Here is a 115343-nt window from a genome sequence, read left to right on the forward strand (position 1 = left end):
TCCACGCTCACCGTCCAGTCCAGCTCACCGGCGGCATCCGCGCGGGCCTGCAGCGCGGTGAGGATCCGGTCCCAGGTGCCATCGAGGCTGAACCGGTGGTGTCGTTTCCACACCGTCTGCCACGGCCCGAACTCCACCGGCAGGTCCCGCCACGCGCAGCCGGTCCGGTAGCGGAACACGATGCCCTCGAGCACCTGCCGGTGATCTCGAAACGGCCGCCCGCGCATCCCGGCCGAGCTGGGCAGCAACGGCTCCAGCCGAGCCCAATCCTCGTCAGACAGCACCGCCGAGCGAGCCATCTCCAAACGATCCACCCGCATCAGGCGGCCGTTTGGGAGACACGCCCTAGGCGCCCGCTCCGGCTCCGTGGGGGGCACCGGGCGTCGGCCCATTTGTGCATACGCCGCCAGCAGGTCCAGCCCGACCCGTAGCCCAACTCGGTCGAGGAGCTTGGCTCAGCCGATGTCGGTGGAGAGCACAAAGGCGATGTCCTCAAGCCGGTCCCGGTCGGAGACCCGGGACCGGCCGGTGCGGCCGCACATCGCCCGCTTTCGCGGTGGGATCAGCGCCTCGAGCAGCGCGCACAGCCCGCTAATGATCAGCCGCGTAGGCAGGGAAGGCGCCGACGACGGCATGCCCGGCAGCCTGCGTCGACCGGCCATTGACGGACAGAGCCCGAGTACCTACTTCCGCATCGTCTTCTTGGAGCGGGCATGGGTGTGCGTCGCCATTCAACCGCGAACATTGAGTCGAAGAAAACTGACAGTGGCCTACATTTTAAACGTGAGCCGCCCAGCCTGTTGAGGTCGCCCGTTGACCAACTGACGCTACGTCCCGACGGTCAATGAATATCAGGCCGAATCAGTTTAGTCCGCAGGACGGACTCGTTGAGGTTGAGCTGCCGGTCGAGTTCAGCGACGGCAGCCGGCTCCGCCTGGATATCAACGATGGCATAGATGCCCTCGACATGCTTCTTGATTTCGTAGGCCATCCTCCGCCGGCCCCAAATCTCGGTCTTAACGGTGCCACCGCTGTTGGTGACGACGGTCAAGAACCGATCGAGGGAGGGAGCGATGGCGCGCTCCTCCAAATCCGGATCGAGAATAACCATCAGTTCGTAATGACGTAGCCCCTGACGGGAGCTCGTGCCTCCGGTGGTAGCCCTCGCAAGCAGATGGGTAGTCGGATTTGCCCGCCAGGCGGAGCCGTGCTAGGAGTCGGACCCTCCTTGGTCGGAACTGAGGGCGGCGGCTCCTTCTTGGGCCGCCGCCAGGGGAGGCGGGCCGCCGGCTCGTCCTCCACCATGACTCCTCTAGATCGCGAGGCCACCCACCGTACGCGGGCCGCATGAAGCCTACCCTGCGAGCCAGGTGAGAGTTGCCCAGAGGAGAAGTTGAAGACTACCGAGCAGGATGGATGCAAAATAGAGGATGCGTACCGACTTCAATCGTCGCTGATTGGCGCTCTGCCAGTTCTCGAAGTGGATCGAAAGCTCGCGGAACATTTCCGCCTTGTTGGGGATGGGCACTTGGCGTTCAATGAAATTGACCAACAGGAGTTTAGGCTCGACCCGCTTGTACAGTGGCGTCTGCCACGGGTTGAGAAGGGCTGCGATGCAGACCAGCCCTAGCAGCGCGAGACTGGAACCAGCGGTTGCAATTACATAGAAAGTTCCATCCCTTTGCGTTATGTCCTTAACGGCGGTACCGAGCAGGAATGCCGTAGCTGACCCGACGAACGCGAGGTACTGAACCGCCCTCGTCCGGGCGTTGTTGACCTCCGCTGACTGATCGTCAAGCGTGCGAGTGGCTTCCTTGTACGTGATCTCGTACAAGTCCTCGTGTTTGGCAATATCAGCGGGGGTGGGTTCAACCCACGTCGCTTCAGCGTCGTTGGCCAGCGCCCTCACCTCCAGCTCTCCCTCTCCAGAACCGCCCATGTCCTCTCCGACTAGACTGCCCGTAGGATGTCGTGCTCGTCTAGAGCCAGACATGTTACGCTTCTCGACTCGGCTGACGGTGTGTGAGCCAGGCGTTGCGAGATGTTCCCTCTTTCGCCTGACGCCCTGGGGGCGACGGGTGTAGGTCGCGGCAGGGCCACCCGTAGTGGTAAACCCCGCCGCGAATCCTCATCCGCGAGATCCTGCACTTCCGGCGTGCCCGACTACAGGCAAATGGGACACCGACACGAGCTAGGTGTTCGTAGCACCAGGCATGAAGTTGTCGCCCTTTGATGCCCTACTTGGCAGCCCGACCTACCGCGATGAATCTCACGCACCGCCCGAGAATCGTCTCGTCGTGGCATAGCCGGCGGCAGCACGAGCGCGGCTAGGTGGGTCAAGCGTCCTTCAAACCACGGCAAGGGTTGCGGGAACTTCGGCCGCCATGACCCGGTGCGAGCCTCCGCCCTCAACCGCAGCGTTGCGGACGCAGGAGCACCGACCCGCCGATGACCACGAGCGCAATGTGGATTGCGAGGAATACCGCCCGCCCACCGAGCAAAGTGGGGCATGACCAGTCCACTCCGGTGGATCACAAGCACCCTCCCGGGCGGGGCGGTACCCGCATCCATGTCTGACGCCGCCTTGAGCCACGATCGTGGAGTTGGCGGCTGCACATCACCTACGCACATCTCGCTGACTACCGTCCGCGAGCGGTACGCAGCCCAACCATGGGGGCTTAATGGCCGCTGCTTATCGCCAGTGGCGCACCTACCGGTCAAGCAATGACTGAAACATAGCCACTAGTTTGCGGTGCATCCGAGCTTATGTGCGGGTCATGAGCACCGCACGCCAGCAGAAGGCGACTCGTGGCAGTACCGTGACGTGCGCGGCGCAGGAATCGAAAGTCAACAGCGCTGCAGCAGATTTGACAATCACCACAGCTTCGGTGCCGAGAATCAGCTGCGGCGGCGGGAGACACCTTCGGCGACATGCCCTGCACCCTGCGCCGACGCAGCGCAGCCCGACAGGAACCGAGGACCTACTTCCGCAACGTCTTCAAAGAGACCCGCGGCAGCGGGCTGGCGGTGACGTCCCTGAGCAGCCCACTCAGAGACATGGGACGCCTTGCGGTTAGCTCGGCAGCTCGCAAGCTGTCCGTCCCCTGGCCGGCCGCAGCACTGGCCATTGCTCAACCGCCATCCCCGCGTCCCCCAACGCGGTGAGGAAGGCAGCTCCACCAATGATCTGGTCATCCTCGTCCCCGAAGACAAAAGACGAGCACCCCGAAGACCACCATCACGAGGGCCGACCCCACGCGGCATCAGAAGACACCGCGTGGTGTATTGAGCGTCCGCGACCAACGCATGTAGGAAGCTTGCTTGGCACCGGGGGCTATCGCGATCGAGGTCGATCAGTCGGCCGACGGTGCTGCCACCCCTCTCCCTGAAGCGCCTTCAGGGACACGGGCAGGCAGCCGTTGAGCGGCCCTGCGTTGCCCAGCCCGCTGACCGTGCTCACTGCCGCAGTCCGCAGCCAGTCCGCAGCAGAAGGGCCGTACGGAACAGATCAGCACACTCCTATGGCAACGCTAAACCTGGAGGTCAGAGCCCCACTGGAGACTTCAGGCGCTGGTCAGGGCGGAGCCCGAGATCATGTCGGGGCTGACGCCCCGTACCCGCCAATGCGATGTGAGCCTGTCGCGGATCAGCGCATCCACAGATCCAGTCCCTGTCCACAGATGCTCTGCGGGCCCTTGCTGCCTGCTTGTCCCTCGGTTATGCGGAGGAGGTGCTGCCTTACGCCGCCTGCGGAGGACTGTCATGAGCAACCTCGCTCGCCGACCTGATGGGCGTTGGAGGGCCCGGTACCGGGACGCCGGTGGGCGCGAGCACGCGCGGCACTTCGACCGCAGGGTCGATGCGCAGGCATGGCTCGACGGCGTGACCGCGGCGGTGCAGACCGGCACATATGTAGACCCGGCCCGAGCGAGGATCACCATCGGCGACCTGGCTCCGGTGTGGCTCGCGGGCAAGATCAACCTAAAGCCCACCACCCGGGCCCGCTACGACGACGTCCTGCGCAGCCACCTGCTGCCCCGCTGGACTGGCGTCCCGTTGGTCCGCGTGGCGCACAGCGACGTGCAGGCCTGGCTTGCAGAACTCAGCGATCGCGGCCTCTCCGGGGCGTCTGTCCGGAAGGCCCACGGCGTGCTGTCCGGGATCCTCGGCCTGGCGGTGCGGGACCGCCGCCTGGTCCTCAACCCCGCGCTCGGGGTGGCTCTGCCTCCGCTCGAGCAGGGACGTCGGCGCTACCTCACCGCTGCACAGGTGGAGGCGCTCGCTGGAGCGGCCGGCCCCGGACGGCTGGTCGTGCTGGTCCTCGGCTACTGCGGACTCCGCTGGTCCGAGCTCGCCGCACTCCGGGTCCGGCACTTCGACCTGCTCCGTCGCCGCGTGCTCATCGAGGAAGCAGTCACCGAGGTCGACGGACGGGCACCTGGTCTGGGGGACACCCAAGAGCCACAGCCGCCGCACCGTGCCTCTGCCGCGCTTTCTCGTCGACGAGCTGGCCCGGACCGTCGTCACCCGGCCCGCGGACGAGCTGGCGTTCCCGTCCCCACAGGGCGCGGTGCTCCGCAACCGCAACGCCCGGGCCGCCTGGTTCGACGAGGCGGCCCGCGCCATCGGCGTCCCGGGCCGGACGCCCCACGAGCTGCGGCACACCGCGGCGTCCCTGGCCGTCAGCGCCGGCGCCAACGTCAAGGCCGTGCAGCGGATGCTCGGGCACGCGTCGGCGGCTATGACGCTCGACCGCTACGCCGACCTCTTTGACGACGACCTCGACGACGTCGCCGACCGGTTGGACGCCCTTCGCGACCGCTCCTGCGGACCGCGTGCGGACTCCCTGCGGACTGGAGCCTCTCCGGAGGCTCCAGTCGGCCCGCTGCGCGAGGAGAAAGCGCAGGTCAGGGCGGGTGTAGAGGTGGTGGAGACGAGGGGAATCGAACCCCTAACCCCCGCCTTGCAAAGGCGGTGCTCTGCCAATTGAGCTACGTCCCCGGGGGCTCCTCGCGGAGCCGGGTCAGCGGCTGGTGGGGCGGCTGACGGCCTGCGGGCCGTTGGTGGCCTCGTGCCAGAGGTCGGCCTCGGCCTTGCCCGCCCCGGCCGACCGGCGACGGACGGCGGCGACGGCGCCGGCCGCGACGGCGGCCAGGGCCAGTTTCTTGAGCACGCGGTACCTCCTGGGGACGACCACGGACGGAGCCGCACTGCCACGGTGCCGGAGGCACCGGTTCACGGGTGGGCCTGGGAGGACTTGAACCTCCGGCCTCATCCTTATCAGGGATGCGCTCTAACCGCCTGAGCTACAGGCCCGTGGACCTCGACCAGCATACGTTGCCGGGCGAGGACGCTCTGCGAGGGGGTCCGCCCGCTAGTCGCGCTCGGCGAGGGTGACCTCCAGGCCACCGACGAGGTCGGCGCAGAGGTTGTAGACGAACGCCGCCACGGTGGCGAGGGCGGTCAACAGCACGATGTTGATGGCGCCGATGACGGCCGCGCCGCCGAAGACGATGCCCGGCGTGATGACGTCACCGCCGCCCTCCCCACCGGAGGAGGTGCCGAGCTGGCCGAACAGGTCGTTGAGGGTGTCGAAGACGCCGAGGCCGGACAGGACGCCGTAGAGCAGCCCGACGGCGACCATCCAGACGAAGAACAGCGCGATCGACAGGACCAGCGAGATCTTCAGCGCCGACCACGTGTCGATGTGCCGCAGCTGCAGCCGGGCCCGCCGGGGACCGCGGTTGCCGCGGCCCTTGGCCGCGCGGGCGGCAGGCTGGGCCACGGCCGGCTGACCGGCCTGCTGCTGACCGGCCTGCTGCTGACCGGCCTGCTGCGGGGCGCCCTGCGGCGGGGCCTGGACCGGGGCGCTCTGGACCGGGGCGGCCTGCTGGGGAGCCCGGGCGGCCGCAGCGGCGGCGACCGCGGGCGGGACCACCTGGCCGGCACCCGTCGGCGGCGGCATCGTCGCGTCGGCGGGGCGCTGGACCTGCTGGGTCACCTGCTGCGTCCCCTGTGGCGGGGCCTGCTGGGCGGGGACCGCGCCGGTGACCGGCTTGGTCAGCGCCGGACCGGCCCCGCTCGGGGTCGCCCCCGCGGGAGAGGCTCCGGAGGGCACGGGGGTCTGACCGGTGGCGGGCGCCGAGCCCGTCGCCGGGACCCCGCCCGCTCCGGCCGCGCCTTCCGGGCGGGCTCCGGTGCGCACCGCCTGCGGCCGGTCGCTCATGCCGTTCTCCCGTTCGCCTGCGGCCCTCGCCGCGCTCTCGCGCCCGGGTCCTCCGGCGTGGTGCCGGGGGCGCCCGGGCGCCGGTCGTGTCCGTCAGCGGGAGCCGGAGGCGCGGCGTGACCGCCGGTCACGCCGCGCCTGCTCCCGGTCTCACCCTAGGCGGCGGGCTCGTCGTTGTCCGTCGTCCGCGCGATCGCCACGATCGTCACGTCCTCCGGCAAGTTCATGAGCTTGACACCCATGGTCGCGCGGTCCTTGTTGTGCCGCACCCCGTTGACCGGCGTGCGGATGACGCCGCCACCCGAGGTGATCGCGTACAACTCGTCGCCGAGCCGCACCGCCAGCGCCCCGACCAGCGCACCCTTGCGCGCCTTGGGGTCGGCGGTGAGCACGCCCTTGCCGCCGCGGCCCTGGTTCGGGTAGTTCTCGATGCCGGTGCGCTTGGCGAACCCGCGCTCGGTCGCGACCAGGACGTCGACGCCCTCCTCGACGACCATCATCGACAGCAGCCGGTCGCCGGGGGCCAGCGAGATGCCGCGCACGCCCTCGGTCGCCCGGCCCATCGGCCGCAGCGTCGCGTCGTCGGCCTTGAACCGGATCGACATCGCCGCGCGGGTGACCAGCAGCAGGTCGTGCTCGGGGTCGATGAGCGCGGCGCCGACCAGCTCGTCGTTCTCGCGCAGGTTGATGGCGATGACGCCGCCGCTGCGCGGGGAGTCGAAGTCGCTCAGCCGCGTCTTCTTGACCTGCCCGTTCGCCGTCGCCAGGACCAGGTACGGCGCGACGCCGTAGTCCTTGATCTGCATGACCTGGGCGATCTTCTCGTCGGGCTGGAACGCCAGGATGTTGGCCACGTGCGCGCCGCGGGCGGTCCGGTTGGCCTCCGGCAGCTCGTAGGCCTTGGCCCGGTAGACGCGGCCCTTGTTCGTGAAGAACAGGATCCAGTCGTGGGTGGAGCCCACGAAGAAGTGGTCGACGAGGTCGTCCTGCTTGAGCTGGGCCCCCATCACGCCCTTGCCGCCGCGGCGCTGCGAGCGGTAGAGGTCGCTCTTCGTCCGCTTCGCGTAGCCGGTGCGGGTGATGGTGACGACGACCTCCTCCTCCGCGATGAGGTCCTCCATCGACACGTCACCGTCGTTGGCGACGAACTGCGTGCGCCGGTCGTCGCCGTACTTGTCGACGATCTCGGCCAGCTCGTCGCGGACGATCTGCCGCTGCCGCTCGGGCGAGGCGAGGATGGCCTGCAGGTCGGCGATGCGGGCCTCGATCTCGGAGAGCTCGTCGAGGATCCGCTGCCGCTCGAGGGCGGCCAGCCGGCGCAGCTGCAGGTCGAGGATCGAGACCGCCTGGATCTCGTCGACGTCGAGGAGCTCCATGAGGCCGGTGCGGGCGGCCTCGGCCGACTCGCTGCTGCGGATGAGCGCGATGACGGCGTCGAGCTGGTCGAGGGCCTTGGCGTAGCCGCGCAGGATGTGCGCGCGCTCCTCGGCCTTGCGCAGCCGGTAGCGCGTCCGCCGCTGGATGACCTCGATCTGGTGGTTGACCCAGTGCCGGACGAGCTCGTCGAGGCGCAGCGTCCGCGGGACGCCGTCGACGATGGAGAGCATGTTGCAGCCGAAGGACGTCTGCAGCTGGGTGTGCTTGTAGAGGTTGTTCAGCACGACCTTGGCCACGGCGTCGCGGCGCAGGGTGATCACGAGCCGGCGGCCGACGCGGTCGCTGGACTCGTCGGCGATCTCGCTGATGCCCTGCAGCCGGCCCTCCTTGACCCCGTCGGCGATCGCCTCGGCGAGGTTGTCCGGGTTGACCTGGTAGGGCAGCTCGGTGACGACGAGCTGGACGCGGCCGCGGGCGTCCTCCTCGACGGTGACCACCGCGCGCATGCGCACCGAGCCGCGGCCGGTGCGGTAGGCGTCCTCGATGCCGTCCCGGCCGACGATGAGGCCGTGGGTCGGGAAGTCGGGACCCTTGATCCGCTCCATGCACGCGGTGAGGGCCTCCTCGGCCTCCGCCTCGGGGTGGTCGAGCATCCAGAAGACGGCCTCGGCCACCTCGCGCAGGTTGTGCGGCGGCATGTTGGTGGCCATGCCGACGGCGATGCCGGCCGACCCGTTGACCAGCAGGTTGGGGATCCGCGAGGGCAGGACGACGGGCTCCTCGGTGCGGCCGTCGTAGTTGCCCTGGAAGTCGACGGTCTCCTCGTCGATGCCGGCCAGCATCTCCATGGCCAGCGGCGTGAGGCGGCACTCGGTGTAGCGCATGGCCGCCGCGGGGTCGTTGCCCGGGGAGCCGAAGTTGCCCTGGCCGTCGATGAGCGGGTAGCGCATCGACCACGGCTGGGCCAGCCGCACGAGGGCGTCGTAGATCGCCGAGTCGCCGTGCGGGTGGTAGTTGCCCATGACCTCGGCGACCGGGCGGGCGCACTTGACGTAGCCGCGGTCAGGGCGGAAGCCCTGGTCGTACATGGCGAAGAGGACGCGCCGGTGCACCGGCTTGAGGCCGTCACGGACCTCGGGCAGCGCGCGCCCGACGATCACGCTCATGGCGTAGTCGATGTAGCTGCGCTGCATCTCCTGCTGGAGGTCGACCGCTTCGACGCGGTCGCGGGGGGGTGTCTCGGTCACGGTTCAGTTCTCTCCGGTGGATCGCACAGAGGTGGGACGTGGCCCCCTCGCAGAGGCCTTCCGCCTGCGCGGAACGAGGCGTGGGCGGCGAGGGGGTCCTTCGACTCACACGTCGAGGAAGCGGACGTCCTTGGCGTTGCGGGTGATGAAGCTGCGGCGGGCCTCGACGTCCTCGCCCATCAGCACGCTGAAGATCTCGTCGGCGGCGGCGGCGTCCTCGAGGGTGACCTGCCGCAGGATGCGGGTCTCGGGGTTCATCGTGGTCTCCCACAGCTCGCTGGCGTTCATCTCGCCGAGCCCCTTGAACCGCTGGATCATCTCGTCCTTGATCTTGCGGCCGGCCTCCACGCCGGCCCGGACGACGGCGTCCCGCTCCCGGTCGCTGTAGGCGTACTCGTCACCGATCTTGCCGCCCCACTTGATCTTGTACAGCGGGGGCTTGGCGAGGTAGACGTACTGCCCCTCGACCAGCGGCCGCATGAAGCGGAAGAGCAGCGTCAGCAGCAGCGTGCTGATGTGCTGGCCGTCGACGTCGGCGTCGGCCATGAGCACGATCTTGTGGTAGCGGAGCTTGGTGATGTCGAACTCGTCGTGGATGCCGGTGCCGAACGCCGTGATCATCGACTGGACCTCGGTGTTCTTGAGCACCCGGTCGATGCGCGCCTTCTCGACGTTGATGATCTTGCCTCGGATGGGCAGGATCGCCTGGTACATCGAGTCGCGGCCGGACTTCGCCGAGCCGCCGGCCGAGTCGCCCTCGACGATGTAGACCTCGGAGTTGCGCGGGTCGGTCGAGCGGCAATCGGCCAGCTTGCCGGGCAGGCCGCTCACCGAGAGCAGGCTCTTGCGGGCCAGCTTGCGCGCGTCCTGCGCGGCGCGGCGGGCCCGGGCGGCCGACGACGCCTTGGTGATGATCGTCTTGGCCTCGGCCGGGTTGGCCTCGAACCAGTGCGAGATCTGCTCGTTGCAGATCCGCTGCACGAAGCCCTTCACCTCGGTGTTGCCGAGCTTGGTCTTCGTCTGGCCCTCGAACTGCGGGTCGCCGATCTTCACCGAGACGATCGCGGCCAGGCCCTCGCGGATGTCCTCACCGGTGAGCTTGTCCTCCGGCTTGTCCTTGAGGATCTTCTTCTCGACGGCGTAGCGGTTGACGATCGAGGTCAGCGCGGTGCGGAAGCCCTCCTCGTGGGTGCCGCCCTCGTGCGTGTTGATCGTGTTGGCGAAGGAGTAGACCGACTCCGAGTAGGCCTCCGACCACTGCATCGCGACCTCGACGCTCATGCGCATGTCGTTCTTGCCGAGGCCCTCGGCGCCGAACCCGACGATCGAGCGGTGGATCGGGTTCTTCTTCGCGTTGATGTGGCGGACGTAGTCCTCGAGGCCGCCGTCGTAGCGGTAGGTGATCTCGGTGGGCTCGACGGCGGCGTCCTCGTGGCCGGGGGCGGTGGCCACCTCGGCCATCGAGGCCTCGTCGGACAGGCCCGTCTCGGCCTTGCCGTGACCGGGCCGCTCGTCGCGCAGGACGATGGTCAGGCCCTTGTTGAGGAAGGCCATCTCCTGCAGGCGCCGGCTGATCGTGTCGAACGAGTAGGTCGTCGTCTCGAAGATGTCGCCGTCGGCCCAGAAGGTGATCTGGGTACCGCGCTTGGTGGTGGGGCCGACCTCCTGCAGCGGGCCGGGCTTGGCCAGCGAGTAGGACTGGGTCCACTCCCGGCCGTCGCGCCAGATCCGCACGTCGAGCGCGCTGGACAGCGCGTTGACGACGGTGACGCCGACGCCGTGCAGACCACCGGAGACCGCGTAGCTCTTGCCGTCGAACTTGCCGCCGGCGTGCAGGACGGTCATGACGACCTCGACCGTGGGGCGCTTCTCGCGCGGGTGCAGGTCGACCGGGATGCCTCGGCCGTTGTCCTCGACGCGCACCCCGCCGTCGGCCAGCAGGGTGACGCGGACGGTGTCGCAGTAGCCGGCCAGCGCCTCGTCGACGGAGTTGTCGACGACCTCCCACACCATGTGGTGCAGGCCGCGCTCACCGGTGGAGCCGATGTACATACCGGGCCGCTTGCGGACCGCCTCGAGCCCCTCGAGGACGGTGATGGAGCTGCCGGAGTAGCTGTTCTCAGTCTGGGTCCGAGCGACCACGTGGGGCCCTTCTGTCGAGCAGCCGGCACGCGGGTCCTCCCACGGGGGAGGGGGTCCGAGGGCGCACAGCGCCACTGAGCCGGATTGCTGGGGATTCCTGGCTCCCATGTTACCGGGTGCACCGACAGGAACGACGCCACGCACGCCCTGACGTCGCGTCTGCGCCACTCGCGGCACCGACTGCACCACCGGTGCTGGCCCGGGGGTCGACACGCCCGCCCAGGGACGCTGGGCGGCCGGAACCGATCCGGCCGTCGGGCACGGGCAGCGGGACGCTCGCAGACTCGTCGACATGGAGTCCGCCGACCGCCCGCTCACCTGCCTGGTCACCGGGGCCACCGGCTACGTCGGCGGCCGCCTCGTCCCCGAGCTGCTCGCCGCCGGGTACCGCGTCCGCGTGCTCACCCGCTCGCCCCGCAAGCTGCGCGACGTCCCCTGGGCCGGCCGCGTCGAGATCGCCGAGGGCGACGCGTCCGACGACGACGACGTGCGCCGCGCCTGCGAGGGAGTCGACGTCGCCTACTACCTCGTCCACTCCCTCGGCATCGGCGAGGAGTTCGAGACCCGCGACCGCGAGACCGCGGAGGTCATGGCCCGTGCGGTGCGGGCCGCCGGCGTCGGGCGGCTGGTCTACCTCGGCGGCCTCGAACCGGACGACGAGGAGCTCTCGCCGCACCTGCGCTCGCGCGCCGAGGTCGCGCGCATCCTGCTCGGCTCCGGTGTGCCCACCGTGGTGCTGAGGGCCGCGGTCATCCTGGGCTCGGGCTCGGTGTCGTTCGAGATGCTGCGCTACCTCACCGAGCGGCTGCCGGTCATGGTGACGCCGCGGTGGGTGCACAGCCGCATCCAGCCGATCGCCATCCGCGACGTGCTGCGCTACCTGGTCGGCGTCGCGACGCTGCCGGCCGACGTGCACCGCCGCTTCGACATCGGCGGGCCCGACGTCATGGACTACGCCACGATGATGCAGCGCTACGCCGAGGTCACCGGCCTGCCGCGGCGGCGGATCCTCCCGGTCCCGATCTTCTCGCCGTCGCTGTCGAGCCACTGGGTCGGCGTCATCACGCCGGTCCCGGCGAACATCGCGCGGCCGCTGGTGGAGTCCCTGCGCAACACCGTCGTCTGCTCCGAGCACGACATCGCGCGGTACGTGCCCGACCCGCCCCAGGGGCTGCTCGGCTTCGACGAGGCGGTGCGGCTGGCCGTGCAGAAGGTCCGCACCAACGCCGTCGACACCCGGTGGACCGGTGCGTCGGTGCCCGGGGCGCCGTCGGACCCGATGCCCTCCGACCCCGACTGGGCCGGCGGCAGCCTCCACCTCGACGAGCGGACCCGGGAGACCGACGCCTCGCCCGAGGCGCTGTGGCGGGTCGTCGAGGGCATCGGCGGGGAGACCGGCTGGTACAGCTTCCCGCTGGCCTGGGAGGTGCGCGGCTGGCTCGACCGGGCGGTGGGGGGCGTCGGCCTCCGCCGCGGCCGGCGCGACCCCCGTGACCTCTACGTCGGGGACGCGCTGGACTGGTGGCGGGTCGAGGAGCTCGACGAGGGCCGCCTGCTGCGGCTGCGCGCCGAGATGCGGCTACCCGGCCTCGCCTGGCTGGAGTTCCACGTGGAACGAGCCGACTCCGGGCGCACCCGGCTGCGGCAGAAGGCGACCTTCCACCCGCTCGGGCTGCTCGGCCAGCTCTACTGGTGGAGCGTCTCGCCGTTCCACGGGATCGTCTTCGGCAGCATGGTCCGCAACATCACCAAGACGGCCGAGGCGGACAGCGGGCAGGAGACGACGGCGCCGAGCCGGGCCGCGTGACGCCCAGCGCTCCGTCGGCCCGCCGGCCTCCACCGCGGCCACGCGCCGTACCCCGGCCGATCGGGTGGGCGGCGTCCTCCCGCACCGCAGGGCGTCCTCCCGCACGGTGGGACGTGAGGGAGGACGCCCGACGATCAGGTCACCTGATCCCGGCGGGTCAGACGAGGAGCTGGGCGGAGGCGAGCTCGCGGTAGAGCGGGCTGGTCTCCAGCAGCTCGGCGTGCGTGCCGCGGGCGACGACGCGGCCGGCGTCGAGGACGACGATCTGGTCGCTGTCGAGCACCGTCGACAGCCGGTGGGCGACGACGAGCAGCGCCCGGTCGGCGGCCGCGGCGGCCAGCGTCTCGCGCAGCAGGTTCTCGTTGCGGGCGTCGAGGCTGGCCGTCGGCTCGTCGAGCAGCAGCAGCGCCGGGCGGGCCAGCAGCGACCGCGCGATCGCCAGCCGCTGCCGCTCGCCCCCCGACAGCAGCACGCCCTCGTCGCCCACCGGCACGTCCAGCCCGCGCGGCGAGCGCTGCACCACCCCGGTCAGGCCGACGTCGGCCAGCACCGCCCACAGCTCGTCGTCGGTGGTGTGCGGGGCGGCGAGCAGCAGGTTCTCCCGCACGGTGCCGGCCAGCACCGGCGCCTCCTGCTCCACGTAGCCCAGGTTCGCGCGCAGGGCCGCCCGCGGCAGCTCCCGGACGTCGGTGCCGGCCCACCGGATCGCCCCGCCCGTGAGCGGGTAGAAGCCCTCGACCAGCGCCAGGACGGTCGACTTGCCGGCACCGGAGGGCCCCACCAGCGCCACCCGGCTGCCGGCCGGCACCGTCAGGGACACCCGGTCGAGGACGCGGGTGCCGTCGGGATAGGCGAAGGAGACGTCGTCGAGCTCGAGCAGCGGGGTGCCCGGCGGCGGCACGCGGGGCGCCGCCGGCGCGCCGGTCCCGGCTCCGGGGACCTCGGGGACGTCGTCGCGCTCGGGCTCGAGGACGAGGACCTCCTGGATGCGGGCCAGCGCGCCCAGACCGGTCTGCAGCTGCGTCCACGCCCCGACCGCCTGGCCCAGCGGCATGACCAGCAGGAACAGGTAGAGGATGAAGGCGACGAGGTCGGCGACGGCGATCGAGCCGGTCGCCACGCGGTAGCCGCCCAGCCCCAGAACGGCGAGGAACGCGCCCTGGACGGCGATCGACCCGGCCGGCGCCACGATCGCCTCCACCCGGGCCACCGAGACCCCGGCGCGGTAGGCGCGCTCCGCGCTGGCGCCGACGGTGCCGACCTCGCGGCCGGTCGCGCCGCTGGCCCGGATCGTGCGCACCGCCGACAGCGCCCGCTCGACGGCCGCCGTCATCGCGCCGACCTCCTCCTGCGCCTGGCGCGACAGCTTCCGGATCCGCCGGCTGCTCAGCACCACCACGGTCAGCCCGACCGCGACGGCGCCGACGGTGACCAGCAGCAGCCAGACGTCGACGAGCGCCATGGCGACCAGGGCGCCGACGCCGACCACCGCCGACCCGACCACCTCGACCACCCCGGAGGTCACCGTGGCGCGCAGCAGCGTGGTGTCGGCACCGACGCGGGACATGAGGTCGCCGGTGCGGCGCCGGTCGTACTCGGCCACCGGGAGCCGCAGCAGCCGGTCGGCGACCGTCCGGCGGGTGGTGAGGACGACGCCCTCCCCGGTGCGCTGCAGCAGGTAGGACTGGTACGCGTCGAGCAGCGCCCCGGCCACCAGGACGAGCAGCAGCGCCACGACGGCGGGCAGCAGCGGCTCACCGGCGCCGACGGCCGAGATGACCCGGCCGGTGAGCGCGGGCTGGGCGAGGGCGGCGGCCGCGCCGACCAGCGAGAGCCCCGCGGCCAGGAGCAGCGGCCGCCGGTGCGGGCGGACGAGGGGCAGCAGGTCGCGCAGGGAGGCGTTGGGCTGGGCGACGGCCGCCGGCTGCTCGGGAGCGGTGACGGGCTCGGCGGTGGCGGTGGCGGTGACGGTGGCGGGGTCGGCGGTCACGGGGTCAGGCGGCGGCAGCGAGCGCGGCGACCATCGCGCCCAGCAGCCGGGCGTGGTGCTCGATGAGCTCGGGGCGGTGGCCGTCGGGGCGGACGGCGGCGAGGTGGCCGGCCGCGGACCAGAACTCGTCGCCGTCGTCGGAGGCCATCAGCAGGCCGCGCACCGTCTCGTCGGCGACCAGCCCCCGCACGCCCGGACCGTCCTCCGCGGCCAGCAGCACCCACCGGGCGTCGAAGGCGGCGTCACCGCTGGGCACGTGCAGCAGGCCGCCGGTGCGGTGCCGCCAGAAGCGGACGGGGGACAGCCGCAGCCCCGGCAGCGGGAGCAGCACCGGCGCCGCGGTGACGGCGTACTCGGGCACGGAGTACCGCTTGTCGACGAAGGTGACGTCGAAGGCGACCAGCTCGACGGTCCCCGCCCGCCCGCGCATCACGCCGGCCGGTCGGTGGTCGCGGGTGGCGCGGACCGGTGCGGTGGCCACCAGCTCGGCGAGGACGGCGTCCTGCGGGGTGGTGCCGTCGGAGATCGTCCAGCCGTGCTGCAGCGCCCAGCCCTGCGCGCCCACGGTGTCGCCCTGGTAGCGGAACACCTGCTCGACGACGGACGGCGTCCGCGGCCGGGCTCCCCAGGTGACCGTCTGCGGCATCGCGGCGGGCGCGCGCTCGTCCGACCGCTCGCCGTCGCCGAGGTGGTCCGGCTCCTGCGGGCCGGCGTCGCCGGGGCGGGGGTCGTGGCCGGGGCGGGGGTCGTCGCGGGGGTCGTCGCCGGGCCGGTCGTCGTCTCGGGGGCTGCTCATCGGGGCACCGTCCTCATCCGTACGTGTCGCGGGGCCCCCGCCCGCGGACCGACCGCGGGCCCTTCTTCCAGCTGGGGGCCGTCGGTCCGACAACGCGCAACCGGGTCACCACGTCCCCGCCGACGTTCGCCCTCAGCTTGGCGAGGATGGTCGGCGCGAGCAGCCGCAGCTGGGTGGCCCAGGCGGTCGACTCGGCGACGACGAGCAGCTCGCCCTCGGTCAGGGTCTCCGGGCGGCAGTGCGCGGCGATGTCGGGCCCGACCAGCGCCGACCAGCGGCCGAAGACGGCGCCCACGCGGGTGTTCTCCGTCCAGTCCTGCGTGGTGACCAGCGAGTCGACCAGCCGGGCCAGCGGCTGCGGGTCGTCCTCGCCGGGGCCCGGCCCCGTCCACCTGCGTCGCGGGCCGGCCACCCGGCGGCGGGTGGGCGCGGGCCGCGCCGCCGACGCCGCCCGGGCGGCCTCGAGGGCGGCGCGGGCGATGTCGCTGGGCCGCGGAGGCCGGTCGTCGCTCACGGGGTCCCCTCCTCGTCGGCCACCAGTGTCGCCGTCCCCGCGCCGACCTCCACCCGCGCGCCGCGCAGCTCCCCGGGCACGTCGTCGAGGACGGCGGCGGTGATGAGCGTCTGCTCGGCGGAGCGGGCGACCTCGGCCAGCGCGGCCCGGCGGCCGGCGTCGAGGGTGGCGAAGACGTCGTCGAGCACCAGCACCGGCTCCTCGCCGTCGGCCCGCAGCAGCGCGAAGCAGCCCAGCTTGAGCGCCAGGGCCAGCGACCACGACTCGCCGTGGCTGGCGAAGCCCTTGGCCGGGGCCGGCCCCAGGTGCAGCACGAGGTCGTCGCGGTGCGGGCCGACCAGCGTCATCCCGCGCTCGACCTCCTCGCGGCGGCGCTCGGCCACCCGCTCGCGCAGCGCCGCGGACAGCTCGGCCGCCCGCGGCGGCGGGGTGCCGGGCTGCAGCGGGACGCCGTCCCCGGCCAGCGGCACGGTGCTGGTGTAGCCGAGGCCCGCGGCGACGGCGCCGGCCCCGGCGACGGCGGCGTAGGACCGCGCGACGTGCGGCGCCAGGTCGGCCACCAGCGCCAGCCGCGCGGCCAGCAGCTGCCCGCCGAGCTCGACGAGGTGGGTGTCCCAGACGTCGAGGGTGGCCAGCGCGTCGCCGCGGGCCAGCCGCGCGGTCTTGAGCAGCGCGTTGCGCTGCTTGAGGACGCGGTCGTAGTCGCTGCGCACCCCGGCCAGCCGGGGCGTACGGCTGACCAGCAGGTCGTCGAGGAACCGGCGGCGCTCGGCGGGGTCCCCGCGCACCAGGGCGAGGTCCTCCGGGGCGAAGAGCACGCTCTTGACCAGGCCGAGCAGCTCGCGCGGCCGCGGCAGCGCCGAGCGGTTGACCCGGACCCGGTTGGCCCGGCCCGGGTTGATCTCCACCTCCACGAGCAGCTCGCGCTCCTCGCGGCGCAGCGCCGCCCGGACCACCGCCTGCCCGGCGCCGTGCCGGACCAGCGGCGCGTCGCCGGACACGCGGTGGCTGCCCATCGTGGCGAGGTAGCCGACCGCCTCGACGAGGTTGGTCTTGCCCTCGCCGTTGCGGCCGACGAACACCGTCGGGCCCGGCCGCAGCGCCAGGTCGACCTTCGCCCAGCTGCGGAAGTCCACCAGCTGCAGGTGCCGGACGTACACCTCAGCCGCGCGTCACGCGGGCTTCTCCAGCTCCGTGGAGCCGCCGGCCTCGATGGCGTGCACCGCGTGCCCGCCGAACTGGTTGCGCAGCGCGGCGACCGCCTTCATCGTCGGCGAGTCCTCCTGGCGCGAGGAGAAGCGGGCGAACAGCGACGCGGCGATCGTCGGCATGGGGACGGCGTTGTCGATGGCCTCCATCACCGTCCACCGGCCCTCGCCGGAGTCCTCGGCGTAGCCCCTGATCCGGTCCAGGCGCGGGTCCTCCTGCAGCGCCTTCACCAGCAGGTCCAGCAGCCACGAGCGGATGACGGTGCCCTGGGTCCAGGAGGCGATGACGCCGGGGACGTCCTCGACGAGGTCGACGGCGGCCAGCAGCTCGTAGCCCTCGCCGTAGGCCTGCATGAGCGCGTACTCGATGCCGTTGTGGACCATCTTCGCGTAGTGACCGGCGCCGACGGGGCCGGCGTGCACGAACCCGATGCCGGGCATCGGCTCGCCCCGCTCGTCGTGCGGGGAGGGCGGCTTGAGGTCGTCGAACACCGGCCGCACCTTCTCGACGTCCTCCGCCGAGCCGCCCACCATCAGCGCGTAGCCGTTCTCCAGGCCCCACACGCCGCCGGAGACCCCGCAGTCGAGGTACCCGATGCCGCGCTCGGCCAGCAGGTCGGCGTTGACCTGGTCGTCGGTGTACTTGGAGTTCCCGCCGTCGATGACGACGTCGCCCTCGCCGAGGAGGTCGCGCAGCTCACGGATGGTGGCGCGGGTGGGCTCACCCGCGGGGACCATCACCCAGACGACGCGCGGGGCCGCCAGGGCCCCGACCAGCGCCTCCAGGCTGTCGACGTCGCGCTTCTCCGGGTGGTGGTCGAAGCCGACCACCTCGTGACCGGCGCGGCGCAGCCGCGTGGCCATGTTGCCGCCCATCTTGCCCAGCCCGATCAGCCCTAGCTGCACGACAGAAGTCCCCTCTTCGCGGTCCCGGATCAGTGCTCATCGTGCCCGTCGGGCGGTTCTCCTGCAGGTCCCCGCCGTGCGCGGGCGGACGGCGGGGGCAGGAGGGTCCTCCGGCTAGCCGGGCAGGCGCACCGGCATGATCAGGTACCGGTAGCTGCCCGGCCGCTCGGCCGGGCGGGCGGCGTCGTCGTCGGTGGCCGGCTCCTCCACGCCGGAGAGCACCGCGGGCTTGAGCGGGCTGGTGAAGTCCATCCGCGCGCGGCCGGTGTGCACCGCGGCCAGCCCGTCGAGCAGGAACGTCGGGTTGAAGCCGATCGTCAGCGGGTCGCCGTCGAACTCGACGTCGCAGCGCTCCTCGGCCTGCCCCTCGTCGTCGCTGCCGCCGGCGCGCAGGGTGACCTGACCGGGCGTGAACTCGCAGCGCAGCGGCGTGCCCCGCTCGGCGACCAGCGCCACGCGCTTGGCGGCGTCGGTGAACTGCACGACCGGCAGCGTCGCGTTGGCCGCCGACTCGCTCGGCATGATCGCCCGGTACTTGACGAACTCGGCGTCGAGTAGCCGGGTGGTGGTCTGCCGGTCCTTGCCCGACAGGCCGAGGATGCCCTCGCCGGAGCCGCCCGAGGACAGCGAGACGGTGATCTCCGGGCCACTGGTCAGCGTGCGGGCGGCGTCGGCGAGCGTGCGCGCCGGAACGAGCACCGCGGCGGAGATCCCGGGGGTCTCCGGGCGCCAGGCGAACTCCCGCACGGCGAGGCGGTAGCGGTCGGTGGCCGCCAGGGTCACCCGGTCGTCCTCGATCTCCAGGCGCACGCCGGTGAGCATGGGCAGGGTGTCGTCGCGCCCGGCGGCGACGGCGACCTGGCCGACCGCCTCGGCGAAGACGTCGCTGTCGACGACGCCGGCCGACGACGGCATCGAGGGCAGGGACGGGTAGTCCTCCACCGGCAGCGTCGGCAGGCTGAACCGGGCATTGCCGCACGTGATGGACAGGCGGGGGCCCTCGGCGCGGATGTCGACCGGGTGCGGCGGGAGGGCTCGGGTGATCTCGGCCAGCAGCCGGCCGGGGACCAGGACCCGCCCGCTCTCGGCGGCCTGCACGTCGACCTCGGCGCGCGCGGACACCTCGTAGTCGAAGCCCGACACCGACAGCTGCGCGCCGTCGACCTCCAACAGGATGCCGGCCAGCACCGGCACGGACGGGCGTGGCGGCAGGCTGCGCGCCGTCCACGCGACGGCATCGGCGAGCACCTCGCGTGTCACCCGGAACTCCATGACCGACCCACCCCAGCTCTGCACGGCCCACTGCCGTCGTCTGCGCACCACCGGTCCCCGGCGTCCGTGCCGTCCGGGAGTGGTGCTCTGCCTGTTGCGGGGCTCATCGTGCCCGCCGGGGCCGACATCGGGGAACCCGGGACCCGATCAGGTGTGCTCACCCGTCCCGCGAGTCCGTTCCCGTCCCCTCTCCCTGGCTGTTGTCCTTCCTGCGCGAGGCCCCCCGGGCCGCAGCGTCCCCACCCCTACTGGGGTTCAAGGAATCCTCGATCTCTATCCCTCATCTTCGTCATCACCGGTGTGGAAGCTGGGGATCGAGGCCCTTCGTGCAGGTCAGCGCCGAAGTCGACATGTTGGCCCGGTGTGGGCAACCGGTGTCCTGCTGTTGTCGACACGTGGACATCTCGACGGCCGTGCACAGCGACCCCCAGCCGTCCACGTCCTGTCCCCCGTCCTCCCCCGGGATGTCCCCAGTGCGTGCCCAGCCGGGGCGCGACGCGGCGGCGGCCGGCGGTCCCGGGCCCCCGGGAGGTGGGGACGACGGCGCCGCGACGGCCGATCGGCGCAGGTCAGCGCGGCGACCGGGGCTGGATGCACACGCTGGGGAGTGCCCTGGGGACGGCACCCGGTGTCACGGCGTCGCGCCGTCCACCGGCCCCGGCGCGATCACGATCTCCCCAGGGTGTGCACATCCCTGGGGACAACTCCTCGACGAGTCGACAGCTCGGGGGCCGCCGACCGCCCGGGAAACCGCGGGAGCACGGGCGATGACCGTCCTCACCGGTCGCCCCCGGACTGTGGACAGCCGCTCGGTGAGGACGGCGCCGGGCTACTGCCGGGCGCGGCTCTTGATGCGGGCGGTGAGCTCGGTGACCTGCGTGTACGTCGCCCGGCGCTCGCTCATCAGGTTGGTGATCTTCTTGACGGCGTGCATGACCGTGGTGTGGTCCTTGCCGCCGAAGGAGGCGCCGATCCGCGGCAGGGACAGCTCGGTGAGCTCCCGGCACAGGTACATGGCGATCTGGCGGGCGTTGACCAGCGTGCGGCTGCGGTTGGAGCCCTGCAGCTCCTCCATCGTCACGGAGAAGTACTCCGCGGTCGCCGCCATGATGATCGCCGCGGTGATCTGCGGGCCCTGCTCGTCGCTGATCAGGTCCTTGAGGACGAGCTCGGCCAGCGGCAGGTCGACCTGCTGCTTGTTCAGCGACGCGAACGCCGTCACCCGGATCAGCGCGCCCTCGAGCTCGCGGATGTTGGTCTGCACCTTGCTGGCGATGAACTCCAGCACCGGGTCGGGCACCTGCAGCCGCTCCCCGTAGGCCTTCTTCCGCAGGATCGCGATGCGGGTCTCGAGGTCGGGGGCCTGGACGTCGGTGATCAGCCCCCACTCGAACCGGGTCCGCAGCCGGTCCTCCAGCGTCGTCAGCTTCTTCGGCGCCCGGTCGGAGGTGATGACGATCTGCTTGCTGGCGTTGTGGAGGGTGTTGAACGTGTGGAAGAACTCCTCCTGCGTCCGCTCGGCGCGCTCCAGGAACTGGATGTCGTCGATGAGCAGGAAGTCGATGTCGCGGTAGCGCCGGCGGAAGTCCTCGGCCCGCCCGGAGTGCACCAGGTTGATGAACTCGTTGGTGAACTCCTCGGTGCTGACGTAGCGCACCCGCACGTTGGGGAACATCCGCGCCGCGTAGTGCCCGATCGCGTGCAGCAGGTGGGTCTTCCCGAGGCCGGAGTCGCCGTAGACGAACAGCGGGTTGTAGGCCCGCGCCGGGGCCTCGGCGACGGCGACCGCCGCGGCGTGCGCGAACCGGTTGCTGTTGCCGATGACGAAACTGTCGAAGACGTACTTGGGGTTGAGCCCCGGGTCCTGGCCGGCGGGCGGACGGCGGTCGCCGAACAGCGGCACCGCTCCCCCGCCGCCGCGGGCCGCGCCGCCCCCGCGCCGACCGGCGGGCTGGCCGCCGGGGCCGTCCGGGTCGTCGCCGTCCTCGTCGGCGCCGTCGCCGAGGTCGAAGGGCAGCACCTCCGCGCCCTCACCCGGGCGGACGCCGCGGCGCCGGCTCGCGCTGCGCGGGCGGACCGCCGGGCTCCAGTCGGTGCCGCCCCACTCGCCCGCACCGTCACCGGCGGGGTCACCAGTGCCGGGCCGGGCGTCGAACGGCACCTCGGCCGGTGGGCGGACGTCACCGCGCGCCGGCTCGTAGCGGTTGCCGTAGCGGTCCCCCGCGTAACCGTCGTCGCCGTAGCGACCGTCCTCCCGGTGGCCCCGGGCGGCGTCGGACCCGTCGAAGGGCGAGCGCTCCAGCGGGCGGGCGTCGCTGCGCACCCCGAAGGCGCTGCGGCCGTCGTCGGCCCGCTCGCGGTCCTCGTCGCTGGGCTCGACGGCGACCGGCGTCCACGGCCGGCGGGTGGGCGCCTCGGCCTCCGCGGGGGCGACGTCGGCCGGGCTGTCCTCCAGCTGGATCGCGACCCCGATGTCGCGGCCGAGCTGCTCCGACAGCGCCTCGGCCAGCACCCGGCGCATGCGGGACTCCAGCACGGTCTGGGTGAACTCGTTGGGGGCCGCGAGCACCGCGGTACCGCCCACCAGGCCCACCGGCCGGGTGAGGTTGAGCATCGCGTTCTGCTGCCGGGTCAGGCTGGTCGCCAGCCGTTCACGGACCGAGTCCCAGACCTCCGCCAGGTCCACCGTGGCATCGGCCATGGCCGTGTCCTCCCCAAGCTCTTCTGTCCCCGTGTGAGCGACCCCCGGGTGTCCCGGGCCCCGGTGCCGCGGCTGTCCGCTTGTGGACATCCGGACACACGGGTTCCACACGAGTGTCCACAGGCTGTGCACGACCGGCGACACGGCACCATGTCGACCTGTGGATGTCAGACGGTGGTGGCGTCGTCGCCGGTCGGGAGGGAGGTCGGGAGACGGCTCGGAGCGGACGGCGGTCGGTCGACCGGGTGGTCGGCTCCCGGACCGGACCTGGTCGTCCGGTACGGAGCGGGGCGACGCTAACAGCCCCGTCCACAGCCCGGCAACGACGTCGCGGTGCCCGGGAGCCGTCCGGTGCGCGTGTCGTTCGGCGTGTCGTCTGCTCCCGGTCGGCGTGCCGACACCCCGTGTCCTCCTGGACGGTGCAGCCTGACGGGTCACTCCCGGCCCGCGGCCGTGCCGGAGGACCGGGTACACGCTGCTCGCGGGCACCCGCCGTCCCCTGGTTATGATGGGCGGAGTCCGTGCACTCCCGCCGTGGGGCGGCGTGCGCGGAGACCCGCCTCAGGGGCCCGGGGAGCGGCTCGCGCCGATCCGCCCGTGCCCCGCACGCGTGCCTGCCCACCGGTGGGTCCGCACCGTCGACGTCCCGCCAGGAGTACCCCGTGAGCAAGCGCACCTTCCAGCCGAACAACCGCCGCCGGTCCAAGACCCACGGCTTCCGGCTGCGGATGCGCACCCGCGCGGGCCGCGCGATCCTCGCCGGCCGCCGGCGCAAGGGTCGCGAGAAGCTCTCCGCCTGAGGTGCTGCCCGCGCAGGCACGCCTGCGCCGGCGTCCGGAGTTCACCGCGGTCGTCCGGTCGGGCCGGCGTGCCGGTCGGCCGACCATGGTGCTCCACTACCTCCCCGTCCGACCCCCGGCCGCCACGGCCGGGGGTCTCGGTGTGTCCGGGAGCGGTGCGGCCGGCCCCCGGGCCGGCTTCGTCGTCGGGAAGGCGGTCGGCAACTCCGTGGTCCGTCACCGCGTGACCCGCCGGCTGCGTGCCGCCGTCCGCGAGGAGCTCGACCGGCTGCCGGACACCGCCGACCTCGTCGTGCGGGCCCGGCCCGAGGCCGGCACCGCGCCCTCGGCGGTGCTGCGCCGCGACCTCGCCGCCGGCCTGGACCGCCTGCTCGCCGAGCGGACGCGGTCCTCGTGAGCCTCCCCTCCCCCGGGCAGCCCGGCCGCCGCGGGCCGCTCGCCCGGGCCCTGCTGGCCGCGATCGGCTTCTACTCCCGGGCCATCAGCCCGGCCCTGCCGCCGCGGTGCCGCTTCGCGCCCACCTGCAGTGCCTACGCCGCCGAGACCGTCGCCGTGCACGGCGCCGCCCGCGGGTCGTGGCTGGCGCTGCGGCGGCTGCTGAAGTGCGCACCGTGGCACCCCGGTGGCTACGACCCCGTCCCGCCGCGTCGCGGGACGACGACCCCCGGAACCGGCGGCGACGCCCGCACGTCGATGACAGCGGCACCTCTCCCGGGAGCCGCCGCCGACGGACCGCGTCGTCCCGCCCCCGAGACCCCGCCGGCTGACCGCCGGCCCCCGCAGCAGGAGGCTGGCGTTGCTTGACTGGCTGTACACCGGGATCGCCTTCGTCATGAAGACGTGGCACACGGTGTTCTCGACGTTCCTCGACCCCGCCGGTGGCATCACCTGGGCGCTGTCGATCGCGTTCCTCGTCGTCACCGTGCGGCTCATCCTCTTCCCGCTGTTCGTCAAGCAGGTGAAGAGCCAGCGGGCGATGCAGGAGATCCAGCCGGAGATCCAGAAGCTGCGCAAGCAGTATGGCGCCGACCGGCAGGGCTTCAGCCAGGCGATGATGGCGCTGCAGAAGGAGCGCGGGGTCAACCCGCTGGCCGGCTGCCTGCCCATCCTCCCGCAGATCCCGGTCTTCCTCGCGCTGTTCCACGTCCTGCGCCGCCTGCGGCCGGACGCCCCGGGCCTCTACAGCTGGGACGACGAGCTCACCGACCAGGCGGCCCGGGCCGAGCTGTTCGGGGCGCCGATCTCCTCGGCGTTCAACATGACCGGTGCCAAGGAGCAGGCGATCCTCGCGATCACCGGCGGCTACGGCCCGATCCGGACGGTCGCCCTGATCCTCATGGTCGTCATGTGCGCGACGACCTTCTTCACGCAGAAGCAGATCATGGCGCGCTCCGGCCCGGTCGAGGGCCAGGCCGCGATGGTGCAGAAGGTCCTGCTCTACGGCATGCCGATCAGCCTCTTCATCACCGGCTTCTTCTTCCCGATCGGCGTGCTCCTGTACTGGCTGGTCAACAACACCTGGACGCTGGGCCAGCAGTTCTTCATCCTGCGCAAGATGCCCCCGCCCGGCTCCCCCGCCGCCAAGGCCCGGGCCGCCGCCGACAAGCCGGCCGTCGACCCGAAGACGCTGGCCCCCAAGCCGGGTGCCAAGCCCGTCCGCCCCAAGGGCGGCCGTCCCGCGACCCCCGGTGTGACGCTGACCAAGGGCGGCGGCACCGAGGTCCCGAAGGGCGGCGCCACCGAGGTCCCGAAGGGCGGCGCCACCGAGGTCCCGAAGGGCGGCGCCACCGAGGTCCCGAAGGGCGGCGCCACCGCCAGCGGGGTGAACGGCACCGGGGTGAACGGCACGGCGGCGCCCGCTGACGGCGTCGCCGACCCCGGGACGCCCGGCGACGGCGTCGACGGCGGCACGGGCGGCGGCGCCACGGCCGCCGGTGGCCCCGCGCCGCGGGGCTCCGGCAGCCGGGGCGCACGCCCGGCCAACCGCGCACCGCACGGCCGCCCCGCCGGTACCGGCGGGAAGCGCAAGCGGCGCTGACCTCCCCGCGTCCGCCGGGACCCGCTCCCCGGACGCCCGCCGCCCGCGCCGCCGCGACACCACGCGGCGCGGGCCGCCCCCCGACCCCCGGGTCCACCCGGCTGCCCGCACCGACTGGAGGTTCCTCCGTGAGCGTTCCCCACCAGCCCGCCACCGACACCGCCGCGACCGCCGAGGTCACCACCGGCGCCGTCCTCAGCCCCGCCACCGACACGGGAGGGCCCACCGACCTGCCCGAGACCGACGAGACCGGCGACGACGCGTCGCTCGAGCCCGCCGACGAGGTCGCACCGGCCGGGTCGCGGGGCACCGGCACCGAGCTGCTCGTCCGCGAGGGCGACGTCGCCGGTGACTACCTCGAGCGCCTGCTCGACATCCTCGACGTCGACGGCGACATCGACCTCGACGTGGAGGGCGACCGGGCGTCGGTCGCCATCGTCGGCGGCGAGCTCGACGACCTGGTCGGCTCCGACGGCTCGGTGCTCGAGGCCCTGCAGGAGCTGACCCGGCTCGCGGTGGCGCAGTCCACCGGCGTGCGCAGCCGGCTCATGCTCGACATCGGCGGCTACCGCGCCCGCCGTCGCGCCGACCTGACCTCGCTGGCCGCCGAGGCCGCGCGGCGCGTGGCCGCCAGCCGGCAGCCCGAGCGCCTGGCCCCGATGAACCCCTTCGAGCGCAAGGTCGTCCACGACGTCGTCGCCGGCGTCGCGGGGGTCCGCAGCGAGTCGGAGGGCGAGGAGCCCGGCCGCCGCGTCGTGGTCCTGCCGGAGCGGTGAGCCGGCCGCCCGCACCGGAGGGCACCGGACCGGACGAGAGCCCAGGGGCGGACGGAGGCGCGGGGCCGGACGGGAGCACCCCACCGGCCCCACCCGCCCCACCGGCCGCACGGACGGTGTTCGGCGCGGCCCTGCCCGCCGCCGAGCGGTACGTCGCCCGGCTGGCCTCCGACGGCGTCACCCGCGGCCTCATCGGCCCGCGGGAGGTGCCGCGGCTGTGGGAGCGGCACGTCCTCAACAGTGCGGCGGTGGCCGAGGCGGTCCCGCCCGACGCGCGGGTGGTCGACGTCGGCAGCGGCGCCGGCCTGCCCGGGATCCCGTTGGCGCTGGCCCGTCCCGACCTGCGGCTGACGCTGGTCGAGCCGATGGCCCGCCGGGTGGAGTTCCTGGAGGAGGTCGTCACTGAGCTCGGCGTGGACTGGCGGGTCGTGCGCGGCCGGGCCGAGGAGCGGTCCGTGGTCACCGCGGTCGGCCCGGTCGACGTCGTGACGGCGCGCGCGGTGGCGGCCCTCCCCCGCCTCGTCGGGTGGTGCCGCGGCCTGCTGCGCCCCGGGGCCCGGCTGGTCGCCCTCGTCGGCGCCCGGGCCGTGGAGGAGCTGCCGGGGATGCTCCCCCAGCTCGCGGCGGCCGGGATGCGTGACGTACACGCCCGGGCTGTCGGCGCGGAGCTGGGGGAGGCTGCCACTACCGTGGTGGTGATGACGCGCGGCCCGCGGTGAGCCGCCGGAGCCCGCGCACGGCGTTCCACGTGGAACGCGCACAGCTACCCGCCCCGTTCCACGTGAAACGGGGCGGCAGGGAGGACCTGCGATGAGCGACCCGGGCCAGCGGCTGCGCAGCAGCCTCACGGCCGACGCGGCGGCCGGCTCCGGCGCGGACTTCGACAGCCCCATCGCCATGGAGGCCTTGAGGGCCACGCGGGTGCTGCACGCCGCCGACCAGGAACCCTTCCCCGCACCGGGGCGGATCCGGGTCATCACGGTCGCCAACCAGAAGGGCGGCGTCGGCAAGACCACCTCGACGGTCAACCTCGGCGTGGCGCTGGCGCTCTACGGCCTGCGCGCCCTGGTCATCGACCTCGACCCGCAGGGCAACACCAGCACGGCCCTCGGCGTGGACCACACCGTCGGGACGCCGTCGATCTACGACGCCCTCGTCGGGGACAGCTCGCTGGCCGACGTCGTCCACCCGACGACGGCGAGCCCGTTGCTGCGCTGCGTGCCGGCGACCATCGACCTGGCCGGCGCGGAGATCGAGCTGGTCTCCGTCGTCGCCCGCGAGTACCGGCTGCGCCGCGCGATCGAGGGCTACGTCCACTCCCTGCCCGAGGAGCAGCGGCCGCACTACGTCCTCATCGACTGTCCGCCGTCGCTGGGTCTGCTCACGCTCAACGCGCTGGTGGCCGGTGACGAGGTGCTCATCCCCATCCAGTGCGAGTACTACGCGCTCGAGGGCCTGGGACAGCTGCTCAACAACATCGAGCTGGTGCGGGCACACCTCAACCCGGGGATCGCCGTCCGCACCATCCTGCTGACGATGTACGACGCGCGCACCAAGCTCGCCGACCAGGTCGCCGAGGAGGTCCGCAGCCACTTCGGCGACCTGGTGCTGAAGACCGTCATCCCGCGCAACGTGCGGGTGTCCGAGGCGCCGGGGTACGGGCAGTCGGTGCTCACCTACGACCCGGGGTCGCGCGGCTCGACCAGCTACGTCGAGGCCGCGCGCGAGCTCGCCGAGCGCGGCGTGCACCTGGTGCCCGAGTCCGACCCGCGGCCGATGGGCCCGCCGCCTCCGCCGCCGCCGGCGACCGCGCCCATGCCGGCGATCCGGCCGTCCTCCGGGCCGCCGTCGGGGCCGCTGCCGCGGGCCTTCCCCGAGTCCGACGCCGGCGTCCTGCCCGTTCCCACCTCCGTCGACGAGGAGACCCGATGAGCAAGCGTGGCGGCCTGGGCCGGGGCCTGGCGGCGCTCATCCCCACCAGCGCTCCCCCGGTCGAGCAGCCGACCCTCCCCGACGCCGACGGCGGCGCCCCCGCGACCGAGACGCACGGGGCGGCCGAGACGCACGGGACGACCGGGCACGGCCCGACGGCGCCCGCACCGGTCACGCTGCTCCCCCCGGCCGCCCAGGCGGCCGCCAGCGTCGCCGCCCAGGCGGTGTCGTCGGCCGGCGTGGCGGCCATCGGCGTTCCGGGCGCCCAGCTGCGCGAGGTGTCCGTCGACGACGTCGTCCCCAACCCGCGCCAGCCGCGGCAGGTGTTCGACGACGAGGCGCTCGAGGAGCTCACCCACTCGGTGCGCGAGTTCGGCCTGCTGCAGCCGATCGTCGTCCGCGAGCGCACGCTCGACGACGGCCGGACCGGCTATGAGCTCATTATGGGCGAGCGGCGGCTGCGGGCCGCCCGGGCCGCGGAGCTCGACACCGTGCCGGCCATCGTCCGCGACACCGAGGACGACGCCCTCCTGCGCGACGCGCTGCTGGAGAACATCCACCGCGTCCAGCTCAACCCGCTCGAGGAGGCCGCGGCCTACCAGCAGCTGCTGGAGGAGTTCGGCGCCACCCACGAGGAGCTGGCCCAGCGCATCGGCCGCAGCCGGTCGCAGGTCACCAACACGATCCGGCTGCTCAAGCTGCCGGTGAAGGTGCAGACGCGGGTCGCCGCCGGGGTCATCTCCGCCGGCCACGCGCGGGCGCTGCTCGGCCTCGACGAGGCCGAGGCGCAGGAGGCGCTGGCCACCCGCATCGTGGCCGAGGGCATGTCGGTGCGGGCCACGGAGGAGGCGGTCGCCCTCGCCGCGGCCGAGCAGCCGGCCTCCCGCCGCCGGGCCCGCCGGATCAGCGCGCCCGGTGTCGAGGACCTCGCCGGCCGGCTGTCCGACGTCTTCGAGACGAAGGTGCGCATCCAGATCGGGCGGGCCAAGGGCCGCATCGTCGTCGAGTTCGGGTCGGTCGACGACCTGCAGCGCATCATCGGCCAGATGGCGCCGGACGTCACCGGGCGGCCCCAGGAGGCCTGACCGGTCTCGCAACCTCCAGCGCGCCGGTTTCCGTCACGGACGAAACCGGGGCGCTGTGGGCATAGGAAGCGATACTCACGTCCTGCGGGCCAGGACGTGGGTATCGCCTCCTATGCCGGATGAGTGCGGGCCCGCCGGGTGAGCAGCCGGGCCAGGACGTCGCCGAGGTCGTAGCCGGCCGCCTCGACGGCCATCGGGAACATCGACGTCTCGGTCAGGCCCGGGGAGACGTTCACCTCGAGGAAGTGCACCTCGCCGTCGGGCGTGACGATGGCGTCGGTGCGGGAGAGGTCGGCCAGGCCCAGCGACTCGTGCACCCGCACGGCGAGGTCGGCGGCGCGGGCGGCGACGTCGTCGGCGAGCCGGGCCGGCGCGTGGTACTCGGTGAGCCCGGGGGTGTAGCGGGCGGTGTAGTCGAAGACGCCGGACTCCGGCTCGATCTCCACCGCCGGCAGTGCCTCCGGCCCCTCCCCCAGGTCGACCACCGACACCGCCACCTCGACGCCGTCGACGAACCGCTCGACCAGCACCGTGTCGCCGTAGGCGAAGCAGCTGACCATCGCGGCGGGCAGGTCCTCGACCCGGGAGACCTTCTGCGCGCCCAGGGCGGAGCCGCCGGAGGCGGGCTTGACCATCAGCGGCAGCCCGAGCCGGGCGACGATGAGGTCGAGCACCGCGCCGGCCCCCAGCTCCCGGAAGGTGCTGTGCGGCAGCGCCACCCAGTCCGGCGTCCGCAGTCCCGCGGTGCGCGCCACGGACTTGGCGGCCGGCTTGTCCCACGCCAGGCGGCAGGCGGCGGCCGGGGAGCCGACGTAGGGGACGCCGGCGAGGTCGAGGACCGCGCGCAGCGCGCCGTCCTCGCCCGTGGCGCCGTGGAGCGCGACGAAGACGGCGTCGGCCGGGGCGGCGGCGAGGCCGGGCAGCAGTTCGGCGTCGGCGTCGCGCAGCTCGGCGTCCACCCCCACCCGGGCCAGCTCCTCGACGACCTGGGTGCCCGAGGACAGGCTGACCTCGCGCTCGAAGGTCAGGCCACCGGCCAGGACGACGGCGCGCAGGGGGGCCTCCTCGGCGGGACGGTCGGCCACGGGGGGTGCGGCAGGCTCGCTCACGGCGGTCAGTCCTCGATCCGGTCGCTGTTGGCGGGGCCGACGATGGTCTCCGCGGGCGGCGCCGTGCGGCCGACCGCGCGGAAGGTGCCGGTGTCGACGGCGTCGAAGGTCGAGTGCAGGTCCAGCTCGGCCTCGATGACCCGGGCCAGCCGGCGCACGCCCTCGCGGATCGCGTCGGGTTCCGGGTAGCAGTAGGACAACCGCAGGTACTCCGAGCCCGAGCCGTCGGCGTAGAAGCCGATGCCGGGGACGTAGGCGACGTGCGCGTTCACCGCGCGCGGCTGCATGAGCTTGCTGTCGAGGCCGTCCGGGAGCTTGAGCCACACGTAGAAGCCGCCGTCGGGGCGGGTCCAGGTGGTGCCGCGCGGCATGAGGGCCGTCAGGGACTCCAGGGTGGCGTCCCGGCGCTCGCGGTAGAGCTCGGTGAACAGCTTGATCTGCTCGCGCCACGGCTGGGTGTCGAGGTACCGGGCGACGGCGTACTGGGTCAGCGACGGCGGGCAGAGCACCTGCGCCTCGGTGGCGAGCACCAGCTTCTCGCGGACGGCGAGCGGCGCCAGCACCCAGCCCACCCGCAGGCCCGGGGAGAAGGTCTTGGAGAACGAGCCCAGGTAGATGACCCGCTGGGCGTCGCGGGCCCGCAGCGCGCGCATCGGCTCGCGGTCGAAGCCGAGCAGGCCGTAGGGGTTGTCCTCGATCACCAGCAGGTCGTAGCGGTCGGCGATGTCGACGATCGCCTGGCGGCGCGGCTCGGACAGCGTCACGCCGCCGGGGTTGTGGAAGTTCGGCACCGTGTAGAGGAACTTGACCCGGTCGCCGGCGGCGCGGCACTCGATCAGCGCCTGCTCCAGCGCCTCGGGGATCAGCCCGTCGTCGTCCATGGGGACGTGCCGCACACGGGCCTCGGCGGCCTGGAAGACGCCGAGCGCGCCGACGTAGGACGGGCCCTCGGCGAGGATGACGTCGCCGGGGTCGACGAACACCCGGGTGACCAGGTCCAGGCCCTGCTGCGAGCCGACGGTCACCACGACCTCGCTGGGCGAGGCGTCGGTGATGCCCTCGAGTGCCATGACGTCGCAGATCCGCTCGCGCAGCCGTGGGTCGCCCTGGCCGGAGCCGTACTGCAGCGTCTTGGCGCCCATCCCGCTGACCAGCTCGCCGATCATCGAGCCGACGGCGTCCAGCGGCAGCGCGGTGACCGCGGGCATGCCTCCGGCCAGCGACACGACCTCGGGCCGGCTGACCACGGAGAACAGGGCGCGGATCTCCGACGTCTTCATGCCGTGGGTGCGTGCGGCGTACCGGTCGGCGAGGGGGTCCAGCCGCGGGTGGCGGGGCACCGCGGGGCCGTGCTGGCGTCCGTGCGGCAGCGGGACGGGGTGCGGCTGGCCGTGCGACGGCGGGGGAGGGGCCACGGACCGAGTGTAGGGACGCCCGGGAGCGGGTTCCTCCGACACGGCGGGTGTGACGGACCAGTTCCCCTGGTGTCACTCCAGCACCGCGGGGGGCGGTCAGCCGAGGGCGCCCCGCTGCGGCAGGACGAAGGTGCCGGTGGGCGGGTCGGCCTCGGCGGGCAGGAACAGGCGCTGGACGGCGGCCAGGACGGCGGAGGCGATCGTGCCGCGGAGCCTGGCGTCGAGCAGCAGCTGCCGGTCGACCGGGTGGGACAGGTAGCCGCAGTCGAGCCGGACGGCCGGCATCCGGGTCCAGCGCAGCAGGTCCCAGGTCTTGGGGTGCCCGCCGAGGTCGAGCATGCCGGTGCGGGCGACGACCTCACGCCGGGCCAGGTCGGCGAACCGCTCACCCACCGTCGACGACGTCCCCGAGCCCGTGCCGAAGTAGTAGCTGGCCACCCCGCGGGCGTGCTCGGAGCCGTGCGCGTCCATGTGCAGGGAGATGAACAGGTCCGCGCGGGCGTCGTTGGCGAAGCGGGTCCGCTCCTCCGGCGTCGGGTCCTGGTGCCGGCCGCGGGTGAGGTAGACCGTCGCGCCGGCGGCGCCGAGGCGGCCCTCGATCCGGCTGGCCAGGTCGAGCACCAGGTCGGCCTCGGTGGTCTCGCCGGCGGTGAACCCGGGGTCGCCGCCGCCGTGGCCGGGGTCGACGACGATCCGCCGGCCGATCAGGTGCGGGCCGCTGTCGACGAAGCTCGCGCTCTGCCGCAGCAGCTGCGGCCGGCCGCCGGTGACCTTGCGGCCGAGCTGGCGCAGCGCCCGCAGGGTGGAGGGCCCGCAGGTGCCGTCGGAGGTCAGCCCGTAGTCGCGCTGGAAGGCCCGCAGCCCCGCCTCGGTCTCGCGGCCGAAGATGCCGTCGGCCCGGCCGGCGTCGTAGCCGAGCTCGAGGAGGCGCTCCTGCAGGCCGGTGACGTCGTCACCGCGCATGGGCCGCTCGGGGTCGTGGTGCAGCAGGCGGTCGCCCAGCGACCAGCGCGCCTCCGACAGCGCCTGGTAGGTCTCCTCGCCGACCCGGCCGTCGACCGACAGGCCCCGCACCTGCTGGAAGTGGCGGACGGCCAGCTCGGTGGCCCGGTCGTACTCCCCGGGGCCCTCCTCGCCGGGCGCCAGCAGGCCCAGGCTGCGCAGCGCGGCCTGCACGTCGGCCACCGCCGGTCCGCGGCTGCCCGGACCCAGCGGCTCCATGCTGCTCTCGCTACCCATCGTGCTGCCGATTCTCCCGTGCGCGACGCCATCCGGGCCACCGGGGTCTCGCCCGCGGCCCCGGGAACGGCGAGGGCCCGCCCGTCCGGGTGGACTGGCGGGCCCTCGGCAGCGTGTGCGGTCTACCGGGTCACAGGTAGTCGGCGAGGTCGGAGAGGATGGCGCCCTTCGGCTTGGCGCCGATGATGCTCTTGACCGGCTTGCCACCCTGGAAGACGGTCATCGTCGGGATCGACATGACCTGGTAGTCCCGGGCGATCTGCGGGTTCTCGTCGATGTTGAGCTTGGCGATGGTGAGCTTCTCGCCGTGCTCCTTCGCGATCTCCTCTAGCACCGGGGCGACCATCTTGCACGGTCCGCACCACTCCGCCCAGAAGTCGACGAGGACGGGCTTGTCACTGCCCAGCACCTCGTTGGCGAAGGTCGCGTCGGTCACCGTCACGGTGTTGCCTGCCATGGTCGTTCTCCCTCTGGTCGGTCGAGGCCGGTCAGGCCTCTGGGGTCAGTAACCCGCGGAGGGGGTGCGGTATGCCCCCCGGGACGGGCCGGGACGGCCTGCCGCTGGGTCCTCCCTCAGCGCTCGCCGAACGTCTCGGCCAGCCAGCGCTCGGCGTCGATCGCCGCGGCGGCGCCGGTGCCGGCGGAGGTGATGGCCTGCCGGTAGACGTGGTCGACGACGTCACCGCAGGCGAAGACGCCGTCGATGTTGGTGCGCGTGGTGGGGTGCTCGACCTGGATGTAGCCCTCGTCGTCGAGCTTGAGCTGGCCCACGAAGAGCTCGCTGCGCGGGTCGTGACCGATGGCCACGAACACGCCGGACACCGGCAGCTCCTCGGTCGCGCCGCTGGCGACGTCGGTGAGCCGGACGCCGGAGACGGTCTGCTCGCCCAGGACGTCGGTGATCTGCTTGCCGAGCTGCCAGCGGATCTTCTCGTTGTCCTGCGCGCGCTTCTGCATGATCTTCGAGGCGCGCAGCTCCTCGCGGCGGTGCACGACCGTGACGCTCTTGGCGAAGCGGGTGAGGAAGGTGGCCTCCTCCATCGCCGAGTCGCCACCGCCGACGACGACGATGTCCTGGTCGCGGAAGAAGAAGCCGTCACACGTGGCACAGGCGGAGACGCCGCGGCCGAGCAGGCGCTGCTCGTTGTCCAGGCCCAGGTACCGGTACTTCGAGCCGGTGGCCACGATGACCGCGTGGGCGAGGTGCACCTCGTCGCCGACCTTGACCACCTTCGGCGTGGCGGTGAGGTCGACCTCGCTGACGTCGCGCGCGACCAGCTCGGCGCCGAAGCGCTCGGCCTGGGTGCGCATGTCGTCCATGAGCTGGGGGCCCTGGATGCCCTCGGCGAAGCCGGGGAAGTTCTCGACCTCGGTGGTGGTCATCAGCGCGCCACCGAACTGGGAGCCCTCGAACACCAGCGGGTGGAGGTTGGCCCGTGCGGCGTAGATGGCCGCGGTGTACCCGGCCGGGCCGGACCCGATGATGATCAGGTCGCGCACGCCGTCGTGCTCGGCGGGCGGGATCACCGGCGAGGTGATCTCGGTCGTCGTGGCGGGGCCAGGGGTCGGCTGGGGATCGGTCACGTGCGGCACAACGCCGGATCGTAGGGCCGGATTCCCCGCCGGCCCCCGTCCGAGGGGGGTGTCGGTCAGGTCGCGGGGGTGACCGCGACCTCGGCGACGGCGCCGGCGAAGCCGTCCTCGGCCGGCACGAGGGAGGTCACCCACACCAGCACGTACTGCGCCGTCACCGGCTCCTCGAGGGCCAGGTCGGCGGTGCCGTCGACGGTGCCGGACGCGGCCACGGGGAAGGACTCCAGGTCGCCGTCGGCGGAGTCGCCGGTGCGGACCTCGACGGTGATGCCCGGGGTGGTCGTCGTGACCGTCACCGCGCCGACCGCCTGCGCCGAGCCGAGGTCCAGGAGCACCCCCACGCCGGGCTTGAGGTTGCCGAAGTCGGGCGTGCCGCGGTAGGTCAGCGTGCTCCACGCGGTGGCCGGGTCGCCGTCGAAGACGAGAGGCACCTCGTCGCCGTTCTCCGACTCGCCGTCGCCGAAGGGGTCGAACACCGTCCCCGAGGTGACGGCGAGGGGTGCCGCGGAGTCTCCGGAGGGCTCCGCGTCGTCCTCGGCCGGGGCGCTGCTGGAGGGTGCCGACGGCGCCGAGCCGGGCACCTCGTCGACGTTGCCCGCCACGGAGAGCACGTTGTTGCCGACCCACCAGGCCAGCAGCACGACGACGACGAGCGCGGCCAGGGGCAGTGCGACGACCAGCAGCCGGCGGGAGGGTGAGGACCGCCGGCGCCGGTCGTCCTCGAGGTCGTCCTCGAGGTCGTCGTCGGTGTCGGTGTCGTCGCCCAGTGCCCCGGCGAAGACCGGGTCGTCGTCGGCAGCGGGGTCCCAGCGGTCCTCGTCGGCGGCCTCGGGGGGCGCGGTCCGGCCCGACGGCACGGGCGGCAGGACGGCCGGGGAGAGGCGCTGCGGGCGGTCGGCGGGGGCGGCGTCGGCGGGGGCCGCGTCAGCTGGGGACACCACGGCGGGTGCTGCGTCGGCGGGTGCCGCAGCGGTGACCGGCCCGGCGGTGACCGGCCCCGCGGCGTCGCGGTTCTCGGCGTCGCGGTTCTGGGCGTCGCGGTTCTGGGCGTCGCGGTGCTCGCGGAGCCGGCGCAGCCAGCCGCTGTCGGTCTCGTCGCGGTCGCGGACCGGCACGGAGGCGTGCCCGCCCCTGCGCGGCCGCTCGGCGAGCAGGGCGGCCATGGCCGCGGCACTGGCCAGCCGGCCGGTCGGCTCGGGGGAGCGGGCGCGCCGGACCAGGGCGGCCAGGTCGGGCTCGTGGATGACCCCGCCGGCCCGCCCGCCGGTCAGGCACGCCTCGAGCAGCGCGCCGAGCGCGTCGATGTCGTCCTGGACGCTGCCGGTCGCGGCGGGGACGGCGCGCAGCCCGACCAGGCCGTTGGGGCGCAGGACGACGGTCTCCGGGCTCAGCCCGCCGACGGCGAGGCCGACCCGGTGCGCCTCGGCGACGCCCTCGGCGAGCCGGCGCAGCACGGTGCGCGCCTGCCGCTCGTCCATCGGCCCGTCCTCGAGCCGCTCGGCGAGGGTCTGGCCCTCGATCCACTCGTTGACGACGTAGGCGGCGCCGCCCTCACCGCCGGTGCCCTCGGAGGCGTCGTAGACCATCGCCAGCGCGGGCGTGGCCAGGCCGCCGGCGGTCAGCGCCCGGGCGATCCAGGTGCGCGCGGGCGGCCCGCCGGGGACGTGCACGCGGATCGCGACGTCGCGGTTGAGGATGCGGTCCTTGGCCCGCCAGCAGTGGATGACGCCGGTGTCGGTGTGCTCCTCGGGACCGATCTCGTCGAGGGGCCGGTAGCGGTCGGGGAGCCCGGTGATCGTGGACGTCACGGACGCTGCCGACCCCCTGTGTCTCTCCGGCCGGTGGCGCGCTGCCCCGGACCGGTGCCGCGGAGCGCCGGCCGGAGGGCGCTCACCCGCGGCCCAGCCGCGCGCGGACGGCGGCGAGGGGTTCCCGGAGCTCCGGGACACGGGCGAGCACGAACCCGGTCAGGGCCGTGACACCGACGACCACGGTACCGATCACGAGGGTGCCGAGCGAGCCCCCCGGTGACGTCCCGAGAGCGTCGTCGGTCACCCCGACCACGAAGTGCCCCACCAGGCCGGCCAGCGCGGCCGCCAGGACCATCCGCAGCACCGGGCCGAGCGTCTCGCGGGTGCGCAGGCCGCCGAGCGTGCGCTGCAGCGCCACGTGCCCGAGCACCCAGCCGGCGAGGTAGGTGACGCTGGTGACCAGCATCAGCCCGGCGACGACGTGCTCGGGCCCCACGACGACGGGGACCAGCAGCAGCAGCGGCACCCGGACGGCGACCATCCCCAGCTGGATCAGGGTGGGCGTGCGGGCGTCCTTCATGGCGTAGAAGACGCGCAGCTGCAGCAGGGTGACGGCCATCGGCAGCAGCCCGAAGGCACCGAGCGCGAGGGCGGTGCCGATGGCGCGGGCGTCGTCGAGGCCGGTCTGGCCGCGGGCGAAGGCGACCGTGGCCAGCGCCGGGCCGACGACGGTGAGCGCGGCCGCGACCGGCAGCAGCCCCAGCGCCGAGAGCCGGGTGCCGAGGGCGAGGTCGGAGACGACGCCGGGCACGTCGTGGCGGGCGGCGGCGCGGCTCATCCGCGGCACGAGGGCGGTGAGCAGGGCGACGCCGATGATCCCGTAGGGCATCTGGAACAGCAGGCTGGCGATGGCCAGGGCGCTGGACCCCAGCCCGCCCTCGCGGGTGGCGGCGTTGGCGATCCGGGTGGCCACGATGACGCCGACCTGGCTGACGGCGACGTAGCCGATGACCCACACGCCCAGGCCGCCCACCTCGCGCAGGCCGATCGCGCGCAGGTTCCACCGCGGCCGCAGGGGCACGCCGGCGCGGCGCAGCAGCGGCAGGAGCACCAGCGCCTGCACCGCGATGCCGAGCAGCGTGCCGCCGCCGAGCAGCCACACCTGCTGCGCGGTGATGGTCCCCGGCTCGAGGTCGCCGGGCCCGCTCGCCATCACGAACAGCACGCCGGTGGCGATGACGACGACGTTGTTGAGCACCGGCGCCCACGCGGGTGGGCCGAAGACGCCTCGGGAGTTGAGGATCGCCTGGGCCAGCGCCCCGATGCCGTAGAAGACGATCTCCACCAGCAGGATCCGCGCCAGCCAGTTCGCCAGCCGGACCTGCTCCGGGTCCCCCTGGATGCCGTAGAGCGCGGTGAGCAGCGGGGCGACGGCCACCGCGACCGCGGTGACCACCACCAGCCCGGCGATCGCCACGGTGGACAGCCGCTGCGCGTAGGCCACGCCGCCGTCGCGGTCGCGCTCCTGGGCATGCACGAGCAGCGGCACGATCACCGAGGTCAGGACTCCGCCGAGCAGCAGCTCGTAGACGATGTTGGGCAGCGTGTTGGCGGTGTTGTAGGCGTCGTTGACCAGGCCCACGCCCAGCGCCGCGGCCAGCACCACCGTGCGCAGCAGGCCGGTGATCCGGCTGACCAGCGTCGCCACGGCCATCGTGCCCGCCGCGCGCAGGATGCCGCGGCTGGCGCCGGGGGCGCCCTCGCGCTCGCGGGCCTGCTCCTCGGTCTCGCCCTCCGGCGCCTGCGGCACCGGGGGCAGCACCAGGATCGGGATGACCTGGGTCTCGTCGGCCGGCAGGAACCGGTGGCGCACCGGCGGCGGGACGGGCGGCAGCGGCCGGGGTGAGCGCCGCACCGCCGCGGGCGGGGGCACCGGCGGGGGCACCGGCGGGGACGCGGCGGGCGGCACCGGCGGCGGTCCGGCGGCGCGGTCGGCCGCCGCCTCCGGGCGGGGTCGCGCCGGCGGCGGCACCGGGGGCACGGGGCGACGGGCCGGCCGGGACGGCAGCCGGGAGTCCGGCGGCGGTGCGACCGGGTAGGGCGGCGGGGGCAGCGGGCGCTCGCGGGCGCGGTCCCGTCCGCCGGGCGACGGCGGGACCGGCGGCAGCGGCCGCTGGGCGGGCGCGTCCTCGTCGCTGCGCGGGCCGCCGGTCACACCGGGCTCCGGCTGGGCGGGAACGCGGGACCGGCGGCCGGCGTGACGTCCTCCTCGGCACGGCCTCGGCGTCGCAGGAAGAGCACCCCGCGGCGGAGGAACAGCAGGCCGAGCAGGACGGCGGCGCCGATGGTGATCGACAGCGAGATGGTCCCGTAGGCGGTGCTGCGCACCTGGATGGCGACGTCGTCGCCGAGCGGCCCGCCGTTCGGGGTGGTGAGGCCCGCGGTGACGGCGAACCGTCCCGACTGGCGGAGCTCGGTGGGGACCTCCAGCGTCGTGCGCTGCCCCGGGGCGAGCTCCTGGGGCCCGAGGTCGCCGATGGTCAGGCCGACGTTGTCACGGGTGCGGACGTCGAGCAGGACCCGGACGGCGAAGGGCAGGTCGTTCTGCACGGTGAGCACCAGCGGGGAGTCGTCGGAGGCGAGGCTGTAGGTGCCGTCGGCCGGCGCCAGCAGGGTGACGCGCTGGCGCAGCCCGGCGAGGGTGGCCCGCAGGTCGGTCGCCACCTGGACGAAGGCGGCCGGCTCGTCGCGCCAGGCCACCGAGGCGGCGCGGGAGACGGCGGCGTCGTAGGGGGCCAGCACGGTGGCGGGGTCGGCGGTGACGGCGCCGGCGAGGTCGTCGCGCACGCCGGCGGCCCCGGCGATGTCGGCCAGGCCGGCGGGGTCGAGCGGGGCGGCGTCGGCGGGCTGCACCAGGGTGCCGGCGTCGATGGCCGGGCCGGCCGCGAGGTCGGCGAGCGAGGCCGCGCGCAGGCCCGGCACCGCGGTCTGCCCGATCATCGCCGCGACGGTGCCGGGGTCGGGGTCGACGTCCCGCGGCGGGGCGACGAGCACCGACTGGCCCGCCGGGTCGGTCGCCGGCTGCTGGGACAGCAGGACGAGCTCGGCGAGGTAGCGCTGCTCGGCCACCCGTGGGCCGCCGGAGGCGCTCGCCGCGGAGCCGACGAGGCCGGACAGCCCGCTGTCGGCGACGAGCGCGTCGACCGGCCCGTCCTGGCCGGGCACGGTGGTGCGGGCGGCCGCGCCGCCGCCGGCGACGCCGAGCGCCCGCTCGCCGGCGGTGAGCGCACTGGAGGCGACGACGACGCGGTCGACGCCGCCGGCGCGCAGCGTGCCGAGGGTGTCGGGCCGCACGGAGCCACCGGCGGCCCAGGCGAGGTCGGTGCGCGGGGCGACGCCGAGCGCGTCCCGCAGCAGCGCCGCACCCGCCGGCCCGGGGGACTCCGCCCCGGCCGCGCCAGGAGCGGAGCCGGTGCCCTCCCCCGTGTCGTCGGTGCTCTCGTCGGTGGTCCCGGCCGCGCCCGGCAGGCTCCGCAGGACCGCGGCGGGCAGCCCGGCGGCCTGCAGGGCGTCGGCGTCGACGTCGCCGTAGGGCAGGGCCACGACCGGGTGGTCGGCGGCCACGGCGCGCAGCCGCGTCAGCCACGCCGCGGCGGCCTCGGTGCCGGCGCCGGCGCCGTCCGCGCCCGCGACGGCGTAGGGGCCGTCGGCCATGAGCGAGAGCTCCTCGACCAGCGCCGGGTCGACCGCGACGGTGACCGGTGCGGCCGGGGCCTCGATGGGCGCGCCCGGCGCCACGACCGTGGGCACCTGCTCGAGGACGGCCAGCGCGCGGTCGAGCCGGCCGCCGTCGGACACCAGGTCGGCGAGGCCGTCGTCGACGAACTCGCCGGAGGCGTCGCGGTGGGTGCGCTCGGCCAGGGGCCACAGCCAGGCCACCGAGGTCGCAGCGGCGGGCGCGGCGGTCTGCTGGACCACCGACGTGCTCACCTCGGCGACCCGCCGCGCCGTGCCGTCGGCCCCGGTGCCGTTGACGATGAGCAGGACGGGGTAGACGCCGTCGCGGTCCAGCCGCAGGTCGGCCGTGGTGACGGAGTAGGTGAAGTCCACCCGCGCGCCCGGCCCGAGCGGACCGGGCAGCGGCACGAAGGGCATGGTCGCCGCCGACATCGGGTCGGGGTCGGCGTCGTTGCCGATGAGCTCCGCGCGGGTGGTGAGGACCTCGCCGCGCTGTAGGCGGACGCCGAGGTCGGTCAGGGTCTCCGCGCCGGTGTTGGTCAGCGTGCCGCTCAGCGTCACCGTGCCGCCCGGGGCGACGGTGCGGGGGTCGAGTCGGGTGAGCTCCACGACCACCGGGCGCTCCGGGTCGGGGGCCGGGGTGGGTGCGGGTGCGGGTGCCGGTGCGGACGGTGCGGCGGCGGCCGGCGGCGCGGTCCCGGCGAGCGCCGGCCCGGCCAGCAGCGGGAGGGTCAGCAGCGCCGTCGTCAGGACTCGGCGGGCACAGGCGCCGGGCCGCGTCCCGCCGGCCCCGGCTCCGGGGGTGCTGTGCCTGGGACGGAGCGGGCGCGCGGGGTCACGCACTGTCGGCGAGCAGCGCCGGCGCGCGCTCGACCAGCGCCCGCTCGTCGGCGTAGGCCAGCCGGGCGCTCAGCTCGTCGAGGGGGACCCAGGCGACCTCGGTCACCTCGACGTCGGCGTCGGAGAGGGCGCCGCCGATGGCGCGCAGCAGGAAGTGGTGCACCGTCTTGTGGATGCGGCGCCCCTCGGCGACGAACCAGAAGTCGATGATGCCGAGCGGGGCGAGGACCTCGCCGATGATGCCGGTCTCCTCGGCCACCTCCCGGACGGCGGTGTCCTCCGGGGTCTCGCCCTCCTCGATGTGCCCCTTGGGCAGGGACCACAGCAGCCGGCCGCGGCGGTCGGTGCGGCCGATCAGCGCGGCGCGGGGTCCGGTGACGCCGTCGTCGGCGACCACCAGACCCCCGGCGGAGGTCTCGTCGACCCGGCGGAGACGGCGGCCGGGGCGCCCGCGTGCACCGGTCCCTCCCATGCGAGGAGGGTAGCGCGAGACGTCGCACTACCCTGGCTCGTCGTGTCCGGTGTGCCCCCGGCGGTCCAGCGGACCGTGCGCGACCTCGTCGACGTCTCCCCCGTGCTCGTCGAGCTCGGGCGGCGGTTCGCCGACGCCGGGTTCCAGGCACACCTGGTGGGCGGATCGGTGCGCGACGCGCTGCTCGCGGCGGGGTCCGGGGACCCCGCCCCGGCCGCCGGCGACCTCGACGTCACCACCGACGCCCGGCCCGAGCAGGTGCTCGCGCTGCTGCGCGGCTGGGCGGGTTCCACGTGGAACCAGGGCATCGCCTTCGGCACGGTCGGCGTCGAGATCCGGGGCACGCGGGTGGAGATCACCACCTTCCGGGCCGACCGCTACGACCGGGAGTCGCGCAACCCGGAGGTGGCCTGGGGGACGTCGCTCGTGGACGACCTGGCCCGCCGCGACTTCACCGTCAACGCGATGGCCGTGTCGCTGGGTCCCGACCGCACCGTCACCGACCCCTTCGGCGGCCTCGGTGACCTGCTGGCCCGGCGGCTGCGCACCCCCGGCGCGGCGACGGACTCCTTCGCCGACGACCCGCTGCGGATGCTGCGCGCCGTCCGCTTCGTCGCCCAGCTCGGCCTCACGCCCGCCGACGAGGTGGTCGCGGCCCTCACCGCCATGTCCGGCGAGCTGGCGCGGATCACGCCCGAGCGGGTGCAGGCCGAGCTGTCGAAGACGCTGCTGCAGGACGCCCCGCGGCAGGCGCTCGAGCTGTTCGTCTCCACCGGCCTCGCCGACGTCGTCCTGCCCGAGCTGCCCGCGCTGCGGATGGAGATCGACGAGCACCACCAGCACAAGGACGTCTACAGCCACTCGCTGACCGTGCTCGACCAGGCGATCGCGCTGGAGGAGGCCGACCCGGACGCCCCGTCGCCGGACCTGGTGCTGCGGCTGGCCGCCCTGCTGCACGACATCGGCAAGCCCGCGACCCGGCGGCACGAGCCGCGGGGCCGCGTCTCCTTCCACCACCACGAGGTGGTCGGCGCCAAGCTCGTGCGCAAGCGGCTGACGGCGCTGCGCTACCCGAAGGACGTCGTCGAGGCGGTCGCCCGGCTCACCTTCCTGCACCTGCGCTTCCACGGCTACGGCCGCGGCGAGTGGACCGACTCGGCGGTGCGCCGCTACGTCACCGACGCCGGCGACCTGCTGCCGCGGCTGCACAAGCTGGTGCGCTCGGACTGCACCACCCGCAACCGGCGGCGCGCGGCGGCGCTGTCGGCGACCTACGACTCGCTGGAGCAGCGGATCGCGGAGCTGTCGAGAGCCGAGGACCTGGCGCGCATCCGCCCCGACCTCGACGGCAACGCGATCATGGAGATCCTGGGCATCGGCCCGGGCCGCGAGGTCGGCGAGGCCTGGCGTTTCCTCAAGGACCTCCGCCTCGAGCGCGGCCCGCTCGACCCCGACGAGGCCGAGGCGCAGCTGCGCGCCTGGTGGGCCGCCCGCTCCTGACTCCCCCGGTCGGGTGGCACTCCCCGCCCGGACCCTGCTGCACCGCGCCGTCCGCCGGTAGGACGGACCCCCGGACGACGACGGGGAGACCGGGTGCACGGCGAGGAGCGGGACGACGGCGGGACGCAGCCGTCCCGGACCGCGCCGCGCCCGCCGTGGCCCTCGGAGGCGCCCTCGGTGCCGGTGTCGGGGTGGACCCCGCTGCGGGTGGCGATCGTCGCGCTGCTGGTGGCCGCGCTGGTGCTCTGGTCGAGCGCGCTGGCCCAGGGCGCCCGGTGGCCCTGGGAGGGCCGCTACGACTTCACGCTGCCCTCCGGGGCGGTGGCGCTGGAGGCGGACGAACGCCCGTCCCCCGGGGTCGGGGCCGCCGCGCAGCCCCTGGGCGCTCCCCCGCCGGCATCCGCCGCGGACGGCAGCTGGTCGTTCCTGCGCCTGCAGCGCGACGGCGTCACGCCGGTCGCCTACGACCCCTGTCGTCCCGTGCACTACGTCGTCCGCCCGGACGACGCCCCGCCGGGCTTCGAGTCGCTCGTCGAGGAGGCCGTGGCGGAGGTCGCCGCGGCCACCGGGCTGCGGTTCGTCTACGACGGGCGCACCGACGAGCGGGTCACCCGTGACCGCGCCGCCTCCCAGCCGGCCCGCTACGGCGACCGGTGGGCGCCGGTGCTGCTCTCCTTCGAGCGCCCCGCCGACAACCCCGACGTGGGTCGCGGCATCGCCGGCCGGGGCGGCAGCGACGCCGTCTCCGCCGGGGGCCCGTGGGTGTACGTGACCGGCTCCGTCGTCGTCGACGCCGACTGGGCCGCCGAGGCGGCGGGGAGCCCGTGGGGGCGGGCCGCGGTGCGTGCCGTGCTGGTCCACGAGCTCGGTCACGTCCTGGGCCTGGACCACGTGGACGACCCGGACGAGCTCATGCACGTGACCAACGACGGCCAGGTCGACCTCGGGCCCGGTGACCTCGCCGGCCTGGCGGAGCTCGGTCGCGGCGCCTGCGAGCCCGGGCTCTAGGCTGCGTGCACCCGGGTGGCGCGGGCGTAGCCGGCGGCGGTGAGGCCGTACAGCGCGGCGACGACGACCAGCCCCGGCACCGAGCGTCCCGACGCGGGCAGCAGCAGCGCAGCGGTCACCAGGGCGGCGACGTAGGCGACGTTGACGGTGGTGTCGTAGACGGAGAACACCCGACCGCGGAAGTCGTCGTCGACCGAGCGCTGCAGGGTGGCGTCGACGCAGATCTTCACGGCCTGCGCGACGAACCCCAGCACCAGGCCGGCGGCCACCAGCCCGGCGGGGGCGAACGTCAGCCCCAGGGCCGGCTGCAGGACCGCACCGCCGGCGAGCAGGAGCACCACCCACCGGCGGGTGCCCAGCCGGCGCACCGCCGGGGGCGTGACCGCGGCCGCCAGCAGGGTGCCGACCGAGCCGGCCGCCAGCACCTGGCCCAGGCCGGCCAGTCCGCCGGCGAGGACCGGCCCGGTGCTCCCGGCCAGCGGGCCGCGGTAGAGCAGCAGGGTCATGAGCGTGAGCAGGCCGTAGCAGACCCGGTGGGCGCCGATGGCGGCCAGCGCGGCGACGGCGGCCGGGCGCTCCCCCAGGTGCCGGGCGCCGGCGACCATCCCGCGCAGCACGGCGCGCGCGGTCGTCCCGCCCGGGCCGTCCCCGGCGTCGGGTCCGAGGTACGGGCGCGCGAAGCCCGCCGCGACGGCGGCCGACGCCAGGTAGGGCAGCGCCGCCGCGAGCGCCACCGCGGCGTAGGCGGCGTCCCCCGCCGTCCCGAGCTGCAGCAGACCCAGGGCGGCCAGCCCGCCGGCGACCGTGGCCACCGCCCCCGACGTGGTCGACAGGGCGTTGGCCGGCACCAGCGCGGCGGGGTCGGTGGTGTGCGGCAGGGCGGCCGACAGCGCCGACAGCAGGAAGCGGGTGACGGCGAAGACGGCGAGCCCGGCCGCGTAGAACAGCGGGCCGTCGTCCCCGGCGAGCACCAGGGCCGCGACGACGGCGACCTGCCCGGCCCGCAGCACGTTCGCCCGCACGAGCACCTGCCGCCGGCTCCACCGGTCCAGCCACACCCCGGCGAAGGGGCCGACGACGGAGTACGGCAGCAGCAGGACGGCGAAGGCGGCGGCGACGTCGACGGGGTCGGCGGCGCGCTGGGGGTTGAACAGCACCGTCCCGGCCAGCGCTGCCTGCAGCACGCCGTCGCCGGACTGGGCGAGCAGCCGGGCGGCGAGCAAGCGGCGGAAGTCCCCGCGGGAGAGCAGGTGCCGCACGCTGGTGCCGGCCGCCCGCACCAGCCCACGATACGGGGCGGCCTCGTCCGCCCCTGGCCGCCGGACTGTTGCACACTGGTCGTGATGTCCTCGGTGCCCTCGTCACCCGATCCCGAGTCCGCCCGGCCCGCCCCGGCGGTCCCGGGGCGACGCCGCGCGGCGGTCCCCACCCTGTCGACCGGCACGCTCGACGACGTCGGCCCCGGGTCCCTGCTGGTCGCGATGCCGGCGCTGAGCGACCCCAACTTCGCCGGCGCCGTCGTCTACGTGCTCGACCACAACGACAGCGGCACCCTCGGCGTCGTCCTGGGCCGGCCCAGCCAGGTCGAGATCCGCGACGTGCTGCCCGGCTGGTGCGACCTCGCCGTCGAGCCGGCGGTGTTCCACGTCGGCGGCCCGTGCGAGACCGACACCGCGCTGTGCCTGGCCGCCTGCCCGGGCGAGGGTCAGGAGCCGGCGGGGCTGCGCCGGGTGGCCGGCGACGTGTACCTCGTCGACCTCGACGCCGACCCCGACGCCCTCGACCACGGCGTCTCGGGCCTGCGGGTGTTCGCCGGCTACGCCGGCTGGTCCCCCGGCCAGCTCGCCGGCGAGATCGCCGAGGGCGCGTGGGCGTGCGTCCCCGGCAGCCCCGCGGACGTCCTCAGCGACCTGTCGGGCCCGCAGCTGTGGCGCGCGGTCCTGGCCCGCCAGACCGGCCGCCTGGCCGTGCTGTCGACGGCCCCGGCCGACCCCTCGGCCAACTGACCTCACCCGGTCGGGCAGTACCGGTCGCCGGACACGCCGTACCGGCTGCGCGCGCCGTCGGGATCTGGTAGGAACGTCCTCGGAGGGGGCGGTCTGGGGAAGAGGCCGCCCCCTCCACCCATGTCCGGCCCTAGACGCCCAGCGCGGTGGCGATCTCCGGGTGCGCGGTGGCGTCGAGGCTCTGGTCCTCCGCCGGCAGCGCGATCGTGCGGGGCCCGTGGTCGGCGAGGGTCACCGTCACCGTCCCCACCGCCGACTCCTCCTGGCCGGGCAGCGCGGCCTCGAAGCGCAGCAGCAGGTCGCTGGCGTCGTCCACGGCCACCGACCAGCCCGTCTCGGAGCCGTAGACCGAGGCCAGCCGGCTGTCGATGGAGCGCTGGCCCTCCCACGTCGCCCCGCCGTCGAGGAAGGCGGCGGCGTCGTCGGGCTCGTCGGCGCCGAGGTTGAGCACCATCTGCACGACGACGTCGGTCAGCGGCACCGCGTCGGGTCCGGCCGCCAGGGGGCGGCGCACGAACGGGACGTCGGGCAGGCCCGCGGCGGTCAGCGCCTCGGGCAGGCCGGGCACGTCGCCCACCCAGATCTCCTCGCGGGTGAAGAACAGGGTGCGGACGTCGTCGGGCCGGCCGTCGCCGTAGGAGGTCACCGACCGGGCGCGGCCCGCGGCGCCGGCGAGGTCGACCTCGCCGGTGAGGGTCAGCAGGCCGTCCTCGCCGAACGGGGCGGTGACGACGACGTCGGCGCCGCCCTCCTCCGCGTCGCGGGCGAGCAGCCCGGCCAGCACCTGCGCCTCCTCGGTGGTCACCGGGTCACCGGGCTGCCGCTCGGCGTCCTCCGAGCAGCCGGTCAGCCCGACCCCGAGCGCGACCAGCGCGGTCGCGAGCAGGCGGCGCGGCATGCCGGTCAGCGTAGGCAGCCCGGCGCCGTCCCCGGTGTCCCGACAGGCCCGTACACGCGACGGGGCCCGCCCTCCGTGCGGAGGGCGGGCCCCAGGTGAGCTGCTGGGGTCTACCTGCAGGGTCCCGCGCCGAGCGTCAGCGAGGCGTGGGGGGCAGGTAGGTCCTTCATCGCTCGACGTCGCCGCGGATGAAGGCCTCCACGGCGTCGCGGGCCTCGCTGTCGCTGTACTGCACCGGCGGCGACTTCATGAAGTACGACGACGCCGAGAGGATGGGGCCGCCGATCCCGCGGTCCTTGGCGATCTTCGCGGCGCGGACGGCGTCGATGATGATGCCGGCCGAGTTCGGGGAGTCCCAGACCTCGAGCTTGTACTCGAGGTTCAGCGGGACGTCGCCGAAGGCGCGGCCCTCGAGCCGGACGTAGGCCCACTTGCGGTCCGTCAGCCACGGCACGTGGTCCGACGGGCCGATGTGCACGTTGTCGGTGCCCATGTCGCGGTCGACCTGGCTGGTCACGGCCTGGGTCTTGGAGATCTTCTTCGACTCCAGGCGCTCGCGCTCGAGCATGTTCTTGAAGTCCATGTTGCCGCCGACGTTGAGCTGCATCGTGCGGTCGAGCTGCACGCCGCGGTCCTCGAACAGCTTGGCCAGCACCCGGTGGGTGATGGTGGCGCCGACCTGGCTCTTGATGTCGTCGCCGACGATCGGGACACCGGCGGCGGTGAACCTGTCCGCCCACTCCTTGGTGCCCGCGATGAACACCGGCAGCGCGTTGACGAACGCGACGCCTGCGTCGAGGGCGGCCTGGGCGTAGAACTCGGCGGCCTCCTGCGAGCCCACCGGCAGGTAGCAGACGAGGACGTCGGCGCCGGACTCGCGCAGGGCGGCCACGACGTCGACCGGCTGGTCGTCGGACTCCTCGATGGTCATCCGGTAGTACTTGCCCAGGCCGTCGAGGGTGGTGCCGCGCTGCACGGTCACGCCCAGCGGCGGGACGTCGCAGATCTTGATCGTGTTGTTCTCGCTGGCGACGATGGCCTCGGAGAGGTCGCGGCCGACCTTCTTGGCGTCGACGTCGAACGCGGCCACGAACTCGATGTCGGAGACGTGGTAGTCGCCGAAGCGGACGTGCATGAGGCCCGGGACCGAGGCGGTCTCGTCGGCGTCCCGGTAGTAGTGCACGCCCTGCACCAGCGAGGCGGCGCAGTTCCCGACGCCGACGATGGCGACCTTGACAGCTCCCATTGCTTTCCCTTCTCCCTGGACCCGGTGGTCCGTGTCGCGGGACCTCTCCGGTCCTGGCGGCGGCTGCGGTGGCTGAGCAGCCGGTGGTGCCTGCGGTCGTGCGGTGGTCAGTCCCCGCCGGGCCCGCGCTCGGGGTCGGGTCCGGACTCCGGGGAGCGCCGCTCGCTGTCGATCAGCTCCGACAGCCAGCGCACCTCCCGGTCGACCGAGTCCAGTCCGTGGCGCTGCAGCTCCAGCGTGTAGCGGTCGAGCCGTTCCCGGGTCCGCGCCAGTGAGGACCGCAGGCCGTCCCGCTGCCGTTCGACCGTGCGGCGGCGCCCCTCGAGGATGCGCAGCCGCACGTCGGCGGCGGTGTGCCGGAAGAAGGCCAGGTGGACGCCGAACAGCCTGCCGTCGTCGTACGCCTCGGGGCCGGCCTGGCTGACCAGCTCGGCGAAGCGCTCCTTGCCCTCCGCGGTGATCGTGTAGACCACCTTCCCGCGCCGGCCGGTGAGCGGCGGTGCGTCCGCCGGCAGCGGTGCCCGCCGGTCGGGCTCGTCGGTGGAGACGAGCCCGGCAGCGTGCAGCCGCTTCAACGCGGGGTACAGCGACCCGTAGGAGATGCTGCGCAGCCCACCGAGCACCTCCGCGAGCTGTTTGCGCAGCTCGTAGCCGTGCATCGGGGCCTGCTGCAGCAGTCCGAGGATGGCGAACTCGAGCATCTCGCCCCCCAGCGGTCCTGCCGGTCGATGTATCGAGACGATACATCGGGAGGTGGACGGCAGGACAACCGGTCGGCGTCACCCGATCGGGCGCGGGCAGGTCCCCGGCGGTGGCCGGACGCGCTGCCGGAGTGGTCGCGGGGAGTCCCGGGGGATGGCGGACCTGCGTACATTGGCGCAGTGCCCGGACGTCGCTCCGTCGTCGACTACTCGCTGCACCGGCGAGCCGTCCTCGCGGACGTCCGGGCCGGGCGCACCGGGCTCTTCGAGGTCTGTGACGCCAGCCCGTACCTCACCCGTGCGGCGAGGTACCACGGCCGGCCCACCGACGAGTCGTGTCCGGTGTGCCGCCGCGAACGCCTGACGATGGTGAACTACGTGTACGGCGAGTCGCTCGGCCACGTGGCCGGGCAGGCCAAGACCGACGCGGAGCTCGCCCGGATGGACGCGGCGCAGGAGGAGTTCTCCGTCTACACCGTCGAGGTGTGCCGAGGGTGCGGGTGGAACCACCTCGACTCCTCCTACGTCCTGGGGGTCGAGCCCGAGCCGGGCCGGCAGCCGCGCCGACGCGGTCGCACCGTCACGGACCAGCGCCACTACTGATCCGCTGGTCCGGACCGGCACCGCCGGCCCGGACTAGAACCGCGGGTCGGCCGGTTGCACATCGGCGGACCCGTCCGTCACACCCGTCCCGGGGTGCGGCGCGCCCCGCGCGTCCTCCCCGGCGCACACACCCGAGAACGCCACGCTGGGCCGGAATCCGTCCTGCCCACCGACTACCCGAGGAGGGGCTCCCTGGTGCCTCCCCACGACGAGACCTCCCCGGTCGGGCCCGCCGGTGTCCCGCCGCGGCGGCCGCCGGCCCGCACGCCCGCATCCGGTGGCGGTGCCCGCCGGACTGCCGGCGGCGCCGACCGCGCCCGCACGACGGCGGCCCGCAGCGGCGGCTCCCGCCCCGGCGGGTCCCGCCCGGCCGGCAGCCGCCCGGCAGGCGCCACGAGCGGCAAGGGCGGGAAGAAGCGCACCGCCAAACAGCGCCGCCGTCGCTGGCTGAAGGTGCTGCTGGGCACCGCCGCGGCGGTGCTCGTGCTGCTCGGCGTCTTCATCGGCGTCGTCTACGCCACGACCGAGGTGCCCGACCCCAACTCGGTGCAGAACGCGCAGACGACGGTCGTCTACTACGCCGACGGCACCACCGAGATGGCCCGCCTCGGCGACGCCAACCGCACCAACGTCGGCCTGGACCAGGTGTCCGAGGGCGCCCGCAACGCGATCCTCGCCGCGGAGAACCGGAGCTTCTACACCGACCCGGGCATCTCCTTCACCGGCATCGTCCGCGCCGCCTGGAACAACTTCACCGGCGGCTCGACGCAGGGTGGCTCGACGATCACCCAGCAGTACGTCAAGAACGCGTTCCTCACCCAGGAGCAGACGTTCAGCCGCAAGTTCCAGGAGCTCTTCCTCGCGGTCAAGCTCGACAACGAGGTCTCGAAGGACGAGATCCTCGAGAACTACCTCAACACCATCTACTTCGGCCGCGGCGCCTACGGCATCGAGGCCGCGGCGAACACCTTCTTCGGGGTGCCGGCCGCGCAGCTGACCCCGCAGCAGGGCGCGGTGCTCGCCGTGCAGATCCGCAGCCCCAGCTCCTACGACCCCGAGTCCAACCCCGAGGGTGCCCAGGACCGCTGGGGCCTGGTCCTCGACGGGATGGTCGAGGAGGGCTGGATGACCCAGGCCGAGCGCGACGCCTCGGTCTACCCGCCGGTCGCCCCCCGGCCGGAGTCCTCGGCGCTGAGCATCCCCACCGGCCCCGAGGGCCTGGTCGTCTCCCAGGCGCTGGCCGAGCTCGAGGCGCGCGGCTACTCCGACGAGCAGATCCGGACGAGCGGCCTGCGGATCACCACCACCGTGGACAAGGCCGCCCAGGACGCCGCCGTCACCGCGGTCAACGAGGTCATGGACGGCGAGCCCGAGGGGCTGCGGGAGGCGCTGGTCGCCGTCGACCCGAAGACCGGCGCGGTCCGCGCCTACTACGGCGGTCCCGTCGGCTCCGGCGACGGCGCCATCGACTACGCCCAGGCCCGCCGGCAGCCCGGCTCGTCGGTGAAGCCGTACGTGCTGGCCACCGCCCTGGACGAGGGCATCAGCGTCAACTCCCGCCGCGACGGCAGCTCCCCGCAGGAGTTCCCCGACCGCCCGGGCCTGCCGGTGCGCAACTCCGGCAACGCCCAGTGCGGCGCCTGCACCCTGGTCGAGGCGATGACCCGGTCGCTGAACACGACCTACTACGGCCTGGCCTACGAGGTCGGCCCGGACAACGTGCGCGACACGATCCTGCGCGCGACCGGGCTCCCCGAGACCTGGCCGGCCGTCACCGGGGGGCTGCTCGACGACGCGCGGACGCTGAGCGACCCGGAGACCGGTGCTACCGGCGGCTCGATCGGCATCGGCCAGTACGAGATGCGCCCGATCGACCAGGCCGTCGGCTTCGCCACGCTCGCCAACGGCGGTGTGCGGCACGCGGCGCACTTCGTCAGCCGGGTCACCGACTCCGAGGGTGCGGTGCTGCTGGAGAGCGGCGCCGACGCCGGCGAGCAGGTCATCCGGCCCGAGGTCGCCGCCGACACCACGTTCGCCCTCAAGGGCGTCGCGCAGTACTCGCGCCGGGCGCTCGACGGCGGCCGGGAGGTGGCGAGCAAGACCGGTACCCAGGGCCTGAACGCCTCGGAGAACTCCGACGCCTGGATGGTCGGGTACACGCCGTCGTTGTCGGCGGCCGTGTGGGTCGGCAACGACAACCCCAACGTCCCGATCGAGAACTCGCAGGGTCAGATCGTCTACGGCGCCGGTCTGCCGGGGGCCGTCTGGCAGCAGTTCATGGACACCGCGCTGGCCGGCACGCCGGAGGAGGACCTGCCCGACCGGGCGGTCATCCGCGGTGACACGGGCGAGGGCGTCCCCGAGCCGGAGCCGGAGCCGGCCCCGCGCACGGAGTCCGCGCCGACCTCGTCGGCCCCGGCGCCTCGGCCGCAGCCCGAGCCCGAGCCCGAGCCCGAGCCCGAGCCGGAGCCCGAGCCGGTCGAGGAGGAGACGACGGAGGAGGAGCCGGTCGAGGAGACGACGGAGGAGCCGGTCGAGGAGCCCACGGAGGAGCCGGCGGAGGAGCCGACCCAGGAGGGCGTCCCGGCGCCGCCCGCGGAGCCCGGCACCGGCTTCGGCGGCTGGGCGCCCGAGACCCAGGCACAGCCGGCCGCCTGATCCCCCCGGGCACACTGACCCGGTGAGCTCCTCCCCCACGGGCCCGTCCGCCCCGGCACCCCTGCCGGCGGACGGGCCCGCGGCGTCCCCGGCCGCGGACGGCCGCCCGGACCGCGTGGTGCCGACCTGGTCGGACCCGGTGGCGGTCCAGGCGAGCGAGGCCGTCGGCGGCCCGTGGGGCCGGCACGCGGTCACCGGTCGGGCGCTGTTCTGGACGCCGCTGCGCGTCTGCCTGCTCTACGCCACCGTCGTGCTGGCGGGGGCCTGGCTCAAGCAGTCCCCGTGCACGGACGGCAACTGGGCGGGCTCGGTGCAGTACACGCACCTGTGCTACTCCGACGCCGTCCCGCTCTTCGGCGTCCACGACCTCGGCTCCGGCGCCGTCCCCTACCTGGACGCCGCCGTGGAGTACCCGGTGCTCACCGGGGCGTTCATGGCGCTGGCGGCGGTGCTCGGCCGCGGTTACGAGAACCTGGCGACGGCGGCCGGCCTGCTCCCCCAGGTGCCGCCCGTGCAGGCCTACTACGTGGCCACCTGCCTGCTGCTGAGCCTGTGCGCGCTGGTCACCGTCCGCGCGGTCCTCGGCGCCGCGGGCCCCCGCCCCTGGGACGCGGCGATGATCGGCCTCTCGCCGCTGCTGCTGGTGCACGCCTTCACCAACTGGGACCTGTTCGCCGTCGCCCTGGCCGTCTGCGGGCTGTGGGCCTGGGCGCGCGAGCGGCCGGTGCTGGCCGGCGTCCTGCTGGGCCTGGGCACAGCCGCCAAGCTCTTCCCGGCGCTGCTGCTCGGGGCGCTGTTCCTGCTGTGCCTGCGGGCCGGGCGGCTGCGGGTGTGGCTGCGCGCGGCGGTCGCCGCGGGGGTGGCCTGGCTGGTCGTCGACGTCCCGGTCGCGCTGCTGGCGCCGGAGAACTGGTCGCTGTTCTTCCTGCTCAACAGCAGCCGGCCGGCCGATCCGGACACGATCTGGAACATGGTCATCACCGCCGCCGGCGGCGACCTGTTCGACGGGCCGCTCGCCGACGGCGAGACACCGGTGGTGCTCAACGCGGTCGTCGCCGTCTGCGTGCTCCTGGTGGTGGCCGCGGTCGGCTGGCTGACGCTGGCGGCGCCGGTGCGCCCGCGGGTGGCCCAGGTGGCGTTCCTGCTCGTGGCCGGCTTCCTGCTGGTCACCAAGGTGTGGAGCCCGCAGTTCTCGCTGTGGCTGCTGCCGCTGGCGGTGCTGGCCCGGCCGCGCTGGCGCTCGCTGCTGCTGTGGCAGGCCGCCGAGGCCGTGCTGTGGGTGGTGCGGATGCTCTGGTACCTCGGCACCGCCGAGCGCGGTGTCGGGATCGAGTGGTTCTTCCTCGCCGTCACCGTTCGCGACGTCGCCGTCGTCGTGCTGATGGCCCTGGTGGTGCGGGACGTGTGGCGTCCCGACGAGGACGTGGTGCGCACCTCGTGGCCGGGGGTCGACGACCCCGCCGGTGGCCCCCTCGACGGCGCCGCGGACGCGGTGGTGCTGCGTCGTCGCCGCATGATCAGGTCACCTGATCGTGCGGCGTCCTAGCTCGCCGTCGGGGGTGGGCCAGGACGCCGTGGGGTGAGCCAGGACGCCGTGGGGTGAGCCAGGACGCCGTGGGGTGAGCCAGGACGCCGTGGGGTGAGCCAGGACGCCGTGGGGTGAGGGAGACGGTCAGCCCAGGGCCGACCGGACCAGCGCGACCTCCTCGGCGTGCGAGGTAGCGTCACCCGGGGTCTCCAGGACGACGGGGCAGTCGGCGGCGCGGGCGACCTCCACCAGCAGCTCCAGCGGGATCTCCCCCGACGCCAGCGGTGCGTGCCGGTCGCGGCCGGAGCCCTGCGGGTCGCGGCTGTTGTTGAGGTGCACCAGGTCGACGCGGCCGGTGATCGCCCGGACGTCGTCGACGGCGGTGGCGAGGTCCCAGCCGGCGGCCCACGCGTGGCAGGTGTCGAGGACGAACCCGGCCCCGAACTCGCCGACGGCGTCCCACAGCCGGGCGACCGCGCCGAGCTCGCGGGCCATGGCGTTGTCGCCGCCGGCGGTGTTCTCGATGAGCAGCGGCAGCGGGAAGCCGCCGTCCTCGGCCTGCCGGACGAAGGTCTTGCGCCAGTTGTCGAACCCGGCGGCCGGGTCGTCCTTGGCCAGGACGTGCCCGCCGTGCACGACCATCCCGCGGGCGCCGATCGCTGCCGAGGCCCGGGCGTGCACCGCCAGGTTCTTGCGGCTGGGGATGCGGATGCGGTTGTTGGTCGAGGCCACGTTGAGCACGTAGGGCGCGTGCACGAAGACAGCGACGTCGGAGGCCAGCAGGTCCCCGGCGTCGGGACGGGGCGGCGGCGCCTTCCAGCCCTGCGGGTCACCGAGGAAGACCTGCACGCCGTCGGCGTCCATCTCCGCCGCCCGGGCCAGCGGGCCGCCGTCGTCGAGCTCGTTGTCCTCGGTCAGGCCGGGGCCGACGTGTACGCCGACGGGGTGCGTGCTCACACCGGCGACGGTAGTCAGGGACGGCGGGGGGACCCACCCCGCGGCGCTGGTAGCCTGGACCCCGCGCGTCCGTCCGCCGTCCGGCGGGAACGGGCGCGCGACGCGTGTACGACCCTCCTGCTGCAGACGTCCTGCAGCCGCCACAGACCAGAGGAGGTGGGGTTCTCCGTGCGTCACTACGAACTGATGGTCATCCTCGACCCCGACCTGGAGGAGCGCACGATCGCTCCCTCCCTCGACCGGTTCTTGACCGTCGTCACCAACTCCGGTGGCACCGTCAAGACCGACATCTGGGGCCGGCGTCGCCTGGCCTACGAGATCAAGAAGCACGTCGAGGGCATCTACGCCGTCGTCGACATCCAGGCCGAGCCCGCGGCGGTCGCCGAGCTCGACCGGCAGCTCAACCTCAACGAGTCGGTCCTGCGCACCAAGCTGATGCGGCCCGAGGTCCACTGAGCATGGCTGGCGAGACCGTCATCACCGTCATCGGCAACCTGACCTCCGACCCGGAGCTGCGCTTCACGCCGTCGGGTGCCGCGGTGGCCAACTTCACCGTCGCCTCGACGCCGCGCACCTTCGACCGGCAGTCGCAGGAGTGGAAGGACGGCGAGGCGCTGTTCCTCCGCTGCAACGTCTGGCGGCAGGCGGCCGAGAACGTGGCCGAGTCCCTCACCCGCGGCTCGCGGGTCATCGTCTCGGGGCGCCTCAAGCAGCGCTCGTTCGAGACGAAGGAGGGCGAGAAGCGCACCGTCATCGAGCTCGAGGTCGACGAGATCGGCCCCTCGCTGCGCTACGCCACCGCGAAGGTCACCCGTGCCTCCCGCGGTGAGGGTGGCGGCGGTGGCGGCTTCGGCGGTGGTGGTGGCGGCTTCGGCGGCGGCGGCGGCGGTGGTGGCGGCGCGAGCGACCCGTGGTCGACGCCCGCCGGCCCGTCCGACGAGCCTCCCTTCTGAGCAAGGACCCCTCTGCCCCCACACCTCGCTGACGCTCGGCGTGGGGCCCTGCAGAGGGGCCAGTTCCATCCCGTCACTTCCTGGAGAACCCAGTGCCCAAGCCCCCCGTGCGCAAGCCCAAGAAGAAGGTCTGCCAGTTCTGCAAGGACAAGGCGACCTACGTCGACTACAAGGACACGACCCTGCTGCGGAAGTTCATCTCCGACCGCGGCAAGATCCGTGCCCGCCGCGTGAGCGGCAACTGCAGCCAGCACCAGCGGGACGTCGCCACGGCCGTCAAGAACAGCCGTGAGATGGCCCTGCTGCCCTACACCTCGACGGCGCGCTGACCATGAGCACCCAGAAGCTGATCCTGACGCAGGAGGTCACCGGTCTCGGGTCCTCCGGTGACACGGTGGAGGTCAAGGGCGGGTACGCCCGCAACTACCTCCTGCCCCGCGGCCTGGCCATCGTCGCCACCCGCGGTGCCGAGAAGCAGGTGACGTCGCTGCGCCGGGCGCGTGCCACCCGCGAGGTGCGCTCGCTCGAGGAGGCCCAGGCCCTGGCCGGGCGCCTCTCCGGGCTGGACGTGCGGGTGCCCGCCCGCGCCGGCGACGGTGGCCGTCTCTTCGGCCGCGTCACCACCGCCGACGTCGCCGCGGCCGTCACGGCCGCCGGTGGCCCGGAGCTCGACCGCCGCCGCATCGAGCTGCCCAGCAGCATCAAGACCACGGGCCAGCACACCGTCACCGTGCGGGTGCACCCCGAGGTCACCGCCCAGCTGCCGATCGAGGTCGTCGCCGGCTGAGGCAGGTCTCCACAGCGGAGCCCAGGAGGGGCGCCGGACCACGGTCCGGCGCCCCTCCTGCCGTTCCGGACGGGGGTCAGCCCCCCGGCGCGGCGCCCCGCCGGCCGGCTGCCCGCAGCACCAGCAGCCCGCCCACCGCGGGCACCAGCCCCCGCAGCCGCACGCCGCGCGGCAGCGGCAGCTGCCGGGCCAGGACCGCGGTGACCAGGTAGGCGGTGCCGTGCAGCGGCCCGACAGCCGACGCCAGCGGCGCCCAGTGCACGGTGGCCAGGTCGACCAGCAGCACCGCGAGGGTGGCCGGCTCGACCGTCGTGGCGAGGGCCAGCCAGCGGGTCGGGGACTCAGACACCGGTCGTCGAGCCCGGCCGCACGACCATCAGCACCACGACGACCACCCAGACCAGGTTGAAGGTCCCCGAGGCCGTCGCCAGCCGCCGCACCCGCGCCCCGACGTCGGTGCGCGTGCCCCCCGGCGGGAGTCCGCCCTCGGCGGCGCCGAGCACCTGCTGCTGGCCCGGCAGGACCGCGCCGACCAGCACGCCGGCGGCCAGCAGGGTGAGGGCCATCGCGGCCAGGACCCACGTATCGGTGAGCACCCCCAGCGAGCTCGCCGTCGCGATGCCGAACACCGGGACGGCCAGCGACAGGACGGCGTACACCCGGGTCACGCGGTGCAGCAGGCGCAACGCGGGGACCGCGGCGGCGTCGCCGGCCAGCGCCTGCCGGCCGTAGCGGGGGAACAGGCTCACCGCGACGGTGACCGCGCCGACGAAGACGACGGCCACGACGACGTGGACGCTGAGCAGCACGGCAGCCATGTACCCACGGTATCAGCCAGGCTGAAACAACGGGGACTGCGACGATCGACCGGTGACGGGACCACGGGGGACGGCGGGCCGGCCGCCGGGCGGCACCGCGATGGCGCTGGTGGTGGCCGGCCGCGCGATGGAGGACCTGGTCGCCGGGCGGCTCGCGCCTCTGGGGCTGTCGCTGCGACTCTTCGGCGCGCTCGGGCACCTGGCCCGGGACGAGGGCCTCTCCTACACCGAGCTCGCGCGCCGGGCGCGGGTGACGACGCAGAGCATGCACGCGACCGTCGGCCGGCTCGTCGACCTCGGCGCGGTCGAGCCCGCCGGACCGGGCCGTGGCCGGCGGGCCGGGCTCCGCGTCACCGAGCGGGGGCGGCGGCTCCTGGCAGACGGCCACGACGCGGTGGACGCACTCGACGCGGAGCTGACCGCCGCCCTCGACCGCAGCGGCGGCGCGCTGGACCTGCCGGCCCTGCTGGCCGTCCTCGGGCTGGCCGGGCGGCTCCCGGGCGGCTGACCCGGCCGCGCCCGGCCGCCGGCGTCCAGGGGCGCCTCAGGGCGGCGTCGTGCCCATCTCCTGGCGGCCGACGACGGACAGCAGCTCCAGCTGGCCGGCGGCGTGGCTGCCGGGCGGCGCGGTGAAGAACAGCAGCCGCTGCCGGCCGTCGTCGCTGACCAGGCGCTGGCAGTCGAGCTCCACGACGCCGAGGGACGGGTGCACGATCCGCTTGCGGACGGTGCGCCGGACGGCCACGTCGCCGCTGTCCCACAGGGCGCGGAACTCGGCGCTGGCCGTCCGGAGCCGGGTCACCAGGTCGTCGGCCTCGGCGTCGTGACCCCGCCGGGCGACGGCGGCGCGCAGGTCGGCGGTGAGCTCGCGGGAGTGGCGCGCGTGGTCCTCCGCAGGGTGGACGTCGCGGGCCGCGGGGTCGGTGAACCAGCGGTGGACGAAGCTGGCCGCCGGCCAGGTCCGTGGTCCCCCGTCGCCGAGCAGCGCCTCGGCCATGTCGTTCTGCGCCAGGGTCACCTCGAGGTCGGTGACGACCCGCGCCGGCGTCGTCCCCAGGCGGTCGAGGAGGGCGAGCATCGCCGGCTGCACGTGCGTCGTCCCGCCGGCCGACGGCGGCGCGTGGCCGGCCAGGAGGAAGAGGTGGTCGCGCTCGTCGGCGCCCAGCCGCAGGGCGCGTGCGAGTGCGGCGAGGACCTGCGGCGAGGGGTGGCGGGCCTTCCCCTGCTCGAGCTCGGTGTAGTACTCGACCGACGCCCCGGCAAGGCGGGCCACCTCGTCGCGCCGCAGGCCGGGGACGCGGCGCCGCGAGCCGGCCGGCAACCCGACGTCGGCCGGGCGGACCCGCGCGCGCCGGGAGGCCAGGAAGCTGCCGAGTTCCGCGGGGTCCACCGGTCCAGTCTCCCGGTCCGCCCGGCGGCCGGGCCAGGGGGACGGTCGGACATCCCGGGGAGAAGCGTCACGGGCGGTGACCGGCCGACGGCTGTGACCGCTGTTCCGGGCGGGACGACACGACACGCCCGGGCGCCCGCCGCGCCCGTCTTTCTCGTGTCCACAGCCGGTGGGCGGCCCGCGCGCAGGTGACACCCGCAGGACCGCGGGATGTCCGGCCGGTGTCCCGCTCGTCTCCACATGTCGACTCGGGCTGTCCACCGACTTGTCCACAAGTTGTGCAGAACCGGGTGCACACCGGTGTTGGACGCGCGGCCGACGGCTTCCTACCGTCCTCCTCGGTACCAGGGGCCGGCGGGAACTGTCGGTGGTCCCCGGTAGCAAGTCCCTCGAACGCACGTTCGAGGACGGACGTCGCGCGTCCCTGGTGCTTCCCCCACCCGGGCCCTGGCCGATCCGGCCAGGGCTCGTCCGCGCGCGCCCGCGAGCAGAGGGAGGTATCCAGGTGGCGGTGGCCGACGACTTCAGCCGGCCGCGGGCGACGGCGCCGGAGTACGACCGGCAGCCGCCGCAGGACGTCGCGGCCGAGCAGTCGGTGCTCGGCGGCATGCTCATGAGCAAGGACGCGATCGCCGACGTCGTCGAGGTGCTGGCCGGGCCGGACTTCTACCGCCCGGCGCACCAGGTCATCTTCGACTGCATCCTCGACCTGTACGGGCGGGGCGAGCCGGCCGACGCGATCACCGTCGCCGCCGAGCTCAACCGCACCGACCAGCTGTCGAAGATGGGCGGCGCGGTCTACCTCCACACCCTCATCGCCTCGACCCCGACGGCGGCCAACGCCGGCTACTACGCCGCGATCGTGGCCGAGCAGGCGGTGCTGCGGCGGCTGGTGGAGGCCGGCACCCGCGTGGTCCAGCTGGGCTACGGCGCGGCCGGCGGGCGCGGCGACGTGGACGACATCGTCGACCGCGCCCAGCAGGAGATCTACGACGTCACCGAGAAGCGCATGAGCGAGGACTACGCGCGCCTCGAGGACGTCCTGCAGCCGACGATGGACGAGCTCGACGCCATCGCCTCCCGCGGCGGCACCGCCCGCGGCGTCCCCACCGGCATCCGCGACCTCGACGAGTTGACGAATGGTCTGCAGGCCGGGCAGATGGTCGTCATCGCCGCCCGTCCCGGTGTGGGCAAGGCGCTGGCCCTCGACACCCCGATCGCCACGCCCACGGGCTGGACGACGATGGGCGAGGTCGCCGTCGGCGACCGGGTGCTCGGCGCCGACGGCCGCCCGACGACGGTCGTGGCCGCCACCGGCGTCCTGACCGACCGGCCCTGCTACGAGGTGCACTTCTCCGACGGCTCGGTCGTCGTCGCCGACGCCCTGCACCAGTGGGTGACCACCGACCGCGCGGCACGGCGGCTCGGCGAGCGCGGGGAGGCCCGGGTCCGCACCACCGAGGAGCTGGCCCGCACGCTGCGCTGTGCCACCGCCGATCGACGCCTCAACCACGCCGTGGTGAACGCCGAGCCGCTCGACCTGCCCGCTGCCGACCTGCCCCTGCCGCCGTACGCGCTGGGCGTCTGGCTGGGTGACGGCACGTCGGCGGCTGCGCAGTACACGAGTGCGGACCCGGAGATCGCCGCCTACATCGAGAGCGAGGGCCTGGTCGTCGTCCGCACGGGTGTCGACCGGCGCTACTCGCTGCGCCTGCCCGCCCGTCCCGCCCCGGCGGAGCGACCGTGCCCGATGTGCGGCGAGCCGTTCGTCCCCCGGACGTCGCAGGTGCAGACGTGCGGGAAGACCTGTGGCGGTGCCCTGCGCGCCCGTGGCGGCGTCGGACGGCAGGCCGCCTGCCCCGACTGCGGTGGCCCGTCGAGCGGCCTGGCGCAGTGCCAGGACTGCCGCGACGAGCACGGCACCGTGAAGGGCCTCCTGCGCACCCTGGGCGTGCTCGGCGACAAGCACATCCCGGCCGCCTACCTGCGGGCGTCGGTGGCCCAGCGGCGGGCGCTGCTCGCCGGCCTGCTCGACACCGACGGCACGGTCACCGGAGGGGGCGCCGTCCAGTTCGCCGTCACCAACCGCCGGCTCGCCGAGGACGTCCGAGAGCTCATCGCGAGCCTGGGGCACCGCGTGCGGATGAGCACCGAGCGCGTGCGGGGCCGGTCCGAGGCGTCGTCGACCTGCTACACGCTGACGTTCAGCACCGACGACGAGGTCTTCCGGCTGGAGCGGAAGAAGCTGCTGCACAAGGAGCGCGGCGCCCGCACGTTCACCGCCCGTGGCGTCCGTTTCGTCACCGACGTCCGGCCGGTCGCCAGCGTGCCCGTGCGGTGCATCCAGGTCGACGCGGTGGACTCGCTGTTCCTCGCCGGCCGCGGCTTCATCCCGACGCACAACTCCACGCTGGGTCTGGACATCGCGCGGTCGGCGACGGTGAAGCACGGTCTGCCCGCCGTCATCTTCTCGCTCGAGATGAGCAAGCACGAGATCACCATGCGTCTGCTGTCGGCCGAGGCGAAGGTTCCGCTGCACCACATGCGCGCCGGCACGCTGTCCGACGAGGACTGGTCGAAGCTGGCCCGCCGGATGGGCGAGGTGGCCGACGCGCCGCTCTACATCGACGACTCGCCGAACATGACGATGATGGAGATCCGGGCCAAGGCGCGGCGGCTCAAGCAGCGCAACGACCTCAAGCTGGTGGTCATCGACTACCTCCAGCTCATGACGTCGGGCAAGCGCGTCGAGAGCCGTCAGCAGGAGGTCTCGGAGTTCTCCCGCGCGCTCAAACTGCTGGCCAAGGAGCTCGAGGTCCCGGTCATCGCGATGTCGCAGCTCAACCGTGGGTCCGAGCAGCGCCAGGACAAGAAGCCGATGCTCTCCGACCTCCGTGAGTCCGGCTGCCTGCCCGCCTCGACTCGCGTCCTGCGGGCCGACACCGGCGCTGAGACCACCATGGGCGAGCTGTTCACCAGCGGTGCGACCGACGTCCCCGTCTGGGCACTGGACGACAACCTGCGGTACGTGCGCCGGCACCTCACCCACGTCTTCTCGACCGGCCGCAAGGACGTCTTCCGCCTCACCACGTCGTCGGGCAAGACGGTGCGGGCCACGGCGAACCACCCGTTCCTGACCTACGACGGCTTCCGGCCGCTCGGCGAGCTCGCGTCCGGGAGCCGCATCGCCGTTCCACGGCACGTGCCCGCGCCCGACCGCATGACCGTCTGGGAGGACGAGCGGGTCGTCCTGCTCGCCCACCTCATCGGCGACGGCAGCTTCGTGCGGCGTCAGCCGCTGCGCTACGCCTCGATCGACGAGGAGAACCTCCGGGCGGTCACGGCGGCGGCGCTGCACTTCGGGGTCGTGGCCGTGCGCGACGAGTACGCCGCGGCCCGCTGCACCACGCTGCGGCTCCGATCCCCCTTCCCGCTGACCCACGGCCGGCGCAACCCGATCGCGGCGTGGCTCGACGAGCTCGGCCTCTTCGGCCTGCGGAGCCACGAGAAGTACGTCCCCGAGCCGGTGTTCTCGCTCCCGAAGAAGCAGATCGCCACGTTCCTCCGTCACCTGTGGGTCACCGACGGTTCGGTCACGGTGAACAAGGACGGCCGTGGCGGACGCGTGTACTACGCCTCGACCAGCCGCCGGCTCGTCGACGACGTCTCCCGCTTGCTCCTGCGCTTCGGCATCTCCTGCCGCGTCCGCCGCGTGCAGAAGGCCGGCTACCGGGACGGCTGGACGCTCGACATCAGCGGCTGCGACGACCAGCGGCGCTTCCTGGGCGAGATCGGTGTCCACGGAGCCCGCGGTGAGGCCGCCGAGCGCCTGCTGGGGATCGTCCGGGAGCTGTCCGGCAACCCGAACGTGGACACCGTTCCGGTGCAGGTCTGGGAGCGCGTGCGGGCGGTCCTGGAGGAGAAGGGCATGAGCCACCGGGCCTTCGCCGCCGCCATGGACTCCGCGTTCTGCGGCAGCACCATGTGGAAGCACGCTCCCAGTCGCGAGCGGTTGGGACGGGTCGCGGCGGTCCTCGACGACGCGGACCTGGAGATCCAGGCGGTCAACGACCTGTTCTGGGACGAGGTCGTGTCGATCGAGCCGGACGGAGCCGAGGAGGTCTACGACGCCACGGTGCTCGGTGGCCACAACTTCGTGGCCGAGGGGATCGTCGTCCACAACAGCATCGAGCAGGACGCCGACATGGTGATGATGATCCACCGCGAGGACATGTACGAGAAGGAGTCCCCGCGGGCCGGCGAGGCCGACATCATGCTGGTCAAGCACCGCAACGGCCCGACCGCGAACGTGACCGTGGCCTTTCAGGGCCACTACAGCCGCTTCGTGGACATGGCCACCTGAGCCATCCGACCCACCGAGCCGAGGGGGCCCGGGACCCGTTGCGGTCCCGGGCCCCCTCGTGCGTCCGTGCCCCGGTGCTGCCGTGTTCCACGTGGATCACCGCGCTCCTGCAACACTTCGCGCGTTTGTGATCGGGACCACCGTCGCGTAGGAAGAGGCGTCCTCCCACCCCACCTGGAGATGCCTGTGCAGCAACGACGCTGGCACCGGGCGACCTCGTCGCTCCTCGGTGCACTGGCCCTCACGGCCACCGTGGGGGTGACCGCCACCCCGGCGGCCGCCACCCCGCACAAGGCCGAGCCCCTCTCGGTCTTCCCGTCCGACACCCTCACCGTGCGCGACCCCGCCCAGATCACCGGGCGGCGGGTGAACCTGCCGCTCGAGGGCTGCGGTCAGCCGATCGCCTGCGGCCTGGTCGCGGAGCTCAACGAGCTCGACGGCTTCGACCTCGACCCGCGCATCGCCGTCCGCTTCAGCGGACCGGTGGACCCGGCGCAGGTCGCCGCGCGGATCACCGTGCAGGAGGCCCACGGTGGGTGGCGCACCGGCGTCGACCGCGTGGTGTGGGACCCGGCGACCAACACGCTCTACGCCCACCCGGCCGAGCAGCTGGCGCCGTCGACGACGTACAAGCTCCGCGTGCAGGGCGGTCCGGCGAACAAGGCGATCCACGACACCTTCACCACGCTGAGCGCCACCGACGGCCTGCTCGACATCCGCGAGCAGATCGACACCGGGACGGCGTTCGACGCCACCGGGATCACCCCCGGCCTGCGCGTCGAGGGCGTCTTCCCGGTGGCCGGCACCACCCTCGCCTACCGCGGGGACGACCGCGACGCTCCGACGCCGCCGGCGACCGACCCCACCCCCGTGCCGACGCAGCAGCTGCTGCCGGACAGCACGCTGGTCTTCGGCTCCTACGAGGCGCCGTCGTGGCTGCAGCCCGACGTCACCATCGCCCAGACCCCGACCCGCGACGACGGACCGGCCCCGGTCGGCCCGGAGCGGCTGGGCTTCGTCGCCGTCCTGCCGCCCGGTCCGGCGCCGGAGGGCGGCTGGCCGACGGCGGTCTACGGGCACGGCTTCACCGGCTCGACGGCCAACGTCTTCCTCGCCGCGACGGCCAACGCCCGCGCCGGGATCGCCACCATCGGCACCAACGTGGTCGGGCACGGCTTCGGGCCCGGGAGCGTCTACGAGGTGACCCGGAACGGGGTGACCACCGAGGTCCCCGCCTACGGGCGAGGGGTGGACCAGGCCGACGCCAACACCACGATCGGCAGCACCGAAGGGTCTTCGGCCACCGGCGCCGCCTCGGCGCTGGGCTCGCGGGACGCCCTGCGGCAGACCGCCGCGGACGTCATGACGCTGGTCCGCTCGGTCGGCACCCTGGCCGAGGGCAGCGTCGGCACCCCGGCGCTCTCCGGGGAGGACGTCACCTACTTCGGGCAGAGCTTCGGCGGCATCTACGGCACGCTGGTCACCGGTGCCGACGACGCGGTCGCCCGCTCGGTGCTCAACGTGCCGGGTGGCCCGATCACCGAGATCGTGCGCCTGTCGCCGTCGTTCCGCCTGCTGACGACGCAGACGCTGCAGGCGGCCGGGCTGCTCAACCGCCCGGACCTGGCCCCGTACTACTTCCAGGAGCAGCTGCCGCTGCGCGGGCAGGGACCGGTGACCCTGACGGTGCCCGGGGCGGCGGCCATCCAGGAGTTCCTGGCCCGGACCACCTGGCTGTTGCGGCCCGGCAGTCCGGAGACGTTCTCCCCGCTCATCGAGCCGGAGCGCGTCCTGGTCCAGGTCGCCTTCGGTGACCAGACGGTGGCCAACCCGACGTCGTACACCCTCGTCGACGCCGGCGACCTGTGGTCGCGGACCAGCCTCTTCCGCAACGACATCTCGCCGACGCCGCTGCCCAACCCGCACTCGTTCCTGCTCACGCTCACCGACGAGTCGGCGCTGCAGGGCCAGGCGCAGGTGACGGCGTTCCTAGGTGCGGGTCAGGTGCTCGACCCCGACGGGCCGGGGCCGGTCTGGGAGGTGCCGATCGGGGACCCGTCGGTGCTGCTGCCGCTGAACTACCCGTTCCCGGCGATCGACGACCAGTTCTGACCGGTCGCTGAACACCGAGGGGCCCGGGACGGATCATCCGTCCCGGGCCCCTCGTGCACGTGCGTCAGGCGGCAGCCATCATCGCCTGCTCGCGCATGAGCAGGCGGCGCTCCTTGCGGCTGCCGGTGGTCATCTTCCACAGCTTGCCCAGCTGCGAGGGCAGGTTCCGGGCCGTGGTGTTCTGCAGCCAGCCGTTGGGCAGGGACAGCCGGATGATCTTGTGCCAGGCCGAGCCGACCTGCTTCGGCAGCGGAGCGGTGTGGTAGTTCAGGCCGTAGCGGTCGAACAGGTCGCGGATCTTCGGCGCGATCTCGGCGTACCGGTTGCTCGGCAGGTCCGGGAACAGGTGGTGCTCGATCTGGTGCGACAGGTTCCCGGTCATGACGTGCATCGCCTGGGAGCCGGAGATGTTGGCCGAGCCGAGCATCTGGCGCAGGTACCACTCACCGCGGGTCTCGCCCTCGATGGACTTCTTCTCGAAGGTCTCGACGCCCTCGGGGAAGTGGCCGCACAGGATGACCGAGTTGGTCCACAGGTTGCGCACCGTGTTGGCGGTGAAGTTCGCCGCCAGCGTGGCGAGGAAGTTCGGGCCCGACAGCAGCGGGTGGATGAGGTAGTCCTTGCGGACCTGCCGGCCGATCTTGACGAGCACCTGCTTGGCGCGCGCCCGGAACTCCGGGTCGCCGGTCTGCTTCCTGGCGATGACGGCGCCGAGCTCGAGGTCGTAGGCGGCGATGCCGTACTCGAAGAAGCACGCGTTGATGAAGCTCCACAGCGGCTGGCCGAGGTACATCGGCGTCCACGGCTGGTCCTCGTCGACGCGCATGATGCCGTAGCCGAGGTCGTTGTCCTTGCCGATGACGTTCGTGTACGTGTGGTGCAGCTCGTTGTGCGAGTGCTTCCACTGCTCGGCCGGGCTGGCCATGTCCCACTCCCACGTCGTGGAGTGGATCTTCGGGTCGCGCATCCAGTCCCACTGCCCGTGCAGGATGTTGTGCCCGATCTCCATGTTCTCGAGGATCTTGGCGATCGACAGGCCCACGGTGCCGAGGACCCACGCCGGCGGGAAGCCCGACGCCAGCAGCACGGCCCGGCTGCCCAGCTCGATCTTGCGGTGCACGTCGATGACCTTGCGGATGTACCGCGCGTCGGACTCGCCGCGGCTGTCGATCACGCTCTGCCGGATGTCGTCGAGCTCCTTGCCGATGAGCTCGATGTCCTCGGGGGTCAGGTGCTCGATCGGGTTGTCGGACTTCTTCTGCAGCACGGTCATGTCGGTGCGGCTCCTCTGGTCTGGGGAGGTCAGTGGTCGATGTCGCAGGCGCCGGCGGCGGCGCTCACGCAGGTCTGGACGAGGACGCCGTCGCCGGGGGCGGCGGTGGTGACCTCGCCGGTGCGCAGATCGCGGACGGCGCCCTCGCGCAGCGGGAGGACGCAGCCGTAGCAGATGCCCATGCGGCAGCCGCTGGGCATGAGGACGCCGGCCTCCTCGGCGGCGTCGAGGATCGGGGTGGCGCCGCCGGCCTCGAGCGAGGTGCCGTTCTTCGTGAAGGTCACCGTGCCGCCCTCGCCGGTGACGAGCACCTTCGGGCGGAACCGCTCGGTGTAGAGGCGGTCGGCGATGCCGGCGGCGGCCCAGTGCTGCTCGAGCATCTCGAGCATGCCGACCGGCCCGCAGGCCCAGGTGGCGCGCTCGGCGAGGTCGGGGACGAGCTCGGCGATCGCGCCGGCGTCGAGCATCCCGGCGGTGTCGGTGTGCTGCTCGACCAGCCGGATCCGGCCCTCGGCGGCCAGCTGCCGCAGCTCGGCGCCGAAGACGACGTCGTCGGCGGTGGGCGCGGAGTGCACCAGCACGACGTCGGTGAGCTCGGGGTGGTTGCGCAGCATGCCCATGACGGGGGTGATGCCGGAGCCGGCGGTGACGAACAGCGCCTTGGCCGGCCGCTGCTCCGGGAGGCAGAACTCGCCGGTGGCCTGGTCGAGGTGCACCAGCGTGCCCGGCCGGACCGAGCGCACCAGGTGGTTGCTGACCTTGCCGCCCGGGATCGCCTTGACGGTCACGGTGAAGCAGCCGTCGGTCCGGCCGAGGTCGGAGGTGATCGAGTAGGCGCGCCACATGCGGACGCCGTCGACGTCGATGCCGATGCGCACGTACTGCCCGGGCCGGTGCGTCTGCCAGTCGGAACCGGGTCGGATGAGGACGGTCGCGGCATCGCGCGTCTCGGGCAGCACCGCCTCGATGCGCCCGCGCAGGGCGGCACCGGAGCGCAGCGGGTCGACGAGGTCGAGGTAGTCGGCCGGCAGCAGCGGCGTCGTGACGAGTTCGGCGACGCGCAGCACGCGGTCGCGCAGCGCCCGGAGCGCCGGCTTGGCCGCGGTCGGGCGCGGAACGGTCGCGGTCATGTTACCTACAGTTCCCTGCGGACCAGGTAATCACCTGTGCTCTGCACGTGAACGTCGCGGCGGATACTGTTCGCTGCGAACAACTGAGGTCACGGGGAGGTCGCGTGACGCCGGGGCAGGACACCTTCACGCCGGAGGTCGCGGCGGCGATGACGGCCGAGCTGCCGTCGGTCGCCGAGCGCACGGTGGCCGCCATCGTCGTCGAGGTGCCCAGCTATGCCGAGGCGTTCCGGGGGCCCATGGGCCGCAAGATCGAGAACGCCGTCCAACTGGCCCTCGGCGGCTTCCTGGAGCTCGCGACGGCGACCGGCGGGGACGCCAGCCGGCCGGTCGACCGGGCGATCGAGGGCGCCTACTCCCTCGGCCGCGGTGAGGCGCGCACCGGGCGGCCCATGGACGCGCTGCTGGCCGCCTACCGGGTGGGCGCCCGCGTCGCGTGGCGGCACCTGAGCGAGACGGCGGTGGCGGCCGGCATGCCGGCGGGGTCGCTGGCCCGGTTCGCCGGCATGGTGTTCGCCTACATCGACCGGCTCTCGGCGGCCAGCGCCTCCGGCCACGCCGACCACCTGGCCGCCAGCGGCCGCGAGCGGCGGCGTCTCCTCGAGCGCCTGGCGGAGCTGCTGCTCACCGGCGCGCCCCCGTACGAGCTGAACGTGGCAGCCGAGCGGGCGGACTGGCGGCCGCCGCGCACGCTCACCGCCGTCCTGCTGCCGGAGGCCGGTGCCCGCGACGCGACGTCGGTGCTCGACGCCCGCACGCTGCAGGCCGGTGAGGACCTGCCCGGCTCGGAGCCTTCCACCGAGCGGGCGGTCCTGCTGGTCCCCGATGCCGAGGGCCGCGCGCGGGCGGCGCTGCTGACGTCGCTGGCGGGGCGGGACGCCGTCGTCGGGCCGCCGCGGCCCTGGCAGGAGGCGCGGTCGTCCTACACGCGGGCGCTGCGGGCGCTGCAGCTGGAGCTGGTCCCGGACGGCGACGCGCCCGTCGACACCGAGCTGCGGCTGGCCGACCTGGTGCTGCGGGCCGACGCCGACGCGCTCGCCGACCTGCGCGCCCAGGTGCTCGGCCCCCTCGACGGCCTCGCGCCGGCGCCGCGGGAGAAGCTCCTGGAGACGCTGCGCGCGTGGCTGCTGCACCACGGCCGCCGCGAGCAGGTGGCCGCCGAGCTGTTCGTGCACCCGCAGACGGTGCGCTACCGCATGGGCCAGCTGCGCGACCTGTTCGGCAAGCGCCTCGACGACCCGCAGACCGTCCTGGAGCTGACCCTGGCGCTGGGCGCCCGCTGACCGGGGACGGCGACGATCACGGCGCGGTGACCGGGATCGAGTGGTCAGGGGTGGTCACGGCGCCGTGATCGCGGGCGGGGGTCCGCGGGCGGGCAGGGAACTGTCACGGCGCACCCAGGGATCTGTCAGCGGGCGGGACCACTCTGAGCCCGTCGCGGCACCGCACCGGCGCCGCGGGAGCGAGGAGGTCCGCCGTGTACCGCAGCACCGAGACCGTCGGCCGGCACGCCTGGGTGCGCACGCCGCGCCTCCCGCTGCCGCCCGAGCTCACGGCCGACGTCGCCGTGGTGGTGGCGCGGGCCGCGCTCGACGAGGTCCCCGGCGCCACGATCGAGTGGCTGGAGGTCGACGGCGACGGCGTCTTCACGGCGCACCTGCGCGGGGCCGGCGGCGAGACGCTCGTCGTCCACCTCGACGCCCACCTGCACGTGGTCGACGGGCTCGCCGAGGCCGGCTGACGCGGCTCAGGAGGGACGCAGCACCGCCACCAGGAAGTCCGACTCCGCGGTGAACGGGTGCAGGTGCCAGCTCGACAGCAGCAGGTCCGGCTCGAGCCCGGCGGCGCGGGCGTCGGCGAGGAAGACGGCGAAGTCGTAGTCGCGGCCGGCACCGAAGCCGACGACGGCCCGTCCACCGTCGGCCAGGTGGGTGCGGAACCGGCGCAGCACCTCCACGCGGGTCGACGGCGCCAGGAAGGTGACCACGTTGCCGGCGCACACGACCGCGTCGAACCGGTCGGGCAGCTCGAGCTCGGCGAGGTCGCCCACCAGCCAGCGCGGCCCGGGGTGGTCCTCCTCGGCGGCCGCGATCAGCACCGGGTCGACGTCGACCCCGACGACGTCGTGCCCCACCGACGCCAGGTACCCGCCCACCCGGCCGGGGCCGCAGCCGGCGTCGAGCACCCGCGCGCCGCGCGGCAGCATCGCGTCGACCAGCCGGGCCTCGCCGACGATGTCCATCCCGCCGGCGGCCAGGTCGCGGAAGCGCTGCACGTACGCGGTCGAGTGGCCGGGGTCGGCCTCCGTCATCCGCACCCAGGCGCTCGGCTCCGTCACAGGACCACCGTCACAGGACCACCGTCATGCGCCCATCGTCGTCGGCCGCCAGTCCGGCGGGTCGCCCGGGTGCAGCGCGGGGTCGTCGGCGGCCAGCGTCCGCACCGGCCCGGGCGGGGTCAGCGGCCCCTCGAAGCGGACGGTGACCCGGCCCAGCCCGCGGCCCCACACCCACCCCGGCCCCAGCTCGTCGTGGACGACGTCCTGCCCCGGCCACCAGCGCCGGTCGGCCGGCGGCTCGGGCGCGGCCGGGGCCTCGACGGCGATCCCGGACGCCTCCTCCTCCACCGGGGAGTCGTCGGCGAACAGGTCGCCCTGCGCGTACTGCGACAGCCCCGAGACGCCGACGCCGATCAGCCGCAGGCCGCCGCCGTGGCCGGCCTCGGCCAGCAGCCGCCGGGCGGTGGTGGCGACCTGCCGCGCGTCGTCGGTGGGCTGGGGCAGGGTCTGCGAGCGGGTCATGGTCGTGAAGTCGTAACGGCGCAGCTTGAGGGTGACCGTCCGCCCCGACAGCGCCGAGTCCCGCAGCCGTTCGCCCACCCGGGCGGCCATCGCGTCGATGAGCCGGTTGAGCTCGGCCAGGTCGGTGAGGTCGCGCTCGAAGGTCGACTCCTGCGACACGGACTTGGCCTCCCGCTCGGCCACCACCGGGCGCTCGTCCTCCGCCCGCGCCAGCTGGTACAGCCCGGTGCCGTGCGCGCGGCCGGCCAGGGTGACCAGGTCGGTCAGCGACTTGGCAGCCAGGTCGGCCACCGTCCGCACGCCCACCTGGCGCAGCCGCTCGGCGGTGGCCGGCCCGACGCCGCCCAGCCGGGTCACCGGCAGGGGGTGCAGGACGTCGAGCTCCGAGCCCGGCGGGACGACGACAAGGCCGTCGGGTTTGTCCAGGTCGGAGGCGATCTTCGCCATGAGCTTGGAGCTGCCGATGCCGACCGAGCCGGTGACGCCGCCGGTGGCCGCGGCGATGTCCGCCTTCAGCCGCCGCGCGAGCTCCGTGACGCCGTCGACGGAGAGGTCGGAGCCGGGACCGGCGGCCAGGTCGACGTAGGCCTCGTCGATGCTGACCGGCTCCACCAGCGGCGACAGCTCGCGCAGCAGCGCCATGACCACCTCCGACGTCCGCCGGTAGGCGCCGAAGCGGCCGCCGAGGAACGCCGTCCCGGCCGGGCAGCGGCGCCGGGCCTCCGCCGTCGACATGGCCGAGCGGGCGCCGTACGCGCGCGCCTCGTAGGACGCGGTCGCGACGACGCCGCGCCCGCCGGTGCCGCCGACGACGACCGGCCGGCCGCGCAGGGACGGCTTGTCGCGCTGCTCGACGGCGGCGAAGAACGCGTCCAGGTCCAGGTGCAGGACGCTCGCCTCCCGCCGCACGGGGCCGATTCTCCCCGTCCGTTGCCGGGCCGTCGCGCACCCGGCAGGCTCCGGGCGTGGGGGACCGGCGCGCTCAGTTCGACGCCGCCTACGCCGCGGCCCTCGCCCGCTGGCCGGTGCCGGTGGCCTCCCGCGAGGTGGGCACGCGCTTCGGCACCACCCACCTGCTCGTCAGCGGGGCGCCGTCGGCTCCCCCGATGGTGCTGCTGCCGGGCGGCGGCGCGACGGCGCTGGCCTGGGCGGGCGCGGTGCGACTGCTGGCCGCCGTCCGCCGGGTGCACGTGCTCGACCCGGTCGGCGACGCCGGCCGCAGTCCCGCCACCACCCCGGTGGCCGGCGCCGACGACGTCACCGAGTGGCTGGCGCAGGTCCTCGACGGGCTGGGCCTGGACGCGGTCGACCTGGCCGGGCACAGCTACGGCGGGTGGCAGGCACTGACGTTCGCCCTCGACCGCCCGGGCCGGGTCCGCCGGCTGGCGCTGGTCGACCCGACGACCACCTTCGCCGGCTTCTCCCCCGGCTACCTGCTGCACGCCGTCCCGGTGCTCACCCGGCCCACGGCCGAGCGGCTGCGGTCGCTGGTGCGCTGGGAGACCGGCGGCCGCCCGGTCGACGCCGCGTGGCTCGAGGTCGCCGCCGCGGGCGCGGAGCTGCCGACGGCGCCGCCGGTGCGCACCCGCCGTCCCGACGCCGCCCGGTTGGCGGCGCTGACGGTGCCGACCCTCGTGGTCGCCGCCGGCGACGGCCGGGCCCAGGACCCGCGCCAGGTGGCCCGCGGCGCCGCGCGGACCATGCCGCAGGCCGCGGTGGTGACGCTGCCCGGGGCCACGCACCACACGCTCCCGGCGGGCTCGGAACGGGCGGTCACCGAGTTCCTGCGCTGAGCGTCAGCCCAGCGCCAGCACCAGGCAGACGGTGAGGAGCACGAGGGCCACGGGCGTCATCACCAGGCGCTCGGGCCGGCTCCGCGAGATCGCGTTGAGCGCCACGCCCAGAGCCAGGTAGCCGGTGAGGACCCAGATGCCGACGCCGGCCACGCCGTCCGGTAGCAGGGAGGTCGCGCCGGCGGCCTGGAGCATCAGCAGGGCGAACAGGGCGTACAGGACGACGGACACCACGCTGCCGGCGCGCAGCCGCGGGGGCAGGACGACGTGCTGCCCGCCCCACGCGAACGGGCCCAGCGGTGCCCCGGCGACCAGCGCCAGCTGGAAGACGGCGAGGGCGGCGAGCAGGGCGACTCCGACGGCGGCGACCGTGATCACGGCCGGCACGGTAGCGGCAGGCGGGCCGCCCTGGGTGGGCGTCCGGAGGCCGGGATGGTCCTCCGGCGCCGGGCCGGGGCGACCGTCACGACGCTCGACGACCCCGCCCTGCGGGGCGGCCCGACCACGGACCAGCCCCACCTCCTGGTGGGCGCCCGCGGCCCCGTCCTCAGGCGTCGGTGAGTGCGGCGGGCGGCAGCCAGTCGGCGTCGAGGAGATCGGCGATCTCCTGCAGCGAGGAGGTGTCCGCGCCCGCCGTCGACCCGCTGACGGCCAGCCGCTCGACCATCACCCGTGCCACCTGCTCCTCGACGGTGTCCGCGGCGAAGGCGACCCGCCACGGCGACACCTGGCCGTCGCGGTGGGTGCGGCCGGTGACCTGGCGGGCCTGGATGCCGGAGAACCGCGGCTGGTGGAACAGGCCCACCCGCGGCGGAGCCGACGCCGTCGCGCCGGAGGGCAGCAGCTCGCCGGCGTGCAGGCTGATCGAGGCGGTCACGGTGAACACGCACACCGGCGCCGCGCCGGTCTGGAACCGCAGCCGCTCGGCCTCGACGTCGAACCGGTCGCGGCCGTAGATCGAGGCGACGGCGACGCCGGAGTCGAGCAGCGCCTCGCGGATCGGGTCGGCCGCCGTCTCGACGAACTCCACCGACACCGCCACCTGCCGCTCCGCCTCGACCTGCGCCCGCACCCAGTCGACGGTCGCCTGCACGCGGATCAGCCCGGCCTTCTGGCGGAACCGCAGCAGCGCGGCGCGGCCGCGGGCGCTCTGCCGCGCGCGGCGGGCCAGCTGCATCTCGGCGCGGAACTCCTGCCACTCCGACTCGTAGGCCGCCCGCTCCGCCGGGGTGAGCGCGACCGGCGTGCCGGTGACCGACACCGGCCCCCACGGTGCCGGGCGGTGCAGCGTCGCCGGCGGGTCGGCCGGACCGTCCCCGCCGGCCAGCCAGCCCTGCAGGCGGCCGAGGTCGGCGCGCCGGGCGTCGGCGTCCTCGGTCCACGTCCAGCCGTAGCGGCCGCGTTCCACGTGGAACCCGTGCTCGGCGAGCTTCGCCGGGAGGTCGGCCCAGGCGCGCAGCGGCTCGTCGTGGACCTGGGCGAACTGCGGCGCGAGGTAGGGCAGCTCCATCGGGGTGTGCGCCGGCGTAGCGGTGGCGGCGACGACGAACGGGGCCTCCTTGGCGCGGGCAGCGCCGGAGACGGCCCGCCAGTGCTTCCAGCGCTGCGTCGTCGTGTGCCGGACCATGTGCGCCTCGTCGGCGATGACGACGTCGAACGACAGCGCCGCGACCTTCGCCAGCCGGTCCCAGGTGGTCACGCACCAGCGCAGGCCGCCGTCACCGAAGCCGGCGATCGAGCGGGTCCAGTGCGGGACGGTGATGGCGGCCGGGCGGTCGGCGACGACGAGGACGCGCTCCCCGCCGCGCAGCTCGCAGATCTCCCGCGCGGCCATGACCGCGGTGCCGGTCTTGCCGACGCCGGGGTCGTCACCGAGCAGGAACACCCGGTGCCCGGCGGCGGCCGAGGCGACGACGGCCTCGGCTCCGGTGCACTGCTCCTCGCGGGGGACGAGGGCCCGCGCCTCCGGCAGCGGCCGCGGCGTCTCGTTGAGCTCGTCCTCGAGGAAGCGCTCGAACGTGTACGGCGGCGGGTCGTAGGGCGTCAGCGCCGGCGGGAGCTGCGCACCGACCCACACGTGCGCCTGCAGGCCGGCGTGCCAGACGGCGCCGGGTGCCGGGGCGCGGAAGGGCACGGCGAGCACCCACACGCGCTCCCCCGGTCCCGCGGTGGGCAGGTCGGGGACCGCCGGGCGGCGTGCGGCACTCCGCCGTCTCGTCGTCCGGCGCTTCGTGGTGGTGGCGGCACGGCGCCGTCCGGGCATGCTGGGTCCTCCCCGCGGTCGTCCCGGGCACGGTAGGTCGCGGGAGCCCGGGGATCTGGTGGAATCGCCGGGTGACCTCCGACGAGCGGCTGGCGTCCCGCACCGTCGGGGAGGCCGGCCCGCACGTGGTGTTCGTCCACGGCCTGTTCGGCCAGGGCCGGAACTGGACGACCATCGCCAAGGGGCTGGCCGACCGGCACCGGGTGACGCTGCTGGACCTGCCCAACCACGGGCACTCACCGTGGACCGACCGGGTGGACTACGTCGACATGGCGGGTCTGGTCGCCGCGGAGCTGGAGTCCCTCGGCGAGCCGGTGACGCTGGTCGGGCACTCGATGGGCGGCAAGGTGTCGATGCAGCTGGCGCTGCGCCGGCCGGAGCTGCTGCGCGGGCTCGTCGTCGTCGACATCGCGCCGGTGGAGTACCCGCTGACCGGCGGGCGCACCGACGACCCCGACGAGGAGGCCTCGCCGTTCGGGGCGTTCATCGCGGCGATGCGGGCGGTGGACCTGGCGGCGCTGCGCACCCGCGAGGACGCCGACCGGGCGCTGCGCGAGGCGGTGCCGAGCACCATGGTGCGGTCCTTCCTGCTGCAGAGCCTGGTCCGCGAGGGCCCCGTCACCGACGCCGACTCGGGCCGCTGGCGGTGGCGGCTCAACCTCGAGCTCCTCGAGCGCGACCTCGGTGAGCTGCGCGGCTTCCCCGACCCCCCGACGGGCGCGGTCTACGAGGGGCCGGTGCTCTGGATCGCCGGCGCGAACAGCACCTACGTGCTCCCCGACGACCGGGCGCGCATGGACGAGCTCTTCCCCCGCACCCGGCTGGTCAAGGTCAGGGACGCCGGGCACTGGGTGCACTCCGAGCAACCGGAGGTCTTCCTGCGGACCGTGCGCGCCTTCCTCGACGCCGTGGAGGGCTGAGCGTCCGTCGTCAGTTGCTCGTCGTCCACCCGACGACGGCCTCCCGGAGGGACCGCGCCGGTGCCATCCTGAGGGCGTGACCAGCGAGTTCCTGCAGCACCGGCCGCACCCGGCGCTGCGCGGGCTGGTCACCGCCGCCGTCGGCTACGAGCAGCGGGGCCTCGCGCCGGGCACCCACCGCGGCCTGCCCTCCCCCAGCCTCACGCTCGTCGTCACCCTCGACGAGCCGCTCGACGTCGCCGCCCACCCCGACCCCGCGCAGGCGCCCGGCCGCTACGACGCGCTGCTCGGCGGCCTGCACACCACCCCGGCGCTGATCCGGCACCCCGGCCGGCAGAGCGGGCTGCAGCTGTCGCTCACCCCGCTCGGCGCCCGCCGGCTGCTCGGCGTCCCCGCCGGGGAGCTGGCGGCCCTCGACGCCGACCTCGCCGACGTCCTCGGCCCGGCCGGCACCGAGCTGGTCGAGCGGGTCCGGGCGGCGCGGACCTGGGACGCGCGCTTCGCCGCCGCCGAGGACGTGCTGCGGCGGGAGACGCGCCCGGCCGGGACCGCGCCCGAGGTCGCCGAGGCGTGGCGGCTCACCCTCGCCGGGGGCGGGCGGCTGCGGGTCGCCGACGTCGCCCGCCGGGTCGGCTGGTCCGAGCGCCACCTCACCGCCCGGTTCCGCGCCGAGACGGGGCTGGCGCCGAAGGAGGCGGCCCGCGTGGTCCGCTTCGACCGCGCCCGCCGCGCGCTCGCCACCCGCCCGCGGCCCGGCCTCGCCGAACTCGCCGCGGCCACCGGCTACGCCGACCAGGCCCACCTGACCCGCGACTGGCGCGCGTTCACCGGGCTGTCCCCGCTGCGCTGGCTGGCCGCGGAGTTCGGATTCGTCCAAGACGGCGCCCCGGCCCGGGGACCAGGCTCGGCGGCATGACCACACCCGCTCCCACCGTCTGGCCCGCCTTCCGCGCCACCGACGCCCCCGCCCTCGTCCGCTGGCTGGTCGACGTCCTCGGCTTCACCGAGACCCTCGTCGTCCGCGACGGCGACCTCGTCGTCCACGCCGAGCTGGCCTGGCCGCCCGGCGGAGGCGTCATGCTCGGCTCCGTCCGCGACGACGGCGGCTGGCCCGTCCGGCCCGGGGCCAGCGGCGCCTACCTGGTCACCGACGACGTCGCCGCCGTCTGGGCGCGGGTGCAGGCCGCCGGGGCCGAGGTGCTGCGGCCGCTGACCGAGCCCGGGCACGGCGGGAAGGAGTTCTCCGTGCGCGACCCCGAGGGGAACAGCTGGAGCGTGGGCGACTACCCCGGAGCGCCCCGCCGGTGACGGAGGAGGAGGTCCGCGTGCTCGCCCTCGCCCTCCCGGGGGTGACCGAGGCCGACCACCACGGCCGCCCGTCGTTCCGGCTGGGCACCACCGTGCTCGCCACGCTGTGGGCACCGGGCATCCTCAACGTCATGGTCGGGGAGTCGGAGGCGCGCGCGGCCGAGGGCGGCGCGGTCTCGCTGCTGTGGTGGGGGAAGCGGCTCTCGGGCGTGCAGGTGGACCTGGCGGCGGCCGACGAGGCGGCCGTCGCCGACCTGCTGGAGGAGGCCTGGACCCGGCGCGCGCCCGCCCGGCTGCGGCGGGACCGCCCGTGAGCTACCCGAGACCCGTCCCGCTCGTCGGCGACCCGACCTCGGCCGCCGATCGGGCCGGCGACCCCGCCGCCTGGGCCATGCCCGGCGACGCCGCGGGCCTCTACGCCGTCGTCGCCGCGCGCCGCGACGTGCGCCGCTACCGCCCCGACCCGGTGCCCGACGACGTCCTGCGGCGGGTGCTGGCCGCCGGGCACGCGGCACCGTCGGTGGGGCACAGCCAGCCGTGGCGGTTCGTCGTCGTCCGCGACGCGGGTGTCCGCGACCGCGCCGCCGTCCTCACCGACCGCGAGCGGCTGCGCCAGGCCGCGCTGCTGGAGCCCGACGCCGCCCGCCGGCTGCTCGACCTGCAGCTCGAGGGCGTGCGCGAGGCGCCGCTGGGCATCGTCGTCTGCTGCGACCGGCGCACCCCCGCCGCCGGCGTGCTCGGCCGCGCCACCTTCCCCGACGCCGACCTGTGGTCCTGCGCGGCCGCCATCCAGAACCTGTGGCTGGCCGCCCGCGCCGAGGGCCTGGGCATGGGCTGGGTGACGCTGTTCCGCCCCGAGGAGCTCGCCGGGCTGGTCGGCCTCCCCGACGGCGTCGCGACGCTCGGCTGGCTGTGCCTGGGCTGGCCCGACGAGCGCCCGCCCGCCCCCGGGCTCGAGCGGGCCGGCTGGTCGCGGCGGCTGCCGCTGGAGGCCGTCGTCGTGGAGGACCGCTGGCCGGCCGACGACCGCGGCCCGGTCGCACCCCCCTCGCACCTGCGCGCGCCGGGCCGGGAGGACGTCGTCGGTGCCCGCGACGAGGCCGACCGGCTGCTCACCCCGCCCGGGTCGCTCGGCGTCCTCGACCGCGCGGTGGACCGCGTGGTCGCGCTCGGCCGCGGCGACGTCACCGGCGGCACGCTCGTGCTGGCCGCCGCCGACCACCCGGTCGCCGCGCTCGGCGTCTCCGCCTACGGCGGGCACGTCACCCGCGACGTCGTCCGCGCGGCCGTGGCCGGTGCCTCGGTCGGCGCCACGGCCGCGGCGGCGGCGGGGCTGGCGACCGTCGTCGTCGACGCCGGGATCGACGGCGGCCCGCTGCCCGGCACCGTCGGCGCCCGCCCGGCCGGCCCGCGCGGCGACCTCGCCTCCTCCCCCGCGCTCACCGCCGACGACGTGACCCGCCTGCTGGGCGCCGGCCGTGCGCTGGGCGCCGCCCACGGCGGGCTGCTCGCGCTCGGCGAGGTCGGCGTCGGCAACACCACCGTCGCCGCCGCGCTGGCCGCCGCGCTGCTCGGCGCCGACCCCGCCGACGTCACCGGCCTGGGCGCTGGGGCCGACAGCGACGTCCTCGACCGCAAGCGGGCCGTGGTCGCCGCCGCGGTCGCCCGCGCGGGCCGTGACCTCGACCCCGCTGACGCGCTCGCCGAGCTGGGTGGCCCGGAGCTCACCGTGCTGGCCGGTGTGGTCCTCGGTGCCGCGGAGGTCCGCAGCGCCGTGGTCCTGGACGGGTTCGCCGTCTCGGTGGCCGCCCTGGCCGCGGTCCTGCTCGAGCCGGGCGTGCAGGCGTGCCTGGTGGCCGGGCAGCGCAGCCGCGAGCGCGGCCACGGCCTCGTGCTGCAGGCGCTGGGCCTCGAGCCGCTGCTGGACCTGCGGCTGCGCGCCGGCGAGGGCGCCGGCGCCGCGCTGGCCGCCGGGCTGCTGCTCGACGGGCTGCGGGTCCGGCGCACCACCGCCCGCGTGGACTGACCCCCGCCGAGCGGCCAGGATCGGCGTCGTGACCGATCCCCGTGCCGGCCAGCCGGCCTCCCTCGCCGACCTGGTGGACGTCGCCTCGCTGGTGACCGCCTACTACACGCTGGTGCCCGATCCGGCGGAGCCGTCGCAGCGGGTGGCGTTCGGCACCTCGGGGCACCGCGGGTCCTCCTTCGACACCGCGTTCAACGAGGCGCACATCCTCGCCACCACGCAGGCGATCTGCGAGTACCGGGCGCAGCAGGGGTACGACGGGCCGCTGTTCCTCGGCCGCGACACCCACGCCCTGTCCGAGCCGGCCTGGGCCGGCGCGCTGGAGGTGCTGGCCGCCAACGACGTGACCGTCCTGGTCGACGCCGCCGGCCGGTACACGCCGACCCCGGCGGTCAGTCACGCCATCCTCGCGGCCAACCGGGGCAGGAGCAGCGGCCTCGCCGACGGCATCGTCGTCACCCCGTCGCACAACCCGCCCCGCGACGGCGGCTTCAAGTACAACCCGCCGAACGGCGGTCCGGCCGACACCGACGCGACGAAGGTCATCGCCGACCGGGCCAACGAGCTGCTCGCGGCCGGGCTCGACGGCGTCCGGCGGATGCCCTTCGCCCGCGCCCACGCCGCCGTGCAGCGCCACGACTTCCTGGGCGCCTACGTCGACGACCTGCCCGCCGTCCTCGACCTCGACGCCGTCCGCGACGCCGGGGTGCACATCGGCGCCGACCCGCTCGGTGGCGCCGCGGTCGACTACTGGGCCGCGATCGCCGAACGGCACCGCCTCGACCTCACCGTGGTCAACCCGCTGGTCGACCCGACGTGGCGGTTCATGACCCTGGACTGGGACGGGAAGATCCGCATGGACTGCTCGTCGCCGTCGGCCATGGCCTCGCTCATCGGGAAGCGGGCCGACTACGCCATCGCGACCGGCAACGACGCCGACGCCGACCGGCACGGCATCGTCACCCCCGACGCCGGCCTGATGAACCCCAACCACTTCCTCGCCGTGGCGATCTCCTACCTGTTCGCGCACCGCCCGGAGTGGGCCGGGGACGTCGCCGTCGGCAAGACGCTGGTGTCCTCGTCGCTGGTCGACCGGGTGGTCGAGGGGCTCGGGCGGCGGCTGGTGGAGGTGCCGGTCGGGTTCAAGTGGTTCGTCCCCGGCCTGCTCGACGGCACCGTCGGGTTCGGCGGCGAGGAGTCGGCCGGCGCCTCGTTCCTGCGCCGCGACGGGAGCGTGTGGACCACGGACAAGGACGGCATCCTGCTGGCGCTGCTGGCCAGCGAGATCCAGGCGGTGACCGGCAGTTCGCCGTCGCAGCTGCACGCCGAGCTGACCGGCCGCTACGGCGAGTCGGCCTACGCGCGAGTCGACGCCCCGGCCACCCGCGAGCAGAAGGCGGCGCTGGGGAGGCTGTCGCCGTCCGACGTCGCCGCCACCGAGCTGGCCGGCGAGCCGATCACCGCCAAGCTCACCTCGGCACCGGGCAACGGCGCGTCGATCGGCGGGCTGAAGGTGACCACGGAGAACGCCTGGTTCGCCGCCCGCCCCTCGGGCACCGAGGACGTCTACAAGGTCTACGCCGAGTCCTTCCGCGGCCCCGACCACCTCGCGCGGGTGCAAGAGGAGGCCCGCGCGGTGGTGGGCGCCGCGCTGGGCGCATGACGCCGGACACCGCCGGGCTGCTGCAGGAGCTGGTGCGGCGCCGCACCGTCTCCGGCGACGCCGCGGCGCAGCGCGACGTCCTCGGCCTGCTCACCGACGTGCTGCGGGAGCGGGCGCCGCACCTGCAGGTGACCGCCGGCGACGACCCCGACCACCCGTGGACGCTGCTGCGCACCCCGGCCGACCCCGGCCGCCGGAGGCTGCTGTTCGCCTGCCACGTCGACACCGTCCCGGTGCCCGACCCCGGCGCCTGGCAGCGCGACCCGTTCGGCGGCGACCTCGACGCCGGCCGGGTGTGGGGGCGCGGCGCCAGCGACATGGAGGCCGGGGTGGTCGCCGCCGTCACCGCGCTCGCCGCCGCCGACCCGCGGACGCCGGCCGCCCTGCTGCTCACCAGCGACGAGGAGATCGGCTCGCAGGGTGCGGCCGCCGCGGCCGCCGCCGTCGCCGACCTGCCGGTGGGCGCGGTCGTCGTCCCCGAGGCCACCGGCAACCGGGTCGTCCTCGGCCACAAGGGCGCGCTGTGGCTGGCCGTCCGCACCGCCGGCCGGTCCGCGCACGGCAGCACGCCCGAGCTCGGGCACAACGCCGTCCTCGACCTCGCGGCGCTGCTCGCCCGCACCGGCCCGGGCCTGCCGCTGCGCACCGACCCCTTCCTCGGCACCGAGACCTGGAACCCCGGCGTGGTGAGCGGCGGCACGGTGCCCAACGTCGTCCCCGACCGGGCGGAGGTCGTCGTCGACATGCGCACCGTCGCCGACGGCCGGGACCTGCTGCGCTGGTGGCAGGCGCAGCCCGAGGTCGCCGACGTCGAGGTGCGCGTCGACCTGCCGCCCGTCGTCACCCCCGCCGGCGACCCGTGGGTGGCCACGCTGCCGGCACCGGTGCTGCCCACGCCGGCCACCTACTTCACCGACGCCTCCGTGCTGCGGCAGGTGGTGGGCGGCGCCCCGATCGTGGTGTGGGGCCCCGGGACACCGGCGGTGATGCACGCGGTCGACGAGTACGTGGAGCTCGCCGAGGTCGACCAGGCCGCCGCGGCGTTCGCCGACGTCCTCGCGCGCTGGGGAGCCCTCCCCTCCGGGTGAGCGACACGGCCCCGGGGACCCGGCCGGCGCGGGCACGTCGGCAGACTGGAGGCATGACCGGTCAGCCGTACGAGCAGGAGTGGGACGCCGTCCCACCCGGGTCCGCCGTCCCGCCGTACGGCGCGTCCCCTGCTTCCGCCGGGCCGGCGCCCCACGGGCCGCCGCCCGGCACGGTGCCGCCCTCGTACGCCCCGCCCGGGTACGGCCCGGCCTCGTACGGCCCGCCCGGGTACGGCCCGCCGCCGGGGTACGGCTGGGGCCTCCCGCTCGCACCGCCGACGTGGCCGGCCGGGCCCGGGCGCCCGGGCGTGGCCACCGCCGCGGGCGTGCTCGGCATCGTCACCGGCGGCCTGAGCCTGCTGGTGTCCCTGGTCCTCACCGTCGCCGTCCTCAGCGGGGAGGACGACGCCGTCAGCGTGGTGCTCATGCTCGGGCTGCCGTGCGGCGCCGTCCTGATCGCCGGCGGCGTCCGGCTGCTCAACCGGCACTCCCCCACGCTGGTGGTCGCCGCGGCGCTGGCGTCGGTGGCCGTCCTCTTCCTGGCGCTGGCGGTCGGTGCGGGCACGGCCGACGGCTCCGACGTCATCGGGCTGGCCGTCTTCCTGGTCCTCGCCCTTCCCCTGCCGGTGCTCACCGCCGTCTTCGCCCGGCTCCCCGCGACCGTCGGCTGGGCCGCCGCCCGCTGACCCGCCGACGGGGAGGGTCAGCGCCGGCGGGCCTTGTCGGCGTACATGGCCGCGTCGGCCTCCCGGACCACCGCCTCCTGCGCCTGCTCGGGGTCGCTGCCGCCGTCGACCGACCCGATGCCGATGCTCAGCCCGACCCGCACCGTCGTCGGCCCCAGCGTCAGGGTGCCCGTGATCGCCTCGCGCAGCCGGGTGGCCAGGTGCTCGGCGTCGGTGCGCTCGGTGTTCTCGCAGACGACGGCGAACTCGTCGCCGCCGAGCCGCGCCGCCGTGTCGCTGGCCCGCAGCACCGAGGCCAGCCGGTCGGCCACCGTCACCAGGACGGCGTCGCCGGTCGGGTGCCCGTGCCGGTCGTTGACGGCCTTGAAGCCGTCGAGGTCGAGGACCAGCACGCACGTGGGCGTGTGCTCGCGGTGCCCGCGCTCGAGCGCGTGGCGCAGCCGGTCGCGGAACAGCAGCCGGTTCGGCAGCCCCGTGAGCGGGTCGTGCACCGACAGGTGCAGCAGCCGGGCCTCCAGCTCCTTGCGGTCGGTGACGTCCTCGACCACCGTGACCAGGTGGGGCGGGGACCCGCCCGGTGAGCCCTCGACCCACGACGACGTCACCTGCACCGCGACCTCGGTGTCGTCGGGGCGCAGGAGCCGGCACTCGTAGCGCGCGCGGCTGCGGCTCTCCTCCAGCGCGCGCCGCACGGTCACGACGGCGGCGACGTCGTCGGGGTGGGTGACGTCCAGCAGCGACGTCCCCGCGAGCTCCGTGGGCGGACGCCCGAGCAGCTCACCCAGCGCGCGGTTGGCCGCGATCAGCTCCCCGCCCGGCCGGCAGAGCGCGACGCCCATCGGCGAGTTGGTGAAGGCGCTGCCCAGGTCGGGCCCCTCCACCACCGTGCCCACGGCATCGGCGTCGTCCACGGACCACCTCCTGTCTCCTCCCCCCGGTCGATGTGGCGTGTGACCGGGTTGTTCCCAGCCGGTTCCACGTGGAACCCCACGTCGGGGCAGGATGGACCCTCCGGGGCTCGGTGGACAGGGAGACGATCATGACGGCGGACTTCGACCTCGTGCTGCCGACCGCGGTCGACGTCCGTGAGGTCGGCATGCGCGACGGCCTGCAACTGGAGGCGCCGGTCCCGCTGGAGGGCAAGCTGGCGATGCTCGACGCGCTGGTCGCCACGGGGGTGCGCCGCATCGAGGTCACCTCGTTCGTCTCGCCGAAGGCGGTCCCCGCGCTGGCCGACGCCGACCGCGTCGCCGCCGAGCTGTCCCGCTGGCCCGGCGTGCACTGGTCGGCGCTGGTGGCCAACCCGCGGGGCGCCGTCCGGGCCGTCGACGCCGGGATCGCCGACCTGGAGCTCGTCGTGTCCGCCACCGACGGGCACAGCCGCGCCAACGCCGGCCGCTCGACCGCCGAGGCGCTGGCCGGCGTCGGCGAGGTCGCCGGGCTCGCGCACGGCGTCGGCGGGTCGCTGGAGGTCGTCGTCGCCACCGCCTGGGACTGCCCCTTCGACGGCCGGACGCCGATCGCCCGCACCGTCGACGTCTGCCGCGCCGCGGTCACCGCCGGCGCCGACGCGCTGTGCCTGGGCGACACCATCGGCACGACGACGCCGGCCCGGGTCGTGCGGCTGCTCCACGCCGTCCGCCGCGCCTGCCCCGGCACGCCGGTGGCCGTGCACTTCCACGACACCCGCGGCACCGGGCAGGCCAACGCGCTGGCCGCCGTGCAGGCCGGCGTCACCCAGCTCGACGCGTCCGTCGGCGGCCTCGGCGGCTGCCCCTTCGCCCCGGGCGCGAGCGGCAACATCGCGACCGAGGAGCTCGTCTACTGGCTCGAGGACGCCGACGTGCGCACCGGCATCGACCTCGACGCGCTGCTGGCCGCCGCGCGCGTGACCGAGCAGGCCGTCGGCCACGAGCTGCCCAGCTCGCTGTTCCGCGCCGGTGGCCGGTCGGTGCCGCGCGCCGCGGCCGGGAGCCCCGCGTGACCGATCCGGTCGAGGTGATCGACCCGCGCCTGATGCGCGACGTGCTCGGTCACTTCGCCTCCGGCGTCACCGTGGTGACCGCCGACGGCGGGCAGGGGCCGCTGGGCTTCACCTGTCAGTCGTTCAGCTCGCTGTCGCTGGACCCGCCGCTGGTCGCCATCGCCCCGGCGCGCACGTCGACGACCTGGCCGCGGCTGCGCGACGTCGGCCGGTTCTGCGTCAACGTCCTCGCCGAGGACCAGTCCGACCTCTCGGCGGCCTTCGCCCGCTCCGGCACCGACAGGTTCGCCGGCGTCTCCTGGGGGCCCAGCCGGCACGGCTCCCCGGTGCTCGACGGCGTCGTCGCGTGGATCGACTGCACGCTGTGGGCCGAGTACGACGGCGGCGACCACACGATCGTCGCCGCGCGGGTGCTCGACCTCGGCGCCGACCCCGACCGGCGCCCGCTGCTGTTCCACCGCGGCGCCTACGGCCGCGCGGAGGCCGCCGCCGACCGGGCATAGGAAGCGATGCGCACGTCCTGGACGCCAGGACGTGCGCATCGCTTCCCATGCCTCGCCAGGCAGCGGCTGCCTCGCGTCAGCAGAAGCGGACGGCGATCAGGGCGACGTCGTCCCGGCCGTCGAGGGTGCCGCTGACGGCGGCGTCGCACAGCTGCCGCGGCGAGGCCCTGACCGGCGTGGCCGACAGCCGCTCCACCAGCGCCTCGATGCCCTGGTCGAGGTCGGACCCCGGCGTCTCGACCAGGCCGTCGGTGTAGCCGATCAGCGTGGACCCGACCGGCAGCTCCAGGTCCAGCACGTCCCGTCGGGCGTCGGCGTCGACGCCGACCAGCAGCCCCGTGACGCCGTCGACCGACCGCACCCGGCCGTCGGGGGTGCGCAGCACCAGCGGCGGGTGCCCCGCGATGCCCACCTGGGCCTGCCACGGCCCGCCGGGCCGGGACGGGGGGACGGCGCGGACGTAGGCCATCGTCGCCATCGAGGCCACCCGCAGGCCCTGGACCAGGCGGTCGACGCGGGTCAGCACGGTGCCCGGGTCCGGGTCGGGCGCGTCCCACAGGCAGGCGCGGATGAGCCCGCGCAACTGGCCCATGGCCGCGGCCGCGGCGACGTCGTGGCCGACGACGTCGCCCACGACCATCCCCACCGAGCCGTCGGGCAGCTGCAGGAGGTCGTAGAAGTCGCCGCCGACGTCGGCGGCGGTCGACGCGCTGACGTAGTGCGCCGCGGCCTCCAGCCCGGTGATCTCCGGCAGCTCGGGCAGCAGCGAGCGCTGCAGGGTGTCGGCGACGGCGTGCTCCTGCTGGTAGAGCCGCACGTTGTCCATGACCAGCGCCGCGCGGCGGGCGAGGTCCTCGGTCAGCCCGACGTCGTCAGGGGTGAAGGGACGCCCGGGCGAGGTGCGCACGAGCGTGATCGCGCCGCGGGTCCGGCGGCGGGCGACCAGCGGCACGCTCAGCGACGACGCCGCACCGAGCCTCCCGGCGATCTCCTGCGCCACCGGTGAGGCGATCGACGCGTCGAGGTGCTCGGGCAGCCGCTCCACCAGCACCGACCGGGCGGCGGTGATGCTGCGCTGGCTCGGGGAGCCGGCGGGCAGCCGCAGCGCGTGCCCGGCGTCGTAGCGGCGCAGCTCGGTGCGGCCGCGCTCCCGGTCGCGGGAGACCAGCTCGCGGACCTCGCCGGAGGGGTCGACGAGGGTGACGACGACCCAGTCGGCCAGCTGGGGCACGCACAGGGTGGCGAGCCGGTCGAGCAGGTCGCCGACGTCGAGCGTGGCGATGAGCGAGCTGGTCGCCTCGGCCATGAGCGCCAGCCGGCCCTGGGCGTTCTCGGCCTCGCGCTGGGCCTGCTCGGCGTCGGAGCGGGCCTGCTCGGCGACCGCGCGGGCCAGCTCGGCCTCCTCCCGGGCGGTGCGTTCGGCGGCGAACGCGGCCTCGCGCTCGGCCTCCACCCGCACCCGCTCGGTGACGTCGGTCTGCACGCCGACGAAGCTGACCAGCTCTCCCTCACCGTCGAAGACCGGGCTGATGGCGACCTGGTTCCAGAAGGCGGTGCCGTCGCGGCGGTGGTTGAGCAGCGTGACGGTGACGGCCTCCTGGGCCTCCAGCGCCTCGCGCAGCGTCGCCACGACGGCCGGGTCGGTGCTCGGGCCCTGCAGGAAGCGGCAGTTGCGGCCCACCGACTCCTCGTAGGAGTAGCCGGTGATGCGCGAGAAGGACGGGTTGACCCAGACCAGCGGGTCGTCCTCCTGGCGCGGGTCGGTGATGGCGAAGGCGATGTCGGTGGCGACGACGGCCCGCTCGCGCAGCGCCTGCAGCTCGGTGTCGGCGTCGCTCCGGCCCCCGACGCTCTCCACCTCGAGCAGGACGACGAGGGAGAGCTGTTCGGAGTTGCCCGGCTGGGAGAGCGGGAAGCCGGTCACCCACAGCAGCCGGTCGGGGGCGCCGTCGTGGTCCCGGGCGCGGTCACGGTCGGTGCTGCGGCCCGGGAGCAGGCGGACCGCCTCGCCCGTGACCGGCTGGCCCTGGGCCACCACCGAGAGGGGGCCGCTGGTGCGCGCCAGCGGCGCGCCGGCGAGGTCGGTCAGGCCGGCCGAGGCGCCCCAGGTGTCGATGTCGACCGGCAGCCGCACGTTGCCGGCCATCTCCACGGCCGCGGTGTTGGCGTAGGTGACCGCGCCGGTCTTCTGGTCGATGAGCAGCACGGCCACCGGGACGTCGGCCAGGACGGCGGGCAGGGCAGTGCTGGAGGTATGGCCCTCGCCGGGCCGGGAGACGAGCGCGCTGGCGGCGGTGACGAGGCCGGCCTGGCGCTCGCCGTCCGCCGCGCCGGCCACGGCTGCCCGCGCCTCCGGTGGGACGCCGGTGCCGGAGGGCGGCCCCGGCCGCGGCGGTGGTGGCTCGCCTCCCGATCGCACGCAACGAATCTAACCGGAGCCGCAGGCCGGACGCCCGTGCCGCCGTCCGTCCGGGGGACCGCGGTCGTCAGGTGTGCCCGGCTCCCCCGCGGGCACCCCTCCGGGGACGTTCTCGGGAGGGAGACGACATGGGACTGCTCGACCGGCTCCTCGGGCGCCGCCGCGCGCCGGAGCCCGCGCCGTACAGCGGCTACGACGGGTACGCACCTCCCCCGCCGCCCCCGGCACCGCAGACCGCGCGCCCGGCGTCCGGGGAGCGCGCACCGCTCACCGACCAGCAGGCCGTCGAGCGCTACCGCTACCTGCTGCGGACCGCGCCGCCGGACCAGATCGAGCAGGCGCACGCGGAGGCCTTCGGCCAGCTCAGCCCGCAGCAGCGGCAGGAGGTGCTCACCCAGCTCGCCGCGGCCGTGCCGGCGTCGGAGCGGCCCCGCTCCGACGACGCGCAGACCCTGGCGCGGGTGGCGACCCGTGCCGAGCTGCGCCAGCCCGGCACCCTCGAGCGCACCTTCGGCGGCGGCTACGGCCCGGGGTACGGCGCCGGCCCGGGCTACGGGCCCGGCCCCGGCTACGGCCCCGGCTACGGCGGGGGCTACGGCGGTGGCTACGGCCCGCGGATGGGCGGCATGGGCATGGGCGGAATGGGCATCGGCGGCGCGATCGGCGGCAGCCTGCTGGGCACCATCGGCGGCCTGGTCGTCGGCACGGCGGTGGCCGACGCGCTGTTCGACACCGGCCTCGGCGACGGCGGCCTGTTCGGCGGCGGCGACGAGGAGGCCTACGCCGAGGGCTACCAGGACGGCGCGGGTGCCGACGGCGGCGACGCGGTCGGTGACGGCGGTGGGGGCGACTACGCCGCGGCCGACGGCGGGTACGGCGGCGACCCCGGGGGCGACTTCGCCGGCGGGGCCGACAACGGCTACGACGCCGGGGGCGACTTCGGCGGCGGCGATCTCGGCGGCGGCGACTTCGGCGGCGGCGGGGACTTCTGACCGCTCAGCGCCCGGGGCCCGCCGGGGTCCCGGGCGCCGTCCGGCCCAGGTGCCGCAGCCACAGCAGGCCCAGCACCGGCAGCACGAGCGGCACGAAGCCGTAGCCGCGGCCGAAGGCCGACCACACCGTCTCGTCGGGGAACGCCGCCCGGTCCACCAGTGACAGGACGCCGACGACGAGCACGCCGACCAGCTCGACGACGATCGCCACCAGCGCCACGCGGCGCCCACCACGCGCCAGCGCCACGGTGGCGACCACGTACACGGCCGCGGCCAGCGCCGACAGCAGGTAGGCCACGGGCGCCTCGTCGAACCGGGTGGCCAGCTGCACGGCCGCGCGGGCGCCGGCGGCCAGCGCGAACACCGCGTACACGGCGACCAGCACCCGGCCGGGGCCGGCCGCCGTCCCGCCCGGTGCCGTCGCGGCCGGCTCAGGCACCCGGGGCCTCCCACAGCTGGACCAGCCGCCAGACCATCACCAGGGTGACGAGGGCGGCGACGGCGAGCACGGTGCCGGCCCAGCGGCTGGGCTCGGTGCGTGACCACAGCACCCCGGCGACCGGCAGCAGCACCGCGCCGCCGAGGTAGCCGAGGAAGGTCGCCGTCTCCGGCGGCCGCTCCCCGCCGGCCAGCGCCGCCCCGGCGACGACGGCCTGCACGAGCAGGAGGACCTCCAGCACCGCCGCCGCGGCCAGGTGGACGAGACCGATCCGCCGCCGGGCGAGCGTCGAGGCCAGCCCGGCGAGCGCGACGACGACGGCGACCGCCGTGGCCGACCAGACGAGGGTGTCGTTCATCGCCCCCATGATCGCGCCTCCCGCGTGCGAGCCGGTCGCAGGTACGGGGTAGGGCAGGGGGCATGACCGTGCGCGACCTGGTGGTGGACCTGTGCGCCGAGCACCTGGACGTCCTCGGCGGCGACCCGGTGTCCCTGCAGACGCTGGTCGGGCTGCTGGCCGCCTGCGGGGTGGCCGAGCCGAGCACCCGGATGGCCGCGGGGGCGCTGCGCCACGCGGGCTGGCTGACGGCGTCGCGGCGCGGTCGGGAGACGCTGCTCGCCCCGACGGCGCTGCTGCGGGAGTCGGTGACCGCCCGCGACGAGCGGGTCCAGCGGCGCCTCGGCCCGTGGGACGGGCAGTGGCGCATGGTCGTCTACAGCGTCCCGGAGACCGACCGTGCCGCCCGCGAGCGCGTGCGCCGCGGCCTCGCCCGCGCCGGCTTCGGCCCGCTCGCGCCGGCCACCTGGGTGTCGCCGCACGGCTCGGCCCTCACCGAGGTGCACGCCGAGCTGGGCGGCGAGCGCACCTCCCGGCTCGACCTGCTCACCGCCCGCGTCGCCGACCCGCGGCTGTCCGACGGCGAGCTGGCCGCGCGCTGCTGGGACCTGCCCGGCCTGGCCACCGCGTGGTCGCGCGTGCTCGACCGGCTGCGCACCGTCGCGCCGGCGGTGCCCGAGGGCCCGGCCGCGCTCGGGCTGCACCTGCGGCTGCGGGCGGAGATGCGGGCGGTCCTCGCCGGCGACCCGCTGCTGCCCACGGCGCTGCAGCCGGCGGCCTGGCCCGCACGTGACGTCCGCGACGCGTGGGCCGGAACCGGCGCCCGGCTGGCCGCCGCGGCCCGCGCGCACGTCGCCGAGGTGCTGGCCGCCGTCGCTCCCCCGCTCCCCCGCGCCGCGGTGGCGTAGAGGTGCCATCGGCGCGGTGACGGCTCCCCACCCCGGCGCCCTCCGCGCGCGAAGGGCTGCCTACTGGTGGACGCCGGACATGTCGGGGTAGCGGTCGCCCACCGCGGCGCCGACCGGGGCGGCCTCGTCGAGGCGCCGCAGGTCGTCGTCGGTGAGCGCGACGCCGGCCGCCTCGGCGTTCTCCTCGAGGTAGCGCACCCGCTTGGTCCCGGGGATGGGAACCACCGCCGGGTGGCCGTTCCGGTCGCTCTGCGCCATCACCCACGCCAGGGCGAGCTGTGACGCGGTGACGCCCTTCTCGTCGGCGATCGCGCGGACGCTGTCGACCAGGCGCAGGTTCTGCACGAACGCCTCGCCCTGGAACCGCGGGTTGGTGCGGCGCCAGTCGTCGGGCGGGAGGTCGTCGACGCTGCGGATCTGCCCGGTGAGGAACCCGCGGCCGATCGGCGAGTAGGCCACGAAGCCGATGCCCAGCTCGGCGCAGGTGGCCAGGACGCCGTTCTGCTCCGGGTCGCGGCTCCACAGCGAGTACTCGGTCTGCACGGCGCCGACCGGCTGCACCGCGTGCGCCCGGCGGATGGTCTCCGGGGCGGCCTCGGAGATGCCGGCGGCGCGGACCTTGCCCGCCTCGACGAGCTCGCGGAGGGCGCCCCAGGTCTCCTCGACGGGGACCGAGGTGTCCACCCGGTGCTGGTAGTAGAGGTCGATGACGTCGACGCCGAGCCGCTGCAGCGAGGCGTCGCAGGCACGGCGCACGTAGTCGGGCCGGCCGTTGATCCCGCGGAAGGAGCCGTCCTCCTCGCGCTCGTTGCCGAACTTGGTGGCCAGGACCACCTCGTCGCGCCGGCCGGCGATCGCCCTGCCGACCAGCCGCTCGTTGGTGAACGGGCCGTACATGTCGGCGGTGTCGAGGAACGTGACGCCGAGGTCGAGGGCCCGCTGGATCGTGCGCTCGGCCTCGGCCTGGTCGCCGGTGCCGTAGAACTCGCTCATCCCCATGCAGCCCAGCCCCATGGCCGGGACGGACAGGGGACCCAGGGTGCGTGTCTGCATGACCCGCTCCTGCCCGCGCGTTCCCGCCGACAACCCGGTCGGGGTGGGGCCGCCGACCCCTGGCTCAGCCCTCCCGCACCCGCCGCACCGGGCACACCACCGGCGTCCCCGACGTCGGGTCGCGCAGCACCTGCGCCTCCACCCCGTACAGCTCGCGCACCAGAGCGGGGGTGACGACGTCGGCCGGCGGGCCCTCGGCCACCACCCGCCCGGCGCGCATGGCGACCAGGTGGTCGGCGTGCCGGCAGGCGGTGGACAGGTCGTGCAGCACCAGGACGACGGTGCGGCCCCGCGCGGCGAGGTCGTGCACCAGGTCGAGCACCTCCAGCTGGTGGCCGAGGTCGAGCGCGGAGGTCGGCTCGTCGAGCAGCACCACCGCCGTCTCCTGGGCCACGACCATCGCGATCCAGGCCCGCTGGCGCTGGCCGCCGGAGAGGGTGTCCAGCGGCCGGTCGGCGAGGTCGAGCAGGTCGGCGGCGGCCAGCGCGCGGTGCACCGCGGCGGCGTCCCCCGGCGACCACTGGCGCAGCAGGCCCTGGTGGGGGTGCCGGCCGTAGCGGACGAGGTCGCGGACCGTCAGCCCGTCGGGCGCCTCGGCCTGCTGCGGCAGCAGCCCGATCCGCCGGGCGGCGTCGCGGGGGCGCAGCGTGGCCAGGTCGCGGCCGTCGAGCAGTACCGCGCCGCCCTGCGGGCCGTGCACCCGGGCCAGCGCACCCAGCAGCGTCGACTTGCCGCAGCCGTTGGGCCCGACGATCGCCGTCACCCGGCCCGGCGGGAGCCGCAGGTCCAGCGCGTGGACGACGCGGGTGCCGTCGTAGCCCAGGTCCAGCCGCTCGGTCGCGAGGTCGGCGACCTCGACCGCCGGCTCCGCGCTCGGCGCCTCCACGGTGCTCACGGCATCCTCCTCGTCCGGGTCGTCAGCAGCAGCCACAGCAGGTAGGGCCCCCCGACGACGGCGGTGACCAGCCCGGCCGGCAGCTCCAGCGGCGCGGCCACGGTCCGCCCGACCAGGTCGGCCAGCAGCACCACCAGGGCGCCGGCCAGCGCCGACCCGACCACCGGCACCACCCGCGGCCCGGCGGCCTTGCGGGCGATCTCCGGGGCCACCAGCGCGACCAGGCCGAGGGGCCCGGCCACGGCCACCGACAGGCCCGCCGCCACGACCGCCACCGCGACCACCGCCAGCCGGACCCGGCGCACCCGCTGGCCCAGGCCGGTCACCACGGCGTCGGCCAGGCGCAGCAGCCGCAGCTGCCGGCCCAGCACCACCGCGACCGGCAGGACGACGGCCAGCGCCACGGCGAGCACCGCCACCGCCGCCGGGGAGCGGCTGTTGAGGCTGCCGATCGTCCACGGGAAGGCGCGGTTGGCCTCGTCGATCGGCGCCCGCGCGAGCACGAGGTTGGTGACCGAGCCCAGTGCCGCGCCGACGCCGAGCCCCACGACGAGGAAGCGGTAGCCGCGGTGCCCGGTGCCGCCGGCCAGCCCGATGGCCAGCGCCGCCGCGGTCGCCGACCCCACCAGTGCGAAGGCCGACGGCGTGACCGTCGTCGACACCGCCACCACGCTGGCCACGGCGAAGGCGGTCGCGCCGTCGTTGAGCCCGACGGTGTCGGGGGTGGCCAGCCGGTTGCGGGCCAGCGTCTGCAGCAGCACGCCCGCGACGCCCAGGGCGGCCCCGACCGCCAGGCCGGCGGCGATCCGCGGCATCCGCAGCTGCCGGACCAGCAGCAGGTCGCGCGCCTCCCCGACGCCGACCACGGCCGGCAGCGTCCGGCCCAGTGGCACCGAGGCGGTGCCGATCGCCAGCCCGGCCGCCACCGCCGCGACCACCAGGGCGGCGAGCACGGCGGCCGCGACGAACGCCCGGCGGTCGACCAGCAGCGAGCGGTCCCGGAGGGCCAGCCGCCAGGTGCCCGGGGGTGCGCTCGCCAGGGTCGCCGGTGCGGCGGTCACAGCGACGGCATCCGGGTCGAGCGGACGACGGCCACCAGCACCGGCGCCCCGACGAGCGCGGTGACCACGCCCAGCGGCATCTCGTAGGGCCGCACCAGCAGCCGGGAGGCGACGTCGGCGACCAGCACGACGGCAGGCCCGAGCAGCACCGAGACGGCGAGCACCCGCCGCAGGTCCGGGCCGACCAGCGCGCGGGCGAGGAAGGGGACGACCAGGCCGACGAAGGCCACCGGTCCCGCGGCGGCGACCGCGCCGCCCACGAGCAGCGCCACCGCGGCCATGGCCAGGCCGCGCGCCCGGGCCGGGCGGTGCCCCAGGCCGCGGGCGACGTCGTCGCCGAGCGCCAGGGCCGACAGCGGGCGGGCGGCCAGCAGCGCGATCAGCACCCCCGCGCCGAGGACCGGGCCGACCTGGGACAGCGTGCCGAGGTCGCGGCCGGCCACCGATCCGACGGTCCAGAAGCGCACCTCGTCGGACGTGCGCTGGTCCAGCAGCAGGACCACCGACGTCGCCGCGTGCAGCAGGCTCGACAGCGCCGCGCCGGCCAGCACCAGCCGCACGGGGTCGTCCCCGGTGCCGCGCAGCCGGGCGGCGCCGACCGCCAGCAGGCACCCGGCGCCGGCCCCCAGGACGGCGACCCAGGGGCCCAGCGCGGCCGCGCTCGCACCGGAGGCGATGACGAGGACGACGGCGAACGACGCGCCGGCGCTGACGCCCAGCAGCCCGGGCTCGGCGAGCGGGTTGCGCGCGGCGGTCTGCAGCACGGCCCCGGCCACGCCGAGTGCGACGCCCACCGCCACGGCGACCACCGTCCGCGGCAGGCGCAGCTGCAGCACGGCGAAGGACGCGTCGTCGTCGCCGGCGCCGAGCAGGACGGGGAGCGCCCGGCCGGGCCCGACCTCCCCGGCGCCGAACAGCAGGCTCGCCAGCACGGTGAGGGCCAGTGCGGCGCCGCCCCAGAGCAGTCCCCGGGAGAGCCGCGAGGCGGCTGCGGGCGCGTCCCCGGCGGGGTCGCCACGGCCAGGAGCGCCCACCACGAGCCGGTCGTCCACGTCCGTCCTCCCCCGGCCCCACCCCTGCGGAGCGCTGGTTAGGACAGGCTAACCTACCGGCTCGGCACCGACGGACGGTGCCGTCCGCATACGGGAGGAACCACCGTGAACCACCTGCCCCGAGCGCGCCGGCGCCCGGTCCTGTCGACCGCCGTCCTGGCGGCGACCGCCCTGGTCCTGACCGCCTGCGGGGGCGGGTCGTCCGAGGCCACGGACACCTCGGAGGCGGCCGCCGCCGAGGACACCACGGTGGCCACCGCCTTCGGCGACGTCGCCGTCCCCGCCGACCCGGAGCGGGTCGTGACCCTCGCCGAGTCCGCGCTCGACGTCTCGCTGGCCGTCGGCGTCACCCCGGTGGGCACCACCGCGAGCCGGGGCGGGGACACCGCGCCGGCCTACCTGGGCGAGGACGCCGCCGGCATCCCGATCGTCGCGACCGTCGCCGAGCCCAACCTGGAGGCCGTGCTCGAGGCGCAGCCCGACGTCATCCTCGCCTCGGCCGGTCTCGCGCAGGAGCAGTACGACGCGCTGACCGCCATCGCGCCGACCGTGGTGCCCGAGGGCGGTACCGGCGGGGACTGGCAGGCGCCGCTGCACACCTACGCCGAGGCCCTCGGTGCCGACGACGAGCTGACCGCCGCCCTCGACGACGTCACCGCCCGCGCCGAGGCGCTGGCCGGGCAGGGCGCGCTCGAGGGCAGCGCCGCCGTGGTGCGCTGGATGGACAACGGCCCGGTGCTCATGAACTCCGCGCTGATGCCCGGCTCGCTGCTGCAGGCCGCGGGCGCCACCCCGGTGCAGGCCGCCGCCGACCTCGGCAGCCGGCCGCACAGCGACCCGCTCTCGCTGGAGAACCTCGGCCAGGTCGACGCCGACCGGCTCTTCCTCGCCGCCTTCGGCGCCGACGGCACCGGCGCGCTGGACGCCGCACGCACCCAGCCGGCGTTCACCCAGCTCTCGGCCGTGCAGGGCGGGGCGACCACCGAGGTGAACGGCTCCGTGTGGAGCAGCGCCGCCGGCCCGATCGCGGCCGACCTGGTGATGGACGACATCGAGGCCGCCGTCTCCTGACGCTCCTCCGGCGACGGTGTGCGCTCGCGTGCGGTTCCCCGCCCCCGGACCGCACCCCGGCGCACGCCATCGGCCCGGGTGTCGCCGAGCCGGCTCCTGGGCCGCCACCAGACGTGGTCCGCGGTGTCCTCCCGTCGCACGACGGTGTGCGCCGGCGGGCAGTCCTCCGCCTCCGGACTGCACCTCCGCGCCCAGCGTCACTCGGGGTCCGGGTGGGCTGGACTCCGGACCGGCGCCGAGTGATCTGTCGTGCCATCGTGCCTCTGAGCTGCGGAAATGTCGCACCCCCTCCGTAGCTTCGGGGTCGTGCAGGAGGTCGCCGGTCACGTGTCGCGCTTCGAGCGTGCGCTGGCCGGCTGGCTCGTCGAGCAGCCGGTGCGGGTGTCGCGGCTGCCGGTGGGAGTGCTCTCTCGGAAGCAGAAGGCCGCAGAGCTGGCCCGGCTGCAGGCGCGCAAGGCGATGGACGCCGCGTACGAGGCCGAGCTGGTGCTGGGCCTCGCCGACGACTCCCCTGATGACGACGACCCGCCGCCCGGCACCCCCGGCGCCCGGTCCTGGAAGCCGGACACCGAGCTGCCAGGGGTGTCGGAGTTCTTCACCGCCGAGCTGGCGATGGTGCTCAACTGCGGCCGGGTGGCGGCGGCGAAGCTGGCCCACCGGGCGTGGACGTTGCGTGAGTCGCTGCCGGGTACCTGGGCGGCGCTGGCGGTCGGCGCGCTGGACGAGTACCGCGCCCGCATCCTGGTCGAGGCGCTGGAACACGCCGAGCCCGCGCTGGCGCGGCGGGTGGAGGCCCGGCTGCTGCCCGAGGCCGCCCGGCTGAACGCGGGGAAGCTGAAGAAGCGGGCGCTGGAGCTGCTGCTGCAGTTGGACCCCGACGCGGGTAAGCGCCGCCGGGAGCAGGCGACGCGGCGCGCCGACGTGCGGGTGTACCCCTCGCCGGAGGAGGGGATGGCCACCCTCGCCGCGGACCTGCCCGCCGACGTCGCCGCCGCCTGCCACGCGGTGGTCGACCAGCTGGCGCGGATGCCGAAGGCCGACGGCGACCCCCGGCCGATCGGGCAGCTGCGCACCGAGGTGTTCGCCGACCTGCTGCTGCGACCGTGGGACACCAGCCGCCCGCCGGTGACGGCGCGGCTGCAGGTCATCGCGACACTCGCCTCCCTCGCCGGCCGGAGCACCGAGGCCGGTGAGGTCGACGGGCTGCCCATCACCGCCGCCCACCTGCGCGAGTTGCTGCGCCGGCTCGACGCCCTCGGCGTGCAGGCACCCGACGGCGGCTCGGTCGCGGTGGCGGTCACCGACGACGACGGCACGCTGCGGGCAACCACCAGGCTGGACCGATTGCGCCGGCTGCCCCGCCGCGGCTGCACCCAGCACCCCGACGAGCAGTGCGGCTGCGCGGTGCTCGACCGGCCGGCGGCGAAGGACGGCTACACCCCTACCGCCGACCAGCAGGCGTTCGTGCACGTCCGGGACCGCAGCTGCCGCTTCCCCACCTGCGGCCAGCGGGTGGGGTGGGCCGACGCCGACCACGTCATCCCGCACGCGACAGGTGGCCCGACCGACTGCGCCAATCTGTGCTGCCTGTGCCGCTCCCACCACGCCTCAAGACCTTCGCCCGCGGCTGGCGGTTCACCATGGGCGACGACGGCACGCTCACCGTCACCACTCCGTCCGGGATCACCCGCACCACCCGCCCACCGGGCATGCGACCACCCGAGTCACCATCCGACAGGGCCGGACCACCCCCCGACCCGACATCCGAGACCGACGACGACCCGCCCCCGTTCTGACGCGCTCTCACGCCCAGCGGGCGAGTGCGGTGGTGGTCCCCGGCGCCACCACGGTGAAGCCCGCGTCCACCACCTCGACGCCGGCCAGGAGACGCAGCCGCGCCCAGCGGGTCGTGTCCGGGTGCTCGACCACGACCGGGAAGCCGGCTCCGGACCAGGCCGCCAGCCGACCTGCGGGCATCCGCAGGGCCGTCAGCTGCGCGGCGTGGCCGCACGCCGCCGCGGCCTTGCCCAGCGGCAGGAACGGCTCGGGGGCGACCGACACCACCACGGCGCCGCCGGGCACCGGGTCGACCGCCGCGCTCGCGTCCGGGTCGTCGAGCTCGCTGCCCGACAGTTGCAGCACCGCCACCTCGCGGGGCAGCGCGTCCAGCGCGGTCGGCACCAGCGCTCGCACCTCGGCGCCGGCCTCCGACACGGTCACGCCGGGCAGCGCCGCCACCCGCTCCCAGGCCACACCCCGCGCCCGCCGGCAGTGCTTGCGGATCGCACCGTCGGTCCACCGCCGCACCCGCGGGTACCACTCGCCCCCCGGCTGCGCCCGCTCGTCGGCGAGCAGCCGCACGACCGCTCCGGCCGCCGCCGCGCACACCGCCGTCCGGGTCGGCGGGGCGCGCCGCTCGACCCGCGCCACCAGCTGCATCGCCCAGGGCGCCTCGCCCTCCGGGTCCGCGTGCACGGCCCCACCCTGCCCTGGCGCTCCCCCCACCCCGCGGGCCGGTTCCACGTGGAACGGCCGTGTTGCGTCGGTGTGACGATCATCCCGAGGCGCTGCAGCGCACAGGGACCTGCGGTTGGATCGAAGCCATGTGCGGCCTCTCCGGCGAGATCAGGTTCGACGGCTCCCTGGCCGACACCACCGCGGTCGCGCGGATGGTCGAGGCCCTCGTCCCCCGCGGGCCCGACGGGCAGGGCCAGTGGAGCTCCGGCCGCGTGGCGTTCGGCCACCGCCGACTGTCGGTCATCGACCTGTCGGCCAGCGGCTCCCAGCCCATGGTCGACAGCGAGCTCGGGCTCGAGGCGGTCTTCAACGGCTGCATCTACGACTACAAGGAGCTGCGCGCCGAGCTCGAGGGCCACGGCTACCGGTTCTTCTCCACCAGCGACACCGAGGTCCTGCTCAAGGGCTACCACCACTGGGGCCTCGACTTCGTCGACCACCTGCACGGCATGTTCGTCGTCGTCATCCACGAGCGCGACACCGGTCGGGTGGTCATGGCCCGCGACCGTCTGGGCATCAAGCCGCTCTACCTCGCCGAGACGCCGGGCCGGCTGCGGTTCGCCTCCTCCCTGCCGGCCCTGCTGCGCGCCGGCGACGTCGACACCTCCATCGACCCGGTCGCGCTGCACCACTACCTGACCTGGCACGCCGTCGTCCCGGCGCCGCGCACGCTGCTCAACGGCGTCCGCAAGCTCCCGCCGGCCACCGTCCGCGTCCTCGAGGCCGACGGCACCAGCCGCGAGCACCGCTACTGGGAGCCCACCTACGAGCGCCGCGCCGAGCACTCCGGCTGGTCGGCGCGCGACTGGGAGGACGCGATCGAGGAGGCGCTGCGGGTCGCCGTCCGCCGTCGCCTGGTCTCCGACATCCCCGTCGGCGTCCTGCTGTCGGGCGGCCTGGACTCCAGCCTGATCGTCGGCCTGCTGGCCCAGGAGGGGCAGACCGGCCTGGCCACCTACTCGATCGGCTTCGAGACCGTCGGCGGGCACGCCGGCGACGAGTTCCGCTACTCCGACGTGATCGCCGAGCGGTTCGAGACCGACCACCACCGCATCCGGGTCTCCTCCGACGAGCTGGCCGCCGCGCTCGGCCACGCCATCGGCGCGATGGCCGAGCCGATGGTCAGCCACGACGTCGTCGCCTTCGACCTGTTGAGCGAGCGGGTCAGCCAGTCGATCCGCGTCGTGCAGTCCGGCCAGGGCGCCGACGAGGTGTTCGCCGGCTACCATTGGTACCCGCCGCTGGCCGACGTCGGCCGCGAGGAGGCCGTCGAGCGCTACGCGCGTTCGTTCTTCGACCGGCGGGCCGACGACATGCGCGCCCTGGTGGGCGAGCGCTACGCCCTCGACGGCGACCCGAGCCTGGACTTCGTCCGGGACCACATGTCCCGCGCCGGCGCGCAGACCGCCGTCGACGCCGCCCTGCGCCTCGACAGCGAGGTCATGCTCGTCGACGACCCGGTCAAGCGGGTGGACAACATGTCCATGGCCTGGGGCCTGGAGGCCCGCGTGCCCTTCCTCGACCACGACCTGGTGGAGCTGGCCGCGGCCTGCCCGCCGGAGCTCAAGCTGGCCGACGGCGGCAAGGGCGTGCTCAAGGCCCTCGGCCGCCGGATCATCCCGCCGGAGGTCATCGACCGGCCCAAGGGCTACTTCCCGGTGCCGGCGATCACCCACCTCGAGGGCAAGGTGCTCGGCCTGGTGAAGGACGCGCTGTCCAGCGAGGCGGCGCGGGAGCGCGCGCTGTTCCGCCCCGAGTACGTCTCCCGGCTGCTCGACGACCCCAACGGCGAGCTCACGCCGCTGCGCGGCAACAAGCTCTGGCAGCTGGGCCTGCTGGAGCTGTGGCTGCAGGGCCACGGGGTCTGAGGAGGGATCCGTGGCCACGCCCCGGCTCGCCGGACTGCGCCGCCGCCCCGTCGCCGCGCCGCACGTCCCGGACCTGACGCGGCGCAGTTGGCAGAAGCCCTCGGAGCACGAGCTCGAGGGCATGGACACCGACGTCGTCCTCGACCTGGCGTGGGGCCGGCTGGTGTTCGGGCAGACCTTCGCCGAGATGCGGCACATCCTCGACGCGCTGCGGGCCGAGGGCGCCGGCCAGCGCGACATCTGCATCTACGCCCGCGACCCGCACGTGCTCGTCGGCCTCGCGCCCGACGAGCTGTTCATCGACCCCAGCTACACCTACCGGCTCGACCTCCACCGCTACCGCGCGCGGCCCGAACTGATCCGCGGCGTGTTCGTCCGGACGGTGACCGCGCTGGAGGAGATGCAGGCGATCAACGAGATCTACGCCCGCAACGGCATGGTGACCGGTGACCCCGAGGTCATGTGGGCCAACCACCGCACCCGCTGCTTCACCTACCTCGTCGCCGAGGACACGCGGACCCGCGCCATCGTCGGCACGGTCACCGGTGTCGACCACGTGCTCGCCTACGGCGACCCCGAGGGCGGCACCAGCCTGTGGTGCCTGGCGGCGGACGTGCAGAGCGCTCCGGCGGGCACCGGTGAGGCGCTGGTGCGGGTGCTGGCCGAGCGCTACGTCGGCCGGGGCCGCTCCTACGTCGACCTCTCGGTCATGCACGACAACTCCGCGGCGATCGCGCTGTACCGCAAGCTCGGCTTCGTCCGCGCGCCCGCCGTCTGCGTCAAGCGCAAGAACCCGATCAACACGCCGCTGTTCGCCCCCCGCCCGCCGGGCCTGGAGCGGCTCAACCCCTACGCGCGGATCATCGCCGACGAGGCGCTGCGCCGCGGCATCCGCGTCGAGGTGACCGACGCCGAGTTCGGCGAGATGCGGCTGTCCTTGGGCGGCCGGCGCGTGCTCACCCGCGAGTCGCTGTCGGAGTTCACCACCGCGGTCGCGATGAGCCGGTGCGACGACAAGCGGGTCACCCGGCGCATCGTCGCCGACGCCGGCGTCCGGGTCCCCCGCGGGGTCACGGTGCCCGAGGACGACCTCGGCCCCGCGCGCGACCTGCTGGCCGACTGCGGGGAGCTGGTGGTCAAGCCCGCCCGCGGGGAGCAGGGCAAGGGCATCACCGTGGGGGTCGAGACGGAGGGCGAGCTCGAGCGCGCGGTCGCCGCCGCCCGGCTGTTCTGCCCCGACGTGCTGGCCGAGGAGCTCGTCCCCGGCGACGACCTGCGCGTCGTCGTCATCGACCACCAGGTGGTCGCCGCCGCGGTCCGCCGGCCGGCCGAGGTGGTCGGCGACGGCCGCCGCACGGTCACCGAGCTCGTCCGGACCGTCAGCCGGCGCCGGGAGCGGGCCACCGGCGGCGAGTCGCGCATCCCGCTCGACGACACGACCACCGACGTCGTCCGCGCCGCCGGGTACGCCATGGACGACGTCCTGCCCGACGGCGAGCGGCTGCGCGTGCGGCGGACGGCGAACCTGCACACCGGTGGCACCATCGAGGACGTCACCGACCGGCTGCACCCCGACATCGCCGCCGCGGCGGTCCGGGCCAGCCGTGCCATCGGCATCCCCGTCACCGGCATCGACTTCCTGGTGCCCGCCGTCGACGGTCCCGACGCCGTCTTCGTCGAGGCGAACGAGCGCCCGGGGCTGGCCAACCACGAGCCGCAGCCCACCGCCGCGCGCTTCGTCGACCTGCTCTTCCCCGAGACCCGCCGCCGCTGACGGGAGTCCCCCGACGGGAGGCCCGCTGGCAGGAAAAGGCGAACTCTGGTTCACTGGTCGGCAGGAGGGGAGTATCCCCACAGCGCGACCGTCGTCAGTACGTCCCCGCAGGAGGGGTCCGGCGGAGCGGGCCCGGGAACGGGTCGGGAGAGACCTCCGGTTGGTGCTCACCGACTGGAGGCAAGACCCGTGGACGTCCCCTTCTGGCTCTGGCTGGCCGTGCTCGGCCTCATCGTCGCCATGCTGGCCGTCGACCTGTTCGCCCACCGCCGCGCGCACGTCATCGGCGTGCGCGAGGCCGCCGTCTGGTCGGCGGTGTGGGTGGCGATCGGCGTCGGGTTCGGCGCGTGGGTGTGGGCGGAGTACGGCGCCGAGCTCGGCCAGCAGTACTACGCCGGCTACCTGATCGAGAAGTCGCTCGCCGTCGACAACGTGTTCGTCTGGGCGATCGTCTTCACGTTCTTCGCCGTGCCGCGGGAGTACCAGCACCGCGTGCTGTTCTTCGGCGTCCTGGGCGCGCTGGTGCTGCGCGGGGCGTTCATCGCCGGAGGCGCCGCCCTCATCGAGAACTTCTCGTGGGTGCCCTACCTGTTCGCTGCGTTCCTGCTGGTCACCGGTTACCGGATGCTCCGGCAGCGCGACGAGCACGTCGACCCCTCGCGGTCGCGCACGCTGCGGCTGTTCCGCCGGTTCGTGCCGATGACCGACGCCTACCACGGGCAGCGGTTCCTCGTCCGCCGCGGCGGCGTCCTGCTCGCCACTCCCCTGCTCGCCGTGCTGGTGCTCGTCGAGGTGACCGACGTCGTCTTCGCCGTCGACTCGATCCCGGCCATCTTCGCCGTCACCGACGAGCCGTTCCTCGTCTTCACCGCCAACGCCTTCGCCATCCTGGGCCTGCGGGCGATGTACTTCCTGCTCGCCGACCTGATCCACCGCTTCGTGTACCTGAAGACGGGCCTGGCGCTGGTGCTGATGTGGGTGGGCGTCAAGATGCTGCTCAAGATCGACGTCTACTACGTCCCCACGACGGTCAGCCTCGCGGTGATCACCACGATCCTCGGCGTCTCGGTGTGGGCCAGCCTGCGCGCCACCCGCGGGCAGGGGCGGCGGGCGGTCGAGGCGCCGGTCACGCCGCCGTTCCGGGTGGCCACGGAGGAGGAGATGGCGTCGGTCGAGCCGCTGTGGCGGCGCGGGAGCCGGCGCGACACCCCGCTCCCCACCCGCACCCCGTAGCGGAGACCGGGCATAGGAAGCTCTCCCCACGTTCTCGGCCCCGAGACGTGGGGAGAGCTTCCTATGCCTGGAGAGGTCCACCGGTGGCGTACCTGCTGGCCGCCCTCGGCGGTGCGCTCGGGGCGCTGGCCCGCTGGGGCGTGGCCGAGGCGCTCCCCTCCCAGGACGGCGGGTGGCCGTGGGCGACGCTGCTGGTCAACCTCACCGGCTGCCTGCTGATCGGCGTCCTCACCGGGGTCCTCGCGAACCGCTCCCCCGAGCCCGCCTGGGCCCGGCCGTTCCTCGGCGTCGGCGTGCTCGGGGGCTACACGACGTACTCGGCGTTCGCGGTGGAGGTCGTCGTCCTCGCCGACGCCGGAGCGCTGCCCGCCGCCCTCGGCTACGTGCTCGCCTCCGTCCTCGGCGGGGTGCTGGCGGTCGCCGCCGGCGTCCGCGCGGTGCGGCGGGGGTCCCCGTGACGCCGTTGCTGGTCGCCGCCGGGGCCCTGGCCGGGGCGCCGCTGCGGCTGCTGGCCACCCGGCTGGCGGTCCGGGCCGGCCGCGACCCCGCGCTGGGCACGCTCGCGGTCAACGTGGCGGGCTCGGCGCTGCTCGGCGTCCTGCTGGGCCTGGGCAGCGTGCCGGCGGAGGCCGTCGCGCTGGTGGGCACCGGCTTCTGCGGCACCCTGACCACCTTCTCCACCTTCGGCGCCGACGTCGTCCGGATGGTCGAGGAGCGTGCCGTCGGCCGGGCCGTCGGCCAGGTCGCGGCCACGCTCGTACTCGGCCTCGGCGTCGCGGCGGCGGGCTACCTGCTGGTCCGCTGAGCGGCCTGCGGGTGCCGCCGGGCCGTGCTCTGGCTAGGGTCGGGTCCGGTATGGCGGGAACAGACGCGGGAGACGTGCAGGCGGACAGCCCGGTCGTCGTCGTGGCCAACCGGCTGCCGGTCGACCAGGTCACCGACGACGACGGGACGACGCGCTGGCAGCGCAGCCCCGGTGGACTGGTCACGGCCCTGGAGCCCTTCGTGGCCGGGCGCGGCGGCGCGTGGGTGGGCTGGTCGGGGTCGGCCGGCGAGGCGCCCGAGCCCTTCGAGTCCGGCGGGATCTCGCTGGTCCCGGTCGAGCTCTCCGAGGAGGAGGTCGACCGCTACTACGAGGGCATGAGCAACGCCTCCCTGTGGCCGCTCTACCACGACGTCGTCGAGAAGCCGGAGTACCACCGCACCTGGTGGGACACCTACGTCCAGGTCAACAAGCGCTTCGCCGACCGGACCGCCGAGGTCGCCGCCGAGGGCGCCATCGTCTGGGTGCACGACTACCAGCTGCAGCTGGTGCCGGCGATGCTGCGGCAGCGCCGGCCCGACCTCACGATCGGCTTCTTCCTGCACATCCCGTTCCCGCCCTACGAGCTGTTCACCCAGCTGCCCTGGCGGTCGGCGATCGTCGAGGGGCTGCTCGGTGCCGACCTCGTCGGCTTCCAGCTGCCCAGCGCGGCCGCGAACTTCGTCCAGCTCGCCCGCCGCCTGCACGAGCTGCCCACCCGCGGCGCCACGATCGAGTACGACGGCCGGACGGTGACCGCGCGCGCGTTCCCGATCTCCATCGACGTCGCCGCGTTCGACCGGCTGGCGAGCTCGCCGGAGGTGCTGGCGCGGGCGAAGGAGATCCGGGCCGAGCTCGGCGACCCGCAGAAGATGATCCTCGGTGTGGACCGGCTCGACTACACCAAGGGCATCAGCGTGCGGCTCAACGCCTTCGAGGAGCTGCTCGAGGACGGCGCCGTCGAGGCCCCCGCCACGGTGCTGGTGCAGGTGGCCACCCCCAGCCGCGAGCGCGTCGAGCACTACGTGCACATGCGCGAGACGATCGAGCAGCAGGTGGGCCACATCAACGGGGTGTACGGCTCCATCGGCGGGCCGGCGGTGCACTACTTCAACCAGTCCATGCCGCGCGAGGAGCTCGCCGCCCTCTACCGCGCCGCCGACGTCATGCTCGTCACCCCCTACCGCGACGGGATGAACCTCGTCGCGAAGGAGTACGTGGCCGCCCGCGGTGACCACGGCGGCGCGCTGGTCCTGTCGGAGTTCGCCGGCGCCGCGTCCGAGCTGCGGCAGGCGTTCCTGGTCAACCCGCACGACGTCGCCGGCGTGAAGAACCAGCTGCTGCGCGCGCTGCGCGTCGAGCCGGCCGAGGGCGCCCGCCGGATGCGGGCGATGCGGCGGCACCTGGCCAAGCACGACCTCGACCACTGGGCGTCCTCGTTCTTCACCGCCCTCCGCGCGCAGGCGTGACCGCCGTCCCGGCGGGTCTGGCGACCGCGCTCACCGAGCTGGCCGGCCGCCGGCCCCTGCTGGTGGCCTCCGACTACGACGGCGTCCTGTCGCCCCTCGTCGGCGACCCCTCGGCCGCGGTACCGACGCCCGGCACCGGCGAGGCGCTGGCCCGGATCGCCGGGGCCGCCGGCGTCACGGTCGCCCTCGTCAGCGGGCGCGGCGTGGCGGACCTGCGGCGGGTCAGCGGCTGGCAGGGCCCCTACCGGTGGGTGGGCAGCCACGGGGCCGAGTACGACGGCCCGCTGACCGGAGAGCTCGCGAGCCGCCGCGACGCCCTCGCCGACCGGCTCGCGCCGCTGGTGGCCGCCGTCCCCGGCGCCCGGCTCGAGGTGAAGCCCGCCAGCGTGGCGGTGCACGTGCGGCAGGTCGCCGACCCCGCCGCGGCCGCCTCGCTGCTGTCGGCTGCGGATGCCGCCGCCGATCCGTCACTGACGAAGAAGCCGGGCAAGGCGGTGCTCGAGCTCGCCGTCACCGACGCCGACAAGGGCAGCGCGGTGACCCGGCTGCGTGACGAGCTCGGCGCGGTCGCCGTCGTCTACCTCGGCGACGACCTCACCGACGAGGACGTGTTCCGGCGCCTCGGGCCTGCCGACGTCGGCGTGAAGGTCGGCGAGGGCGAGACGGCCGCCGGTCACCGCGTCGCCGATCCCGACGCGGCGCTCGACGTCCTCCGGCTGCTGGGCGACCTGCTCGCCTGACCCCCGGGCGCGTCGCCCCGGGAGCCCGGGTGACCGTCCAGCGGCCGGACGGCGAACCGCTCCTCCGGCGTCGACACGTCGACCGCGACCGGCTCCCCACCTGTGCGGATGCCGTCCCGGCGGGCGGGCGGGCGACCGGGCGCCGTCGACCTGCCGACGCCACTGCCGGTGGTCACCGCCGGGTGCACAACGATCCGATCGGCGGTGTCCCGCGGTCGCCGGCGCGGGCCCGGGGCGGCCCCACCATTCCTCCTGCACGCCCAGGACACCGGCCTCGGCGTCGCCCCGCGCCCTGGAGGCTCCCGTGAGTTCGACCGCCCCGTCCCCGACCCGCTCCGGCGGGTGGTTCGCCGACCGTTCCCTGCTGGTCAAGTTCGGCAGTCTCCTGGGGATCGTGGCCGTCGCCTCCGTCGCCCTGCTCACCGCGGTGCTGACCAGCAACGCCGGCGTGCGGGAGACCAACGCGCGGCTCACCGACCTCTGGCACGCGGAGAACCTCGTGCTGCAGCTCGACACCCGCGCCAGTGAGCTCAAGGTCGACGGGTACAAGGCCGCCGTCCGGGAGGTCCCGGCCGAGCAGCTCGCCGAGCTCGCCGACGACATCGCCACGCCGGAGGGGATGCTCGCCGAGCTGCGCGCGATCCCGCTGACCGGCGAGCCGGCCGAGGCGGTCGCCGCCCTCGAGGAGAGCTACGGCGAGTACACGGCCGCAATCACCGCCTACGTCGACGCCGCGGTGGCCGACCAGGCCGCCGCCCGGGTGCGCTGGGAGGAGATCCAGGCCGCCAACGACCTCACCGACGGCGCCGTCGGCGAGGCGAAGGACGTGCTCGCGGCGGAGGCCGCCGAGGCGCGCGAGGAGCTCGCCGCCGCCCTCGACCACACCGACACCGTCAGCGTCCTGGTCGCCGCGGCCAGCATGCTGGTCGTCGCCGTCGTCTGCTGGCTCATCGCGCGGGCCGTCACCGTCCCGGTCGGGCGGGTCAAGGCCGCCCTCGACGCCCTCGCGGCCGGCGACCTGACCGTCACCACCGGCATCCGGCAGGGCGACGAGATCGGCCGCATGGCCGCCTCCCTCGACGTGGCGCAGGAGAGCCTGCGGTCGGTCATGGCCTCGGTCGTGTCGTCGGCGGACGCGGTGGCCGCGTCCTCGCAGCAGCTGAGCGCCACCTCGACCCAGATCTCGGCGTCGGCGGAGGAGACCAGCGCCCAGTCCGGTGTGGTGGCCGGCGCCGCGGCCGAGGTCAGCCGCAACGTGCAGACCGTGGCCGCCGGCGCCGACGAGATGGGCGCCAGCATCCGCGAGATCGCGTCGAACGCGGCGGAGGCCTCGGCGGTGGCGGCGCGGGCGGTGACGGCGGCGGAGACCACGACGGCGACGGTGACGAAGCTGGGCGAGTCCTCGGCGGAGATCGGCAACGTGGTGAAGGTGATCACCTCGATCGCCGAGCAGACGAACCTGCTGGCGCTGAACGCCACGATCGAGGCGGCGCGGGCCGGGGAGGCCGGCAAGGGCTTCGCGGTGGTCGCCAACGAGGTCAAGGAGCTGGCGCAGGAGACGGCGAAGGCGACCGAGGACATCGCGCGGCGGGTGCAGGCCATCCAGGGCGACACCACGGCTGCGGTGGCCGCGATCGGGGAGATCTCCCAGATCGTCGCCCAGATCTCCGACCGCCAGACCACCATCGCCTCCGCGGTGGAGGAGCAGACCGCCACCACCAACGAGATGTCCCGCTCGGTGGCCGAGGCCGCCCAGGGGTCGGGGCAGATCGCGGACAACATCACCGGCGTCTCGGCCGCGGCGGACTCCACCACCCAGGCGCTCACCCAGACCCGGGTCGCCGTCGACGAACTGTCCCGGATGGCGGCCGACCTGCGCGCCGGCGTCTCCCGCTTCACCTACTGACCACGAACCACCGGAAGGCCCCACCGTGCATCTGTCCTGGCTCTCCGACCTGCGGGTCGGCCGCCGCCTCGGTCTCGCGTTCGGCGCGGTCGGCACCCTCGTCGTCGTCTGTGCCGCCACCGGCCTGTCGGCCGTCGGCGAGCAGCGCGACCTCGCCGTGGAGCTCAGCCGCGCCGACGCGGTCCTGGCCGACGCCGGGACCGCCCGCTTCCAGATCGCCGACGTCACCGGCTGGCAGGGCCTGGTCGTCGCCGACGCCGCCGTCTTCGGCCCGGCGGTGGCCCTGGCCCCCGACTCCTACAACCGGGCGGGCCTGCTCGAGGCCAAGGACGGCGTCTACGCCTGGCTCGACGACGTCGACACCTCGGCCATGGACGCCGACGAGGCGGCCGCGTTCGCGGAGCTCCGGCCGGCCTGGGACAACTACTTCACCTGGGACGACCGGGTCGTCGCCTGGCTGTCCGAGGGCACCCCGCAGGGCTACCGCACCGCGCTGGAGAGCATCAACGGCGGCGAGGCCGGTGAGGGCTACGGCATCGTCATGGACGTCGCCGAGCGCATCCAGGCCTCCGCGGCCGAGCGGGCCGACCGCCTCCGGCAGGAGCAGGAGGACGCGCAGGGGCGGGCGACGCTGCTGCTGAGCGCGGTGGGACTGCTCGCCCTCGTCCTCGCCGTCCTCTGCGCGGTGCTGGTCGGCCGGTCGATCGTGCGCCCGCTGCGGCAGGTGCAGGCAGCGGCGGTCCGGCTGGCCGACGGCGACCTCACGGCGCGGACCGGGATCCACCGGCGGGACGAGGTCGGCCAGCTGGCCGCGGCGCTCGACGCCGCCCAGGACGGCCTGGCCTCGGTCATGGCGTCGGTCATCGCCTCGGCGGATGCGGTGGCGGCGTCGAGCGAGGAGCTGTCGGCGTCCTCGGCGCAGATCTCGGCGTCGGCGGAGGAGACCTCGGCGCAGTCCGGTGTCGTGTCCGGTGCGGCGGAGGAGGTGTCGCGGTCGGTGCAGACGGTCGCCGCGGGCGCCGAGCAGATGGGCGCCTCGATCCGCGAGATCGCGTCGAACGCGGCGGAGGCGTCGGCAGTGGCCGCCCGGGCCGTCACGGCCGCCGAGACCACCACCGCCACGGTCACCAAGCTCGGCGAGTCCTCCGTCGAGATCGGCAACGTCGTGAAGGTCATCACCTCAATCGCCGAGCAGACGAACCTGCTGGCCCTCAACGCCACCATCGAGGCCGCCCGCGCCGGCGAGGCGGGCAAGGGCTTCGCCGTGGTCGCCAACGAGGTCAAGGAGCTGGCGCAGGAGACGGCGAAGGCGACCGAGGACATCGCCCGGCGGGTGGAGGCGATCCAGAAGGACACCGGAGCCGCGGTCGGCGCGATCTCGGAGATCAGTGCCATCGTGGCCCAGATCTCCGACCGCCAGACCACCATCGCCTCCGCGGTGGAGGAGCAGACGGCCACGACCGCGGAGATGTCCCGCTCGGTGGCCGAGGCCGCGCAGGGGTCGGGGCAGATCGCGGACAACATCACCGGGGTGTCGGCCGCGGCGGACTCCACCACCCAGGCGCTGACCCAGACCCGGACGGCCGTCGACGAACTGTCCCGGATGGCGGCCGACCTCCGCGCCGGCGTCTCCCGCTTCACCTACTGAGAACGGCCGGCGTCCCACGGGGTGACCGGTGCCGGATCCCATCGTCGACACGGTCGGGAACGGTGACCCATCCCCTTTCCCGACCGTGTCGACACACGGCCGAGAACGGTCCGGTGATCGCTCCGGAGAACCATTCCGGCGCGTGCCCGGATCGTTACGGACATGCCATTCCGATCCGTCACAGTCCCCCCGCGGCGCGACCCGGCGCCTCTCCTCCGACACACCAGGAGCACCCCGATGAGCCTCCCGACCGACGTCCAGGGCCGCGCCCCGCAGGACGGCGCCCCTGCCGGCGCCGCGTGGTGGGGGGACCGGGGCGTGAGCACCAAGGTCCTCACCGCCGTCTCGGTCGCCAGTGCGGTCGCCGCGACGGTCGGCGTCCTCGGCCTGACGTCCCTGAGCGACTCGGCGGACGCGACCCAGGGCATCTACGCCGACAACCTGGCCGGCATCGCCACCCTCGACGACATGGCCCTCACCATCGCCGAGGCCCGCAAGCAGATCCGCGACGTCGTCATCAACCCCGACCCGGTGCAGTCCCGGCAGCTGCTCGACGGCATGGCCGACCTGCTCGACCGGTACGGGGAGCAGTCGGCGGGCTACGCGGACGGCGGCCTGACCGACGAGCGCCAGGTGCTGCTCGACGAGGCCGACGCCGCCTTCACCGACTACGTGGAGACGACGCAGACGGTCCTCGCGCCGTCGGCCGTCGCCGGGGACACCGCGACCTTCTACCGCCTCAACTCCGAGCAGGCCTCGCCGCTCGCCCAGGAGGCCGAGGCCGCGCTGGAGGAGCTCTCGGCGATCGAGGACGCCGACGCGGCCGCGGCCGCGGCCGCGGCGCGGGACAGCTACGAGAGCCAGCGGACCCTCGCGCTGTCCCTGCTCGTGGGTGGCATCGCCCTCGCGCTCGGCCTCGGCTGGTTCGTGGCCCGGAGCATCGCCGCCGGCGTGCGCAGGGTCCAGCAGGTCGCGGAGGGCCTGGCCGCCGGCGACCTCACCCGGGAGTCCGGGCTGGGCACCCGGGACGAGCTGGGCCGGATGGGCGCCGCGCTCGACTCCGCCGTGGTCAGCCTGCGGGAGGTCCTGTCCGGCGTGGCCGCCTCGGCGGATGCGGTGGCGGCGTCGAGCGAGGAGCTGAGTGCCTCGTCGGCGCAGATCTCGGCGTCGGCGGAGGAGACCTCGGCGCAGTCCGGTGTGGTGTCCGGTGCGGCCGAGGAGGTCAGTCGCAACGTGCAGACCGTGGCCGCCGGTGCCGAGCAGATGGGTGCCAGCATCCGCGAGATCGCGTCGAACGCCGCGGAGGCCTCGGCGGTGGCGGCGCGGGCGGTGACCGCGGCGGAGACCACGACGGCGACCGTCGCCAAGCTCGGGGAGAGCTCGGCGGAGATCGGCAACGTGGTGAAGGTGATCACGAGCATCGCCGAGCAGACGAACCTGCTGGCGCTGAACGCCACGATCGAGGCGGCGCGGGCCGGGGAGGCGGGCAAGGGCTTCGCCGTGGTCGCGAACGAGGTCAAGGAGCTGGCGCAGGAGACGGCGAAGGCGACCGAGGACATCGCCCGGCGGGTGCAGGCGATCCAGGGCGACACGACGGCGGCGGTGTCGGCGATCGGGGAGATCTCGCAGATCGTCGCGCAGATCTCCGACCGGCAGACCACGATCGCGAGTGCGGTGGAGGAGCAGACCGCGACCACCAACGAGATGTCGCGGTCGGTGCAGGAGGCCGCGCAGGGGTCGGGGCAGATCGCGGACAACATCACCGGGGTGTCGGCCGCGGCGGACTCCACCACCCAGGCCCTGACCCAGACCCGGGTCGCCGTCGACGAGCTGTCCCGGATGGCGGCCGACCTGCGGGCCGGCGTCGCCCGCTTCACCTACTAGGCGCAGCTCCCCGCGGGGAGACCCGCCCGTCCCGGAATGGCCGGCACCGCACGGTGCCGGCCATTCCGTCGTCGTGCCCGAGTCGACATGGCAATCGGCGGTGACGGTGACCACCGACCGTCGTCGACAAAGTGCCTCGAATGGTCGGGTAGCCGTTGTGCCGACCCTTTCCCGACCGTTCTCCGATCGTTATCGACACGCCATTCCCGGACGCGGATCGTCCCATTCCCGTGCGCCAGAGTCCTCCCTGTCGGCGCGGTCCGGCGGCCACTCCCCCGGCCCCGACGCCCACCGCCCACGCCGCGCGGCGCTCCCCCCAGCGCCGCCGGCGCGTCCCGCCCGCACCCGAGCCCAGGAGCCCCCTGTCATGAGCACCTCCCGCGCCGCCGGCCCCGGCGGCTGGTTCGCCGACCGGCCGGTCGCCGTCAAGATCGGCGCCGCCGTCGCGGTGCTGGCCGTGGTCGCCGTCGCCATGACCGTGCTGGCGGTCAACCGGCTGTCCGCCGTCGAGGCGGCCGCCACCCGCATCAACGACAACGTCGTCCGCCTGTCGGAGCTGGCGAACATCCAGCGCTCCTGGCAGGGCGACCGGTCGCGGTACAACAGCTACCCGATCGCCGACGCACAGACCCGCGCCGAGCTGCGGGCCGACCTCGCCGAGCGCCGGGGGACCATCGACAACCAGCTCGACGCCTACGCCGCGCTGACGGTCAACCGGGCGGCCTTCGAGGAGTTCCGCGGCGTCGTCGACGACTACTACGCCGTCGCCGACACCCAGCTCGTCCCCGCCGCCGACGCCGGGAACCTGCCCGCCGCCGGCGCGGTGATCGCCGGGCCGCTGCAGGACCACGCCGACGTGATCATGGACCAGTACAACGCCATGCAGGAGCGGCGCGTCGCCAACGGCCAGGCCGACACCGACGAGGCCACGGACATCACCTCGTCGGCCACCACCACGCTCTGGGCCGCCCTGGCCGTCGGGATCGCCGTCGCCGGCGCGCTGACCACCCTCGTCGTCCGGCGCCTGGTCGGCACCGTCCGCTCGGTGCAGCGCTCGGTCGAGGCCCTGGCGGCCGGCGACCTGACCGTCAGCCCCGAGGTCCGCAGCCAGGACGAGCTCGGCCGCATGGCCGCGGCCCTCGGCCAGGCCCAGGAGAGCCTGCGGTCGGTCATGGCCTCCGTGGCCGCCTCGGCGGACGCGGTGGCGGCGTCGAGCGAGGAGCTGTCGGCGTCCTCGGCGCAGATCTCGGCGTCGGCGGAGGAGACCTCGGCGCAGTCCGGTGTGGTGTCGGGTGCGGCCGAGGAGGTCAGCCGCAACGTGCAGACCGTGGCCGCCGGTGCCGAGCAGATGGGCGCCTCGATCCGCGAGATCGCCTCCAACGCCGCGGAGGCCTCCGCCGTCGCCGCACGGGCCGTCACGGCCGCCGAGACCACCACCGCCACGGTCACCAAGCTCGGCGAGTCCTCCGTCGAGATCGGCAACGTCGTCAAGGTCATCACCTCGATCGCCGAGCAGACGAACCTGCTGGCGCTGAACGCCACGATCGAGGCGGCCCGGGCCGGGGAGGCGGGCAAGGGCTTCGCCGTGGTCGCGAACGAGGTCAAGGAGCTGGCGCAGGAGACGGCGAAGGCGACCGAGGACATCGCCCGGCGGGTGCAGGCGATCCAGGGCGACACGACGGCGGCGGTGTCGGCGATCGGGGAGATCTCGCAGATCGTCGCGCAGATCTCCGACCGGCAGACCACGATCGCGAGTGCGGTGGAGGAGCAGACCGCGACCACCAACGAGATGTCGCGGTCGGTGCAGGAGGCCGCGCAGGGGTCGGGGCAGATCGCGGACAACATCACCGGGGTGTCGGCCGCGGCGGACTCCACCACCCAGGCGCTGACCCAGACCCGGACGGCCGTGGACGAGCTGTCCCGGATGGCGGCCGACCTGCGCGCCGGCGTCGCCCGCTTCACCTACTGAGGAGGCGCCCCGCGGCCGGGCACCGGCCGGCCGCGGGGCGCCTGCAGCCCCGGGGCGGCGCACTCACCTTGAGTCCGGCGCCGCCCCGCCGAACACATCCAGGGGACCCATCCGGCCCCCGCAGCGAGAGAGAAGGCAACGGTGGACGGTCTGGACGACATCGTCGAGGAGTTCCTCGTCGAGAGCCACGAGAACCTCGACCAGCTCGACACGGACCTGGTCGCCCTCGAGCAGGAGCCCGACTCCCGGGAGCGGCTCTCGAGCATCTTCCGCACGATCCACACGATCAAGGGCACCAGCGGCTTCCTCGCCTTCGGCCGGCTGGAGGAGGTCACGCACGTCGGGGAGAACATGCTCTCCCGCTTGCGCGACGGCGTCCTCGCGCTGACCCCCGAGCGCACCAGCGTGCTGCTGCGGATGGTCGACACCGTGCGTTCGCTGCTGGCCTCCATCGAGACCACCGGCGGCGAGGGCGGCGTCGACGTCTCCGCCGTCGTCGCCGAGATCAGCGCCGCGATGGAGGACCGTCCCGCCGCGCCGACCCCCGCGCCCGCTCCCCCGGCGGCGCCCGCGCCCGTGCCCGCCGTCGAGCCCACGCCGGTGGCCGAGGCCGCCGTCGAGACCCCCGTCGAGGCCCCCGTCGAGGCCGTTGCCGGGGCCGTTGCCGGGGCCGTCGCCGGGGCCGACGTGCAGGACGAGCACGCCGACGACGCCCACGAGGCGCCCGACGCCCACGAGGACCACGACGACCACGCCGAGGCCGGCGCGCCGGCCGGCGCAGCCCGCTCCGACGGGCAGGGCGGCCAGCAGGCCCGCCGCGGTGTCGCCGACTCGACCATCCGCGTCGACGTCGACCTGCTCGACTCGCTGATGCTGCTGGTCGGTGAGCTGGTGCTCACGCGCAACCAGATCGTCCAGTACGTGGGCCGCTCCACCGACACCGACCTGGTGCGCGCCTCGCAGCGGCTCAACCTCATCGCCAGCGAGCTGCAGGAGGGCGTCATGAAGACGCGCATGCAGCCGATCGACCACATCTGGTCCAAGCTCCCCCGCGTCGTCCGCGACCTCGGCCTGCAGTGCGGCAAGACCGTCCGCCTGGAGATGGAGGGCAAGGACACCGAGCTCGACAAGACGCTGCTCGAGGCGGTCAAGGACCCGCTGACCCACCTGGTCCGCAACTCCGTCGACCACGGCATCGAGTCCCCCGACCGACGCCGCGCCGCCGGCAAGCCCGCCGAGGGCGTGCTCACCCTGCGCGCCAAGCACGAGAGCGGGCAGGTCGTCGTCGAGGTCGCCGACGACGGTGCCGGCATCGACCCGGCCCGCATCGGCGCCAAGGCCGTCGAGCGCGGCCTGGTCACCGCCGACCAGCTGTCCCGGATGGGCCCGCAGGACGTCCTGCAGATGATCTTCCTGCCCGGCTTCTCCACCGCCGCCGCGGTCACCAACGTCTCCGGCCGCGGTGTCGGCATGGACGTCGTCAAGACCAACATCGAGTCCATCGGCGGCACCATCGAGGTGGAGTCCGAGCCCGGCCGCGGCACCGTCTGCCGGCTGCGCATCCCGCTGACCCTGGCGATCGTCCCGGCGCTGACCGTCGAGTGCGCCGGCGACCGCTACGCGATCCCGCAGATCAGCCTGCAGGAGCTGGTCAGCCTCGACGCCGAGAAGGCCGCCAACGCCGTCGAGGAGGTCGGCGGCGCGCCGGTCTACCGGCTGCGCGGCGAGCTGCTCCCCCTCGTGCGGCTCACCGACGTCCTCGGCCTGACCTCCGACCGGCACGACGGCCACGTCGTCATCGCGGTGCTGCGCTCCGAGGGCCGGCGCTTCGGTCTCGTCGTCGACCGGGTGATCAACACCGAGGAGATCGTCGTCAAGGCCGTCGGCGGCCAGCTCAAGGCGATCGGCCTCTACTCGGGCGCGACCGTCCTCGGCGACGGCGCCGTGGCGCTCATCCTCGACGTGCAGGCCCTGGCCCGCCGCGCGCTGCGCACCGAGACCGCCGAGCGGCAGGAGGCCCGCGAGGCCGCCGCGCGCACCGTCGCCGCCGAGACCGAGCGGCAGCGGATGCTGCTCGCCGCGATCGGCGAGGGCCGGCGCGTGGCGATCCCGCTGGACACCGTCACCCGCCTGGAGCAGGTGCGCGCGGAGTCCGTCGAGCGGGTCGGCAACCGCGAGGTCGTGCAGTACCGCGGCGCGATCCTGCCGATCGTCCGCCTCGACCGGCACCTGGGCGCCTACGGCACCAGCGACCGCGAGGTGCTCGAGGTGATCGTCTACAGCGACCACGGCCGCAGCGTGGCGATCGTCGTCGAGGAGATCCTCGACATCGTCGACGGCGGCGCCGCCGTCCGCAGCGACATCGACGACATGGGCCTGCTCGGCTCCGCCGTCCTCGGGGACAAGGTCACCGAGCTGCTCGACGTCCGCGCCGCGATCCTCGCGGCCGACCCGGCGTTCTACGCGACACCGGTCCCCTCCCCCGCCCCCTCCCTGCTGGAGGTCTGACGTGACCACCGCGACCGACACCCCCACCCGCGCCACCAGCGGGCAGCTGGCCACCTTCCGGCTCGACGGCGACCTCTACGGCGTCGAGGTCGAGCACGTGCAGGAGGTGCTCCGGAGCCAGGGTCTGACCCGGGTGCCGCTGGCACCGCCCGCCGTGGCCGGGCTGATCAACCTCCGCGGCCAGGTGGTCACCGCCATCGAGCTCCGCGAGCGGCTCGGCCGCCCGCCGCGGCCGGCCGGCACCGACGCCGTCGTCATCGTCGTGCGCCTGCACGGCGAGGCGGTGAGCCTGCTGGTCGACTCCATCGCCGACGTCGTCGACGTCGACGCGGCCGACTTCGAGGCCCCGCCGGACACCCTCGACGGCCAGGCCCGCGAGCTCATCCGCGGCGCCTACAAGCTCGACGGCTCCCTGCTGCTGGCCCTCGACGTGCAGAAGGCCGTCGGCTCCTAGGGCTCGGCGGTGACGGAGCGTCACTTCTGCACCACCTGATCGGCACCGCCACGCGGCCGTCACCCCTCGCCTCTCCGGCGAACGGGTGACGGCCGCGTGGCGTCACGGGGTGATCACCCCCAGCATGGGCTGATCGCCTGCTCCTGGGCGGTGCCGTCGGAGGGGGAGACGTGCCGTACTCGCTGGTCAGTGCCGCGACGCTGGGGTTCGACCTGGTGCGCCTGCCCGGTGGCGCCGCTGCCGCCGACGTGCTCCTCACCGGCCTGACCGCCGGGCCGGCCGAGCTGGCCGAGCTGGCCGCCGCCGCCCGCACCCGCGACGCCGACCGCGAGCAGCGCACGGTGCTGGCCGTGCGCGCCCGGCGAGCCCGGGAGCTCGCCGCCGCCGTGCCGCAGCTGCGGTCGG

The 115343-nt window shown here is 74.8% G+C and carries 98 protein-coding genes, 2 tRNA genes and 3 pseudogenes (1 of these 103 running past the window's edge); 54 read left to right on the forward strand and 49 right to left on the reverse strand.

The genetic code is table 11. The features are described from left to right. From BM165_RS12585 to BM165_RS12600, 4 genes and pseudogenes are all read right to left on the reverse strand, one after another. Window positions 1–299: IS5/IS1182 family transposase (locus BM165_RS12585; protein WP_075012029.1), on the reverse strand; the 299-nt coding region annotated here is incomplete at its 3' end. Window positions 300–379: 80 nt separating this feature from the next. Beyond that, window positions 380–635 (reverse strand): annotated as a pseudogene (locus BM165_RS12590) (IS5/IS1182 family transposase); the annotation flags it as partial. A 206-nt stretch (window positions 636–841) separates the two neighbouring features. Beyond that, complete coding sequence (rpsF, locus tag BM165_RS12595; RefSeq protein ID WP_280140715.1) at window positions 842–1174, reverse strand: 30S ribosomal protein S6; 333 nt, start codon at window positions 1172–1174, stop codon at window positions 842–844. Between the two features lie 180 nt (window positions 1175–1354). Next, window positions 1355–1909 (reverse strand): hypothetical protein, encoded by a 555-nt coding sequence (locus BM165_RS12600; protein WP_075013916.1) that lies wholly within the window; start codon window positions 1907–1909, stop codon window positions 1355–1357. A 2568-nt stretch (window positions 1910–4477) separates the two neighbouring features. Here BM165_RS12600 and BM165_RS25695 point away from each other — a divergent pair. Continuing rightward, window positions 4478–4711: pseudogene (locus BM165_RS25695) on the forward strand (site-specific integrase); the annotation flags it as partial. Between the two features lie 214 nt (window positions 4712–4925). On the opposite strand, the gene BM165_RS12610 reads toward BM165_RS25695, so the two are convergent. The 6 genes from BM165_RS12610 to gyrB all read right to left on the reverse strand — a co-directional run bounded on the left by BM165_RS12610 (window position 4926) and on the right by gyrB (window position 10992). Further along, window positions 4926–5001, reverse strand: a tRNA-Ala gene (locus tag BM165_RS12610). A gap of 22 nt (window positions 5002–5023) precedes the next feature. Continuing rightward, on the reverse strand, window positions 5024–5173 hold the full coding sequence (locus BM165_RS24770) for a DLW-39 family protein (RefSeq protein ID WP_177225186.1): 150 nt from the start codon (window positions 5171–5173) through the stop codon (window positions 5024–5026). A gap of 69 nt (window positions 5174–5242) precedes the next feature. After that, window positions 5243–5316: transfer RNA gene (locus BM165_RS12615), tRNA-Ile, on the reverse strand. A 58-nt stretch (window positions 5317–5374) separates the two neighbouring features. After that, window positions 5375–6001 (reverse strand): DUF3566 domain-containing protein, encoded by a 627-nt coding sequence (locus BM165_RS12620; RefSeq protein WP_244274203.1) that lies wholly within the window; start codon window positions 5999–6001, stop codon window positions 5375–5377. Window positions 6002–6381: 380 nt separating this feature from the next. Continuing rightward, complete coding sequence (gene gyrA, locus BM165_RS12625; protein ID WP_075013918.1) at window positions 6382–8850, reverse strand: DNA gyrase subunit A; 2469 nt, start codon at window positions 8848–8850, stop codon at window positions 6382–6384. Between the two features lie 105 nt (window positions 8851–8955). Continuing rightward, a complete protein-coding gene (gene gyrB, locus BM165_RS12630; RefSeq protein ID WP_075013919.1) occupies window positions 8956–10992 on the reverse strand; it encodes a DNA topoisomerase (ATP-hydrolyzing) subunit B in 2037 nt (678 codons plus the stop codon). A 292-nt stretch (window positions 10993–11284) separates the two neighbouring features. Here gyrB and BM165_RS12635 point away from each other — a divergent pair, with 292 nt between their 5' ends. Next, window positions 11285–12799, forward strand: a complete 1515-nt coding sequence (locus BM165_RS12635) for an SDR family oxidoreductase (protein WP_075013920.1) — start codon at window positions 11285–11287, stop codon at window positions 12797–12799. A 157-nt stretch (window positions 12800–12956) separates the two neighbouring features. On the opposite strand, the gene BM165_RS12640 is transcribed toward BM165_RS12635, so the two are convergent. The 7 genes from BM165_RS12640 to dnaA all read right to left on the reverse strand — a co-directional run bounded on the left by BM165_RS12640 (window position 12957) and on the right by dnaA (window position 22186). Then, on the reverse strand, window positions 12957–14789 hold the full coding sequence (locus tag BM165_RS12640; RefSeq protein ID WP_280140712.1) for an ABC transporter ATP-binding protein: 1833 nt from the start codon (window positions 14787–14789) through the stop codon (window positions 12957–12959). A 4-nt stretch (window positions 14790–14793) separates the two neighbouring features. Then, window positions 14794–15585 carry a hypothetical protein gene (locus BM165_RS12645; protein ID WP_177225187.1) on the reverse strand — a complete coding sequence of 264 codons (792 nt, stop codon included), beginning with the start codon at window positions 15583–15585 and terminating at the stop codon, window positions 14794–14796. A 13-nt stretch (window positions 15586–15598) separates the two neighbouring features. Beyond that, complete coding sequence (locus BM165_RS12650) at window positions 15599–16099, reverse strand: DciA family protein (RefSeq protein WP_075013921.1); 501 nt, start codon at window positions 16097–16099, stop codon at window positions 15599–15601. Then, window positions 16096–17259, reverse strand: a complete 1164-nt coding sequence (gene recF / locus BM165_RS12655; protein ID WP_075013922.1) for a DNA replication/repair protein RecF — start codon at window positions 17257–17259, stop codon at window positions 16096–16098. The genes BM165_RS12650 and recF overlap by 4 nt, the downstream gene beginning before the upstream one ends. Window positions 17260–17271: 12 nt before the next feature. Then, a complete protein-coding gene (gene gnd, locus BM165_RS12660; protein ID WP_075013923.1) occupies window positions 17272–18213 on the reverse strand; it encodes a phosphogluconate dehydrogenase (NAD(+)-dependent, decarboxylating) in 942 nt (313 codons plus the stop codon). Window positions 18214–18327: 114 nt separating this feature from the next. Then, a complete protein-coding gene (dnaN, locus tag BM165_RS12665) occupies window positions 18328–19473 on the reverse strand; it encodes a DNA polymerase III subunit beta (protein WP_244274204.1) in 1146 nt (381 codons plus the stop codon). An 841-nt stretch (window positions 19474–20314) separates the two neighbouring features. After that, a complete protein-coding gene (dnaA, locus tag BM165_RS12670; protein ID WP_075013925.1) occupies window positions 20315–22186 on the reverse strand; it encodes a chromosomal replication initiator protein DnaA in 1872 nt (623 codons plus the stop codon). Between the two features lie 662 nt (window positions 22187–22848). Here dnaA and rpmH point away from each other — a divergent pair. The 8 genes from rpmH to BM165_RS12710 all read left to right on the forward strand — a co-directional run bounded on the left by rpmH (window position 22849) and on the right by BM165_RS12710 (window position 28817). Beyond that, window positions 22849–22986 carry a 50S ribosomal protein L34 gene (rpmH, locus tag BM165_RS12675; protein ID WP_040338882.1) on the forward strand — a complete coding sequence of 46 codons (138 nt, stop codon included), beginning with the start codon at window positions 22849–22851 and terminating at the stop codon, window positions 22984–22986. Window position 22987: 1 nt separating this feature from the next. Then, the gene (gene rnpA / locus BM165_RS12680; RefSeq protein WP_075013926.1) at window positions 22988–23383 is read left to right on the forward strand and encodes a ribonuclease P protein component; all 396 of its coding nucleotides are present in this window, start codon (window positions 22988–22990) and stop codon (window positions 23381–23383) included. Beyond that, complete coding sequence (gene yidD, locus BM165_RS12685; protein WP_075013927.1) at window positions 23380–23790, forward strand: membrane protein insertion efficiency factor YidD; 411 nt, start codon at window positions 23380–23382, stop codon at window positions 23788–23790. Before rnpA ends, yidD begins: the two co-directional genes overlap by 4 nt. Continuing rightward, the gene (yidC, locus tag BM165_RS12690; protein ID WP_075013928.1) at window positions 23783–25024 is read left to right on the forward strand and encodes a membrane protein insertase YidC; all 1242 of its coding nucleotides are present in this window, start codon (window positions 23783–23785) and stop codon (window positions 25022–25024) included. Before yidD ends, yidC begins: the two co-directional genes overlap by 8 nt. A gap of 128 nt (window positions 25025–25152) precedes the next feature. Further along, entirely contained in the window at window positions 25153–25800 is a 648-nt protein-coding gene (locus BM165_RS12695) for a Jag family protein (protein ID WP_083427313.1), read from the forward strand. A 116-nt stretch (window positions 25801–25916) separates the two neighbouring features. Then, entirely contained in the window at window positions 25917–26519 is a 603-nt protein-coding gene (rsmG, locus tag BM165_RS12700) for a 16S rRNA (guanine(527)-N(7))-methyltransferase RsmG (protein WP_075013929.1), read from the forward strand. A gap of 91 nt (window positions 26520–26610) precedes the next feature. Then, window positions 26611–27732, forward strand: coding sequence for a ParA family protein (locus tag BM165_RS12705; protein WP_075013930.1), 1122 nt, complete (start codon window positions 26611–26613; stop codon window positions 27730–27732). After that, window positions 27729–28817: a ParB/RepB/Spo0J family partition protein gene (locus BM165_RS12710; protein ID WP_075013931.1), complete on the forward strand. Its 1089-nt coding sequence runs from the start codon at window positions 27729–27731 to the stop codon at window positions 28815–28817. Before BM165_RS12705 ends, BM165_RS12710 begins: the two co-directional genes overlap by 4 nt. Window positions 28818–28927: 110 nt before the next feature. On the opposite strand, the gene BM165_RS12715 is transcribed toward BM165_RS12710, so the two are convergent. The 9 genes from BM165_RS12715 to BM165_RS12755 form a co-directional block, all read right to left on the reverse strand. Next, window positions 28928–29926 carry a D-alanine--D-alanine ligase family protein gene (locus BM165_RS12715; protein WP_083427315.1) on the reverse strand — a complete coding sequence of 333 codons (999 nt, stop codon included), beginning with the start codon at window positions 29924–29926 and terminating at the stop codon, window positions 28928–28930. A gap of 5 nt (window positions 29927–29931) precedes the next feature. Next, on the reverse strand, window positions 29932–31341 hold the full coding sequence (locus BM165_RS12720) for an aminotransferase-like domain-containing protein (protein WP_244274205.1): 1410 nt from the start codon (window positions 31339–31341) through the stop codon (window positions 29932–29934). Window positions 31342–31437: 96 nt separating this feature from the next. Further along, window positions 31438–32562: an N-acetylmuramoyl-L-alanine amidase gene (locus BM165_RS12725; protein ID WP_075013932.1), complete on the reverse strand. Its 1125-nt coding sequence runs from the start codon at window positions 32560–32562 to the stop codon at window positions 31438–31440. A gap of 148 nt (window positions 32563–32710) precedes the next feature. After that, window positions 32711–33037, reverse strand: a complete 327-nt coding sequence (trxA, locus tag BM165_RS12730; protein WP_075013933.1) for a thioredoxin — start codon at window positions 33035–33037, stop codon at window positions 32711–32713. A gap of 116 nt (window positions 33038–33153) precedes the next feature. Then, window positions 33154–34164: a thioredoxin-disulfide reductase gene (gene trxB, locus BM165_RS12735; protein WP_075014198.1), complete on the reverse strand. Its 1011-nt coding sequence runs from the start codon at window positions 34162–34164 to the stop codon at window positions 33154–33156. Between the two features lie 65 nt (window positions 34165–34229). After that, window positions 34230–35981: a protein kinase family protein gene (locus BM165_RS12740; protein ID WP_075013934.1), complete on the reverse strand. Its 1752-nt coding sequence runs from the start codon at window positions 35979–35981 to the stop codon at window positions 34230–34232. Window positions 35982–36063: 82 nt separating this feature from the next. Continuing rightward, the gene (gene murJ / locus BM165_RS12745; protein WP_280140713.1) at window positions 36064–38139 is read right to left on the reverse strand and encodes a murein biosynthesis integral membrane protein MurJ; all 2076 of its coding nucleotides are present in this window, start codon (window positions 38137–38139) and stop codon (window positions 36064–36066) included. Beyond that, window positions 38136–40505 carry a DUF6049 family protein gene (locus BM165_RS12750; protein WP_075013935.1) on the reverse strand — a complete coding sequence of 790 codons (2370 nt, stop codon included), beginning with the start codon at window positions 40503–40505 and terminating at the stop codon, window positions 38136–38138. The genes murJ and BM165_RS12750 overlap by 4 nt, the downstream gene beginning before the upstream one ends. After that, window positions 40498–40974, reverse strand: coding sequence for an NUDIX hydrolase (locus BM165_RS12755; RefSeq protein WP_075013936.1), 477 nt, complete (start codon window positions 40972–40974; stop codon window positions 40498–40500). The genes BM165_RS12750 and BM165_RS12755 overlap by 8 nt, the downstream gene beginning before the upstream one ends. Window positions 40975–41016: 42 nt before the next feature. Between BM165_RS12755 and BM165_RS12760 the strand changes: the two genes are divergently transcribed. After that, on the forward strand, window positions 41017–42474 hold the full coding sequence (locus BM165_RS12760) for a CCA tRNA nucleotidyltransferase (RefSeq protein WP_244274206.1): 1458 nt from the start codon (window positions 41017–41019) through the stop codon (window positions 42472–42474). 93 nt (window positions 42475–42567) lie between these two features. Further along, the gene (locus tag BM165_RS12765; RefSeq protein WP_075013937.1) at window positions 42568–43482 is read left to right on the forward strand and encodes a matrixin family metalloprotease; all 915 of its coding nucleotides are present in this window, start codon (window positions 42568–42570) and stop codon (window positions 43480–43482) included. Here the strand turns inward: BM165_RS12765 and BM165_RS12770 are convergent. Then, a complete protein-coding gene (locus BM165_RS12770) occupies window positions 43479–44762 on the reverse strand; it encodes an MFS transporter (protein WP_075013938.1) in 1284 nt (427 codons plus the stop codon). The two genes, BM165_RS12765 and BM165_RS12770, sit on opposite strands and share 4 nt — an antisense overlap. A gap of 63 nt (window positions 44763–44825) precedes the next feature. Between BM165_RS12770 and BM165_RS12775 the strand changes: the two genes are divergently transcribed. Next, window positions 44826–45488, forward strand: a complete 663-nt coding sequence (locus BM165_RS12775) for a YqgE/AlgH family protein (protein ID WP_208976729.1) — start codon at window positions 44826–44828, stop codon at window positions 45486–45488. A 130-nt stretch (window positions 45489–45618) separates the two neighbouring features. Here the strand turns inward: BM165_RS12775 and BM165_RS12780 are convergent, their stop codons facing one another. The 3 genes from BM165_RS12780 to BM165_RS12790 all read right to left on the reverse strand — a co-directional run bounded on the left by BM165_RS12780 (window position 45619) and on the right by BM165_RS12790 (window position 48333). Continuing rightward, window positions 45619–46386, reverse strand: a complete 768-nt coding sequence (locus BM165_RS12780) for a hypothetical protein (RefSeq protein ID WP_075013939.1) — start codon at window positions 46384–46386, stop codon at window positions 45619–45621. Window positions 46387–46552: 166 nt separating this feature from the next. Continuing rightward, entirely contained in the window at window positions 46553–47632 is a 1080-nt protein-coding gene (locus BM165_RS12785) for an inositol-3-phosphate synthase (protein ID WP_075013940.1), read from the reverse strand. Between the two features lie 107 nt (window positions 47633–47739). Then, complete coding sequence (locus tag BM165_RS12790; protein WP_075013941.1) at window positions 47740–48333, reverse strand: PadR family transcriptional regulator; 594 nt, start codon at window positions 48331–48333, stop codon at window positions 47740–47742. Window positions 48334–48513: 180 nt separating this feature from the next. Here BM165_RS12790 and BM165_RS12795 point away from each other — a divergent pair, with 180 nt between their 5' ends. The 3 genes from BM165_RS12795 (at window position 48514) to BM165_RS12805 (ending at window position 53140) form a co-directional block, all read left to right on the forward strand. Next, window positions 48514–48936, forward strand: a complete 423-nt coding sequence (locus BM165_RS12795) for a DUF5318 family protein (protein WP_083427316.1) — start codon at window positions 48514–48516, stop codon at window positions 48934–48936. A gap of 195 nt (window positions 48937–49131) precedes the next feature. Beyond that, on the forward strand, window positions 49132–51594 hold the full coding sequence (locus tag BM165_RS12800; RefSeq protein WP_083427317.1) for a transglycosylase domain-containing protein: 2463 nt from the start codon (window positions 49132–49134) through the stop codon (window positions 51592–51594). A 22-nt stretch (window positions 51595–51616) separates the two neighbouring features. Continuing rightward, the gene (locus BM165_RS12805; RefSeq protein ID WP_075013942.1) at window positions 51617–53140 is read left to right on the forward strand and encodes a glycosyltransferase family 87 protein; all 1524 of its coding nucleotides are present in this window, start codon (window positions 51617–51619) and stop codon (window positions 53138–53140) included. A 126-nt stretch (window positions 53141–53266) separates the two neighbouring features. On the opposite strand, the gene BM165_RS12810 is transcribed toward BM165_RS12805, so the two are convergent. Then, window positions 53267–54079, reverse strand: a complete 813-nt coding sequence (locus tag BM165_RS12810; protein WP_075013943.1) for a deoxyribonuclease IV — start codon at window positions 54077–54079, stop codon at window positions 53267–53269. Between the two features lie 168 nt (window positions 54080–54247). Here BM165_RS12810 and rpsF (BM165_RS12815) point away from each other — a divergent pair, with 168 nt between their 5' ends. The 4 genes from rpsF (BM165_RS12815) (at window position 54248) to rplI (ending at window position 55819) form a co-directional block, all read left to right on the forward strand. Continuing rightward, on the forward strand, window positions 54248–54535 hold the full coding sequence (gene rpsF, locus BM165_RS12815) for a 30S ribosomal protein S6 (RefSeq protein ID WP_075014203.1): 288 nt from the start codon (window positions 54248–54250) through the stop codon (window positions 54533–54535). Window positions 54536–54537: 2 nt separating this feature from the next. Next, window positions 54538–55032, forward strand: a complete 495-nt coding sequence (locus tag BM165_RS12820; protein ID WP_075013944.1) for a single-stranded DNA-binding protein — start codon at window positions 54538–54540, stop codon at window positions 55030–55032. Window positions 55033–55124: 92 nt separating this feature from the next. Then, on the forward strand, window positions 55125–55361 hold the full coding sequence (rpsR, locus tag BM165_RS12825; protein WP_014378671.1) for a 30S ribosomal protein S18: 237 nt from the start codon (window positions 55125–55127) through the stop codon (window positions 55359–55361). A 2-nt stretch (window positions 55362–55363) separates the two neighbouring features. Further along, window positions 55364–55819, forward strand: a complete 456-nt coding sequence (gene rplI, locus BM165_RS12830; protein WP_075013945.1) for a 50S ribosomal protein L9 — start codon at window positions 55364–55366, stop codon at window positions 55817–55819. Window positions 55820–55895: 76 nt separating this feature from the next. Here the strand turns inward: rplI and BM165_RS12835 are convergent, their stop codons facing one another. Both BM165_RS12835 and BM165_RS12840 read right to left on the reverse strand, forming a co-directional pair. Further along, the gene (locus BM165_RS12835; protein WP_075013946.1) at window positions 55896–56168 is read right to left on the reverse strand and encodes a hypothetical protein; all 273 of its coding nucleotides are present in this window, start codon (window positions 56166–56168) and stop codon (window positions 55896–55898) included. Beyond that, the gene (locus BM165_RS12840; protein WP_075013947.1) at window positions 56161–56637 is read right to left on the reverse strand and encodes a hypothetical protein; all 477 of its coding nucleotides are present in this window, start codon (window positions 56635–56637) and stop codon (window positions 56161–56163) included. Before BM165_RS12840 ends, BM165_RS12835 begins: the two co-directional genes overlap by 8 nt. 52 nt (window positions 56638–56689) lie before the next feature. Between BM165_RS12840 and BM165_RS12845 the strand changes: the two genes are divergently transcribed. Further along, complete coding sequence (locus BM165_RS12845) at window positions 56690–57145, forward strand: MarR family winged helix-turn-helix transcriptional regulator (RefSeq protein ID WP_208976730.1); 456 nt, start codon at window positions 56690–56692, stop codon at window positions 57143–57145. A 36-nt stretch (window positions 57146–57181) separates the two neighbouring features. On the opposite strand, the gene BM165_RS12850 is transcribed toward BM165_RS12845, so the two are convergent. Beyond that, entirely contained in the window at window positions 57182–58027 is an 846-nt protein-coding gene (locus BM165_RS12850) for an MmyB family transcriptional regulator (protein WP_075013948.1), read from the reverse strand. 505 nt (window positions 58028–58532) lie between these two features. Between BM165_RS12850 and BM165_RS12855 the strand changes: the two genes are divergently transcribed. Beyond that, the gene (locus tag BM165_RS12855; protein WP_075013949.1) at window positions 58533–62390 is read left to right on the forward strand and encodes a replicative DNA helicase; all 3858 of its coding nucleotides are present in this window, start codon (window positions 58533–58535) and stop codon (window positions 62388–62390) included. A 258-nt stretch (window positions 62391–62648) separates the two neighbouring features. After that, window positions 62649–64502, forward strand: a complete 1854-nt coding sequence (locus BM165_RS12860) for an Ig-like domain-containing protein (RefSeq protein WP_143108153.1) — start codon at window positions 62649–62651, stop codon at window positions 64500–64502. 64 nt (window positions 64503–64566) lie between these two features. On the opposite strand, the gene BM165_RS12865 is transcribed toward BM165_RS12860, so the two are convergent. Both BM165_RS12865 and BM165_RS12870 read right to left on the reverse strand, forming a co-directional pair. Then, window positions 64567–65775 (reverse strand): fatty acid desaturase family protein, encoded by a 1209-nt coding sequence (locus BM165_RS12865; RefSeq protein WP_075013951.1) that lies wholly within the window; start codon window positions 65773–65775, stop codon window positions 64567–64569. Window positions 65776–65804: 29 nt separating this feature from the next. Beyond that, a complete protein-coding gene (locus BM165_RS12870; protein ID WP_075013952.1) occupies window positions 65805–66905 on the reverse strand; it encodes a ferredoxin reductase in 1101 nt (366 codons plus the stop codon). 104 nt (window positions 66906–67009) lie between these two features. Between BM165_RS12870 and BM165_RS12875 the strand changes: the two genes are divergently transcribed. Beyond that, entirely contained in the window at window positions 67010–68188 is a 1179-nt protein-coding gene (locus tag BM165_RS12875) for a PucR family transcriptional regulator (protein WP_244274208.1), read from the forward strand. A 194-nt stretch (window positions 68189–68382) separates the two neighbouring features. Continuing rightward, window positions 68383–68646: a hypothetical protein gene (locus tag BM165_RS12880; protein ID WP_075013953.1), complete on the forward strand. Its 264-nt coding sequence runs from the start codon at window positions 68383–68385 to the stop codon at window positions 68644–68646. A 6-nt stretch (window positions 68647–68652) separates the two neighbouring features. Here BM165_RS12880 and BM165_RS12885 read toward each other — a convergent pair whose 3' ends face one another. Further along, entirely contained in the window at window positions 68653–69243 is a 591-nt protein-coding gene (locus tag BM165_RS12885) for a class I SAM-dependent methyltransferase (protein WP_075013954.1), read from the reverse strand. Between the two features lie 24 nt (window positions 69244–69267). Next, window positions 69268–70614: a DNA polymerase IV gene (locus BM165_RS12890; RefSeq protein ID WP_075013955.1), complete on the reverse strand. Its 1347-nt coding sequence runs from the start codon at window positions 70612–70614 to the stop codon at window positions 69268–69270. A 56-nt stretch (window positions 70615–70670) separates the two neighbouring features. Here BM165_RS12890 and BM165_RS12895 point away from each other — a divergent pair, with 56 nt between their 5' ends. Beyond that, complete coding sequence (locus BM165_RS12895; protein ID WP_075013956.1) at window positions 70671–71498, forward strand: alpha/beta fold hydrolase; 828 nt, start codon at window positions 70671–70673, stop codon at window positions 71496–71498. 3 nt (window positions 71499–71501) lie between these two features. Here BM165_RS12895 and BM165_RS12900 read toward each other — a convergent pair whose 3' ends face one another. Beyond that, window positions 71502–71876, reverse strand: a complete 375-nt coding sequence (locus BM165_RS12900) for a hypothetical protein (RefSeq protein ID WP_075014206.1) — start codon at window positions 71874–71876, stop codon at window positions 71502–71504. Window positions 71877–72045: 169 nt separating this feature from the next. Next, on the reverse strand, window positions 72046–73761 hold the full coding sequence (locus tag BM165_RS12905) for a DEAD/DEAH box helicase (RefSeq protein WP_075013957.1): 1716 nt from the start codon (window positions 73759–73761) through the stop codon (window positions 72046–72048). A gap of 71 nt (window positions 73762–73832) precedes the next feature. Here BM165_RS12905 and BM165_RS12910 point away from each other — a divergent pair, with 71 nt between their 5' ends. The 8 genes from BM165_RS12910 (at window position 73833) to BM165_RS12945 (ending at window position 81452) form a co-directional block, all read left to right on the forward strand. Continuing rightward, window positions 73833–74681, forward strand: coding sequence for an alpha/beta fold hydrolase (locus BM165_RS12910; protein ID WP_075013958.1), 849 nt, complete (start codon window positions 73833–73835; stop codon window positions 74679–74681). A gap of 76 nt (window positions 74682–74757) precedes the next feature. After that, entirely contained in the window at window positions 74758–75597 is an 840-nt protein-coding gene (locus BM165_RS12915; RefSeq protein ID WP_075013959.1) for an AraC family transcriptional regulator, read from the forward strand. Further along, window positions 75594–75989 (forward strand): VOC family protein, encoded by a 396-nt coding sequence (locus BM165_RS12920; protein WP_075013960.1) that lies wholly within the window; start codon window positions 75594–75596, stop codon window positions 75987–75989. Before BM165_RS12915 ends, BM165_RS12920 begins: the two co-directional genes overlap by 4 nt. A gap of 17 nt (window positions 75990–76006) precedes the next feature. Beyond that, window positions 76007–76303 carry a hypothetical protein gene (locus BM165_RS12925; protein ID WP_208976731.1) on the forward strand — a complete coding sequence of 99 codons (297 nt, stop codon included), beginning with the start codon at window positions 76007–76009 and terminating at the stop codon, window positions 76301–76303. Then, window positions 76300–78015: a 5,6-dimethylbenzimidazole synthase gene (gene bluB, locus BM165_RS12930; protein WP_075013962.1), complete on the forward strand. Its 1716-nt coding sequence runs from the start codon at window positions 76300–76302 to the stop codon at window positions 78013–78015. Before BM165_RS12925 ends, bluB begins: the two co-directional genes overlap by 4 nt. A 28-nt stretch (window positions 78016–78043) precedes the next feature. Further along, window positions 78044–79678, forward strand: a complete 1635-nt coding sequence (gene pgm, locus BM165_RS12935; protein ID WP_075013963.1) for a phosphoglucomutase (alpha-D-glucose-1,6-bisphosphate-dependent) — start codon at window positions 78044–78046, stop codon at window positions 79676–79678. Beyond that, entirely contained in the window at window positions 79675–80766 is a 1092-nt protein-coding gene (locus tag BM165_RS12940; RefSeq protein WP_075013964.1) for a M20 family metallopeptidase, read from the forward strand. The genes pgm and BM165_RS12940 overlap by 4 nt, the downstream gene beginning before the upstream one ends. 53 nt (window positions 80767–80819) lie before the next feature. Continuing rightward, window positions 80820–81452 carry a hypothetical protein gene (locus tag BM165_RS12945; protein WP_075013965.1) on the forward strand — a complete coding sequence of 211 codons (633 nt, stop codon included), beginning with the start codon at window positions 80820–80822 and terminating at the stop codon, window positions 81450–81452. Window positions 81453–81469: 17 nt separating this feature from the next. Here BM165_RS12945 and BM165_RS12950 read toward each other — a convergent pair whose 3' ends face one another. After that, entirely contained in the window at window positions 81470–82363 is an 894-nt protein-coding gene (locus tag BM165_RS12950) for a sensor domain-containing diguanylate cyclase (protein WP_075013966.1), read from the reverse strand. Between the two features lie 128 nt (window positions 82364–82491). Here BM165_RS12950 and BM165_RS12955 point away from each other — a divergent pair, with 128 nt between their 5' ends. Both BM165_RS12955 and BM165_RS12960 read left to right on the forward strand, forming a co-directional pair. Then, window positions 82492–83436, forward strand: coding sequence for a hydroxymethylglutaryl-CoA lyase (locus BM165_RS12955; RefSeq protein ID WP_075014207.1), 945 nt, complete (start codon window positions 82492–82494; stop codon window positions 83434–83436). Then, a complete protein-coding gene (locus tag BM165_RS12960) occupies window positions 83433–83939 on the forward strand; it encodes a flavin reductase family protein (protein WP_244274209.1) in 507 nt (168 codons plus the stop codon). The genes BM165_RS12955 and BM165_RS12960 overlap by 4 nt, the downstream gene beginning before the upstream one ends. Before the next feature lie 76 nt (window positions 83940–84015). On the opposite strand, the gene BM165_RS12965 is transcribed toward BM165_RS12960, so the two are convergent. Beyond that, the gene (locus BM165_RS12965) at window positions 84016–86277 is read right to left on the reverse strand and encodes a GAF domain-containing SpoIIE family protein phosphatase (RefSeq protein ID WP_075013967.1); all 2262 of its coding nucleotides are present in this window, start codon (window positions 86275–86277) and stop codon (window positions 84016–84018) included. A 209-nt stretch (window positions 86278–86486) separates the two neighbouring features. On the opposite strand from BM165_RS12965, the gene BM165_RS12970 reads away from it, so the two are divergent. Then, window positions 86487–87350: a hypothetical protein gene (locus tag BM165_RS12970; protein ID WP_075013968.1), complete on the forward strand. Its 864-nt coding sequence runs from the start codon at window positions 86487–86489 to the stop codon at window positions 87348–87350. Between the two features lie 4 nt (window positions 87351–87354). On the opposite strand, the gene BM165_RS12975 is transcribed toward BM165_RS12970, so the two are convergent. Together BM165_RS12975 and BM165_RS12980 are read right to left on the reverse strand one after the other, a co-directional pair. Continuing rightward, window positions 87355–87789, reverse strand: a complete 435-nt coding sequence (locus BM165_RS12975) for a hypothetical protein (protein WP_075013969.1) — start codon at window positions 87787–87789, stop codon at window positions 87355–87357. Then, complete coding sequence (locus tag BM165_RS12980; protein WP_075014209.1) at window positions 87782–88147, reverse strand: hypothetical protein; 366 nt, start codon at window positions 88145–88147, stop codon at window positions 87782–87784. Before BM165_RS12980 ends, BM165_RS12975 begins: the two co-directional genes overlap by 8 nt. Before the next feature lie 62 nt (window positions 88148–88209). On the opposite strand from BM165_RS12980, the gene BM165_RS12985 reads away from it, so the two are divergent. Next, the gene (locus tag BM165_RS12985; protein WP_075013970.1) at window positions 88210–89034 is read left to right on the forward strand and encodes a PaaX family transcriptional regulator C-terminal domain-containing protein; all 825 of its coding nucleotides are present in this window, start codon (window positions 88210–88212) and stop codon (window positions 89032–89034) included. 60 nt (window positions 89035–89094) lie between these two features. Here the strand turns inward: BM165_RS12985 and BM165_RS12990 are convergent, their stop codons facing one another. The 4 genes from BM165_RS12990 to BM165_RS13005 form a co-directional block, all read right to left on the reverse strand. After that, the gene (locus BM165_RS12990; RefSeq protein ID WP_075013971.1) at window positions 89095–90087 is read right to left on the reverse strand and encodes an aldo/keto reductase; all 993 of its coding nucleotides are present in this window, start codon (window positions 90085–90087) and stop codon (window positions 89095–89097) included. 64 nt (window positions 90088–90151) lie between these two features. Further along, entirely contained in the window at window positions 90152–90982 is an 831-nt protein-coding gene (locus tag BM165_RS12995) for an ABC transporter ATP-binding protein (RefSeq protein ID WP_244274210.1), read from the reverse strand. Then, the gene (locus tag BM165_RS13000; RefSeq protein ID WP_075013972.1) at window positions 90979–92043 is read right to left on the reverse strand and encodes an iron chelate uptake ABC transporter family permease subunit; all 1065 of its coding nucleotides are present in this window, start codon (window positions 92041–92043) and stop codon (window positions 90979–90981) included. The genes BM165_RS12995 and BM165_RS13000 overlap by 4 nt, the downstream gene beginning before the upstream one ends. Beyond that, window positions 92040–93095 (reverse strand): FecCD family ABC transporter permease, encoded by a 1056-nt coding sequence (locus BM165_RS13005; protein ID WP_244274211.1) that lies wholly within the window; start codon window positions 93093–93095, stop codon window positions 92040–92042. The genes BM165_RS13000 and BM165_RS13005 overlap by 4 nt, the downstream gene beginning before the upstream one ends. Window positions 93096–93200: 105 nt before the next feature. Between BM165_RS13005 and BM165_RS13010 the strand changes: the two genes are divergently transcribed. Beyond that, the gene (locus BM165_RS13010) at window positions 93201–94166 is read left to right on the forward strand and encodes an ABC transporter substrate-binding protein (protein WP_083427318.1); all 966 of its coding nucleotides are present in this window, start codon (window positions 93201–93203) and stop codon (window positions 94164–94166) included. A gap of 612 nt (window positions 94167–94778) precedes the next feature. Further along, a pseudogene (locus BM165_RS25700) lies at window positions 94779–95348 on the forward strand (DUF222 domain-containing protein); the annotation flags it as partial. A 621-nt stretch (window positions 95349–95969) separates the two neighbouring features. On the opposite strand, the gene BM165_RS13020 reads toward BM165_RS25700, so the two are convergent. Then, window positions 95970–96641 (reverse strand): hypothetical protein, encoded by a 672-nt coding sequence (locus BM165_RS13020; protein ID WP_083427319.1) that lies wholly within the window; start codon window positions 96639–96641, stop codon window positions 95970–95972. Between the two features lie 128 nt (window positions 96642–96769). Between BM165_RS13020 and BM165_RS13025 the strand changes: the two genes are divergently transcribed. The 14 genes from BM165_RS13025 to BM165_RS13090 form a co-directional block, all read left to right on the forward strand. Then, window positions 96770–98551 carry an N-acetylglutaminylglutamine amidotransferase gene (locus BM165_RS13025; RefSeq protein ID WP_075013973.1) on the forward strand — a complete coding sequence of 594 codons (1782 nt, stop codon included), beginning with the start codon at window positions 96770–96772 and terminating at the stop codon, window positions 98549–98551. A 10-nt stretch (window positions 98552–98561) separates the two neighbouring features. Then, window positions 98562–100325 (forward strand): N-acetylglutaminylglutamine synthetase, encoded by a 1764-nt coding sequence (gene ngg, locus BM165_RS13030; protein ID WP_075013974.1) that lies wholly within the window; start codon window positions 98562–98564, stop codon window positions 100323–100325. A 189-nt stretch (window positions 100326–100514) separates the two neighbouring features. Then, complete coding sequence (locus BM165_RS13035; protein ID WP_075013975.1) at window positions 100515–101558, forward strand: TerC family protein; 1044 nt, start codon at window positions 100515–100517, stop codon at window positions 101556–101558. 83 nt (window positions 101559–101641) lie between these two features. Next, window positions 101642–102016 (forward strand): fluoride efflux transporter CrcB, encoded by a 375-nt coding sequence (crcB, locus tag BM165_RS13040; RefSeq protein ID WP_075013976.1) that lies wholly within the window; start codon window positions 101642–101644, stop codon window positions 102014–102016. Continuing rightward, entirely contained in the window at window positions 102013–102363 is a 351-nt protein-coding gene (locus tag BM165_RS13045; protein ID WP_075013977.1) for a fluoride efflux transporter FluC, read from the forward strand. Before crcB ends, BM165_RS13045 begins: the two co-directional genes overlap by 4 nt. Window positions 102364–102437: 74 nt before the next feature. Continuing rightward, window positions 102438–103829 (forward strand): alpha,alpha-trehalose-phosphate synthase (UDP-forming), encoded by a 1392-nt coding sequence (locus BM165_RS13050; RefSeq protein ID WP_244274212.1) that lies wholly within the window; start codon window positions 102438–102440, stop codon window positions 103827–103829. Then, the gene (gene otsB, locus BM165_RS13055; protein ID WP_075013979.1) at window positions 103826–104569 is read left to right on the forward strand and encodes a trehalose-phosphatase; all 744 of its coding nucleotides are present in this window, start codon (window positions 103826–103828) and stop codon (window positions 104567–104569) included. Before BM165_RS13050 ends, otsB begins: the two co-directional genes overlap by 4 nt. Before the next feature lie 304 nt (window positions 104570–104873). Beyond that, window positions 104874–106475 (forward strand): methyl-accepting chemotaxis protein, encoded by a 1602-nt coding sequence (locus BM165_RS13060; protein ID WP_075013980.1) that lies wholly within the window; start codon window positions 104874–104876, stop codon window positions 106473–106475. 25 nt (window positions 106476–106500) lie between these two features. Beyond that, window positions 106501–108123: a methyl-accepting chemotaxis protein gene (locus BM165_RS13065; protein ID WP_083427320.1), complete on the forward strand. Its 1623-nt coding sequence runs from the start codon at window positions 106501–106503 to the stop codon at window positions 108121–108123. Window positions 108124–108360: 237 nt separating this feature from the next. Then, the gene (locus tag BM165_RS13070; protein ID WP_075013981.1) at window positions 108361–110007 is read left to right on the forward strand and encodes a methyl-accepting chemotaxis protein; all 1647 of its coding nucleotides are present in this window, start codon (window positions 108361–108363) and stop codon (window positions 110005–110007) included. Window positions 110008–110374: 367 nt separating this feature from the next. Continuing rightward, entirely contained in the window at window positions 110375–111976 is a 1602-nt protein-coding gene (locus BM165_RS13075) for a methyl-accepting chemotaxis protein (protein ID WP_075013982.1), read from the forward strand. A 141-nt stretch (window positions 111977–112117) separates the two neighbouring features. Then, window positions 112118–114484, forward strand: coding sequence for a chemotaxis protein CheA (locus BM165_RS13080; protein ID WP_075013983.1), 2367 nt, complete (start codon window positions 112118–112120; stop codon window positions 114482–114484). A 1-nt stretch (window position 114485) separates the two neighbouring features. Beyond that, window positions 114486–114938: a chemotaxis protein CheW gene (locus tag BM165_RS13085; protein ID WP_177225190.1), complete on the forward strand. Its 453-nt coding sequence runs from the start codon at window positions 114486–114488 to the stop codon at window positions 114936–114938. Window positions 114939–115108: 170 nt separating this feature from the next. After that, on the forward strand, window positions 115109–115343 hold the start of the coding sequence (locus BM165_RS13090; protein ID WP_075013984.1) for a hypothetical protein. 656 nt of this gene lie beyond the right edge of the window; the window shows 235 of its 891 coding nt (coding positions 1–235); its start codon is at window positions 115109–115111; the stop codon falls past the right edge of the window.

Origin of the sequence: Geodermatophilus obscurus, assembly GCF_900115395.1 — a bacterium.
Lineage (GTDB): Bacteria > Actinomycetota > Actinomycetes > Mycobacteriales > Geodermatophilaceae > Geodermatophilus > Geodermatophilus obscurus_B.

Excerpts from the sequence above, each read along its gene's own strand:
- BM165_RS12710 (WP_075013931.1), top strand. The coding sequence starts at position 27,729 with ATGAGCAAGCGTGGCGGCCTGGGCCGGGGCCTGGCGGCGCTCATCCCC.
- BM165_RS12945 (WP_075013965.1), top strand. The coding sequence starts at position 80,820 with ATGACCGGTCAGCCGTACGAGCAGGAGTGGGACGCCGTCCCACCCGGG.
- BM165_RS13070 (WP_075013981.1), top strand. The coding sequence starts at position 108,361 with ATGAGCCTCCCGACCGACGTCCAGGGCCGCGCCCCGCAGGACGGCGCC.
- BM165_RS12705 (WP_075013930.1), top strand. The coding sequence starts at position 26,611 with ATGAGCGACCCGGGCCAGCGGCTGCGCAGCAGCCTCACGGCCGACGCG.
- BM165_RS13025 (WP_075013973.1), top strand. The coding sequence starts at position 96,770 with ATGTGCGGCCTCTCCGGCGAGATCAGGTTCGACGGCTCCCTGGCCGAC.
- BM165_RS12645 (WP_177225187.1), bottom strand. The coding sequence starts at position 15,585 with ATGAGCAGCCCCCGAGACGACGACCGGCCCGGCGACGACCCCCGCGAC.
- BM165_RS12985 (WP_075013970.1), top strand. The coding sequence starts at position 88,210 with ATGACCGTGCGCGACCTGGTGGTGGACCTGTGCGCCGAGCACCTGGAC.
- BM165_RS12725 (WP_075013932.1), bottom strand. The coding sequence starts at position 32,562 with ATGGAGCCGCTGGGTCCGGGCAGCCGCGGACCGGCGGTGGCCGACGTG.
- BM165_RS12970 (WP_075013968.1), top strand. The coding sequence starts at position 86,487 with ATGGGACTGCTCGACCGGCTCCTCGGGCGCCGCCGCGCGCCGGAGCCC.
- BM165_RS13075 (WP_075013982.1), top strand. The coding sequence starts at position 110,375 with ATGAGCACCTCCCGCGCCGCCGGCCCCGGCGGCTGGTTCGCCGACCGG.
- BM165_RS12785 (WP_075013940.1), bottom strand. The coding sequence starts at position 47,632 with ATGGGAGCTGTCAAGGTCGCCATCGTCGGCGTCGGGAACTGCGCCGCC.
- BM165_RS12790 (WP_075013941.1), bottom strand. The coding sequence starts at position 48,333 with ATGCTCGAGTTCGCCATCCTCGGACTGCTGCAGCAGGCCCCGATGCAC.
- rplI (WP_075013945.1), top strand. The coding sequence starts at position 55,364 with ATGAGCACCCAGAAGCTGATCCTGACGCAGGAGGTCACCGGTCTCGGG.
- BM165_RS12775 (WP_208976729.1), top strand. The coding sequence starts at position 44,826 with ATGTCCTCGGTGCCCTCGTCACCCGATCCCGAGTCCGCCCGGCCCGCC.
- BM165_RS12955 (WP_075014207.1), top strand. The coding sequence starts at position 82,492 with ATGACGGCGGACTTCGACCTCGTGCTGCCGACCGCGGTCGACGTCCGT.
- BM165_RS12870 (WP_075013952.1), bottom strand. The coding sequence starts at position 66,905 with ATGACCGCGACCGTTCCGCGCCCGACCGCGGCCAAGCCGGCGCTCCGG.
- BM165_RS12980 (WP_075014209.1), bottom strand. The coding sequence starts at position 88,147 with ATGAACGACACCCTCGTCTGGTCGGCCACGGCGGTCGCCGTCGTCGTC.
- trxA (WP_075013933.1), bottom strand. The coding sequence starts at position 33,037 with ATGGCAGGCAACACCGTGACGGTGACCGACGCGACCTTCGCCAACGAG.
- BM165_RS12865 (WP_075013951.1), bottom strand. The coding sequence starts at position 65,775 with ATGACCGTGCTGCAGAAGAAGTCCGACAACCCGATCGAGCACCTGACC.
- BM165_RS12820 (WP_075013944.1), top strand. The coding sequence starts at position 54,538 with ATGGCTGGCGAGACCGTCATCACCGTCATCGGCAACCTGACCTCCGAC.
- BM165_RS12905 (WP_075013957.1), bottom strand. The coding sequence starts at position 73,761 with ATGCCCGGACGGCGCCGTGCCGCCACCACCACGAAGCGCCGGACGACG.
- BM165_RS12990 (WP_075013971.1), bottom strand. The coding sequence starts at position 90,087 with ATGCAGACACGCACCCTGGGTCCCCTGTCCGTCCCGGCCATGGGGCTG.
- BM165_RS12840 (WP_075013947.1), bottom strand. The coding sequence starts at position 56,637 with ATGGCTGCCGTGCTGCTCAGCGTCCACGTCGTCGTGGCCGTCGTCTTC.
- BM165_RS12940 (WP_075013964.1), top strand. The coding sequence starts at position 79,675 with ATGACGCCGGACACCGCCGGGCTGCTGCAGGAGCTGGTGCGGCGCCGC.
- dnaA (WP_075013925.1), bottom strand. The coding sequence starts at position 22,186 with ATGGCCGATGCCACGGTGGACCTGGCGGAGGTCTGGGACTCGGTCCGT.
- BM165_RS12635 (WP_075013920.1), top strand. The coding sequence starts at position 11,285 with ATGGAGTCCGCCGACCGCCCGCTCACCTGCCTGGTCACCGGGGCCACC.
- BM165_RS12920 (WP_075013960.1), top strand. The coding sequence starts at position 75,594 with ATGACCACACCCGCTCCCACCGTCTGGCCCGCCTTCCGCGCCACCGAC.
- BM165_RS12780 (WP_075013939.1), bottom strand. The coding sequence starts at position 46,386 with ATGCCGCGCCGCCTGCTCGCGACCGCGCTGGTCGCGCTCGGGGTCGGG.
- BM165_RS12755 (WP_075013936.1), bottom strand. The coding sequence starts at position 40,974 with ATGGGAGGGACCGGTGCACGCGGGCGCCCCGGCCGCCGTCTCCGCCGG.